The organism is Porphyromonas canoris (assembly GCF_000765975.1).
GTDB classification, from domain to species: domain Bacteria; phylum Bacteroidota; class Bacteroidia; order Bacteroidales; family Porphyromonadaceae; genus Porphyromonas_A; species Porphyromonas_A canoris.
In genome coordinates this window covers 288,357-403,699 of sequence record NZ_JQZX01000008.1, presented here as the reverse complement: position 1 = coordinate 403,699, position 115,343 = coordinate 288,357, and the positions used below count along the sequence as shown (strand labels likewise).

Here is a 115,343-nt window from a genome sequence, read left to right as displayed (position 1 = left end):
GATGCAAAACCGGCTTTTGCCATACTGAAACACAATAACCCCTGCGGATTGGCAACAGGCGAAAATGTCAAAGATGCCTATATGAGAGCACTCTCTTGCGATCCGCTCTCTGCATTCGGAGGCATACTCGTAACCAACAGAGAGGTAGACCTCTCCGCCGCAGAGGAGATAGGCAAACTCTTTTTTGAGGTGATCGTTGCTCCCAAATACTCCGAAGAGGCTCTGAACACTCTTAGGGAGAAAAAGAACAGAATCATTTTGGAACGCAAAGAACACTCTACGCTTCAAGACCATCTGCTTCGCACCTGCCTCAATGGTACTCTCGTACAAGAGAGAAACTGCTCTTCTCAAAGCGAAGAAGAGTGCAAGACCGTAACAGAGAAGCAACCGACGGATGCGGAGATAAGAGACATGCTCTTTGCTAATAAGATTGTGAAGCACTGTAAGAGCAATGCAATAGTTTTGGCTAAAGACGGACAGCTGTATGCCGCAGGTGTCGGACAAACTTCGAGAATAGATGCCTTGAAACAGGCAATAGAGAAAGCAGAACGCTTCGGCTTCTCTTTGCAAGGGGCTGTACTGGCTTCGGATGCGTTCTTTCCGTTTAGCGACTGCGTGGAAGAGGCTCACAAAGCCGGCATAACAGCAATCATACAACCCGGAGGCTCTGTCAGAGACGAAGAGTCGGTGGCTGCCTGCAACAACTTCGGTATAGCCATGTGCTTTACCGGAACAAGGCATTTCAAGCATTAAAAGGAAAAGAATAACAAGAATACACAGACACAGAGAAAAGATATGGGCTTTTTTTCATTCAAACATGAGTTGGCTATGGACTTGGGGACTGCTAATACCGTCATCATTCATGATGGAAAGGTGGTGGTGGATCAGCCCTCCTATGTCACGATCAATAAGAAGACAGACAAAGTGGAGGCTGTGGGAGATATGGCTTACAGCAACTTTGAAAAGGAGAATAACGATCTGCGTTCCATTCGTCCCTTGAGAGACGGTGTGGTGGCAGACTTGGAAGCGTGTCAGGTGATGATACGCGAACTGATCAGAAAGGCTATTCCGGGAAGAGGATTTCTTCCAAGATCTTTGAAGATCGTCATCTGTATCCCTTCCGGCAGTACCGACGTGGAGGTCCGAGCCGTAAAGGAGGCTGCAGAGAAAGCCGGCGCCAATGAGGTGTATCTGATACACGAACCAATGGCAGCAGCAATAGGAATAGGACTGAACGTTCTGGATCCGATGGGTAACATGGTAGTGGATATAGGTGGTGGTACTACCGAAATTGCCGTAATATCTCTCGGTGGTATCGTTTCCAATAAGTCCATAAAGGTTGCCGGTGATGAGCTCACGAACGATATAGTGAACTTCATGAAGACGGAACACAATATGAGGATAGGTGAACGTACGGCAGAACAGATCAAGAAGAGTGTAGGCTCTGCTTTGATCAACCTTGAAAATCCGCCCGAAGAGTTTGAGGTGTGCGGACAAGATCAGGTAGGCATACTTCCGAAGATCATAAAGGTGAGCCACAAGGATATTGCCGAATGTTGGGAAAAGTCCATACTGAAAATAGAAACCGCCATAGAGAATGCCCTTGACAACACGGCTCCTGAGTTGTACGCAGATATTGTTCGCAACGGAGTTTATCTTGCAGGCGGTGGTGCTCTTATCAAGGGGTTGGACAGACGTTTCTCCAACAAGTTCAAGATACCTTTCCATGTGGCGGAAGATCCTCTTCACATGGTTTCCATGGGGACATACGAAGCTCTTAAGAACACAAGCAAATACAGACTGCTTATAAAGTAAGCGGAATAAAGCCTCTGCTCCGAAGTGCATAAACTCTTTGAACTCCTAAGGAAAAATATACATGTGTTGCTGTTTGTTCTTCTTGAGATCATAGCAGTAACGTTGATGTATAACAGAAACAACTACCACGGAAGTGTTCTCTTTGGCACATCTAACCGGCTGGTAGGGCATGTTATGTCTTATAAAGGGGAGTTCGACAAGTATAGAGGGTTGCATGATGCAAACTTGGAGCTGATGCGTTCCAATGCTGAACTGGAGAAAGAGCTGCTGAAACTGAATGCAACCATAGAGCGATATAAGGTAGACAGCCTTTCGTATAATACGGTCTTTGCAACGGAAGAGAATCCGGCATCCGATTTTGAGTACTCTGTTGCCGAAGTGGTGGGGCGTACAAACCTCACCAAAACAATCTATCTTACAATAAATAAAGGTAGTCGGGATGGAGTCAAACTCGATATGGGCGTTCTTTCAACCAAGGGAGTCGTGGGGTCTGTCGTGGCTGTGGGGACACATTTTTCCAAAGTACTTCCTTTGATCAATAACTCTTTCTCTCTGAGTTGTAAACTTTCCAATCAGGAGTATTTGGGTAGTCTTCAATGGGATGGAGAAGATTTAACACACTCCGTACTTACCAGATTGCCCAAACATCTTTCCTATACACCCGGAGATACGGTGCTGACAAGTGGTTTCTCCACAATCTTTCCGAAAGGTCTCTTTGTTGGTATCGTGGAAGGAGAGACCAAGTCCACAGACGATAACTTCCTATCTCTTCGGGTAAGGTTGGCTACCGATTTCGAGAGACTCCGATACGTATATATGGTGGAGAATATACACAAGTTTGAGAGAGATAGCCTGGATAAGGTTTCTATCAAATAGGATAAAGCTTTTGGTGAAATGTGGCGAAAAATCTCACTTCTGTTTCTTCAGCTGCTGCTGTTTGTGCTGCTTCAAGCTCTGTTCTTCAATCATATCAGAGTGTATCAGTATGCTCTTCCCTTGGTCTACCTCTATCCCATATTCTCTGCCAGTGTAAAACTACCGCGCTGGAGCATTATCCTTTCAGCTTCTCTTGCCGGACTGCTGTTGGATGTATTCATGAATACCATGGGGATAAACATGTTTGCCGCAACCATTGTGGCATTTCTGCGCAGACCGTTCCTGCTCATCTTTATGGATGAAGAGGAGTTGGAAGAAGGGACAGGAAGGCCTGATACAAAAAGCTTAAAGCTGACGGGGTATCTTTTATACCTTCTCTTCTTTGTTACTCTGCTTGTGTCTCTCACCCTTTTTACAGAAGCATTTTCTGTCTACATGTTTTCCCATCTGCCGCCCTATATTATAGGGACATCACTTCTGAGTATTCTTGTTACTCTCATCTTTCACTACTTCAATACCAGAGCTAACAAGCTGAAATGAGAAAGTCAAATCCCAGATTTGCCATCCGTAAGGTGTACATAGGGCTGGGGTTTACTCTGGTCATTCTGTTCTTTATATATCGTCTGTTTTATCTGCAGCTTCTCTCCGATGAGTACAAGATAAAAGCAGACGGTAATGCTTTCTACGAAAAGATAATCCACCCGTCGCGTGGAATGATATACGATGCCAAAGGAAAGCTTGTGGTGTATAATAAGTCCTCATCGAATATCATGGTTGTAACCAAAGAGGTTACTCCTTTCGATACGTTGGAGCTTGCACGGATACTGAATGTCGAGCCGGAGTATATTGCTCAACGTTTTGTGGAGATCCGAGATAAGAAAAAAAACAGAGGTTATACCCCTTTTCTTCCTCAGCTCCTTATCTCACAAATCTCGGATCAAGAGGTTGCGCTGCTACAAGAAAAGCTGTATCGTTTTCCCGGATTCAGTATAGAGAGTCGTACCGTTCGAGACTACAATCATCCCGTTGCCGCTCTCATTCTTGGCTCCATAGGCGAAGTTCAACCCGAAGATATAGAGCGAGATCCCTACTATATTCCGGGAGATTACTCCGGTCGTACCGGATTGGAAGCGAGCTATGAGAAAATACTGAGAGGTGTAAAAGGGGTAGAAGTTCTTCTTAGAGACTCCAAAGGTCGCATACAAGGGAAATATAAAAACGGGGAGTTGGATAAAGAGGTGGTCTCAGGGCATGACCTGCATCTCGGACTAGATATAGAACTCCAAGCATACGGCGAGAAACTGATGTGGGGAAAGCGAGGAGCAATAGTAATGATCGAGCCTGAGACAGGGCTTGTACGCTGTATGGTTTCGGCTCCATCCTTCAACCCCGGTATGCTTGTAGGCAAAGAGAGAGGTAAGAATCACAATCTGTTAGCCAAAGATACTCATAAGCCGCTCTTTAATAGAGCGATTATGGGAACTTATCCTCCCGGATCTACCTTCAAACTGGCACAGGGAGCAGTCTTTTTGGCTGAGAATGTCATCACGCCTAACACCGTTTACAGCTGTCATGGCGGTTATCCTTTGCTCGGCGGACGCCCTAAGTGCCACCCTCATGGCTCTCCCTTGAGTATAGTTCCGGCTATCGCGACTTCATGTAATGCCTTTTTCTGTTGGGGGCTGCGAGCGATGTTGGAAAACAAATCCAAGTATGGATCTATCCAAAACAGCTTCGACATTTGGAAAGATCACATGGTTGCAATGGGATTCGGTTATCCTCTAAAAGTGGATCTGCCCGGAGAGAAAAGAGGATATATACCCAATAGTCAGGTCTACGATAATATTTTCAAGAAACAGTGGAACTCATCCTCCATTATCTCTATCTCCATCGGACAGGGTGAGATACTTACCACTCCACTACAAATAGCCAATTTAGCCACAATCATTGCCAACAAAGGACATTTCTATACTCCTCATATTGTCGAGAGAATAGATGGATTACCTGCCGATACGCTTCATGTAGAAAGAAGAAGTACCAAGATGCCGGTGGGCATCTTCCAATATCTTGATCAGGGAATGGCGGCAGCAGTAACCGGAGGTACGTGCAGAAAAGCAGCAATACCGGGCATCGAAGTATGTGGCAAGACCGGGACAGCAGAGAATGCCCATGGAGAAGACCACTCCATATTTATGGGATATGCCCCGAGAAACGCTCCCAAGATTGCGATCTGCGTCTATGTCGAAAATGCCGGCTTTGGAGCATCTTTTGCCGTACCGATAGCCCGCCTTATGATGGAGAAGTATCTTAAACCCGATGAAGAGCTAAGCCCTGACGGTAAAGCATACGAACAAAAGATGCTCTCTACACAGCTCATCCCAATACACCCGGAATATGGAGGACAAAATAAATCCCTTTAAGCGGCTGGACTACATCACACTGCTTGTATATATACTGCTTGTGGCTGTGGGATGGTTTACCATAGCCTCTGCTACCTATGAGATGGACAATGCTCCACTGTTGGACTTCAGCGGTAGAGCAGGAGCGCAGCTGATTTGGATAGGAGCAACACTGCTCATAGGCGGAGCATTGATGTTTATAGACCTGAATCTGATCAAGTCCTCCTCTTTCTATCTCTATGTCCTGATGCTTTTTGTGCTGCTGCTCACCATATTTATAGCTCCGGAAATTAAGGGTTCTCGTTCATGGATTGCCATCGGTTCGTTTCGGATACAGCCTGCGGAGTTTAGCAAGATGGTTACAGCGATGGCATTGGCAGCATGGATGGCAAGATACGAATTCGATCTCCGCAGCAGAAAAGAGTTTTTTGTGGCAGTCCTCATTGTTTTTGCCCCGATTCTTTTAATCATCGGACAGAATGAAACCGGCTCTGCCGTGGCTTTCTTCGGACTCATTCTTGTCTTTTATCGTGAAGGGTTAAGTGCTCTTTACCTTCTTCTCATCACGTTCGTTGCCTCTTTCGTGATATTGTCTATCCGCTTTTCGGGAGAAAATATAGGTGGCACCAATCTTGGTCTTCTCTTCTGCTTTTCACTCTTATATATTGTATCTGCCATCCTGGCTCTTCGCTATGTACGAGTAAGAAGACTATGGATACTGTGCCTTGGCATTCCGGTTGTTTCGGCTATCGGTTTCGGCATCGCCTCTTTCTTTATGCCTGTAAACTGGGCATGGGTTCCGATCTCTTCCGGTATCATATTCGCCATCATCGGAGGCCTGAACTATCTCTTTCGCAGACATCTTCCAAGCCTGCTCATTGTCGGCTTCATGCTCTCTTCCGTTGCCATATATTCGAGTGTCGATTACTTCTTTTACAATATCCTCCAACCTCACCAGCAGATCCGTATTCGCAGTTCGTTGGGGATGGAAGACGATCCGAAAGGGATTGGATACAATGTCAATCAGTCCAAGATTGCTATCGGCTCCGGAGGGCTCTTGGGCAAAGGATTTCACAACGGTACACAAACCAAGCTGAAATACGTACCGGAGCAGGAGACAGACTTTATCTTCTCCACCATCGGAGAGGAACAGGGATTTGTGGGAGCATCTGCCGTACTTCTCCTCTTCCTGTTTTTTGTCTGGCGGTTGCTGATAGTGGCAGATCGTCAATCCACTATATATGGCAGGGTCTACGGCTATTCCGTCGCCTCATTCTTTATCATACACATTGTTATCAATATCGGCATGGTGCTCGGCATCACTCCCGTCATAGGCATTCCCCTTCCGTTCTTCAGTTATGGAGGCTCCTCCATGCTCAGCTTCTCTTTGCTCATCTTTCTTCTCCTTAAGATAGACTCGGCAAACAAGCCTCACTGATACGCTTTCAACTCTTTTTACCCTCTAAAGATCCAATAAATACGATACTCAAAATGGCAAATCCGTACCTACAAGTAGAAGATCTCACCAAGTCTTTCGGCAGTCTGTTGCTCTTTCAGAACATCTCTTTTGGCATTGCCGAAGGGCAACGCATAGGGCTGATTGCAAAAAACGGAACAGGGAAGACCACTCTGATGAATATTTTGGCAGGTAAAGAGGGCTACGATAGCGGGAATATCACCTATCGGAACGATCTTCGTGTAGGATACTTGGAGCAAGATCCGCACTACCCGGCAGACCTTACCGTATTGGAAGCATGCTTCATGCACGGCAACGAAACGGTGAACCTCATCCGCGAATATGAGCATTGCATGCAGACAAAAGGGCATCCCGGAATGGAGGAGCTGCTATCACGGATGGATGCCGCAGGGGCTTGGGAGTACGAGCAACAAGCCAAGCAGATACTTTCGCAGCTTAAAATCACCGATCTTGACCAAAAGATCGGAACACTTTCCGGCGGTCAGCTCAAGCGTGTAGCCCTTGCCAATGTCCTTATCACAGAGCCGGATCTGCTCTTTTTGGACGAGCCGACCAACCATTTGGACCTTGAAATGACGGAATGGTTGGAGAATCACCTCTCACGGACACGCATCAGCCTGCTCATGGTAACGCACGACAGATATTTTCTGGACAGGGTCTGCTCCGAAATCATAGAGATAGACCACAAGCAGCTCTACCAATACAAAGGCAATTACAGCTATTATCTCGAAAAGAGAGAAGAGCGCATGGAAGCTAAAAGTGCAGAGATAGAGCGAGCCAACAACCTCTACCGCACCGAGCTGGAGTGGATGAGACGAATGCCTCAAGCCAGAGGACACAAAGCAAGATACCGCGAAGAAGCATTCTACGAGCTGGAAAAAGTGGCAAAGCAACGCTTCCAAAACGAAGAAGTAAAGCTCTCCGTGAAAGCCTCTTATATCGGCAGTAAAATCTTTGAAGCAGAAAATCTCTGCAAAAGATTCGGAGACCGCATCATACTTGACCGGTTCTCCTACATCTTTGCCCGCTATGAAAAGCTCGGCATTGTCGGCAACAACGGAACGGGCAAGTCCACATTTCTCAAAATTCTCTTGGGAGAGATCTTGCCGGACAGCGGTAGTTTAGAGATAGGCGAGACCGTCAGATTCGGGTACTACTCTCAAGCCGGACTCTCTTTCAACGAAGAGATGAAGGTGATAGACGTCATTCAGGAGATAGCCGAAGTGATAGAGTTGGGCAACGGGAAGCATCTCACCGCCTCTCAGTTTCTACAACACTTTCTCTTCTCTCCCGAAGCGCAGCACAGCTATGTACACAAGCTGAGTGGAGGAGAAAAAAGAAGACTCTATCTCTGTACCGTGCTGATGCGTAATCCCAACTTCCTCATACTGGATGAGCCTACGAACGATCTCGACATCATGACACTCAACATCCTCGAAGAGTATCTCCGTGAGTTCAAAGGCTGTGTCATCGTGGTCTCTCACGACAGATATTTCATGGACAAAGTGGTAGATCACCTGATGGTATTCAACGGTCAGGGAGACATTCGAGACTTTCCGGGCAACTACACACAGTATCGGGAGTGGCAGGAAGCCCGCAAACAGCACGAGAAAGAAAACACCAAGCCGAAAGAAGAAAAAGTCGCACGCATCCGCCTGAACGATAAGCGCAAGCTCTCCTATAACGAAAAGAAAGAGCTGGAAAGACTGGAAACAGAGATTGCCGCTCTCGAATCCGAAAAAGAAGAGATAGAGACAGCGCTTTGCAGTGGCACGTTGGATGTGGATACTCTCACGAAGCACTCCATACGTCTTCCGGAATTATCCAACGAGATAGACGAAAAGACATTACGATGGATGGAACTGAGTGAGATAGAGCAAAGTTAGCAGAGCAGAGCAACGATCTTTTGTATATTTATTGTAACTTTGTGGCGAAAAGCACAGACTAAATACAACTAAATCCGGAAACACACATCCCAAAAGATCGTAAGTTATGAGACTGATATTTAGAAAAATTCCAGCTGTATTGTTGCTGGTTCTATCTCTCCATGCACTCAATATCACAGCCCAAAATAGCGAGACACCTCCCCCACCGTTACGGAATAGCTCCTCCTCCATTGCAGAGATTCTATCCAAGCAGATCGTTCCGATTCCGGAGGGATACACCTATAAAGACACAACGATATTCTCTCAGCTGTTTCTCCCTATCGTATTCGACATCAATAAGATGTGGGACGAAAGAGCATTCTCTCAAACCGTAGAAACACAAAAGGAACAGGGATACAAGCTGCTCAATACACCTTCGGCACTTTCTCTGGTAGCTGTTGCAGACTCACTCTCCATAGAGCCGGCCGCTCCGGTAAGCTCGTTTGTAACATCGTGGCAGAATGGCAAATCTTTCCTTCGAGACTTTATGGCGTCCAACGTGGCTCTCGTAAACATGACATCCGAAATGCTTCCGAAAGCCATCACCCTCGAAAAAGTGGATGCCGTGAAGTATGACAACCGTTTCGAGGTAAAGCAAGGACCCGCAATCTCTGCACAGGAAGAAAATTTCGAGACGGCAAAAGTAGACCCTATCTACTGGATCAAAGGGTTTGAAAGTACCATCCAATTCTCCCAGAACCATATCTCCAAGAACTGGCACAAGGGAGGAACAAGCAACCTGAACATCTTTGCCCGAAACTTCTTTAGCTTGAGCTATGTCAAAAACAAAGTGAAGTGGACCAATGAATTGGAGTCTAAAATCGGGATCTACAACGCTCCAAACGATACCGTAAACAAGTATAAGATCTCCGAAGACCTCCTGCGACTCTACTCCAACTTCGGTATCAAAGCAACCTCCAACTGGTACTACACACTTTCAGGAGAGCTTCGTACCCAGCTGCTTAAAAACAGAAAAGAGAACAGCAAAGACCTTATCACGGCACTCCTCTCCCCTCTTGCTGTGGATGCCGGTCTCGGTATGAAGTACGAGATAGACAAGAGGTTCGACAGTGATAAGTTCAAACGTCTTCGCTTTTCTGCCAATATCGCGCCCTTCTCCGTGAGCTACAAAGCAACCATTAGAGAGGATATAGACAAGGCCCGTGCCGGTCTCAATCCGGATCAGACCTATATCATCGCTTTCGGATCCACGATGCGCGCGGCTCTCAACTTTGATATAAGCCAAACCGTAAACTGGCAAAGCCGATTCTATTATGGTACGACATTCAAGCGCATAGAGACAGAGTGGGAAAACACGCTATCCATATCGCTCAACCGCTACTTCTCCACCCGTCTTAACGTAAACCTCAGATACGATGATGCTGTAAAGAACACCGGCGGACGCTTCAGAGATCTTCTCCAGTTTACAGAGCTGTTTAGCTTCGGCTTCAACTACAAACTGCGTTAAACGCTCTACGGAACAAGCATAGAAAAGTCCTCTCAAGACAGTGTCTTGGGAGGACTTTTCCATTTTACGCCCTCCTTCAGAGCAACTTCTTTTCCCGTTCCCAAGAAGTCATTCCTTGTACCCTTTCTGCAAACAGAGAGTCCCGGCACAGAAAAAGAAAAGGCAAAAACCGGAAGAGAAAAGAGCGTAAGCAGAGAGCAAACGAAAGTGATTCCGGGACTCTATCTCACAACAGAAACCGATGTCAAGAATAAGGATAATTTGAGACATAAAAACAGGAGTAGTTTCTGCACTTTTCTCCCTCCTCGAAGCCTTCATTTTTATATATTCCATACCGAAAAAATGCCCACTTTTTTCGGTCTCTCTATTTTGATCGGAGGGGTCGTTTTCAGAACAGCGCCCAATTTGTTAAATCAGCCTGTTTTATTAACATAAATTCCGATACCTGTTCACTCAAAACACTAAACGAGCATATTCTTTCGGCTTAACGTGTTTAATTTTTCAACGAACACGTTTACCGATTTCATTAAACACGTTTACCGGATTCGGTTNGCTTAACGTGTTTAATTTTTCAACGAACACGTTTACCGATTTCATTAAACACGTTTACCGGATTCGGTTAACGTGTTTAGCCAAAACAATCAAAACACTAAACATCAACAGGTTACCTATTTTCACCCTAAAATACCCTTGAAAAGGGAAATTTCCTTATTAGGAAACATTTACAGATGTAGGCGTTAAAATTTACACCTATTAACGCGAAAAAGCCCCATGAAACGGACTGAGAAAAAATTTTTTCCAAATTCGAGATTTTGTCATATCAAGTTGTGGACAAAAGGATTACTCTAAAATGACTTCCTCAAAAATGAAAAAATCATCCCAAAATCTCATCTAAACAGCCCGACCAACCACTCTCCATTTTTATATAAAGCTCCCACATCTTCCATGAGTATTAAAGCCTCTAAAAGCGAACAAATCACCCCCAAAAAACATCACAAAAAACCGTAGCATAAAATCCGATTTCTCGGATTTTATGCTACGGCATATACAACGAATTTTTGGAACAAAGACCAATGAATAAAAGAGGAAAGTTCAATTCATCTGTCTAAATCCTCTAATTCATAATCTTATTTCATCTGTGTGGTAGCCGAACTCATCGAGGATCATGTGACGAACAATATGGATGTTCCGAGTCACACTTACATGTGTGAATATATTGAAAATACCACTTTCCTTGTTTCACTTCTTGGCAAGCAAGACACTTCTCACACTCTTCACATGGTTTAGGAGGTTCCGGAGTACCACCTCCCCCTCCTTCATTCCCGTAATTCTCATCATCTATATGCGTAACGCACTTTTGGGCTCCGTTATGATTCGGATTTAAGCACTCATGCGGCAGTTGAGTAAAACAAGATGAGGTACAAGGTTCTGTAAGATGATGAGGACATCCAACTCCCAATGTTACAATTTCAGACTGAGAGGATTTAAGCATATCCTCTTTCTGTAATTCTGATTTAATATCAGTATCCCTATTGGTACATGAATAGCTAAAACCAATAAGAACAATCAAAGCCAATGCAAACTTAAAGATCTTCATATTTCTCTCAATAATTAAATAGGTTTGGTAAAATTAAAGTTATTCTATATGAACCTCCGTTCCGAGAGCCAATATACTAATAAGATCTTAAATATCAAAAATCTATGAAAATTTTTATCGCCCCCTTCATGATCACTAATTCAAAAAATATAATGCTTAATACCACTAAGTTTCTAATCAGAAACGAAATAGCCGTGATACAAATCCGATTTTCGGGATTTATACCACGGCTTCTTAAAAACGGGATTGAGTATTTCGGAAAGAGATAAAAGGAAAAAGAGGGAAGCATTACACGTCCCATGCACCAAGATATTGCTTTAGAAGCTCCAGGTGGGCAGGGAAAAAGCTCCTTTTATTCATCTGCCAGCCGTGCGCTTCCAATGCTTTCTTTAGCTCCGGATACTCTTCGATGTCTCTTCTGAACTTTTGAGAGGCATATCTTGGAGAGTAAGTCGGGTAATAGCATACGGCAACTTCTTTCACGGTCATCACGGCATATTTTGCTTTTTGTCTTTGAATAGTGTTTTGGTTCTGTGTCATACTGTTTTCTGTTTTACTTGGTTACGATATGATGGTTTTATACAATAGTCTCTCACTCTTTAGGTTTGTAGCCCTTGAAACAGATCTCAAATCAGAGTCTGTAAACGGCTTGAGTTTTAAGCAACCCGTTTTCTGTCTTTTCTTCAATCTCTTACCGGGAATAACGGATTGAAGAAAAGAGAAGAAAGAGTATGGCAAAAAAATAGAGAGAACAAGCTCTGTCTTCTCCCTCAACGAAACCAAACCATACTTTTTCCGGCTGCGATGGCTCTCTTTGGCGCCTATTCCGCCCTCTTCCAAAACCTCCTTATATATATAGGTATGGCTTCCGGTGCTTCGCTCTCTTCCTTAAACAGAAAAGACAGGCTTTGCAACGCTCGTGAGAGTCCCTCTTAAAACTCTTCGTCACAAAGTTAAACAGTTATTTCCATTATTGCAACACTTTTCGATTTAAGAGAAAAGAGAGCCGGTTTGACAGGAAAAGAAGAAAAACAGATCACTTCTACAGCAAATAAATGATTAGTAAAGCGATTATTCAAATACAGCCGAGAACGACCTCTTTTTACAGAAGTGCCATCCGGTGTGTTATAACTTTGCAATGTCTTAAGAGAGAAACGGCAACTCGCCACTCTCCAAAGGACACCAAAACCTAACTATTTTATTATTCACCATCTAAAAACATTTTTATTATGGCAATCTATTTCAAAGTTCAAGAATCGAAAAACGGCATCAACAAAAAGAGTGAAAAGCTCGTATTTGCAAGAGCCAAAAGCATCGGAGACGTCGGAGTGGAGGATATGGCAAAGCTTATATCGGAACGCTCTTGTGTATCCACCGCAGATGTCAAAGCCACTTTGGACAACCTCGCATGGGCTTCGTCATTCTTCCTCAAGCAGGGTCTGCGTGTGAGTCTGGGCGATCTTGGAAGACTCTCTCTCGTGATCAGAAGCAAAAGCACAACGGACAAAGAGAGCTTCAACATCTCTAAGATCGAAGGAGCAAAGCCGAGATTTCACGCCGGTAAATGGCTAAGAGCAGCCATCAAAGAGGCATCGCTGACCAACATAGAGGAGTACGCCAAAAAGAAGAACAAGCCGGAAGCAGGCGGTTCTGCCGATAACACTTCAGGCAGTGGCGCAGGAGACTCGACAGGAGAGCAGAACGGCGGCGGCGAAGGATCTTTCTAAGCGTACGCACCGACACCGACAGCCCCACTCTTTATCTCTCCGGGATGCTCTCTGACGGCTTCTGAGAGGATGAATGACAAAGACCGGAGCAACACCTCTCTTGCTCCGGTCTTCTTTCCCAAACAGATTTTTAACCATAATACCAAGACCTGTAACAATGGATAACAACAGACGAAAAATAAGACTTATAGTGCTGCATTGTAGCGCAACACGGATAGATGGCAACTACTCCGTTGAAGATTTGAGAAGAGATCACACTACTCGCGGATTTCGAGGCATCGGCTATCACTTCTACATCCGTACAGATGGCTCTCTGCACAAAACCAGAGAGATAGAGGAGATAGGTGCACACGTTTACGGACACAATGTAAACTCCATAGGGATATGCTACGAAGGTGGTATAGGAAAGGATGGACAACCGGCAGATACTCGGACAGTGGAGCAGAAACATACGATAAGAACTCTTCTGATAGCTCTGAAGCATTCTTATCCGGATGCCGCGATAATCGGGCATAGAGATTTAAGCCCCGATAGAAACAGAGATGGAAAAATTTCTCCCGATGAGTGGATAAAACTCTGTCCCTGCTTTGATGCCAAACAAGAATATAAACAGCTGTAAGGCTCTACCTCTCTGAAACAGATGGAAATAAAACAACCGGGCTTGAAAAAGCAGAGAGAAATACAAGAAATCCCTCTTGTAAAACAAGAAAAAGAAAAATATCCAAAGTTTGAGAGCAACTCAATAGCACCAATATTCCCTACCGCAAAACAGATGGATAAGAAGCAACAGAATTTGAAAAAGCAATCCGGAACAAAATGCAATTTTATTGTAAAACAGAGGAGAGCAATCCTTTCAAACATGGAGAGAGATTCAACCTCTCAAGTATTCCCTAATACAATACAGATGAAAGAGAAACAACCGGGCTTGAAAAAGCAATCTCAAGCACAGCAGCCCCCTATTGTAAGACAGAGGAGAGCAAGCCATTCAAACATGAATAGCAATTCTATCGAGCAGATTGTTCCTATTGTAAATCGGATTATACCGGGAGATAGAGACAAAGCACCCTCATCTCTCTTTTACAAAAAGATAAGATACGCGATGGCTACATCCCTTCTTGTAGCAGGTGTTGTAGTAATCTTCTTCGGGCTTCTCTACGAACCTCAAGGCGAGATTCACCACTCAATCCTCACACTATTCGGGGAACTTGCCACATTTGCCTGCTTTCTATTAGGAATAGAGGGCGAATGGAGAAAAGTAATCAGGAGAAAGCAGAAATAAAAAAAGAGAGTTTGGAGAAGGTCCCAAACTCTCTTTCAAATCTTCTATTCTAAACGGAAATCGTACAGAGTATTACTGCTTTAAGATTCCCAATAAAGAAACAGCTTTATTAGATCATATCCTTTGGTTCTGCTGCCAATGGATTGTTAACGATTGCCTTGTTAGCTTGCTCTTCGGATTCAGGTATTTGAAGAACAAAGATAGGATCACCGGCAGGAACATTGAATCTTGTCAAAGGAGGATACCCACCGGTATTCTTTCCGGCAACATCAACACGGTCGATGCCTTTACCCATACGGATCATATCGAACCAGCTGATACCTTCACCAAAGAATTCAACACGCTTTTGAAGATAGATTTCATCTTGTAATGCCTTAGCGTCAGCAGCTTTAGAAGTAAATCCGGGGTCACGATAAGTCTTAACAAAGTTTTCAAGAACTTGCTTACCTCCGGCCAAATCACCTGCCATAGCCTTAGCTTCTGCCATGATGTAATACATCTCTTCTACACGCATCAACATAAAGTCCACAGAGTTTTCTTCCTTAGCAAGGTCCTTATCCGTCGGAGCAAACTTAAGCACAGTCAAAGGAAGAGTGTGCTTGGTTGCAACCCATTGATATTCGTTTGGATATGCTTTCTTCATAATAGGAGAAGTATATCCGGTCTTTTCTACGCCCTTATTATCCTTGTACTTGAACTCTTCGTAAGCCCACCATCCTTTTCTAACATCTGTATCAGGGATGAGATCAAACAAGCGAGAGTTAATCATCTTGTAAGTACCAACAAGAGTTGTGTAGCCACCATTACCAAAGCAAAGAGATGTAAACATCGATGTCCAGTTTGCAATACCGGATTTAGTTACACGGTCTTCTTTAGTAATGATAATACCCCAAAGAGCATTCTTTGATGTTTGGACATCATCAAAGTTAGGAATAGAACAGTCCTCTATGCTGTATGGAGTAGCTCCGGAAACCTCTATTGCCTTTTGAGCATCTTCTGCAGCTTTAGTAAACTCATGCATAAGCATGTGGGCACGAGCACGGAGTCCATAGGCAGTAGCTTCAGAAATCGCATTCTTTTGCTCAGGTTGGAAGCCATTCAAATACTCAATAGCCTTATTGAGGTCATCAAGAATAAGCTTGTAAACGTCACGAACACTTGCTCTTGGATTGTTTGCTGCGTCTGCCGCTTTAGTCTCTTCCGTTACGATAGGTACACAAGGAGCATCTTCATTACCCTTGTATGTCTTTTGGAAAAGCTGAGCCAAGTGCAGATAACAGAATGCACGCTGAGCCAATGCCTGACCAAGGATCTTTTGGTTTACCGGATCTTGTGTTCCCTTAAGAGGAGCTACAACATCGTTTGCAAGCTTGATATCTCTATAAAAAGCAATCCACGCCCATCCCGGAGTGGTAGATGTTTTAGACTGAAAACTAGTAAGGCGCAGTTCTCTATTAAACCAATTGTAACCATGAGTAGTGGAAACCACATTGTCCCCGGCATGCTCCAAACGGCATATAAAGCTCGGATAGCCAAAGTCCCCTTGCATACCATATACAGTATTGTACTCATTCAAAAGAGCATACATACCTGGGAGACCGGCTCCTGCTCTATCTTCGGAAACCTCAGCTCCATGCTTCAACTGTTCCAAAGACAGAGTGCTTCCTGTCGGTTGGACTTCATCCAAATAAGATTGGCAACTTGTAGTTAGAAGCATAGCCCCTGCTGCCATCACATATAATATCTTTTTCATACTTTCTTCGTAAAAGTTATTTGTTTAACATTCTATCTCCTTATAGGGTGATACGCACACCGGCAGAAAGTGAACGAATAGTCTTATATCCGACACCGGAACCAAAACGTGGATCCAATCCCTTACGAGCAGAGAAGAGTGCAAGGTTATCAGCAACCACGTAAACTCTCGCAGCAGAGATATTCATCGACTTCAATAGACTCTTAGGCAATGTGTAACCTAAAGTGATGTTATTGAGAGCAAGATAGCTTCTTGAAACCAAGAATCTGTCTGAAGTAGAGTCCATAAACTTACCTGCATAGTTTACCATAGGAACATTGGTAGATGGACTTTCTTTAGTCCAAGAGTTCAAGATATCCTTGTGCCATGCATGTCCTGTATTTGTACCACCATGCATCAAGCTTTGGTAAGTGCTATCATAAGTGCGACCACCTAAAGCATAAGTTGCCGTAGCAGAAAGGTCAAAGTCCATGAAAGAGAGACTTGTAGAAAGACCTCCTGTAAGATATGGTCTAACGTCCGTCAAGATAACTCTGTTTTCAGCCTTATTGGCTTCGTTCCAGTTAGTGGTAGTTTCGTACTCGTTCTTCTCCTTATTGTAGATTTGATAAAGGGCTTGTCCTTTTTCGTTAACACCACGATAATGAACGAAAGCACGGTCGTAAATAGAACCTCCAACTCTATACACAAAAGAGCCATCACGATAACCACCTTCTACAGCTTCCCACTCTTCAGGAAGTTTGTCAAGAGTATTCTTGAAATAACCACCATTCACAGACAAAGTCCATTCAAGATCTTTATTTTTGATAAGAGTTCCCATCAATTCAAAGTCGATACCGGTATTACTCATCGCACCGATGTTGTCATAGTATGATCCATAACCGATACTGTTAGGAGTCTTACGTTGGAACAACATATCTGTCACCTTACGACGATAAACATCGATACCTCCGGACAAACGGTTATTGAACAAAGAGAATTCGATACCGGCATTCAAGTTTGCACTGGTTTCCCATGTCAAATTTTCATTACCCTTAGAAGCAAAGCTGGTAGCCAACTTATCGTTTGCATTTTGAACAGTGTACAAGTCCATGTATCTGAAGTTACCGATAGCATCGTTACCCTGCATACCATAGCTGACCTTTACCTTCAACATGTTTACGAAGCTCACTTGGCTCATAAAATCTTCCTTAGAGATCAACCAAGATCCACCAACAGACCAGAAGTTACCCCAACGATTTTCTTTTCTAAATCGAGAAGAAGCATCTCTACGGAATGAAGCTTGAGCAAAATACTTAGAAGCGTAGTTGTACTGAGCTCGTCCCAAATATCCTTCTGTTGCATATCTTCCAAGAGAAGAGCTTGTGTTAGGCTTCAAGATAGCACCTGTCAACTCTGTAGCATTCGGGTCGTACATCTTTTCCTTTGAACCATACAAAGAGTTTGATTGATACTTATAGAACTCGTGTCCCAAAAGGAAATCTAAACTGTGTTGACCGAAGTTGTTTACGTAGGTAAGAAGTTGTTGAGTATTAAGAGAGTTGATTCTTTGAGTAGTTCTGCTTATGATACCTCCATAACCTGCGAACTGACCATAGAATACGTTTCTCTTATCCAAAAACATGGTGTTATCTGTATCAACACCGGCATTGATAGTAGCTTTAAGACCATCAAGAATACTGAAATCTGCATATCCTTTAACAGAAATAACATCAGCAGTTGCTCTGTTTGTATCCAGATTATAAAGTGCCATTGGGTTTGAGATAGAAAGGAAAGGACGCTTTAGACCTGAGTACTCTTCCGTACCGAAGTCATAAATAGTGTTGCCAAACTTATCTATCGCAATGGATTTGTCTTCACCACGGACATAAAGCGGATAAACAGGACCGATGAAGTTTGTAACAGCAAAGATATTTCCGGAGTTCCCTCCTTCTGCTGTATTATCCAAAGAGTTTGTAATGTAGTGAGTAAATGCCATATTAGCACCAACAGTCAACCACTCTACCGGAGTGAAGTCTCCACGAAGACGAGTAGTGAAACGATCGAAAGAAGACGCTACGATATAACCCTTATCACTTAGATAACCGGCAGACATATAATAAGAAGCCTTAGCACTTCTACCGGAAAGAGAGAAGTTGTATTCTTGACGAGGATTTGTGGTGAATACTTCCTTAGACCAGTTGTCCGGCTGAAGCCAATATTTCTTACCCCCATGCTCGTAGATGGTTCCCACAGTAATTGCAGGATTCATCAAGAAATAACCATTGCTTTGTCTCTCAAACCAAGTAGCACCGTCAGGAGCAGTAAATGGATGATAAACAAGGTTAGCAACCTTTGGGTCTTTACTAAAATAAATACCATTTGCAGCGGCAAGAGCTCCCTCTATTGTTGCACCATCTTTTTGAATTTCAGAGTTATATATTGCTTCAAAATATTTTGCAGCATATACTTTAGGATCAGCCACTACGTCGTAATCGGGCACACCACGTTGATTGACACCATAACGAGCCTCGAATGTGATGTTCATGGCATCTTTCACTTTAGATCCGGACTTAGTCTGAATAAGGACTACACCATTCGCACCACGCGCACCATAAAGAGCAGCAGAAGCAGCATCCTTAAGAAGGGTACAGGTTTCAACGTCTTGTGGGTTAATAGAAGATACGTCTCCGTCATAAGGCACGCCGTCGACAACATACAAAGGACCTCTACCGGCAGAAAACGAACCAGGACCACGAATAAGCAATGATGCAGAAGTTCCCGGCTGGTTATTTCCACTTGTCACGGAAACACCCGGAACCTTACCGGCAATCGCTTGTGTTACGTTAGAAACCTGACGCTTTCCAAGTTCTTCTGCACTTACCTGAGTAGCAGAACCTGTAAACGCACTCTTTTTAGACTTACCGAACGCAGTTACCAATACTTCATCAATAACGGCAACATCGTCTTGCAACAAAACTCTAATGTTTGTTCCAGCAGTAACTTCCTGAGTCTTCATCCCTGCGAAAGAGACAACAAGAGTCTTTTCGGCAGCAGGCACGTTAAAGCGGAAACGACCTTGAGCATCAGTATAAGCTCCACCTTTACCGCTCTTAGCCTTTACCGTTGCACGTTCAATAGGCTGATTGTCCTTTTGGCTGAGAACCACACCGGACACCTCCTTCATCTGTGCGACGACCGATCCTACGCTTATCAATAGGACGGTCAGCAACAACATAAACTTCTTCATAAGCATATTAATTATTTGTAAACCTTTGTACCAAGCTTCCAATAAATCAGCCCCACTCCGACAGTGATAAGACCTATACTGTTTGCTTGCTACATCTAAAACACTAAAATTCTGTATATAAACCAATTACCAAACCTCTTACAAAGAAAGATCTCCAATGTATTCTTCGGGTTCTTTCATACTGCTTATCATGAGGGTTTGACTCTGCTACAAATAACGAAAATCTTTTCGTTATTAACAAACATTTTTGTAACAGCCCTATCACTTTAACACACAAGAAACCACTTTTTAACAATAATACACAAGGAGAAAATTGATAAACTTACTTTCATTTGATGCTAAAAATATTGGGAGAAGATGAATTTGCTCATGAAAGAAAATCCCTTTGATTAAGCACCACGATGAGGAAGTCTATTCCACTCCCATTAAATAAAAGAAGAAACGATTTTAGGAAAAAGAGAACGTACGGGAAGACATCCTTATGAATCAGATAACGATTGGCACTATATTAAAAAAGCATAATATTACTTCAACAGAAAGGCATTCCTACAAATACCACTATTTATATCATTTTTAAGAATTGGGGCTCTTTCCTTTCTTGCACTCACAAGTGCAAGAATAATAGTACCTTTGCGAAGAAAAAAAGACTCAATAAGATCTTTGAAAGATGACAAGACAAAATAAAAAGAGTAGAGCCTCAAGAGGATCTATAAGAAGTAAAAACGCAACATATTCTACAATAAAAGATGCCGTTCTAAAGCATCTCTATTCCAATCCTACCAAAACATTCAATCCCAAACAACTCGCTTCAAACCTTCGTCTTAACGTAGGGAATGGAAGAATTTTCATACAGCAAGCTCTTAATGAACTCAGAAAAGAAGAGAGTATCAATGCCATAGGGAATCATCGCTATCGTCTCAATTATAAAGGAGACCGGTATGATGCAATATTCATAGCTCGTGCCAATGGAAGACATACGGCAAAGGCTGTAGAGAACGATGAAATATTCTTAATAGACAACAGAGATACTCGCAACGCCCTCAATGGAGACCGGGTGCATATAGAGGTTCTGCCTAAAACTTTTTCCCATAGCAATAACAGAGCTGCTCGAGTAGTAGAAATCTTGGAACGTGCACAAGGGAATTACGTGGGGGTATTACAAAAGCCTTTCGGAGCAAAAGCGGGCTTTGTAATCCCGGAAGGCAATAAGATTCAGAACGATATCTTCATCCCGGACAAGCACACAAATGATGCAAAGGATGGAGATATGGTATTGGTTCGAGTAATAGAATGGAGACAGGAAGACAAGAATCCTGTCGGGGAGATAATAGATGTACTTGGACGACCGGAAGATAATGATACCCAGATGCACGCAATATTGGCGGAGTTTGGACTTCCATATAAATATCCGGAAGAGCTGGAGCAGTTGGCAAACGAACTTCCTGAAGGACTATCCGAAAAAGAGCATTCGACAAGGGAAGATCTAAGACATCTTACCACCTTTACAATAGACCCGATAGATGCCAAAGATTTTGATGATGCAATCTCCTATGAACGACTTGAGAACGGCAACGTCAGTGTCGGAGTTCATATCGCAGACGTTTCTTTCTATGTGAAGCCCGGCGATCCGATAGATATTGAAGCTCAAAAAAGAGCGACGAGTATTTATTTGGTGGATCGTACGATACCGATGTTGCCGGAACGTCTTTGCAATGATTTGTGTTCTCTCAAGCCGAATGTGGATCGTCCTGCTTACTCCGTAATATTCGAGCTCAACGATAAAGCGGAAGTGGTGAACTACAATATCGTAAAAAGCATCATCCATAGCGATGCACGTCTGACCTACGAGCAGGCGTATGAAATAATCAAAGGGAAAGGAGATCCGGCTGAAGAGGTAAGGCAATCCATCATCCATCTTAGCGAGATTGCTCAAAAGATCAGAAACAAGAGATTTGAAGCCGGCGCCATCAACTTTGAAAGGCAAGAGATTAAATTCATTCTTGACGATCAAGGTAAGCCGACCGATGTTTACACAAAAGAGAGCAATGAGGCTCACCAGCTCATTGAAGAATTTATGCTTCTCGCCAATAGAACCATCGCCCAACATGTAACCAAAAAACATTTGAAGGGTCATCCCAAGAGAGCTTTTATCTATCGTATCCATGACTTGCCCAATGAGGCAAAGCTGCAAGACCTTTCCAAATTTATGATGAAGCTTAAGTATGTACTCAAATTGGACGGCAACAAAGAGCACATATCAAAGGCGCTCAACGAAATGCTCGTGGCTTTTCGAGGCAAACCGGAGCAAAATATGTTGGAAACAATAGTATTGCGAACAATGTCCAAGGCAATATATACGACAGATAATATCGGACACTATGGATTAGGATTTCCTTTCTATACTCACTTTACATCTCCCATCAGAAGATACCCGGATGTTTTGGTACACCGATACCTTTGGGCATACGAACATGAACAGGAGTTGGACAGCCCTGGCATATTAGAGTCGCAAGCCCGCCACTGTTCGGATCAAGAGCAGTTGGCATCTCAAGCAGAACGTGCATCCATCAAACTCAAACAGGTAGAATACATGTCCGATAAGATCGGAGAAAGATTTGAGGGCATGATAATAAGCGTTACAGATTTCGGATTCTTTGTAGAAATCAAATCCAATGGTTGTGAGGGTTTAGTGCCCATACACTCTCTTACAGATGACTTCTATGTTTACGATGAAAAGAACTTTTGTTTGATTGGAAGGCAGTACGGCAGAGTCTTCAAACTGGGAGACAGCGTAGAGATAGAGGTTGACAGGGTAAACTTCGAGAGAAAACAGATAGACTTTATTCTCTGCTGAAAATAACAATAGACCAATCATGAAAACACTTATAGGTCATACGCTGAAAGAGCTTGAAGCTTTGGTAAAAAGTCATAACCAACCCAAGTTCAGAGCTAAGCAGATTGCGGAGTGGCTTTACGTACACAAAGTAACAGAGATAGAAGAGATGAGCAACCTGCCCATCTCTTTTCGACAACAGCTTTCCGAGAATTATACCATTGGACGCCATGTTCCCATTACCACACAACGTTCTAAGGACGGCACGGAGAAATATCTCTTTTCAGTAGATACAAAAAAAGGCTTGCGAGAGATAGAGACCGTCTATATCCCCGAATCCGATCGTGCAACACTATGCATATCCAGCCAAATAGGCTGTAAAATGAATTGCTCATTTTGCCATACCGGCAAGATGGGCTTTTTATTTAACCTCTCTGCGGCAGAAATCATCAATCAGTTTCTCTCCTGTCCTCATATAGAGAAGCTGACAAATATCGTGTTCATGGGCATGGGAGAGCCTTTGGATAACTATGATGAAGTATCAAAAACCTTAGAAATACTAACTGCCCCATGGGGCTTGGCATGGAGTCCGAAGCGAATTACTGTAAGCACCATAGGGTCGAGAGATGGGCTGCTAAAACTATTACAGGAGCAACAGTGTCAGGTAGCCATAAGCATTCACTCCCCATACCCGGAAGAGCGAGCTGCTTTAATGCCTGTGGAGAAAGCTTTCCCGATAGAGGAGGTCATAGCAACGCTTCAAAAGTTCGACTTTTCAGGGCAGCGCCGGCTGTCGTTCGAGTACATTGTCTTCGATGGTCTCAATGATGATCTTCGCCATGCGGAAGCTCTTATCCGCATACTCAAGCCTCTGCTTCCCGATTGCAGGATAAATCTTATTAAGTATCACTCTATCCCAGGCGTGGATCTTCGTTCGCCTTCTCCGGTAAGAGTACAAAGTTTTGAGGACTATCTCAACTCTAAAGGAGTCAGATGCACGACCAGAAGATCACGAGGGGAGGATATCTTTGCCGCATGCGGTATGCTTGCCACTACGAAAGGCAAGAAGCCGCAATAGCAAAAGTTTGTCTATCTTTGGCTGCGAATGTTCAATAACCTATATACTAATAACAAAAACAGAAATGAAAAGATTATTTCTTTCTCTTGCTCTGATCTGCGGTGTATTTTCACTGCATGCACAAGAGGCATCTACAGATGTTAAGAAAAAAGAGGCTTATGTATTCACCCCTGTGAAAGAGCTCAAGATCACACAGGTAAAGAATCAGTCCAGAAGCGGTACCTGCTGGTCTTTCTCCGGTATAGGATTTTGGGAAGCCGAAATGTTGAGAATGGGTAAACAACCTGTTGATTTAAGCGAAATGTTTGTTGTAAGCCACAGCTACAAAGATAAGGCTGTGAAATATATTCGTACAGACGGACACATCAACTTTGCTCAAGGTGGTTCGTTCTACGATGTGCTTTATGTTCTCAAGCATTACGGAGCTGTTCCAAGCACCATAATGCCCGGTCTCAACTATGGAACCACTATCCACGCACACAGCGAACTCGAAGCCGGAGCAGTGGGCTTCCTTAAAGGAATTGAAAAGAACCCTAACAAGAAGCTTTCCACAGCTTGGAAGCGTGCATTCGACAGCATCATAGATGCTTACTTGGGCGAACTTCCTACCGAGTTTTCTTACAATGGCAAGAAGTACACACCAAAATCTTTCGCAGAAAGTATCGGTTTGGATGCAGACAACTATGTTTCTCTCACTTCATACACCCATGTTCCGTTCTACTCTTCATTCGTGATGGAGATTGCGGACAATTGGCGTCACTCCAGCAGCTACAACCTTCCGTTAGAGGAATTGATGGCTACAATGAAGAATGCTATCAATACCGGTTATGCGATAGCATGGGGTTCGGACGTTAGCGAACCGGGCTTTACTCGAGACGGATATGCTCTTCTTGTAGATGTTGAAAGTGCAGAAAACTCCGGCTCAGACCAAGCACGTTGGGTTGGAGCCACTCCAAATCAAAGGAATGAAATGATCCGTGATCTTGTAACACACATCAATACTCCCGAGATCAAGGTTACACAAGAATATCGTCAAGAAGGATACGACAACAAGACCACAACAGACGACCACGGTATGGTTATTTATGGTATTGCTAAAGACCAAACAGGAAAGCTCTTCTTCATGGTTAAAAACTCTTGGGGAGAGACCGGAAAGTACAAAGGAATCTGGTATGCCTCAGAAGCATTTGTTGCCGGAAAGACGATGAATATTGTTGTGCACAAGAACGCTATACCTAAAGAAATTAGAGCAAAGTTGGGCTTGAAATAAGACATCCCTACCAAACAGAGCAAAAAATATAAAGGGCGAGACGGAATAATTTCCGTCTCGCCCTTTTCTGATTCTTGTTTTGAGTAGAATAGGAACGGAGAAGCCAACCCAATGTTTCGGCTCTCTGTTCCACAAAGATTTATCTTCCCAAAGATGACTCTCTTATTTTTTTCTCATCAATCGGACTGGCAGGGCTGACTTCTTCTCCATCGTGTGAATACGAGAATAGTTGAACTCCACATCAAACATAAAGCGGTAAGCATAAGAGGCGTACTTCTCGTACGTATCCGCATTCCAGAAAACACTTGTACGCCTATTTAGAACTATCCCTCCGACTCCTTCTCCGTGCTCATTACAATTCATATAAAAACCAGTGGTAATAAATGTTCTAGATATATCCTTTTCTTTATTGGTTGCCCAATACTCTTCTTTGGCGACATCAGCCAACACTGTGGTATCATCTCCCAAGTGACGAATCGTAACTGTATAGGTAAAGAAGGCACTTTTTTCCTGTTTCAAAACATACCTGTACGCGGCTCTATATTTGCTGCCGTTACCCTCAAGACGTACTGCATACGAGATACCGTTGCCTACACCCTGATAGTAACAACGATAAGTACTCTTGGTGCCATCCAAAGTAATATCTTCGTTTTTCTCAACAGGACCGAATGTTGAGTTAAGAAGCAACACCTGCATAGCTGCCGGAAATACCGTAAGCATTTCATCCTTTGTGGGCACAGCATATTGATCTCCCAATGAAGGATTATCTCCCAATATCGATTTCCCCTCTACGTTTCCGTTAGAATCTTTTACTCCCATAAGTCTGAACCAAGAGAAGAAACCGATATCGGTATTATTACTCAGATCTGTAAGAAAATCGGTTCCCGTTTTGTTCAGATAGAATTTCGACATGTAAGACATCGGGATAAGAGGATTCATCTCTTCGTCTCCGGTTATGGGAGCAGCTCCTTCAATAATAACCACATTGCACTCTGCTTTCTTACCTCCTGCTATTGCTATGATCTTAACAGCACCTTTAGCCAAAGCCGCTACGTTACCTTCATTATCCACTGTTGCCAAAGTTTCGTTAGAAGATTGCCAGACTATCAGTGTAGAAGCAGCCTCTGCCGGTTTGATAGTCGCTCTTATCTTAAAGCGTTCTCCAACTTTAAGTTGCTTCTGAACCGGATCTAGAATGATCTCTTTCACCTCCACTATGGCAGGTTTCTTAGGAATAATAAACTTGTGTCCGTTATATTCGATGATGACGGATTCGTCTGTTTCGGTAATCTTCAATACTTCGGAGAGATCCTGCCCGGTAGCCTTTACCGGTTTTCCGTCTGCACCAAGAACGAGTTGCCAAGTTTTACCATCGTCAACGCTCACTTCCCACAATCCATTTCCATTCACTCTCAATTTTGGTGCTATACCTGAGGCTTTTATTTTATTACCATCGGCATCACGCATAAAGTCGCCATTCAAAGTCCAGTAGAGCTGACCATCGGTATCGGTTTTCACTCCAACCGCACTTCCGTTCTTTATTACAATCTTAGATCCATCACTCATAACGAGTTCGTAGCCGCTCTTGTCCGCAAGCTCTGTATAGGATACTATTCCTATCTTTTTGTTTTGAGCATCCAACAACTCCTTCATCGCCTTGATGTCGGAATTGGTCGTTGTCATTAAAGTCTCAAGATTTTTCAGCCGGACTTCGTGTTCGTCTAATCTTTTTCTTAGATCACTCAAATCCGAACATGCCGTAAAAAGAATAAATACCGGCAATAACCAGAAGAAAATACTTCTATTCATCTCATAAGTTTTTAATAAGTTAGAAATAGGTTATTACATCTCTTGAAGTTCGGCAAGCGTACAAATGCTTTGCAAAACCTCACTGCACGAAAATAAAAATAATAATTGCGAAATACAAATATTTGTTTAACCTTTCTCCAAAAGTAGTATTTCTCATCCGGGTACTTAAAGGTCAAAACAAATACAATGATACCCCATTATCTCATGCACCAAATCAAAAAAAAGAAAAGGCGGAAAAAGTATCCCCCTTCCGCCCCTATGAAAGTCTTTATGTCTGACCTTCTAGAATCTGAATCCTATGGAAGCATAAGCATTAAAATTCTTCAATGTGGAAGATGAACCAACACCCAAAAGGTCTCCCAAAAGGGACTGCACCTTAACATTATTGGTAAGACCATACTCGGTACCTATGCGGAAAACAGCTCTTGAAAAGTCCACAGCCACAGAAGCGTTAATACCGGCATCAAATCTCTTAAATTCCAATGACTTTTTTACAGACTCCGGCATTGAAAACAGATCCATGTCAGAGTCTCCATAAACACCTTTACCGCTGAGAGCATAAGCAAAATAAGGACCGACCTCAGCGGAGAAACCTAATGTCGGACTCAACTCTGCACGAAATCCGAGATTAAGAGGAACAGAAAGATAGTGGTAGTTGAGGTGTGCTCTGTTGGCTTTGGCATTATCTCCGCTCAAAGGACCAAGACCAAAAATCTTTCTAAAGCTATTCAGATCATAGTTTCCTCCTTGAGACTTAAAAGTAAGACCCGGAGCAATGTACAAACCACCACCCAATCCGATTTCCGCTGCACCGGATACCCGGTAGCCCATCTTTACTTTAGAGTTCAGATCAACAGAACTGGCTTTGAACTCCACTATGGACATTACGCCTCCCACTTCTATTCTCGGACGAATGTTTTGCGCGTTTGCAGTAAATAGCCCTCCGGCTAAAAGTAATAGTGCTAAAAGTTTCTTTTTCATTGGTATTTCTGTTTTTTAGAGGAAAAAACGCTTAAAGCTTCTTTTTGTTCTACTCAAACCTTCTCTCCTTAGGGTTATACATAGAAAGCACAAATATGATATGCCTTCTTAAAATATCACCTTGCCATACAAGCCGATTGCGTCGGTTATTTTACAAAGCAGTGCATGACAAATGTATAAAGAAGAAGCACAAGACACAACTTTACATCTTTCTTTTAATCTCTTCTCAAAAGAAACAATATTATTTTCGATAAAATCTCCATAAATAAGGAGACGAACTCTTTTGGCTACTCAAACAAAGATGGCACCAATACAAGGATAGAGGAGCAAAAAGAGATAAACACTCTTTCTGATAAAAAAATAAATATGAAGAAAATGAGTCTGACAAAACTCCGATATCCTAAAAAATACATACATTTGCATTACCACATAAACATTTTTTAGTTACCATATCCACAAAAAGAACAGAAATACACTATTTAGATATGTAATTATGAAAAAGGACAATTTTTCTAAAGGCAGAGATCTAAGCATCAGACTCCCCTATCGAACAATGGCAGGGGTACTACTGGCAGGTCTCATGACAGCACTGAGCCCGACAGCTACGGCAGGCGACTCGAACACTACTACCACTCAGCAGCAAGACACAAAAAGTGTTTCCGGTACTGTTGTAGATGAAAAAGGCAATCCCGTGCCTGTTGTTGCGGTTCGCGTTACAACCCAAAGAGGTAAAGGAGCACGTACAGACGAAAAGGGAAGATTTACCATCAATGGTCTTACCCCGACAGATGTCTTGGAAGTATCTTTCATGGGATACGAAACAGTGCGCATTACCGTAGGTAGCCAAACTACTCTCAAGATCGCACTTAAACCTTTGACTTCACAGTTGGAAGAGGTTGTTGTCGTGGGCTATGGTACACAAAAGAAAGTTAATCTTACCGGAGCAGTTTCCAATGTGGATTCAAAGCAGCTTCAAACTCGACCTGTTCAGAACGTGGCTCAAGCACTTCAAGGGGTTGTCCCGGGATTGAACTTCAGCGTTACAAACTCCGGAGGAGCTCTCAACAGTAGATTGAGCATGAACATCCGTGGTAGCGGAACCATAGGCGAAGGATCATACTCCAGCCCATTAGTACTTATCGACGGAGCAGAAGGAGACATGAATACTCTCGCGGCTAACGATATAGAAAGCATCTCGGTATTGAAGGATGCGGCTTCCAGTGCCATCTATGGTTCTCGTGCGGCATTCGGTGTTATTCTCATCACCACAAAGAGCGGTAAAGAGGGCAAGAGCAGATTCTCCTACAACGGAAATATGCGCTTCAATACAGCAACACAGATCCCAACAATGATGGACTCTGAAATGTTTGCAAACTACTTCAACCGTGCGGGAGCAAATGCAGGTGAAGGTATCGTCTTCCCTAACGACGTACTCGAAAAGATTCGTCTCTACAAGCAAGACCCGAATAACGAAAAGGTCAGATTCGGTACCATGTGGAATGCCGCCAAAGGAGAATGGGCAATGTACGATGAAGGAAACTGGGCAAATACCAACTGGTTCAAGGAAAACTACCGCGCAAACGCACCTTCACAAGAACACAATGTTTCGTTTTCGGGTGGTACATCCAAGCTAAACTACTACATCAGTGGAGCATTCTTGGATCAAGAAGGTCTTATCCGTTATGGTCAAGACAAGTTCAACCGTTACAATGTATCCGGAAAGTTCTCGGCTGAAATCACTCCTTGGTTCAACATTACCTACAACAACCGTTGGATTCGTGAAGACTACTCTCGTCCAAGCTACATGACCGGTCTGTTCTTCCACAACATCGCACGCCGTTGGCCTGTGAATGCGGTTACAGACCCGAACGGACACCTTATTTCAGGTCAGGAAACCATCCAAATGAGAGATGGAGGTAAGGACATCAACCAAAAGGACTTCTCCAACCAACAGATTACGTTCCTTGTAAAGCCGGTGGAAGGCTGGACCATTAAGTTTGAAAACAACTACAATACCACTTATAACAACAACCACTGGGATGTTCTTCCTATCTTCAGATACGACAAGGACGGCAACCCTCATCCTACATCTCGCGAAGGTGGAGACGAAGGACAGACCCGTGTTTCGGAATCTGCATGGAAGAGCAGCTACTTCAACGGTCGTTACTTCACAGAGTATTCCGAAAAGTTTGGCAAGCATGACGTAAAAATGCTCGGAGGTCTCGATATAGAGATCAGCAATACAAGAAATCTCGGAGGTAATAAAAAAGATCTTATCACTCCTCTTGTTCCTACCGTAAATACTGCGACACACGACAAGCCTACATTCTATGGCGGTTACAGCCATTGGGCTACAATGGGATTCTTCGGTCGTATCAACTATATATTCGACGACAAATATCTTTTTGAAGCATCTGTTCGTAGAGATGGTTCTTCTCGCTTCATCGGAGACAAGAGATGGGGAACATTCCCAACATTTGCAGTGGGTTGGAATCTTTCCAACGAAAGCTTCTGGGAACCTATCAAGCATATCGTTCCTCTCTTAAAGGTAAGAGGCTCTTGGGGTGCTTTGGGTAACACCAACATCCAAGCGCTATATCCTTGGTTCCTTGCACAGCCACAGGGTGTTGCCAACTCCGGATGGCTTCTCAACGGAGAAAGAGTAAATACCTCCAATGCTCCGGGCATCGTTTCCTCTTCACTCACTTGGGAACGTGTAGAGTCTTGGAACATTGCACTTGACTTCTCTCTTCTTAACAACAGACTTCAAGGTAGCTTCGACTTCTTCAACAGAACAACCTACGATATGGTTTCTAATCCGGAGAAGCTTCCATCAATACTTGGTGTGGCTCCTCCTAAGATCAACAACACAGACATGAGATCTTATGGTTGGGACTTGGAAGTTCGCTGGAGAGATCAATGGAGAGGTTTGGATTATGGTCTCAAACTCGTTCTCAGCGATGACCAACAAGAGATTCTCAGATACAGCAACCCGACCAACTCTCTTAGCGACCATTATTCAGGTAAGAAAGCCGGAGAGATCTGGGGTTATACTACTATCGGCATAGCCAAGACAGATCAGGAGATGAACGATCACCTTGCACACAGCAAGCAACCGATGGGTACACAATGGGCTGCCGGAGACATCATGTATAAAGACCTCAATGGTGACGGCACCGTAAACTATGGAAACAATACATTGGACAACCATGGCGACCTTTCTGTCATCGGTAACGCCACTCCGAGATACAAGTTCGGTATCAATGCAGATGCTGAATGGAAGGGTATCGACTTCTCCATCTTCCTTCAAGGTGTAGGTAAAAGAGACTGGTGGGACGGCTCTCCATACTCTGTTGGTGCTACAAGTCATGGTAAATGGCAGAGTGTAGGATTCGTAGAACACTGGGACTTCTTCCGTCCTGAAGGCGACCCTCTCGGAGCTAATCTTGATGCATACTACCCAAGACCTCTATTCGGAAAGGGTGGTAAAAATATGCAAAGACAAACCAGATATCTTAAGAGTGCAGCTTATATGCGTATCAAGAATATGCAGATAGGTTACTCTCTTCCTCAATCATGGATAAAAAAGGTCGGACTCTCCAGAGTACGTGTGTACACATCTGTGGACAATCTTGTTACCTTCACTAAGATGACCAAGATCTTCGACCCTGAAGCTATCGGTGGCGACTGGGGACCGGGTAAGCTTTATCCGCTTCAACGCACATGGTCTTTTGGTGTAAATGTTAATTTCTAATCCGTAAAAGAACGATCACAATGAAAAATATATTTAGTAAAATAGCTCTTATAGGAGCTCTATCCTTCTCTTTGGCAGGATGTGATTTGCTGGATAGAGAACCGCTGGATCAAGTAGGCCCGGATAGCTTTTATACCAATGCGGAACAGCTTGGAAGCTTTACGTTCAACTACTATCCCGCTGTCTTCCCTACAACAGGAGGTTGGAATGCCGGTGTTGCAGCAAGAGATAACGGCACAGACAACCAAGCCGGTGTAAATCCGAACAGAGCCTGGTTCACAAAAGATGTATGGAAAGTGCCTTCAGAAGGCGGTATCGGCTTCGAGGCGATCAGAAACGTCAACTGGTTTCTTGAGAATGCTACCGAGAAGTTGGAGAAGAAAGCCATCAGCGGATCCAAGGCAGACATCGACCACTACATTGGTGAAGCTTACTTTATCCGTGCTGCGCTCTACTTCGACAAGTTGCAAACTTATGGCGACTTCCCTATCATAAAGAAAGCTTTGTCCGATGACAGAGCTACTCTCATCGAAGCATCCAAGCGTATGCCTCGTAACGAAGTGGCTCGCTTTATCCTTTCGGACTTGGACAAAGCCATCTCTATGTTGAAGGATAAAACTCCTATGAACCAACGCATTTCCAGAAATGTAGCTCTATTGTTCAAGTCTCGCGTAGCGCTTTTCGAGGGTACATTTGAAAAGTACCACCAAGGCTCCGGACGCGTACCGGGAGACCCTACATGGCCCGGTAAGGACAAAGAGTGGAACAAGGGCAAAAGCTTCAACATTCCGGGAGAAGTAGAGTTCTTCTTGAACGAAGCGATGACTGCCGCCAAAGCGGTTGCCGATGCATTCCCAACGCTTACAGTGAACAGCGGAGTGATGAATCCGGAAAAGGGTCAGCACCATGGGTGGAACAACTACTACGAAATGTTTGCCGATGAAGACCTGTCAAAGTTCCCTGAAATCTTGCTTTGGAGACAGTACAGCAAGGAGAAAAACCTTGTACACTTGACCTCTCACAAGCTTGCAGTAGGCTCTTCTTCCGGTTGGACACGCGCTTTGGTAGAATCTTTCTTGATGAAGAACGGTCTTCCTATCTATGCTCAAAACTCCGGATACACAAAGACAGACGAGACTGTCGATCTTGTAAAGAAAGATCGCGATGAACGTCTGCAGCTCTTCTTGTTCGGAGAGAGCAACGTACTCTACACCAATGAAGATCCTATCGTGATGTTCGACGTTGCAAACATTATTGCGAATGACGAGTCGAGAGACGTTACCGGCTATCGTCAGCGCAAGCTTTACAACTACGACAAACGTATGCACCTCAACTCCGAGATGCACGACGTTTCCGGTACTATCATCTTCCGTGTGGCAGAGGCATACCTCAACTACATAGAGGCATCTTACGAAAAGAACAAAGTGATAGACGGCAACGCGAGAAACTACTGGGATGCGCTTCGCAGACGTGCAGGTATAACAGTGGCAATAGAAGTAACAACAGGAGCCACCGATATGGCTTACGAAGCGAATACGAACAGAGAGTCTTACGACTGGGGAGCATTCTCAGCCGGCGTGGCTATCGACCCTGTTCTTTACAGCATCCGCAGAGAGCGTCGCTCCGAATTTGCAGGAGAGGGTATGAGAGCCGCGGACCTCATACGCTGGAGAGCTATGGACCAGGTAAAAGACTACCATATAGAGGGCGTAAACTTCTGGGATAAGATCCATACTTATCCAAGATTCTATGGTGCCGATGGTAACACTCTCATCATTGCCGATGGCTCTTCTGCTTCCAATCTCTCTTCTAAGGAGTTGAGCAAATACATCCGCCCATACCAAAAGATCAAGGCAAACAACGATGTATTCAATGGCTACACCTTCTATCAGGCGCACTACCTCTCTCCATTCTCTTATCAAGAGTTGAGCTTGGCATCACCTACCGGTAATGCAGAGGAGAGCAACCTGTATCAAAATCCGGGCTGGAAGGCTTCTGCGGAAACTCCTGCAGAATATTGATAACAGACACGGAATAAGCTCCTTTCCTGTCATACCCGTTTCAGGAAAGAGATATTTCAAATAAAAAGCAAGTGCATGGCGAAACGAAAGCCGTGCACTTGCTTTCTTTTTGAGCTGTTGAGAAGAAAAAAGAGAGAGATTTCTCCCTTTCCAAAATCTCATTTTTATATATTCCATCCCGAAAAATGCTCACTTTTTTCGGGCTCTCTATTTTGATCGGAGGGGTTGTTTTCAGAGCACGACCGAACTGTTAAATCAGGGCTGTTTTATTAATACAAATTCCGACACAGGTTCACCCAAAACGCTAAACGAGCATATTCTTTCGGCTTAACGTGTTTAATTTTTCAACGAACACGTTTACCGATTTCATTAAACACGTTTACCGGNAACGCTAAACGAGCATATTCTTTCGGCTTAACGTGTTTAATTTTTCAACGAACACGTTTACCGATTTCATTAAACACGTTTACCGGATTCAATTAACGTGTTTAGCAAAAACAGCTAAAACACTAACAATCAAACACCTACACATTTTTGCCCTAAAAAGCACCTGAAAAGGTAAATTTCTTTATTAGGAAACGTTCACAGAAGAGGGTGTTAAAATTTATACCTATTAACGCGAAAAACGCCCATGAAATGCATTGAGAAAATTTTTTCTCCAAATTCGGGCTGATTTATATCTATCTCTATTCTAAATAATTACAGACACACTCTCCGCTTCAGTCCCTAAAATGGAGTTTGGAGAGGAGCAAAAAGCGAAGATTTTCGCGGATTCATTTTTATATAAAAGTTCACCCATCGGAAGCGTTATCGCCATCGCCATATCCGGTCAAAAGTCATAAGAGAGAGTTTTGGTAGGTCATATCCTTTTTTTTTCATAGTTTTGTGTAGCAATGAATCTTGTACCTGTTCTGTATCTGCATGATACATCAGAGATTAGAACGGTCAGGAGAATGTTAATGATACTCTAAGACAACAGATGACTACAAACAACTATGATTTGCGAGGTGTATCCGCCTCCAAAGAGGATGTTCACAACGCAATCAAGAACGTAGATAGAGGTCTATACCCAAAGGCTTTCTGTAAGATTATCCCCGATATACTCGGAGGCGATCCCGAATACTGCAACATCATGCACGCAGACGGAGCAGGCACCAAAAGCTCTCTGGCGTACGCTTACTGGAAAGAGACGGGCGACCTCTCCGTATGGAAAGGTATTGCCATAGATGCTGTGGTGATGAATTTGGACGATCTGCTCTGCGTGGGTGCCGTGGATAACATCCTGCTCTCATCTACTATCGGCAGGAACAGACTCAAAGTTCCGGGAGAAGTGATCTCTGCCATCATAAACGGTACAGAGGAGTTTCTCGAAGAGATGCGCGCTTTGGGCGTGGGTATATACTCTACCGGCGGAGAGACTGCCGATGTAGGCGACCTCGTGCGTACAATCATAGTGGACAGCACGGTTACCTGCCGTATGCCTCGCAAGAACGTCATAAACAATGCCAACATCCGTTCCGGCGATGTGATCGTAGGCTTGGCGTCGTCCGGACAAGCGACCTACGAACAGTCTTACAATGGAGGGATGGGCAGCAACGGACTGACATCTGCTCGCCACGATGTCTTCGGGCCACAAGTGAAGCAGAGCTATCCGGAGACTTACGACCATGATCTTCCGAACGAGGTCGTTTATTGCGGAACAAAGAGACTCACAGACATGGTCGACGGAGTACCTTTGGATGCCGGACGTCTCGTACTCTCCCCCACAAGGACATACGCTCCCATCATTGCAGAGGTACTCAAGCACCACAGAGAGAAGATACACGGCATGATCCATTGCAGCGGTGGTGCTCAGACGAAAGTACTGCACTTTGTGGAAAATCTAAAGGTAGAGAAAGATAATCTGTTCCCGATACCGACACTCTTCAACCTCATTTACAGCTCCGGACGGACAGAGCCGAAAGAGCTGTACAAGGTGTTCAACATGGGACATCGTATGGAACTTTATGTGCCGGAAGAGGTTGCACCCGAAATCATTGCCATATCCCGCAAGTTCGGTGTGGAGGCTCAGGTCGTCGGCAGAGTAATGGAGGGAGAAGGAAAGAAAGAGGTTGTACTGCACACGCCTTTCGGGGTATTCAAATACGAATAAATGGCTGAGCAGATAAGCATAGTAGACAAGATAAGCGTACTGCACGCCAGATTTGAAGAGGTATCCCTTCTGATTACAGACCCGGACGTCATCGCAGACAGAAAACGCTTTGAAAAGCTCACACGAGAATACAAGGAGCTGGAGCGGATACTGGCTAAAGGCGATGAGTACACCCTTGCCGTGAAAACGATAGAAGAGGGACGGGAGATGCTGCAAACGGAAAGCGACCCCGACATGGTGGCTCTCATAAAGGAGGAGATAGCCACTGCTCAAGATGCCCTGCCGGTATTGGAGGATGAGATCAAGCTGCTGTTGGTCCCTGCCGACCCCGAAGATGCCAAGAACGCAATAGTGGAGATACGAGCAGGAACAGGGGGTGATGAAGCCGCACTATTCGCTGCCGATCTGTATAAGATGTACGTTAAGTATTGCGAGTCGAAAGGGTGGCGGACAGAGGTTACCGGCGTGAACGAAGGTACTTTGGGAGGTTTCAAAGAGATCGTATTCACGGTAACCGGAGCGGATGTGTATGGTACTCTGAAGTATGAGTCGGGTGTACATCGTGTGCAACGCGTGCCTCAGACAGAGACCCAAGGGCGTGTACACACTTCGGCTGCCACGGTGGCGGTATTACCGGAAGCGGACGAGTTTGACGTCGAAGTGAAGGAGAGCGACATCAGAATAGATACATTCTGCTCCTCCGGAGCGGGCGGTCAGAGCGTCAATACCACTTACTCCGCCGTGAGACTGGTACACATCCCCACGGGAATCGTTGTGCAGAGTCAGGACGAGAGATCCCAGCTTAAAAACAAAGCGAAAGCACTGGCAGAGCTTCGGACTCGGATCTACAACCTGGAGCATCAGAAATATCTGGACGAAATAGCCGGCAAACGGAAAACAATGGTCTCCACAGGAGATAGAAGTGCTAAGATCAGGACATACAACTATCCGCAAGGACGCATCACAGACCACAGAATAAACCTAACCATGTACAACCTCTCCGCTTTTATGGGAGGAGAGATACAGGAGATGCTGGATGCGCTGATAGTGGCTGAAAATACAGAACGCCTAAAAGAGGCAGAGTTGTAAGCCGTGTCCATTATCCACGATAATCATGAAAGTAAAGATAAAAGAAATAGCCGCATATCTGGGAGGAACGGTCGAGGGTAACGAAGAAGCCGTCGTATCTCAGTTTGGAAAGATAGAGGATGCCTCACCCGGCAGTCTCACTTTCCTTGCCAATCCCAAGTACGAACAATACATCTATGAAACCAAGGCGACAGCCGTGCTTGTATCCAATGAATTCAAGCCGGAAAGAGCCATACCTTCTACCCTGATCCGGGTGGAGAATCCTTATGAGTCTCTTGCCAAACTGATGGAGTTTGCAGAAAAGCTCAAAGAAAAAGAGAGCGGAGTGGCTTCGACCGCTTTTGTGGATCCGTCCGTCACTCTTCCCAAAGATGTTTACATCGGTCATGCCGCTTATATCAGCAAAGGAGCGATACTGCATCCGGGTGTCAAGATATTTCCATTCGTATTTATAGGTGAGAATGCAGAGATCGGAGCGGAAACCATTGTGTATCCTTCTGCCGTTGTCTCCGCCGAATGCAAGGTGGGCGAACGCTGTGTCATCCACTCTTGTGCAGTGATCGGGGCAGACGGTTTCGGGTTTGCTCCCTCCGAAGAGGGCTATCGCAAAATACCTCAAATGGGCAACGTCCTGATAGGAGACGATGTAGAGGTGGGAGCTTGTGCCTGCATAGACAGAGCGGTGATAGGATCTACCATTGTGGAGAGAGGTGTCAAGATAGACAATCTTGTACAGATCGCTCACAACGTAGTGGTCAATGAACATACGGTCATAGCCGCTCAGGTGGGCATCGCAGGCTCTACAAAGATAGGCGCATGGAATATGATCGGAGGACAATCGGGGCTTACCGGACACATGCAGACGGCTCAAAAGGTAACCATTGCCGCACGCACCGGAGTGATTTCGGATATTAAGGAGGAGGGCGTTACCTACTTCGGCTCTCCCGCTTTTCCCATAAAGAAAGCAATGCGTGCACATGCAGTCTACGGAAGACTCCCGGAAATGGACAAGCAGCTCTTCGCTCTATCCAAAGAGGTAGAGGCTCTGCGAAAAGAGCTTGACGAGATCAAGAATGGTAGCAACAAGTAACAGATAATATATTACAAGATGAAACAGCATACACTCAAAGAGTCGTTCAGCCTTTCCGGCAAGGGACTTCACACCGGTTTAGAGATTGCAATCACCTTTCATCCCGCACCGGACAATCACGGCATAAAGATAAAGCGGGTCGATTTGGAGAATAAACCGATCATTGCGGCTCTTGCTGAGAATGTGGCTCAGACCAATAGAGGCACCGTCCTACGCGATAACGGCGCACACGTAAGCACAGTGGAGCACGCCATGGCTGCGCTTTATGCCATGGGTGTAGATAACTGTCTGATAGAGGTGAACGCTCCTGAATTCCCGATTTTGGACGGTAGCTCCATCCATTTTCTTGAAGGAATCAAGAAGGTCGGTATCGTTGAGCAGGAGCATCTGAGAGATTACTATGTTGTGAAGAAAAAGATAGAGGTATCGTCCGAAGATGGCAAGTCTTCTTTGATTATCCTTCCGGACGACAGCTTCGGACTGAATGTCCTGATCTCTTTCGACTCTCCGATACTCTCCAATCAGTACGCCTCTCTGGACTCTATCGCAGACTTTGAAAAGGATATTGCGGCTGCCAGAACATTTGTGTTCGTAAGAGAGATAGAGCAACTCTTGGACAACAACCTCATAAAGGGTGGCGACCTCGACAATGCCATAGTAATATATGATCAGGTACTCACTCAGGAGAAGCTGGATTCGCTTTCCGAGCTGATGGGAGTGGAGAAAAAGAATGCCGCAGACCTTGGATATATCAACAATAAACCTTTGGTCTTCAACAACGAACCGGCAAGACACAAACTGCTGGATCTGCTTGGAGACCTCTCCCTCATCGGTAAAAGAATCAAGGGAAGAGTGATCGCGACCTGTCCGGGACACAGTATCAACAACGTCTTGGCACAGCAGATCCGCAAGGATATTCGCCTGAATGAAGCACAAGCACCGGTATATGATCCCAACGCAGCGCCTCTACTCGATGTCAAAGAGGTGAAAGCTCTTCTTCCGCACCGCTATCCGTTCTTGCTGGTAGATAAGATCATAGAGATAGGATCCATGCACATCGTGGGCGTGAAGAACGTTACATCCAACGAACCATTCTTCCAAGGGCACTTCCCGGACGAGCCTGTAATGCCGGGCGTCCTGCTTATAGAAGCGATGGCTCAGGTTGGCGGACTTCTTATCCTGCAACAACTCTCCGAACCGGAGCAGTACAGCACCTATTTCATGAAGATAGACAACGTGAAGTTCCGCCATAAAGTCGTACCCGGAGACACGCTACTTTTCCGTCTTCAACTGCTTGCCGAGCCACGCAGAGGCATATCCAACATGAGAGGTCTTGCCTTTGTCGGGGAGAAGTTGGTAGCTGAAGCGGAGTTTATGGCCCAGATCACAAAAAACAAGTAAAGAGAATCATGGACAATCCAAAGATAAGCCCTCTGGCTGTGGTACATCCCAATGCAAAGCTTGGAAAAGATGTAGAGATAGGCCCATTCGCCATCGTAGAAGATAATGTAGAGATAGGAGACAAGACCGTACTGCATCCGCACGCTATTGTACGCTGGGGTGCAAGGATCGGCAGCAACTGTCAGATACATCCCGGAGCCGTCATCAGTGGCATTCCGCAAGATTTGAAGTTTGTCGGAGAAGAGACTCTCACCCACGTTGGAGACAATACCGTGATCAGGGAATGCGCCACCATCAACAGAGGGACAGCATCCAAAGGTTATACAAAAGTGGGCAGCAACTGTCTTCTCATGGCATACTCACACGTCGCACACGACTGCGAGTTGGGCAACAACATCATTCTCGGCAATGCAACACAGGTTGCCGGAGAGGTAGAAGTGGCAGACCATGCCATCATAAGCGGCGGCGTACTCGTCCATCAGTTTGTCCGCATCGGATGTCATGTGATGATCCAGGGAGGAAGCCGAGTTACCAAAGACATCCCGCCATACTCACTCATCGGACGAGAGCCGATATGCTACTGCGGTATCAACATTGTGGGACTTCGCAGAAGAGGTTTCACCAACGATCAGATCTTCCTCATCAACGACATCTACCGTACCATTTACAGCAAAGGACTCAATACCACCGATGCTTTGGAGGCGATAGAAAAAGAGTATCCGGAGACACCGGAAAGAGATGCCATATACTACTTCATAAAGGAGTCCAAACGAGGAGTGGTGCGAGGCGCTATGGACTAATGTTTTATTCCCAAGAGATTTTTCAGAGTTATACACAATGATATACAGATTTGTAATAGTTTCCAACGAGGTACCCGGTTTCAGACGAGACATAAAGATTGAAGCCGGAGCAAAGTTCTCGGATCTCTGCAACATCATACAGGAAAGCGTCGGCTACGCAAAAGACCAACTCTCCTGCTTCTACATCTGCGATGATGCGTGGCAGAAAGAAAAAGAGGTTCACATCATGGATTTGAGGATGAATCCGGAAGAAGATATCTACCTCATGGACAAGACCACACTGGACGATCTTCTCACTGAAGAGAAGCAAAAGCTGATGTACGTCTTCGACATGATGGGCAATAGAGCATTCTTTGTAGAGCTGAGAGAGATCATCTTCGAGAAAGAAAAAGGTCTGCCCAAGGTGGTACGTTCCGAAGGTGAACCTCCTCGACAAGGCGAAGATATAGAAGCGCTTCTTGCCGAAGAACCCACCAAGAAGGGAGCCAAAGCATCACGAGAAGATGAGTTTGGCTTTAATGATGAGTTCGACGACTTTGAAGGCACCGAGTTTGCATCACTTGACGAGCTGGACGAAGCCGGTTTCGGATTGGATGAAGACTCGCTCTACTGATAAACATTTGCCTGCTCTCATCGTCCTTTTAGGACCGACAGGAGTGGGCAAAACAGCTTTATCCATAGCCCTTGCCAAGTGGTTGGGGAGCGGTGTGGAGATATTCTCGTCCGACTCTCGCCAGATCTACAAAGAGATGGTCATAGGCACGGCAGCTCCCACACCCGAAGAGTTGGCAGCCGTACCGCATCACTTCATCGGGTTCAAGAGCGTAACGGACTATTTCAGTGCCTCTGCATTCGAGGCTTTGGCGATGGAGAAGCTCTCCTCTTATTTCAAGCAGACACCCGTGGCTATCCTTTGCGGAGGTTCCATGATGTACACGGATGCACTCTGTTTCGGGATAGACGAGATCCCCGATGTAGATCCGGACATCCGCCGAGAGCTGTATGAACAATACGACAACGAGGGTATCGGGTTTGCCTTAAAGCAACTCGAAAAAGCAGATCCGGAGTATCTGACCAAAGTGGATCGGAACAACTACAAACGCATCCTCCACGCCTTGGAAGTCTATCTCACCACAGGTCTCCCCTTCTCCTCGTTTCATCGCCGGAGTGCCAAGCAACGTCCTTTCCGAGTCATTCGTATAGGGCTCAACCGGGACAGGGCTGAACTCTACGACAGAATCAACCGGAGGGTGGACGAAATGGTTCGGAGCGGACTCGTAGACGAGGTCAAGGCTCTTTTGCCCTACCGCACACTCAATGCCCTGAACACGGTCGGGTATAAAGAGATATTCGAGTATCTCGACGAGAAATGCACATTGGAAGAGGCTGTGGCAAAGATGAAGAAAAACACCCGAATCTATGCCCGAAAACAGCTGACATGGTACAGAAAGGCGGAAGATATAGTATGGTTTTCTCCGGACAACTTGGAAGAGATAAAGAGCTACCTCTCTTCCCGGCTCGAAATAGAAGTATAAAAGAAAACAGAGCTCGGTACTTTTATCTCAACCACATCCCCGACCTTCCTCGAAATAGAAGTATAAAAGAAAACAGAGAGAGAATATGAAGATTTCGACAGCAGAATTTGTTAAGAGTTGCAGTGCTCCATCACAGACGCCCAACAGCGACGGCAGACCGGAGTACGCTTTCATCGGCAGATCCAATGTGGGAAAGTCCACACTGATCAACATGCTTACCGGTAGAAAAGGGCTTGCCAAGACTTCACAAAAACCCGGAAAGACACAGCTTCTCAACTATTTCAACATCAACGACAGCTTCTACATCGTAGACCTTCCGGGCTACGGCTATGCCAAGACACCTAAAAACATCCGAGAGGGATTTCGTAAACTGATAAAAGCCTATATCTTAGGCTCGGAAAATCTGACCAATCTATTCATCCTCATAGACTGTCGTCACGAACCGCAGAGTATAGACATCGCTTTCATAGAGCAGATGGGCGAGCATGGCATACCATTCTCCATCGTCTTCACAAAGAGCGACAAACTCTCCGAGACCAAGCTCCGGCAAAATATAGAGAACTACAAAAACGAACTGCTGAAAAGCTGGGAAGAACTCCCTCCCATCTTCATCACTTCCGGCGAAAAGCTAAGAGGTGCGGACGAACTTTTGGAGTACATCGAAGAGATCAACCAAAGCATAAAGCAGGGGTAAAAAAGGGAGTTTCGGAACGCACTTTTATATAAAAACGGACTTCCTGAAAATGCCTCCGAAAACCTCTTCTCCGAACCGGTTTCAGCTCGGAAAAATTTCTCTATTCTCCTAAATCTTTATATCTCAACCGAATACAAAAAATCGCGAATTCGGAAAAAATTTTTTCTCAGTCCGTTTCATGGGCGTTTTTCGCGTTAATTGGTGTAAATTTTAGCACCCAAACCTGTAAACGTTTCCTAATAAAGAAATCTTCCTTTTCAGGTGCTTTTTAGGGTAAAAACAGGTAATCGATTGATATTTAGCGTTTTGATGATTTCGGCTAAACACTTTAATCGAATCCGGTAAACGTATTAAATGAAATCAGTAAACGTGTTCATTGAAAAATTAAACACGTTAAGCCGAAACAATATGCTTGTTTAGCGTTTTGGGTGAACATGTGTCAAAAATAATGTTAATAAAACGGGATGATTTAACAAATTCGGCACCCCTCTGAAAACACCACCTTCAATCAAAATAGAGAGAGCATTTCGAGAGGGGAAGCGATCGGGATGGAATATGTAAAAATGAGCAAGAGGAGGTTGAATGAAAAAGGAAGAAAAGGAGGGGAACAAGATCGTATGGCTAATTGAAAAAAAAGTCGTACATTTGCAAGCCGATTATTATCAACCGGGACCCTATGGGTCTCTTTGTATGAACCGTTAGACCGGAGCAGATTTGCACAATGAGTGTGTCCGCTCGATGGCAAGAGAGCAAAGGTCGAACATTTTATTTACCAACAAAAAAGTTTATAGAAAGTGGATACTTTAAGTTTCAAGACCATTTCTGCAAACAAGGCAACTGTGACAAAAGAGTGGGTCGTTGTAGATGCAACAGGCCAATCTCTCGGAAGACTATGCTCTAAGGTAGCAAAGCTACTGCGTGGCAAGTACAAGCCGAACTTCACTCCACACGTTGATTGTGGTGATAACGTTATCGTTATCAATGCAGACAAAGTAGTTCTGACCGGAAACAAATGGACAGGTAGAGAGTACCTATCACACACCGGATACCCGGGAGGACAAAGAGTAATGACTCCAAAACGCCTCATGGATAAGGGTGCGGACAGACTTTTCAGAAAAGTAGTAAAAGGTATGTTGCCTAAGAACCGTCTTGGCGACAAGATTATTAAGAACCTTTATGTGTATAGCGGAGAGGAGCATGCTCATCAAGCTCAACAACCTAAAAGCATAGACATCAACACTCTTAAGTAATTATGGAACAGATAAATGCTATAGGCCGTAGAAAAGCTGCAGTGGCACGTGTTTACGTAAAAGCAGGCAGTGGAAAGATTGTTATCAACAAGAAAGAGCTGGAACGCTATTTCCCTTCTTCTATACTACAGTTCGTAGTAAAGCAGCCATTGGCTAAGTTGGAGGCTCTGGACAAGTACGACATCAAAATCAACCTTAAGGGTGGTGGTTTCAAAGGTCAAAGCGAAGCAGCTCGTCTGGCTATCGCAAGAGCTTTGGTGAAGATCAACCCGGAAGACAAACCAGCACTACGTGCAGAAGGATTCATGACTCGCGACCCACGTTCTGTAGAACGTAAAAAACCGGGACAACCTAAAGCTCGTAAGAAATTCCAGTTCAGCAAGCGTTAATATTACGGTACATTTTCCGAATATCAACCTTGGAGAACGAACTATTCAGTACAAAAATTATTTATTCAACCGTTTAGTATCTAAACTTGCAAGACATCGACCGAAAGGCAATCTACTTGCATGTTGAAAGTGTTAAACACAAAAAGAAAGTAAACGCAATGTCAAGAGTAACATTTGACCAACTATTAGAGGCAGGTTCGCACTTCGGACACCTCACAAGAAAGTGGAATCCTGCTATGGCGCCCTATATCTTTATGGAGCGCAACGGTATTCATATAATCGACCTACACAAAACAGTTGCCAAAATAGACGAGGCTGCTGAAGCCTTGAAAAAGATGGCTGCACAAGGCAAAACAATCCTTTTTGTAGCCACAAAGAAGCAAGCCAAAGAGACCGTAGCTCAATACGCTGAGTCTGTAGAGATGCCATACGTAGTAGAAAGATGGCCGGGCGGTATGCTTACCAACTTCCTTACTATCCGCAAGGCTGTAAAGAAGATGGACACTATAGATAAGATGACAAAGGACGGTACCTTTGACAACCTTTCTAAGAGAGAAAAGCTCCAAGTGGAAAGACAACGCGCAAAGTTGGAACGCACTTTGGGTTCTATCTCAAACATGAGACGTCTTCCTTCCGCTCTATTTGTAATAGACGTTCTTAAAGAGCACATTGCCATACGTGAAGCTCAACGCTTGGGTATTCCTGTATTTGCAATCGTGGATACTAACTCCAACCCCGGAAACATCGACTACGTAATCCCCGCGAATGACGATGCTAAAGACTCTATCAGTGTTATCCTCAATGCAGTTTGCGAGGCTATCAAGGAAGGAAGTCTTGAGCGTAAGATCGAAAAGGCAGACGAGAAAAACGAAGAAGAAGCAACTCCGGTAAAGAGAGAAAGACGCACTCGTAGCGGAGCTCGTAGAGAGCGCACAAAACAAGAAGATAGCGAAGCACTTAACGCTCGCTTGGTAGATAAGTACGCTAAGAACAACGACGAAGAGTAATTTCAGACCCTTTCGCAGCAAAGCTGCAAGACTTAGACACTAAATAATCTTTATGATAGACGTACCTTTTCTACCGCCAACCGAGCAACAGAAAGGTACGTCTATCTTTTTCAAATAACGCTAAGAGCTTCTCCTATGCTCTTACGCAACAAAAACTTAAACGTATAACCCTTAATAATAAAGAGACAATGGCAGTTACAATGGCAGATATCGCCAAGCTCCGCAAAATGAGCGGTGCAGGTATGATGGACTGTAAGAAGGCACTCGAAGAAGCCAACAACGACTTCGACAAAGCGATGGAAATCATCAGAAAGAAAGGTCAGGCTGTGGCAGCAAAACGTTCGGACAGAGAAGCATCGGAAGGTTGCGTTCTTTCTAAAACAGAAAAAGGCTTTGCCGCTATCGTTGCTCTAAAGTGCGAAACAGACTTCGTGGCTAAGAACGAAGAGTTTATTAAACTGACAGAAGCAATACTCGACTGCGCTATGACCAATAAGCCAAAGACAATGGAAGAACTTGCTGCTCTTCCTATGACCGATGGTAGAAGCGTTGCAGAGCATATAACAGATAGAATCGGTGTTACAGGAGAGAAGATGGAGATCGGTTTCTACGAGTTTGTAGAAGCTACCGGCGTATCTTCTTACATCCACCCGGGTAACATGTTGGCTACCATCGTTGGTTTCAACGAAGAGGTAGAGTATCAGGTTGGACGCAACATCGCTATGCAGGTAGCTGCAATGAACCCTGTGGGTATCACTGCAGAAGATGTTCCTGCTAAGATTGTTGAGACAGAAAAAGAGATTGCTCGTGAAAAGGCAATAGAGTCCGGCAAGCCGGAAAACATCATCGACAAGATCGTTGAAGGTTCTCTGCAAAAGTATTTCAAGGAAAACACTCTTCTTTCTCAAGATAATATCAAGGACAACAAGCAGACTGTAGAGCAGTATCTTAAGTCTGAAAGCGCAACTCTTACGGTAACAAACTTCAAGCGCGTTACTTTGAACGTAGAGTAAGCACAGTCTGACATCATAACATCGGTGGCTATACTTCTTGCTCCGATCCTGAAACAAAAAAATCCTCTGCTCTTTCCGAGCGGAGGATTTTTTTGTTTACTATTCTATGCGAACAGCTTTAGAAGTTATGTTATACAGCTTCACATCCGGCTTTGAACGTGTATAAAATCGGGAACCAAGGTTTGATCCCGGCAAATCAAGAGCCGACTGCCACAAATCAAGCCTTAAAGTTCAAGAATCAGACCTCGATTTATAGCAGTGAAAAGGTTTACCAAAACTTCTTACAGTGTATAAATCGTTTTCCAAACAGCTTCAATGAAACTTTCATTCCGGCTTACCTTATAACCATAGAGCAGAGAAAAGGTCTCGTAAACAGAAAACGGGTGTGGCAGAAACCATATCCGCCACACCCACTAACGTTATTTGCAATCAATTTTACTACCTCACCACGGCAGTGATATGCTTTTCTCTTGCAGGAATATCACCATCTTTTCCATACTCCGGAGAGTATCGTCCGAAAGGCATATCGGCAAGGATAAACCGGTTTGCCTTTCTGGCAGCGACGATCTTATCCGTTACGGCTGTGGAGATAGCACCGGCAAGCAGATCCACCAATCCGTTACCGGAATTGACGCTAAGGTCTACCGTTACATTGGCACTCTTTTGGAAGATGATCTCATCCGTCTTGGCGGACTTCAAGAGATACTCCACCTCCACGTACATCTGAGATATAAGGCTCGCTTTCTCCCACTTTTTTATTCGGGTGAAGAGCACTGCATCCGTTCCGAAAAAGTCAAGAAACGGTTTCATGGAGCCTTCTACAAAAACCTCTGCATCGTTTGCGCTCTCCTGTTGGAGCAGTTCCATCGAGAGAAATGGAGAGAATACGTAATAGCCTCTCTCTGCCAAAGGCTGTGCAAGAGAGGTGAAGAAAAACTCCTTTGCTTCCACATGATTGGTCTCGTTGATAGGAGGCATGATAAGGATGGAAGCAGGTCGCTCTTCGTACATCTTCGGATAAGCGGTGCGTCTGGTAGTGGTGGTAACGCTGCAGGAGAGCATCAGCCAAGCCATCATGAGCAGTGCGGAGGCTCTTGCCATCCGCTTCGGAGAGAGGGTTATATGCTTTTTCATCTCTTCTTGTACTGTTCTACGATTCTACTTATATACTTCTTGCTCTCCGGGTATAGCTCCATCTCTTTTTCAAACATCTCTATCCCCTCCTCCACTTTATTCTGCTTAATGAGCACAAGAGCATACTCGGCATATATTCCGGGCGGCACTGTCCGACGAGATCCAAGCTGTCTCTCTATGATCTTTTTGTAGGTTGCGATCAGGGCATTCGTATCTTCTTCGGAGCGTGTCTTCATTGCCCTGTAAGAGGCATCCTCATAAGAGTACCAGCTGTAAAGGGATCTTGATGCTTCGCAAGAAGATAGCAGAAGCACCATGCCTGCCACACCTGCCATGAGAGCCGGCATTTTCTTTATCTTCATTTCGTTCGGCGGAGATTAAGGAAGCAATACGGTCTTGGAGCTTTGGGCTGAAACAAAGATTTGAAGCTCTTTGATCACCCTGCCGGAAGAAAGCGTGCGCAACACCAACGTGTGTCTTCCGGGCTTGATGGCTATTCCGGCTTTTTTCTTGCCCACGTGCTTCTCTTTGAGAACCTCGATATTGCCCACGTGAACGCCATCCACCTCCACGGCGACCATTTCTCCCACATAGTTTTGAGCCGCAGCCACCACGACGTATGCCACATCGGCACGTCCGCCATGTATGGAAGAGGTAGAGCCGCAACCCGATAAACCCAATGCTGCCACTGCTACGAAAAGAGTGGCAAAAAGAAGTCTTATACTTTTCATCGTCTTTGATATTTACTCTTTATCCTGTTCCTGAACGTAATATTTGTCGAGAGAGTTGAAGTCGAACGCACCCTCCACGATGGTTACAATGGCAAACTCAGTCATCGGCGTATCTCCTGCAACCATCTCCACCTTTATAACGGCTGTCTTCTTGCCCGGAAGCTCAAACTCCACACCCGTTTGAGGGTTCTTGACTCTCTTACCACGAGTATAGACATCAAACTTATCGTTCACCTTCAGACCCTGAGAAGCTCCGCCGGCAATAACGATGGCTTCGTTGTCCGCACTGATGAGATAGGTCTTCCAAGGCTTATCGGTACACTTGTTGATGATGTTCTCGACCAGCTGATCTATGGCTCCGGATATTGCTTTGTCGCTAAGAGTGGCATCGTATCCGGCTTTTCCTCCGAATCCGAGCGTGGTCTTGGCTGTGGTTTCTGCGTACCCCTTGCCCTCTTCGGAGTAGATCACCATTCCTGTGGAGACGTCCACAATCCTGATACTGACGCCTGCCTCCACGATCTGACTCTTTTCGTTGGAAAACACCCCATCTTTACCGGTTACTTTACGACCAAACTCTGTGATGGAACCAAGTATCAGATAGTCCGCCCCAATCTTATGAGAGATGTTTCCCTTCTCTATCTCCGCCTGTACTTTATCTATATCGGAGCGTTCGAGTAAGATGAACTTCTCGGAAGCCGTGAGCTTTGTGCTGAGGATGTCGAGCGCTTGCTTCGCCATAGGATCGTTCTCACGATTGTAGAAGATGCCCTTGCCGTACTGCGTTTCGTTGGAAAAACGACCGATGGCAACCTTCCACTTGAGGCTTCTTTCCGGCTTTTCCATACTCTTTTCACGGGTTGTCTCCTGCACTTGTGCGGCAAGAGGCGTTATACTGCTCCCGAACATGGGGATCAACATCAGTGATGCTCCCAAAACTAATTTCTTCATGATATTATCGGTATAAAAGTTAAGTGGGAATATACAGCGGTCTGCATATTCCCTGCTTGGTAAAAAACTTAAACGTTTACTGTTTCAACATCAATAGATATGAGCGTCTTTGTCTTTCATCTCATCCTTTGTGATCTTGTGGAAGTCCAGCTGTCTCCATGCGTAGAAGATGTACGCAAAGACAAAAGGAACCGCTATGGAAACATAAGCCATCACTTTCAGAGTGAACTCCGATGACGAACTATTACCCAAATGAAGCGAGCTTTGAGGGTCCGCCAAAGAGGGATAATAGGCTGTATTGTTCCATCCGGCAAGCAAGAAAAGAACGAGCACCGTCAGCACCACACCCACTCCCTGATACCAGATACCCTTGTTGAAGCTCTTATCAAGTGCAGAACGACCGATGCCGTAAAGCACCAAGACCACTCCGATAAGGAGAGCAACGATCAAGGCAGGTAGGTCCAACAGGTTGTGAAGATACTTATACTCTTCGGGTTTAACAACTCCCGTCGTCGGATCCACAGCCCATCCTGTCGTTGTAAGAAGGAATGCAAGGAATGCAAGGAACGTGGCAAGGAAGATGACTGCATTGGGCAAGATGCTCTTGCGAGCACGAGCACGGAGAGCGTCATCGTCGATATTGTTGATGAAATAAAGCAATCCCGTAACGCGTGAAAGGAACAGCACCGCAATACCAAGGATGATATTCCATGGGGTACTCCAGATCGCCTCTAAGCCGTGAAAGCTATTGGTCCAGTAAGAAATGGTCGAATTGCCTATATTAACGAGATTATCCTTTTCCACCATAAAGTTTGCTCCGGTAAAGAATGTACCCACAGCAGTACCGATAAGCAACGGACCCATAATGCCATTGATGAACAGGAAGATTTGGAAAGTCTTAGATCCCCAGACATTACCCCGCTTGTTCTGATACTCATACGATACCGCCTGAATCACAAAACAGAGCAAGATGAGACTCCAAACCCAATACGCACCACCAAAACTTGTGGAGTAGAACAGAGGGAAAGAGGCAAAAAACGCTCCTCCGAAAGTTACCAACGTAGTAAATGTAAACTCCCACTTGCGTCCGACAGAGTTAATCAGCATACGTCTGTTGATAGGTTCTTTGCCTATCGTGAATATGAACGACTGCCCACCTTGAACGAACATAAGGAAGACAAGAAGTGCTGCAAGAAGCGAGATTACAAGCCACCAATAGTGTTGAAGAAATATATAAGAATCCATATTAGTCCTTTTTTCTGAATGATACGATAGGGTTTACTTGTTCTCTTGCTTATCTTCCAAGTTTGGTCCTTGCTTTATCGCCTTGAACATGATACCGAGTTCGGCAATGAGCAAGATACTGAAAAGGACAAGGAAGAGCGTAAACGTAACCTGAACAGATGTGGTAGAGAGTTTGGATACAGCGGCTTTCACCGGCAAAATATCCTGTATCGCCCAAGGCTGTCTTCCCAGTTCGGCTACGATCCATCCTGCTTGAGAGCAGAGATAAACCAAAGGAACGGAGATTATGGCAGCGTATCCGTACCACTTCACATGCTGCAAACGATTCTTCCGAATCATCCACAAAGAGAATGCAAACAGCAACAGGAACACAAATCCGAGTGTTACCATCACACGGAAGCTGTAATACAACAACGGAACGTGAGGGATAAGCTCACTCGGAGAGTCGAAATAGCCATATCCGAAATGCTTGAAGTTCTCTTCCAAAACAGCTCTATGCTCTGCCGCAGCGGCATCATCACGCTTTGCTTTTGCCTCTTTGTAGTGAGCCAAAGCGGTGATAGCCATCTTGCCTCTCTCTATACGTTCTGCCGCGGACGGGATCACCTCTCCGGTGTTGGAGGTATATCCTTCTATAATATCCTTAATGCCCGGAACATAGCCGGAAGCAGTATGCGTACCGAGAATGGAGAGTCCGTAAGGTATCTCTATATTGAAAAGGAACGGATCCACATTATCGTTATAAGCTTTCTTGTTCGGGTTCACGATTCCAACGGCACTGAGAGGAGCTTCGGTACGACCTTCGTAGTAGTTTTCCATGGCTGCCAACTTCATCGGCTGGTATGTTCCGACCTGAACAGCGGATGTATGACCGGTGATAACGGTAAGAATCACAGCCAATGAACCGAACCACGAAGCGATGCGGATGCTCTCTATCGCAAAACGTTGCTGACGCTTGCGAAGAAGATACCAGCCCGAAATACCCACTACAACGATAGCACCCAATATCCAGGAAGATATAACGGTGTGCAAGAACTTGAACACTGCAACAGGCGAAAGTGCCACAGCCCAGAAGTCGAGCATCTCATTGCGGAAAGTATCGGGGTTGAAGTGCATCCCCACAGGGTATTGCATCCAGGCATTAGCCACCAAAATCCAGTAGGCGGAGAGCGTTGCTCCTATGATGGTAAGCCATGTGGAAGCGAGGTGAAACCGCTTGGAGACCTTGTCCCAACCGAAGAACATAACGGCAATAAAGGTAGCTTCCATGAAGAAAGCAAAGATCCCTTCAATAGCCAAAGGCGCTCCGAAGATGTCTCCTACGAGCCAAGAATAGTTGCTCCAGTTTGTACCGAACTGAAATTCCAGGATAAGCCCGGTAGCAACCCCGATAGCGAAATTGATTCCAAAGATTTTTTGCCAAAACTTGGCGGTTTCTTTCCAAAAGTTGTCTCCGCTTCTGTAATACTTCGTCTCGGCAATAGCCATGACAACACCCATACCCAAAGTGAGCGGAACAAACAACCAGTGATAAATGGCAGTAAGAGCAAACTGAGCCCTTGACCAGTCTATCAATGATGTGTCTATCATTTCCATAAATTAAAATATATTAAATTGATTACTATTAGTCCTTCTGATTCCGTGTCATCATCACCGTCTGTTGATAACCTCTTCGGTTACAAACTTGGCTTTTTCCTCAGGAGTCTCTGCTTTTCCGGATAGATAATTGGGGAAGAAAAACAGTTTAAGCACAAAAAACATGATGAACAGCTTGATTCCGATAATCATCCACAGGGTCTTGCCTAAGGTCATGTTTCGGAACCCATCCACATAAAACCGATACACGCGAGTGAAAATATTTCTTTGCTTTGCCTCTCTCTCTTTTTTCATTCTTTGTTTAAGCTATTGTTAGAACACAAGTGCTAATTTATAAATACTCCACCATTCCTCCAAATATTAGTGCCCTGATATTCTGCTTTTTCGCTATTATTTGACCTTCCATCCCTGCCATCGGATGCTTTAGTTGTTGCCACTCTCTATTTCAGCCCCAATGGTTAAAGGCAAAAATGCTTTTTTCGTCACACCTCGACCGCCATATTTTTCTTACCATACCACATCCTTTTTCCGACAAAAAGGATGAGGGTCGGGGCGAGATGTTTTATATAAAAATGGAGCCCGGGAAAGTTGGCGGATGATGCTGGTTGTCAAATCCGTTTTCAAGCCACTCCGATGAGAGAAAAGAGCAACACACTAACAATCAGTAGGATATAAAAATCTCGTTTTCGGGCACAACTCTCCTCTCGATCGGTTTCAGAGCCGTTTTTCGAGTTAATATAGCTGAAAATATCGCCCCTCTCATGTAAATGATTCTTAACGATAAAATCCTACTCAAACAGTCCCGAAAAGGGGCAAAAACAGCTAAAACACTCAAGCATAAGGGATTAACAAGAAATTCTAAACACGTTAATCGAATCCGGTAAACGTGTTTAATGAAATCGGTAAACGTGTTCATTGAAAAATTAAACACGTTAAGCCGAAANATCGAATCCGGTAAACGTGTTTAATGAAATCGGTAAACGTGTTCATTGAAAAATTAAACACGTTAAGCCGAAAGAATATGCTCGTTTAGCTTTTTTGCTTAACAAGTATCGAAATTTATATTAATAAAATAGGGCAAATTTAACAGTTCGGTCGCGCTCTGAAAACACCCCTTCCGAGCAAGATAGAGAGCGAGAAAAAAGTGAGCATTTTTCGGGATGGAATATATAAAAATAAGATCCCCGAAAAGGAGAAATCACACTCACTTTTCGGGGATCCGTATTGCCTTAAATCTTTCGGCTCGTAGGGTTACTCTTGTGCATATTCTACCATTCCCTGCTCGTAGCTGTTGTTGCCACGAGAGTCTATTGCCACTATCACGGGAAGCTCTTCCACGTAAAGTTCTCTAATGGCTTCCGGTCCGAGATCTTCAAAGGCAATCACTTTGGCACTCTTTACACTCTTTCCCATCAGTGCAGCCGCACCGCCTATTGCAGCGAAATAGACACCGGTATGCTTCTTCATGGCATCCACCACAGAGTGATGACGAGATCCTTTGCCTATCATCACCTTGAGACCTTTGGAGATCAGGAGTGGAGAGTAAGCATCCATACGTCCGCCGGTGGTAGGGCCTACCGAACCGATCGGCTGCCCCGGTTTGGCAGGACATGGACCTGCATAGTAGACGGCTTGCCCGTTAAAGTCGAACGGCATATCTTCTCCCCGCTCTATCATCTCGCATAAACGCTGATGAGCAGCATCGCGTGCCGTGTAAATAGTCCCTGTAATGTAGTACATCTCTCCTGCTTTCAGGGATGCCAGAAGAGCGTCCGTAAACGGAGGTTCTATAATCTTCTTCATCGCTTTGATATATTGCCGGGTGCGTCGTACACCCTTTGGTTTCCATATATAACCCATTGCGCCCCGGAGCTATCTCACGATATCTCGCAGCCAATGTCTTATCGCAGGAACAAAGGTACAATTTATCCCTCAGAGGATAACCGTAGGAGGAGACACTTTTTTTTCCTACTTTTGTGGTTGCATCTTTATACGGCAGCACAAGGTTACCCATGAACAAAGGCACACCATATATCATCTTGGTAGGTTGTATAGTCCTCGCTCTTACGCTTCTCTCCATTCCGGCAAGAGGAGCAAAGGGAAAAGAGGGCAGGTCTTATACGTCCTATCGCAGGGGAGATAGTGTAAAGCAAGAGGACACAATGGCAAAGATCACGGCTCGCAAAGCGGACTCTCTGCCCGTCAAAGCCATAGAAGGCGACTCCTCTGCACGGCAGACCGCTCCGAAAGACAGCCTTCTGAAAGAAACCGTAGCGAAAGACAGCACGGGATCATCGGCGAAAGAGAAAAAAGATAGCGTTGCAGCCGGGAAAGCTGTCTCTACCCGAAAGAAGAGAGGACCTCGTCCGCAGAGTGCTCCATCCGATACCACCGAGCAGTCCGAAGAGACATTCACGGCTCCGATAGAGTTTGAGGCATCGGACTCCACGATAGTATTTCCTAAAAAGAACATGGCTCGTCTGTACGGTAACGCGCAGGTGAAATACACCGAACAGGAGCTAACCGGAGACTATATCCGTATGCTCATGGACAGTGCCTCGGTCTATGCTACGTACAGAGATGTTCCAGATTCGGTGAAAGCCAATACGGAGATCAACTATCCTAAGTTCAAAGACGGCGAACAGAACTATGAAGCCAAGACGATGAACTACAACTTCCGTAGCAAAAAAGGATATACCACAGACATCGTAACCCAACAAGGCGAAGGCTTCATCATCGCAAAGAAAACCAAGAAGCGGGAAGACGGCAGTATGTTCATGCAGGGAGCAGAGTACACAACCTGCGACAATCATGACCATCCTCACTTCTACGTCTCCATCACAAACTCCAAAGTGAGACCTCAGAAGAACCTCATCTCCGGACCGTTGTACCTTGTCATCGCAGACGTTCCGCTTCCGCTGTTTCTTCCGTTCGGGTTCTTCCCGTTCTCCAAATCGTATGCAAGCGGTATCATCATGCCCTCTCCGGGAGAAGACTCAGAGCTTGGATTCTATATGCGAAACGGGGGATACTACTGGGCTATCAACGATTACGTGGATCTCCAAGTAACGGGAGACATCTACTCGTTAGGCTCTTGGGCTGTGAATGCACAGTCCAACTATGCCAAGCGATACAGATACTCCGGCAGCTTCGATGCAAGCTATCTCAATACTGTACGTGGAGACAAGCTCTCAGGAGACTATAACAAGATCAACAACTTCCGTATATCTTGGCAGCACAGACAGGATGCCAAAGCGAATCCATACCGTACACTGAGTGCAAACGTCAACTTCTCGACCTCCACCTATAACCATAACAATCTGGATGCGCTGTATAATCAGGCAAGAATGGGAGAGAATACGAAAAGCTCCAGTATCAGTTTCACGCAACGTTTTCCCAATAGTCCCATCACCATAAGCGGGTCTATGGATATTGCTCAACGCTCGCAGGACAGTACCATATCGCTTACACTCCCCAATATATCCATAAGTATGAGCCGCATCTATCCGTTCAAGCGCAAAAAGCCGATAGGGAAAGAACGTTGGTACGAAAAGATTCAGCTCTCTTACGATGGTCGCATACGCAACTCGATCACCACGAAGGAGAATAAACTGTTCCAGTCCAGCCTGGTGAAGGATTGGAACAACAGCTTCGAGCATTCCATTCCGATAAGTGCATCGTTCGACTTGTTCGACTACATTAAGATCAGTCCTTCCTTCAGCTATAAGGAGCGTTGGTTTACAAGAAGGATAGAAAAAGCTTTCGATCCGGCTAAACAACGTGTCGTGGTATCCGATACAACGTATGGTTTCAATCGTGTTTACGACTTCAACACTTCGATATCCGCCTCCACAACGATATACGGATTTTGGAAGCCTCTTCCGTTCTTGGGCAAAAAGCTGGATATGATACGGCACAGGCTCGAACCCTCTATCTCTTTCTCCTGGCACCCGGATTTCGGAGATCCGTTCTTTGGATTTTGGAAACCTATACGCTATCAGACTCCGGATGGTAAGCAGATGGAGGAGTTTTATTCGCCATTTGAAGGACAGGGTGTTCCCAATAGAGGAAAGTTCGGAGGCATAAGTTTCAATCTCTCTCAAAATATTGAAGCGAAACTGCGAGACAGCAAAGACTCCACCTCTTTCTATAAACGAAGCATCATAGATAACCTGTCTACCGGAATAAGTTATAATATGGCAGCGGATTCGCTAAACTGGAGCGATATCAATGCCTCAATAGCTTTAAGGTTTACAAATACCATAGCTCTCCGTCTCGGTGGTAGCTTTGAGACTTATCTCTACGACTATGAAAAGAATGGAGATAATATCCGTCCGTACAAGACGAATAAGCTACGTATCCTCAATGGTAAAGGCTTTGGGCGTTTCAGGGGAACCAGTACTTCGTTCTCTTACAACCTGAATCAGGATACGTTCAAAAGTATTGCCGACTTCTTCTCCGGCAAGAAAAAGGACAAAGATGACGGAGATAAAAAGGGAGAGAGCGGCAGTTCGAGCTCCCGTGAAAGCGGTATGGACAGTATGGGATCGGGTATGGGTCGAGGTCAGGAACAGGATGGTTCTCTCAAGCGATCACGCTCCAATGATCTGGGTGAATACGATTCCAACGGCTATCTGAAGAGTGATATGAAGTGGAATCTCGGCTTCAACTACTCCATCAGCCTCGGTTACAGCAACGAGTTCGACACTCGGATCAAAGAGTATAGGTATCAACTCCGGCACGATCTCTCGCTTAACGGACAGTTTAACCCGACCAAGAACTGGAACTTCAACTTCTCGGCAAACTACAATTTCGAGTTGAAGAAGATCACCAACATGTCTTGCAACATCACGAGAGACCTTCACTGTTGGTCGCTTACAGCAAGTTTCATTCCGATAGGGCCGTATAAATCGTACAACTTTACCATTCAAGTAAAATCAAGTCTATTACAAGATCTAAAATATAAACAAAGTGACACCCCAAAATTCAACACCGCAGAATCCTGGTATTAACCCGGATGAACAACCTCCTATTCAGCAAGAAGAACATCTTTATACCATTTATCCTCCCACTCCTTACCCGAAAAACAAAAACCTTGCACCCGTATGGGTGGCATTGGTTACACTTGTAGGAGTTTATCTGATACTTACTTTCCTCGCTGCTCCACTCATAGTCGGGCTGGATTTTATACTCATGGCGAGTATAACCTCAACCCTATTGGACAATATCATTGTAGCTATCGGTTCTTTCCTTTTGCCCGCAATTGCCCTGAACTATCTTCACCTTAAAGGCTATGGCAATAAGATATTCACCGCCAAGCATGAACGGAAAAAGGGGATGTTGGGAGTAGTAATCGCCGCCATAGCCTTAACGATTATTATATCCACTCTTCTGGCTCAAACGATAGGGAAAATCCCTATTCCCGAATCGCTTAAAGCCATACAAGAGTTTTTATCGGAGCCGAATAAGCTGATCTCCGAAATGGCATCAGCGGCCAAGAAGAGCCCTTTTGCCGTGGATCATATTATGTTTTTTGTACTCATTGTAGTACTGGCAGCAGTGGGAGAAGAGTTCTTCTTCAGAGGGATATTGCAGGGTTACTTATATAAAAAGAGCGGAAGAGTACACATGGCTGTCTGGGTTACGGCTGTCATTTTCAGCATCGGGCATCTCGAATATGTAGGTTTCCTCTCTCGTATATTACTCGGAGCCGTTGCGGGCTATACGGCTGTGTACGGTTCTCTGCTCCTTGCCATTCTGGTGCATGCCATCAATAACTTTATCGCATGGATGGCACTCTATACTTTACCGGAAGATTTCGACTTCTCACCTCTACCGGAACAGCCTCTCCTCTACTACTCTCTACTGGTCGTGGCGGCTATAATATTGATGTTCCCTCTATACCGAGTGATCAAGCGAATGCAAAGAATATCGCATGATTCTTGCATTTCCGGGAAAGAAAAAGTAATTTTGTAGTACAAAGAGGTCATAGATAAACCCTTAGGGGTAAAATATAAGCTACGTCGGGCGATCGGGAAACTCATCAATTATTACAAATTCCGAGATAAGCAGTATATCGTAATGGCGGGCCGCACCTTCGGGCATTGCTTGCAATGATAACAGCGGATTACAAAGCGTTTACCGCCCTCAAATCCTATCTTTCGGAGTTTTTACGTTATCCTCCGGCGTGGCTTTTTTATATACCAAAGGGGTGTACCGAGTCTCGGACTTGGTACACCCCTTTGTTGTATTGCGTGCGAAGGTTCGCCCACCTACTATATGTGATCTCCGTACATTCGTCGGATATAGTTCTGATACTCTCCGGATGTTATGTTGCGTAGCCATTCCGTCTGCTCCAGATACCACTCCACCGTGTAGGCGATGGCTTCCTCGAAAGAGACGGAAGCACTCCACCCCAGCTCTCTTTGCAGCTTTGAGGAGTCTATTGCATATCTGGTATCGTGCCCCAACCTGTCGGGGACGTGAGTAATCAAGCCGAGCGACTCACCCTCTGCTCTTCCGAGCTTACGATCGACCAAAGCAACAAGAAGCCGAACCAGCTCTATGTTGGTCTTTTCATTTCCTCCGCCGATGTTGTATGTACTTCCGGGCTTTGCGCTGTGCAGTATCAAGTCCAATGCCTTGACGTGATCCACCACAAAGAGCCAATCCCTTATCTGCTGTCCGTCACCATAGACAGGGATCTTCTTCTGCTCGACAATGTTATTGATCACAAGGGGGATAAGCTTCTCCGGGAACTGATATGGTCCGTAGTTGTTACTGCAATTGGATATTGCCACAGGCAGACCATAAGTATCTGCATAAGCACGGACGAAATGGTCGGAAGAGGCTTTGCTGGCGGAGTAAGGAGAGTGAGGCTCATACCTGTTCTCCTCCGAAAAAGCAGGATCCGACGGCAACAACGAGCCGTAAACCTCATCTGTGGAGACGTGCAGAAAGAGACGGGAAGCATCCTTAATATCTTTCCACGCTTTACGAGCGGCATTCAGAAGTGTTACCGTTCCCAGAACATTTGTCCGGACGAATGCCAACGGGTCATGAATACTTCTGTCTACATGGCTTTCGGCAGCCATATTCACCACATGAGTGATGCCGTACCGGTCAAACAAGCTGTCAAGCAGCGAAGCATCCTCTATACTTCCATGTACGAAAGTGAGATTGGGCTGCTGCAACAGCGGCTCTATGTTCTGTAAATTTCCTGCATAGGTGAGAAGATCCAAACATACAAAATGATACTCCGGATATTTGGGTATCATGTAGTGCAGAAAATTGGATCCGATAAATCCGGCTCCACCCGTAAGGAGAATAGTCTTCTTGTCCATATTCCAAAGTTAAGCATTATCTTTGCATCCGCATATAGAACGAGCTATTTGGCAAAGCCCTTTTGCCGTGATGCTTTTCCGGCTCCGATGATCAGAGCCGTCTGTTCTACAGTTATTCCTAACATTGCAAGAGAGGATGTCTGGTCCGAGCAAGCTAAAAGAGAAAGATCTCACAACCGGAGACAATATCGCTTCACAAATCGTACGTTTGGCTCTACCCATACTGGGTACATCTTTCGTACAGATGCTCTACAACTTTACGGACATGGCTTGGCTGGGGCGTCTCAGCAGCGAAGCCGTATCTGCTGTCGGGGCTGTGGCTCTCTATGGTTGGCTGGCAGGCTCTTTGGGACTGCTGACAAAGGTCGGAAGCGAAATCACGATAGCTTACTTCCTTGGCAAAAAGGAGTTCAAAACCGCCTCTCACTACGCCTCTACGAACAGCACCATAGCTTTCTTGTCGGGAGCGTTGGTAACGATTCTCTTCCTTCTCTTCACTCCCACCCTTCTATCCATATACACTCTCGGAGACAGCATAGCCCGGACGGCTGCCGAGTACATGAGGATATACTCTCTCGGATTTCCGTTTTTCTTCATGACGTATGCCTTTACCGGTGCTTACAACGCTTGCGGACACAGCAAACGTCCGTTCATGATCAACTCCATAGGGCTTATAGCGAACATCATTTTAGACCCGATATTCATCTTTGTACTCGATCTCAAGACCGATGGAGCGGCTTATGCCACCATCATTTCCGAGATCTTGGTTTGGGTTCTCTTCTACTACTTCCTCCGCGAGCGGGATCACTTGCTCGGACGCTTCCCTTTCGTCACCAAGCTGAAGTGGGAAACCTGCCGGCGCATCATTAAGATAGGTGCTCCTCCATCGGCTCAGAGTGCGCTGTTTGCCTTCATCAACATGTATATGGGTCGCATTGCCTCTCTTACGGCAGGGCATATAGGGGTTCTCTCCATCACTTCCGGCGGACAGATCGAGGGTATCACTTGGAACACGGCACAAGGCTTCTCTACCGCTTTGGGGGCATTTATCTCCCAAAATTATGCAGCTCAGGCAATGGATAGAGTGAAAAAAGCGTTCCGCTCCACGCTGATCATAACCTCCCTGTTCGGGGTGTTCACCACCATTCTGTACGTCTTCTTTGGAGAAGAGATCTTTGCGATAATAGTCCCCGACCCTGTTGCGTACATTGCCGGAGGGGTCTATCTGAGGATCAACGGCTTCTCGCAGCTCTTCATGATGCTGGAAATCACAACGCAGGGATTCTTTCACGGCATCGGGCGAAGCACCATACCTGCCGCCGTGAGTATCTTTGGCAATCTTGTCCGTATCCCGTTGGCATATACCATTCTCTACTTCTATCCGAGCATAGAGGGCTTATGGTACGCCATAGCGATCTCCACTACACTCAAAGGGCTAATCCTCTTCTACATCCATCTCAGAGTGCAACGCTCTCTTGTTGCACCCGAATAAACGCTCCTTTTTCCTGCTTCCCGGAGGGACTCTAACGCCATGACATCTGACGTGTTGTGTGGAAAGAAATGCGTCCGAATGCTTTTACAACATCTCCTGAACGGGATAAAAAGCTTCTCTGATGCTTTATGAAATGAGAAATCGAGGCTTGATTGGTGTGGTTCAAGATTTGATTTGTACGGTTCAGGGCTTGATTTGTGCGGTTCAGGGCTTGATTTATAAAAATCAAGAGTCGGTTTTCACCAATCGCGCTTTGAATGAAAGTTGTCGATAGGTTTAGCGGAACTATTTAACAGGTATAGCCACTCTTTTATACCGCTTTATCCTCTGTTCCAAACAGCCTTTCGAGATCCGGACTATATATAAAAACCCCATCTTACGCTTCTCTGTCGGATGTACACAAGGTACAAGAAGTATAAGATGGGGCTTTTTGTATCGAGCTTCTAAAAGCTCATCGGAAAGCAGCATTAGGTTCTCTCCGATAAGCTCTACAAAGCCTTGTATCAGTCTTCAAGAGGTCTGAAGTCGCTCTTTTCGGCTCCACAGATAGGACATACCCAATCATCGGGAATATCTTCAAAAGGAGTGCCTGGAGCGATACCTCCGTCAGGATCACCTATCTCCGGATCATAAACCCAGTCGCAAGGCTCGCAAACATACTTTTTCATTTTCATTTTTGTTATAAAAGATTCAACATAGATGCACCGATGGTGCACTTTAGTAATACAATCAACTTTCGACAAAGATATAGAAAATCTATTGCTTGTACAATATACAAAGAGAGACGACACCGTCGCCTCTCTCTGTAAAAATCTTTACCAAACCAATACCCTCTTTTCAGGGGCAAGATACATGGCGTCGCCCTCTTTGATTCCGAAGGCTTCGTAGAATGCCGGGATGTTTTTGAGTGTTTGGTTCACTCTCCATTTACCAAGGCTGTGAACATCGAGCTTGGTGAGCCTCAAGATCTCTTCCTTTCTGATGTTTTGTCCCCACAGACGAGCGTAAGCAATGAAGAAGCGTTGATCCGCGGTTTGTCCTTCTATGAGAGGATCTTTTTCGGGCATATTGTTCTTCATTGCCATGTGTGCCACCAAAAGTCCTCCCTGATCCGCGATGTTTTCTCCGAGGGTCAGCTGACCATTTGCACGCACATCGTCCGCAACGACAATCTCATCAAACTGCTTCACAAGCTCTACGGATGCTTCCTTGAACTTCGCTTCATCTTCCGGCTGCCACCAGTTGGAGACATTTCCATCCTTATCGAAGTTGCGTCCCTGATCGTCAAATCCGTGAGTCATTTCATGGCCGATCACAACGCCTATTGCACCATAGTTCACCGCATCATCCGCTTCAAGACTGAAGAATGGAGGTTGAAGAATACCTGCCGGAAAGCATATCTCGTTTGTTGCGGGGTTGTAATAAGCGTTCACTTCATGCGGATTCATCAACCAGCGCTCCTTATCTACAGGAGTACCGAAGTCTTGATCGTTCTTTCCCTTTTCAAACATAGCTATATTTTTGATATAGCCATAAAGAGAGCCGGTATCTTCTTTTATCCCCTCATAAGTGTCCCACTTTTCGGGATAGCCTATCTTCACACGGAAGGTGCTTAGCTTTTCCAAACCCTTTTGCTTGGTCTCTTCGGTCATCCATTCGAGGTTTTGGATGCGTTGTGCAAGCGATTCTTTCAAGTCTTCCACGAGGTTAAGCATACGCTCTTTTGCCTTCGGAGGGAAGTAGGTCTTGGTGTACTCTTGAGCCACAACATGTCCGAATGAGGAGTTTACCAGCTGAACAGCACTCTTCCAACGAGGCTGCATCTCTGTACGTCCCCCCAAGATGCGTCCGTGAAACTCAAAAGAGGCTTTGCGGAAATCGTTGCTCAAGAACGAAGCAGCGTCATCCAAAAGAATCCCTTTGAGGTAAGTGATCGCTCTATCCAAAGGAAGCTCTTGGAACCACTTGTCGAAGCTGTTGAAGTAACCCTCTTGAGCCACATTGATGGTCTCGAATCCGGCAACGGCTTCACGAGGAGCAAAGTAACGCTCGAAAGGGAATTGGAAAGAAGAGATGAGCTTCTTTCTGGTGTACTTGTTGTAGTTCTTGTGAGTGTCTCTAAGCTCTATGCTGCTGTAATGCATACGTGCAAGCTCTGTCTCTACCTCCAATACCGTTTTGGCTTTCTCCTTTGCAGCTTCCGGCTCTATGCCTTCTGCCAACACGAAAAGAGAAGAGAGATAGTCTATATAAGAGTTTTGAAATTTATCCAGACTCTCTTGTTCGAGGTAGTAGTCCCTATCCCCCATTATGAGTCCGCCTTGAGTAAGATGCAGGATATTGGTGTTGCTGTCTTCATTATCCGCATAGACATAGTCCGAGAAGAACGGATTGTCGCCATGAAGATTGGCTTCTGCAAGATAGGCAACAAGATCCTCCTTGGAAGAGAGAGCATTGATCTTTTCAAGATCCTGCTGTATGGGAGCGGCACCATCGGCATTGAGCTTTGCGCTATCCATAGCCATATTGTAAAGGAGTGCCGCTTTATAAGCGTCCGTTCCGGGCTGAATATCTCCACTGCTCATACTTGTGATGATGCGGCGGACAATATTTTGCGCACTGTCTCTGAGTACATCAAACGTGCCGTAGCGACCATATTCGGGTTTAAGCGGATTTGCCTCCATCCACTCCGTATTCACGAAGGCGTAAAAGTCTTCTTGAGGTTCCGGCGTGACTTTCTTCTTGGTGCATCCTGTGAGGATAAAAGATGCAACCACTCCTGTAAAAAGAATCTGTTTAAGGTTCATGATTTTTCTGTTTAAGTTATCTGAATGTAGAAAATATATTTGTGCTCTTTTCAATATAAGCAATTTACGTTTCAAAAGTACAAAAAATAGTCGCAGGCTATAACTGGTATCTTTAAGAATAACAACCCTTTTTCAGTAATAAAATGCCATTCAAGAGAACATTTATATTTAATTACGATATTCTTTGTTAATCAAATATCTTTTTGTATATTAGGGGCATCACCAAGAGTTATCTGCTATGAAAGTGCATGAGACATCGTATAGAGAAGAGTTTCTATTGAATCATGTTTCTGTAAAAAGCTTATGGAATCAAATCTCTACATCTAAAGGATTAGCAGATTGGTTTGCGTACAATGTGGAGAGGAATGCGGATCAGTTTATATTCTTTTGGGATAAGAAGAACATGTCAACAGCATTGCTCATAGTCTCCGATCCCGAAAGATTTATCTCCTTTCAGTGGGAAGACGAAGCTCCGAACAGTCAAGAAGCGCGTTATCTGTCCTTTGAGATCATTAAGGCAGAAATATCCGGAGCGGTCTCTCTACTCGTAAGAGATGATGCTCTTTCCACAGAAGATCCAAGTGCCGATGCTATCTGGAGCAAGCACATATCACAATTGAAGAAAAGCCTTGGCTTGATGTGATTACTCTTCGAAAGTATCTCTACCGGAGATAAAAAAGAAACAAACAAACGGCTGATAAGAGCCAAAACAGACCGCCGAGACTTTTACGAAAAAACAATGATCTTATGCAAAAAAACCGATACAGATGCAACCACATCCGTATCGGTTTTCCTATTATTCTCCGAGAAGCTTTCGCTTCCGGTCCGAATTACTTGCGAACTACTCTCTTGTAGCCATACTGAGCAAGTTCACCAAGCTCTTCTTCTATGCGAAGAAGCTGGTTGTACTTAGCCATACGGTCCGAACGGCTGAGAGATCCGGTCTTAATCTGTCCGGAGTTTGTAGCCACTGCGATGTCTGCAATGGTTGAGTCTTCGGTTTCGCCCGAACGGTGAGAAGTAACGGTAGTATAGCCGTGACGGTGTGCAAGCTCTATGGTATCCAATGTTTCGGATAGCGTTCCGATCTGGTTCACCTTAACAAGAACAGAGTTAGCGCATCCCAACTCGATACCCTTGCGTAGGAACTCTACGTTGGTAACGAACAGGTCATCACCCACAAGCTGTACCTTATCGCCTATTTCAGCTGTAAGCTTAGCCCATCCGCTCCAGTCGCCTTCGTCCATACCGTCTTCAATAGAGTCAATAGGATACTTAGCCACAAGCTCTTTAAGGTATGCCACTTGTTCGTCAGAGTTACGCTTGGCGCCTTGAGGGCCTTCAAACTTAGAGTAGTCATATACACCATCTTTGTAAAACTCCGAAGCCGCACAGTCCAAAGCGATACGAACATCTTCCCCCGGCTTGTAACCTGCCTTGCGGATAGCTTCCATGATAGACTCAAGAGCATCTTCCGTACCGGAAAGAGCAGGAGCAAAACCACCTTCATCACCTACTGCGGTAGAGAGGTTACGGTCATGAAGCACTTTCTTAAGGGCATGAAAGATCTCGGCACCCATACGCAAACCTTCACGGAAAGAAGGTGCGCCCACAGGGCGAATCATAAACTCTTGGAATGCGATAGGCGCATCGGAGTGAGAGCCACCATTGATGATGTTCATCATAGGTACAGGCAATACATATGTGTTAGTACCACCGATGTAGCGGTACAACGGCATACCGAGATACTCTGCTGCTGCTCTGGCTACTGCAAGAGATACACCAAGCATGGCGTTTGCTCCGAGTTTAGACTTGGTCTTAGTGCCATCGAGCTCCAGCATTACGCGGTCTATCTTTCTTTGTTCAAGTACAGAGTAGCCTATAATTTCCGGTGCAATCACAGTATTGATATTCTCTACTGCCTTAAGTACACCCTTTCCGAGATAGCGGTTCTTGTCTCCGTCTCTAAGCTCAAGAGCTTCATTCTCACCTGTGGATGCTCCCGATGGAACAGCTGCACGTCCCATTACGCCGCATGCCAAGTGTACATCTACCTCTACTGTTGGGTTACCTCGCGAGTCTAACACTTCGCGTCCGATTACTTTGATTATTTCCATAAAAATGTTTTTAGTTTGAACTACGACATTTATCTCTTTTATATCTGTTCAAAGATAGTAATATTTGTCGAGACTCTCCCTATTATTTACTTTATTACACCCATCTCTTTGCCCACTTTGATGAAAGCGGCGATGGCTCTGTCCAGTTGCTCTTGAGTATGAGCAGCAGAAAGTTGCACACGGATACGTGCTTCGCCTTTCGGCACTACCGGATAGTAGAATCCTGTTACGTAGATACCCTCCTCCAACAGACGGGCTGCATAGTCTTGCGAAAGCTTGGCATCGTACAGCATGATAGCGCATATCGCACTCTGTGTAGGCTTGATGTCAAAGCCGGCATCCACCATTCTTGTACGGAAATACTCTACATTGGACATCAGAGTGGTGTGTAGCTCATCGCTTTCGTTCAGCATCTTGAACACTTCCAAAGATGCTCCTACCACTGCGGGAGGTATAGAGTTGGAGAAGAGATAAGGACGGCTTCTCTGGCGAAGCATGTCTATGATTTCCTTAGGACCGGTTGTAAACCCTCCGATAGCACCTCCGAATGCCTTTCCGAGCGTACCGGTGTGGATGTCTATACGTCCGTAGCAGTCGTACTTCTCTGCCACACCTCTACCGGTGGCACCTACCACTCCGGCGGAATGACACTCATCCACCATCACAAGAGCATCGTACTTCTCTGCAAGATCGCATATCTTGTCCATAGGGGCTACGTTTCCATCCATCGAGAAGACGCCGTCTGTAACGATGATGCGATGGCGTTGGGCTTGAGCCTGTTTGAGGCACTCTTCCAGCTCTTCCATGTTTGCATTGGCAAAGCGATACCTTTTGGCTTTACACAAGCGCACTCCGTCGATGATGGAAGCGTGGTTGAGAGAGTCGGATATGATGGCATCCTCTTCTCCGAAAAGCGGTTCGAAGACACCGCCGTTGGCATCGAAGCAGGCAGCATAAAGGATTGTGTCTTCTGTCTTGAAGTAGCGAGCGATCTCCTGTTCCAGCTCTTTGTGAAGATCTTGCGTACCACAAATAAAACGTACGGAGCTCATACCGTAACCGTGGCTTTGGATAGCCTTGATGGCTGCATCCTCTACTCTTTTATTGTTACTGAGTCCGAGATAGTTGTTTGCACAGAAGTTGAGTACGCTCTTTTCGGTTCCGTCCGCGCCTTGAACCTTAATTTCAGAATACTGAGGAGTGGTGATGATTCTTTCATTCTTGTACAGACCTGCAGCTTTAATCTCAGAAAGCTCACCTTGCAAGTGCTGTTTCATTTTTCCAAACATAAATCTTAGGTTATTTTAGGTAAATATTATTTTGCATCAAACTTGCTTCCCGCCTCCTGCACCTCTGCATAAGAGGGGATGGAGCGGAGCATCTCGAACGGCTCTTCCGGCGTAAGACGGCGAAAGCAGGCTATCCTCTTCCCATTGGTAATGATGATGTAGAGCACGCCCAACGTGGCATTGTACCGCAATGCCTGCTCCAAAACCTCCGGAGTAAGGGCTACACTCTCTGCCTTATACTCTATCAAAAGAAGCGGACGAAGGGAGTTGTGATACACCACCGTATCTGCCCGGCGAGAGAGTTTACCCACCTGCAACGACACTTCATTCGCCATGAGAGCGGGCATATAGCCATAGGAGGAGATGAGCAGATGCACAAACCTCTGCCGGACATACTCTTCCGGGGTGAGAGCAACGTATCTGCCACGAAGGCGGTCAAAGATCTCTCTTTTTCCATCCCCGACCAGCCGGATTCTCGGCATTGTCTCTTCACTTCGGCTCATCTTCTCATTCTACGCTCCGCAGTTGGTAAAAAATACTCCGTTACGAGTACGAAGTTAGGAAAAAACATTGTAACAGACCTGCTTTGAGAGAGTAGATTCTTCTCTCTTGAAAGGAAAGAAAAAGCACCGGACTCAAATACCCCGAAATGGAGCAAAATAAGACCGATCAGGGTCGGTATGTTTTATATAAAAACAGTGTTTCGGAACGGTTCCGGAAGCCTCTTCTCTTTTTCCGCTTTGGAGGCTCATCTGTTCAGAGAAAAGCCATAACAACCTATCAATGAGAGGAATAGAGAAAATCTCAAATTCGGGGGAAATTTTTTCTCAGTCCATTTCATGGGGCTTTTCCGAGTTAATAACTGTGAATTTTAACACCCCCACCTATAAAGAAAATCTAATAAAGAAATTTGCCTTTTCAAGGTCTTTTTAGGGCAAAAATGCTTAGTCGGCTGATATTGAGATCTTTAATGTTTTTGGCTAAACACTTTAATCGAATCCGGTAAACGTGTTAAGTGAAATCAGTAAACGTGTTCGTTGAAAAATTAAATACGTTAAGCCGAAAGAATATGCTCGTTTAGCATTTTCGCTTAACAGGTATCGGAATTTGTGTTAATAAAATGGGGCAAATTTAACAGTTCGGCCGTGCTCTGAAAACACTCCCTCCGATCAAAATAGAGAGCGAGAAAAAAGTGAGCATTTTTCGGGATGGAATATATAAAAACAGCCCTCCGAAAAGAGAGCCGAAAGAGGATATTTTTTCCCGTAAAAGGAGAAAGGGATAAAGCACAGAAGGGCAAAACGAATACGAGGTAAAGAATTTTCATCCTCTACCTCATATCGGGGGAGCGAGTGGATTGCTCCATCTCTCTCCAGGTTTTAACTTTAATCTTGATGCAAAGATAGAAATATTTTTTCACAAATACAAAATCCACAACAAAATGAATGCGCAAGATATAGACCTTTCGCACAGAGAGAAGCGGAGGTTTTCACTATATTTGTTGGGGAATAAAAGATTTATCTCAAACTTCAAGAGATATGCCATATATTGAAGATTACGAAAAAGTGATGGCTCTTATCTCCCCCGAAAAGAGTCCGAACCTCTACATACTCGGAGGAGAAGAGGTCTATCTGACATCGAGAATAGAGAAAGCGATCCTGAACAATCTGCTGGACGAAGCGGAGAAGGACTTCAATCTCTCTATCCTTTATGGTGCAGACACTTCGCCGGGCGAGATTCTGAGCCATGCCCTTCGCTATCCGATGATGGCGAAACATCAGCTCGTGGTGGTGAAAGATGCCGGTAAAATGCACAGCCTTGACGGGATGGAGAGCGTGATAGAGCGACTCCCTGCAACCACGATACTGGCAATGAACTTCGAGGGAAAGAATCTGGACAGACGAAAGGCTTGGATAAAGGCGGCGGAGAAGAGCGAAAAGAGTGTGGTGTTCAACTCTCCGAAGCTGACACCATACAAGATTCGAAAACCGCTGGAGTGGCTTATGAAAGAGGCAGGAGTGCTCCTCAGCGAGCCGGGAAAAGAGCTGCTGCTGGAGAATAGCGGTACAGACCTCACTCGCCTGTACCAAGAGCTGCAGAAGCTATCCCTGACATCGTATGCGAAAGAGGGCGTGGTGATTCCGCCCACTGCGGTAATGGAGTACATCGGTCTCTCCAGAGAGTTTACCATATTCGAGTTCCAAAAAGCTCTTGCCTCTAAAGATGCCGCAAAAGCACTTAAAATAGCCAGAGCGTATGCAGCTGATCCGAAAAATCATCCCGTACAGATGATTCTCTCAATGCTGTTCAACTTCTTTTCCAACCTGCTCATCGCTTTCGATGCGCCCTCCAAAAGGGAGGAAGACCTGGCTAAGTTTTTGGGACTCAACTCCGCTTTTCAGTCGAAAGACTACCAGTACGCCCTGCATCATTTCCGAAGACCCAAGGTGATGAACATCATCTCCCTCATCAGAAGATGCGATGCACGCAGCAAAGGGCTCTATACAAACGATACGGATCCGGCGCCGATACTTACGGATCTGGTATTCTATATTACCTCTTGAGATCTTGAGAAGCATTATGACACACGTTTTGTCTCACTTCCGGTTCTGTCCTCACTGTGGCAGCGACCGGTTTTTCCCAAATAACATCAAGAGCAAACGCTGCGATCATTGCGGATTTGTCTACTACCTGAACCCCTCTGCGGCTTGCGCTGCAATCATACGGGAGAAAGGGTCGGGGCGTATCTTGGTGGCAATAAGAGCGAACGAGCCGGCAAAAGGTATGTATGACCTGCCGGGCGGATTCTCTGACCTGAATGAGTGTTCGGAGGAGAGCATCCTGCGTGAAGTGGCAGAAGAGATCTCCCCTAAGCTGGTAGAGGATGCAGCCGACACGCTTCGCTTTCTCTTTTCACGCCCTAACCTCTACCTCTATTCCGGCATGACCATCCCGACAATGGACATGATCTATCTTCTTGAAGTGGAAGATCTCTCTCCTTATGTCGGAGAAGGAAGAGACGATGTGGAGTCCCTCATCGCTCTGCATCCCGATGAGATAGATCCGAACAAGTTTGGCTTCGACTCCATACGCCGGGCATTCGTCAAGTATCGGGATATGGAGAGACATTCATAGCAGAATGATCTCCAGGCAAAAGACTCTTACAGTAGTATAAAAGGTTCGTCAAAAGGGAAATCCTTTGACGAACCTTTTTTTCGTAGCAGAGAAGCTTCAATTAAGAGCATAAAAAGTCGCAGGACAAACCCGACTAATGTCCGAGCTGTCCTGCGAAAAATATATGCCTGACTATTCTCTATAAATATTTTACAGAATATTAGTCATTGGTTTCCGAGTAGGTTATAGTTACCGGTGGGTGTCCACTTTCAAGGTCTATTCTATAAGTTCCGTCAGAATTTCTTCTGATTGTACCCACTCCGTAGTCTCCTTGACGTGACCACTGTCTTGTCTTTGAGGAAATTCTGCTTCCCAAATAAACTGTATTCATGAAGAATCCCGGTGTTGATGGTCCGGAAGGATTCAAGTCACTCCGAGAAATAACCTCTCCGATACCCGGTATATTGATAATTGCCATTGCAAAGCCATAAGTAATCTTCAAGGCTTCTTCTTTTGAATAAAGCTTCGGATAGACATACTCTAACTGCTTTCCGCCATGACCGGTAAGAGTTCCCACCAGCATGACTTCTTCCGGCATACGTGTAAAGTCCATTTTAGAATAATCCCATTCTCCCTTCACACCTAAGAACAGATCCGGGATGTTAGGATTTGAATTTTTCTGAACTTTGATCAGTTTGAGACTCTTTAATGTAGGTCCGATTTGGAAAGGTTCCATAAATGCAACGCCTTCCCAAGTAACGTTAATACCATAATAAGATGTCTTTTGCCATACGGTGAAGTAGTCTTTCTGACCCGGTTGCCAATTTGTAGCATATCCAGCTTTTTTCCCAGTATGGTGGGGCATGATATATCTATTGGCACGAATCTCGAAGATTCTATCCGTACGGAAGCCCTGAGTGCTATTCCCCATGTCTATGGCTTTATTGATAGTTCCCACAGGATCCAAATGGTCGGTTACCGGATAGGGAATAAACTTTATCTCTGTTACCTTAGGCAGATAGTTCGGCAGGTCTTCCCATTGTTTACCCGGATCTACTTGTCTAAGTATTCTAAAGAACAGCCTAACATGGTCGTATATCACAGGTCTGTGGGGTGCCACACTCTCTGCCAATACGAGCTTCATCTGCATCTGATTAGGAACGTATGTATTGGTAGCAGACTGCTTTGTCATTCCACCTATAGTAACCTCTTTAACATATCCCCAACGCTTTTCAACTTCAGGAATTAGAGGAAGGTCTTCACGAGGGATCATGAATTCTCCCTTATCATTTGCTTGGAAGGTCTTGTCCGCAGGAAGACCCGGCATACCTTTCACAGTAGCAAAAGGAGCCAGATTTCCATTATCATCATAAACCTTATAAAGCACTCCTCCATCTTCTGTACGTACATATTCACCGAAATCTTTTTGAGAATACTGTGCAATAACGTTTGGAATACCTTTGATGATCTTAACAATCGCTCCCGGTTGTCCCGGTTCTCCCGGTTTACCATCGGACCCATCATCACCATCACGTCCACGCAAGTATTCAAAGAAGTGATCTATGGTATCGTCCCCTTCGGGCCACTCTTCGCCTGTTCTATGGTTGCGCAAAGGATCTGCCGTACCGGCACGAGCCTTAAGTTCATCGTACCAAAGCTTATAGGCAGAGATACCAGACTTTCCATTTGGACCTGTGAGGTATCTGAAGAAGTCATGTTCACTCACTTCACTGGCAGGCCAATTTTCTCCAGGTTTATTAGGATTTTTGATCTTACCATCAAGCACGTCTCTCTTCCAAATCTCATAAGCAGAAAGACCATCTTTGCCATCGTCTCCCTGATCTCCTTTCTTTCCCTTAGCTCCACGAAGATATCTCCAGAAGTCTGCAATAGTATCTTCATTCTCAGGCCATGGATTACCGGTCTTATGATCTATGATCTTTCCCGCTTTAAGATCATCAAACCAAAGCTCGTATGCAGATTTTGCATCGCTTCCGTCCGCTCCCTTCTTACCACGTGCAGGAATACTGGTATCAACATCTCCAATCCACCAATTGCCATTCTCTCCAATGCGTGGAGAAAGCCCATCTTTGCCATTTTTACCATCCTGTCCTCTGGCTGGCACTCCGGTATCTTTATCGCCAAACCACCAGTTGCCATTCTCGCCAATGCGTGGAGAACGGCCATCAATACCGTCCTTGCCATCTTGACCTGCCGCAGGGACACCGGTGTCTTTACCGTCAAACCACCAGTTACCATTCTCTCCTATTTCCGGAGAGATACCATCTTTACCATCGGCTCCATCTTTACCATCCTGACCTTTGGCCGGTATGCCGGTGTCTTTATCACCAATCCACCAATTGCCATTCCCGCCAATGTGTGGGGTAGTACCGGCAACACCGTCCTTACCATCTTGACCTCTGGCAGGTATTCCCGTATCTTTATCACCAAACCACCAGTTGCCATTCTCACCAATATGCGGAGTGACTCCGTCTCTACCATCTTTACCATCTTTACCTTTAAGGTATTGGAAGTAGTCGACCAGTTCCACTTTATCTTTTGGCCAATCTATGGTTCCGTCAAGGACTTCTTTCTTCCATATTTCATAAGCAGAGACACCGTTCTTACCGTCTTTACCTATCGTACCATAAGCATATACTCCAGTGTCCTTGCTACCGATCCACCAATTGCCATTCTCGCCAATATGTGGAGTCTTACCATCTCGACCGATAATAAAATCCCAAAAGTCTGCTTCTGTATTTCTTTCTGCAGGCCACATCTCTTTTGGATTGTGAGGATTAGGAGTCTTACCATCCGCTATCATCTCTTTCCAAAGCTCATAGGAAGACTTACCATTTTCTCCCTTATCTCCTTTCTGCCCCTTGATGTAAACAAGAAAATCTGTTACATCAATTTTATCTTTAGGCCAGTTGATTTCTCCGGCATTCACTTGTTCGACCCAGACTTCATATGCAGATCTACCGGTAGGACCTTGAGGCCCGTCGGGAAGACCAAAGTTCATATTCCCGCAAGATGATACCGATAAAGTGAACAAGAATACCCAGAAACCGAATATTGCTTTCTTGGTCATAAGCATCATTGTTATTGTTGTTTCTTTAATTATACACCAAGCACTCTCGAAGTAAACTCTTCCGAAAGAGTGCTAATACCTGTGTTTGAGATTCCAAACCTCAAAGTAAAGACCGGAGCACTTGAGAGAAGCACTCCAAGTGCTCCGTATCTTGTAATATGTCTGTTATCTCAAAACATCACTTTGTTTTCAGAGGATAGTATTACTTAAGGTAGTTCCAATAGTCCATATTGATAACTCTCTCGATAGTAACCTTACGATCACCTCTACGAGTGTTATCCGGAGCACTTTCCTTAACGTAAGCAACCTTCTTACCCACTCCTCTGAACTTAAGCATCTCACGAGGAATGTTTCTCTGAATAAGAGCATCTACAACAGCTTTAGCGCGACGCTCAGATAGACCGAGATTATAGTTTGAAGAACCAACAGCATCTGTATAACCAATAATAAGATACTTGCGGTTAAGATCTCCTCTCAATATATCTGCAATTCTATCTATAACTTCCTGAGAGTCTTGTGTAATAGTAGCCTTATCAAACTCAAAGAATACATAGTTGAAGAGTTCGCAAAGAGTTTCGTCACGCTCGATTACCGGAGTAGGAACAATCTTCTCTATAATGGTAGGTTTTTCTACAATGCGCTCAATAACTCTTTCGGTATGTCTGATTTCAGGAGCAGGTTTCTTAGACTTGCCTCCGATACGCCACATCAGTCTTGCAGTTCCCTGCCAAACATTTGCAACATTTTTATGAGGCATGTAGAGATAGTCAGCCTGCAAACCTATACCAAATCCATTGGAAAGCCACATATTGATACCGGTACCAAAAGATACAGGAAAGAGTTGCTTTTGGTCTGCACCACTCTTGTTGTGGTCAAGATCAAAACCCCAATTCATTTGGGATCCGTCGTAGTTCTCAACACCATTGTACAACTGAGTAAATGTCTTATACATATAATTGGCTCCCACACGGAAGAAAGGATCAATGTATTTGGATTCAAAATATTCACCCAAGCGCCATTGAAGTCCAAGGCCTCCCATATACAAGAAACGATCTTCTGTTTTACCTTTTCCGATCGGATCCTTTGCGTATCCTACCGTCCCTTGCAAATCCAAATAGAAGTAAGGATTAAGTTCTCGGGCAATGTAAAGATTTCCTCCAAAAAGAAGATCTCTTTTATTTACCTTGATCTCATGACCTACGGGAGCCTTTTGGAAATCCAAAACGCTCATGCGAGTCATGTGCATACCTGTCCCGCCAATTCCTATTTCCCATGCTCTCTTATGCTTCTTCTCTTGTTCGGGGCGAACTTCAGACTCCGTGTATGTTTGAGCCACTACTTGAGGAGCCAAAAGCACAAACGACAACCCAAGAATATATTTAGAAAATTTATGTATCATAATTTTATTCATATCTGATTGATTCAAACAAGAAATTAGTTTTCGTAAGTGACAGTCACTTTAGGCAAACTAGCCTTTGCATTCTGTACATGGTATCCGGCAGAACCCTTCAACAAGACTCCCAACTTTGTCTCAGTTGGATGCAAATGCAAAAAGTCTTTGTCAATATCCTTGGAGTTACGAAGAGTCTTCACAAATATTGTAGAGCCTAAATATACTGTACTGGAAGTATACGATGTTTGATTTGGACCTGCAGGATTCTTATCACTACCACTTGTTTGTTGTCCCGGAATGGCCTTATAGTAGAAATATGCAAAAGACGGGGTTAGTGCCTGAGCTTCAGCTTTTGGCATTTTGTCCGGAGTAACATAATCCACACCATCAACTGCATTGTACAAAAGATTTCTTCTGTAGAAGCTATCCAACTTAATATCGTCATAATTAAATTGTCCACGTACACTTGAGAAGAATACCTCATTGTGAAGATTCTTATTTTCGGTCTTCAATGTCAAACACTTAATTGTAGGAGGAGCTTGGTATGGAGCCATTTCACAAACACCATTCCACTGAGGATTCTCTCCGTAGTAAGATGTCTTTAGCTTCACCGAGAAGTACTTCTTTGTTCCATCCCAATAATCCGAGTAGTTATTCTTAAACTCATACTTGTTGGTCATCACATAACGCTTTGTTGGAAGCAACGCAACATCTGTAGTACGAGCAATGGAAGCCAATTCCTGATTTGTAATAGTCTTTGGATCATTTCCGTTTGTAAGGTAAGATGCAATGACGATATTGGTCAAGTCAGGCAAATAACTTGGAAGATCCACCCAAGCTCCGTTAGGATCAACTTTTCTTTGGATACGGAATCCTAATACATGGCTATCCGACAGAATAGGTCTATTAGCTTCTGACGCAATATTCGGGTTTTCAAATATTATTCTTGTCCTAATTCTGTTAGGGACATAAGTGTTAGGAGCAGATTCTGCTGCCGGTTGTCCTTGTATTGTAACGGACTTAACTTTACCCCAACGTGCTTGGACATCTTGGATCTCCGGAAGATCTTCTTTTTCTACGGTAAAGTAACCTTCATGATCGGCTGTATAGCTCTTGGTCTCAGCCATACCAGGAAGACCTGTAACGACAGCCCCTGGAGCTGGTTTCCCTTCCTTATCATATACTCTATACTGAACACTGCCATCCTTAACACTGACATATTCACTATAATTGATCTGAGTGTATTGAGCAATAACGTTAGGAGCTCCTGCCAAAATAGTTATTTCAGCACCTGGTTTACCCGGCTCACCCGGCTTACCATCTTTACCGTCTTTACCATCTTTACCACGTAGATAGTCAAAGAAGTCATCCATGCTGTTCTTTTCTTTTGGCCATTTTTCTCCTGTTCTGTAGTTCATCAATGGCTTAGGACCATCAAATCTTTCTTCCAATTCTTTCTTCCAAAGATCGTATGCCGAAAGTCCATCCACTCCATTTTTACCTGTAAGGAATTCCCAGAAATGATTTTCGTCCACCTTTGTCTTTGGCCAGTTTTGCGTAGGATTGTTAGGATCTTTTATCTGATCCTTAAGAACCATTTGCTTCCAGATTTCATAAGCAGACAATCCATCTTTTCCATCATTACCTTTCTCTCCCTTGTCTCCCTTAGCACCGCGAAGGTATTTCCAGAAGTCCGTAAGAGTAATTTTATCAACCGGCCATGGATTCCCTGTTTCAGGATCTGTTATTTTACCTGCCTTAACATCTTCAACCCACAACTGATATGCACTTAGACCATTGGCTCCATCTTTACCCTTTTCTCCTTGGGCAGGAACTCCGGTGTCATAATCGCCAATCCACCAGTTGCCATTAGGACCGATGTGTGGAGATTTACCTTCCTTACCATCTTGACCATCTTTACCCTTGGCAGGTACGCCGGTATCTTTGTCGCCAATCCACCAGTTACCATTCTCGCCAATGTGTGGAGTAACCCCGTCTTGACCATCTTCACCATCTTTTCCCTTAGCAGGTACACCGGTGTCTTTGTCACCAATCCACCAATTGCCATTCTCGCCAATTTGTGGAGTAACACCATCTTGACCATCTTGACCATCTTGACCGTCTTTTCCCTTGGCAGGAACACCGGTATCCTTGTCGCCAATCCACCAGTTGCCATTTTCACCGATGTGTGGAGTAACGCCGGCAACGCCGTCTTTACCATCTTTACCCTTAGCAGGTACACCGGTATCTTCGTCTCCAAACCACCAGTTACCATTAGGACCGATATGTGGAGTAACGCCATCCTTTCCATCTTTACCATCTTTACCCTTTAGGTATTGGAAGAAATGAGACATTTCCACTTTATCTTTTGGCCAATCTATTCTTCCTGCCAAGACCTCTTGTTTCCAAAGTTCATAAGCAGAGAGACCATTCTTGCCATCGATTCCATCCTTACCTCTTGCAAGCACTCCCGTATCTTTACCGCCGATCCACCAGTTGCCATTTTCGCCAACATACGGTGTATTACCGTCTCTACCGGTGATAAAGTCCCAAAAGTCTGCCTCTGTATTCCTTTCTACAGGCCACATTTCAGAAGGATTGTGTGGATTTGGGGTATTTCCTTTTGCTATAAGCTCTTTCCAAAGCTCGTATGCAGATTTTCCATTTTCCCCTTTATCTCCCTTTTCTCCTTTTATATAGATAAGGAAGTCAGCCATAGAAACTCTGTCCTTTGGCCACTTAACTTTTCCAAGTTCAACTTGTTCTTTCCAGATTTCATAAACAGACTTACCATCTCCTCCCTTAGGACCCGGAGGCAGATGGAAGTTCAGGTCGCTACAAGAATACACAGTCAGTGTAAGCAGCAACGCAAAGAAACCAAATAATGTTTTTCTTACCATAAATGTTTGTAAATTAAGTCGTAAAAGCTACGAGGTGTCTTGCGGAACAACCCTTTCCGCAAGATGACAGAAAAATACCTCGAAAACTCTCTACATTGAATTTATACTCTAAAATCTTATATACCCTCGAAACTATTTATAATCTTATTCTAAATCTCTACTGACGAGTGAAATAAAATAAACAATCCGGTTGCACAAAGATACGACCTTTTATAATAAACATAACAAGAAAGGGTGCTTTTAACTACTATTAAAAATAAATATACAAATCAAACAAAATACACACAAAAGAGATAAGATGCCGGAGTTATTTGAACAGCCGATTATCAGAATAATATTACCTAAACTCAGAAACAAAATAAGAAATTGATTTTATGAAAAATAAATCTCAACCATCAGACTAAAGATTCTGCTTTGATGACCTTACCATCTATTGTTTATTCTTTTTCACTTCCAATGTGGGAAGATCCCTAAAACTTATCATAAAGAAAACACTTTTAGAAAGTAAAGAACTTCTAAAGTTTGAAAACAACAATCTTTTCTAAGTAATATCAGCCCGTAGGGCATTTTCATTTTCAAGGTAAAATAAAGGAAGAAAACCTTTTCAGGGGTGCTTGATTTTACCAATACAATCAGAAGAGAGATATCCTCGAAAAGATTGCAAAAAAAGAAAGTAAAAGCCCTATCCCCGGAATAAACTTTCTGTTTACACTCTCTAAAAGTGTGCAGAATACTTTTACTTCTCCTTCTTGATATGGTTAAAACCGGAAACAAGGAGATAATTCCCTAAAAGCAAATGTTGGTTTGCAAAAAACAAAACGTGAATCCCTAAAAGCAAATCTTGGCTTACAAAAACAAAAACATGAACTCCGAAAAGCAAACCTCGATTTCAAACATTCTTAGGTATCAGCTTACTTTCGCAACAGGTTAAAAGGACTTTTTCAACAGGTTCTTTCTAAAAAATGTCTTCCTTCCGGTCGTATGTTTCAATATCACAGCTTTGTCTTATCTCCGAAAGAAAAAAGACTCCTCCCGAATAGTTCCGCAAGGGCTACCGGGAGGAGTCTCAAGTTAAACACTAACACTTATCGCTTATTTCTTTTCTTGCTGTGCCGATTTTATCTTGGCAGTAAGGATAGGTACGACCTTATGAAGATCTCCTACAACGCCTAAGTCTGCCACTTGGAATATCGGAGCATATTTGTCTTTGTTTATGGCTATGATGTATTCGCTCTCTTCCATTCCGGCCAAGTGCTGTATAGCTCCGGAAACACCTATTGCCATGTAGACATCGGGGCGAACAGTCTTTCCGGTCTGCCCTACTTGTCTTTCGTGTCCGACAAGACCGGCATCTACCATAGCGCGTGAAGAAGCGATCTCTCCATTGATAGTCTTAGCAAGTTCCGAGAGCTTGGAGAAGCCATCGTGAGTTCCCACTCCACGACCACCACAGACGATAAAGTGCGCCTCGGTAATGTCTATCATGTTCTTCTCCTCTTTTTCTCTCTTAAGTAAACGCACACGGAATTTGGATGTATCGAATGGTACGGAGATTTTTTCCACCTCCCCTGTACGATCATACTCCATGGCTTTGCGTCTCATCACTCCCGGACGAACGGTGGACATCTGTGGGCGATGATTCTTGCTGATAATCGTTGCCATGAGATTTCCTCCAAAAGCAGGACGAGTCATCAAAAGATTACGATCATCCCCTATTTCGAGAGAGGTACAGTCTGCTGTAAGTCCGGTCAAAAGGCGAGCAGAAAGACGAGGACCAAGGTCTCGCCCGATAGTTGTGGCACCAAGTAGCACAATCTCAGGCATTTTGCTGTTGATAACGTGTGTTACAGCTTGTGCATAAGGCTCTGTCACGTAGTGTTCCAGATGCTTATCATCTACAACGAGAACAGTGTCTGCACCTGCTGCTATCAACTCCTTTGCTTGGTCTGCAACATTATAACCACACAAAAGTGCTGTGACTTTTTCTCCTAAAGCCTCTGCCAATTCACGAGCCTTACCTATCAACTCGTAAGCAACATTCTGAATGACTCCTTCGCGTTGCTCTGCGAAGACCATTACTCCTTTATATTGTTCTTTATTCATTGTCTTTAGTATGAGGGGTTAGGAATCAGATGATAAATTTCTCTCTCAACTTATTAAATATGATATCTGCAGCTTCTTCCGCTGTAATATCCTCGTGCATGGCTCCCATCGCTTTTGCACCTTTGGTGAACGAACGCTTCACGTTGGTCGGAGATCCTGCCAAACCGATACGGGTAGGATCTACTTCTATCTCGTTTGTACCCCAAACTTCGATAGGCTTATCGTAAGCTTCCATAATACCTCTTACACGCATGTAGCGGGGTTTGTATGCAGAGACAAGGAATGTAAGCATACAGGGCAGATCTACTTCGAGTATCTCGTGTCCTTCTTCTGTTCCTCTACGAACGGTCAAAGTCTTGCTGCCGTCATAGTCCACACTTTCTACATAAGTAATCTGAGGAAGATCCAGCTGTTCGGCTATCTGTGGTCCTACCTGTGCAGTATCACCGTCTATCGCTTGGCGACCGGCGAAGATCACATCACACTCGATCTTTGCCAAAGCTCTTGAAAGAGTATAGCTGGTAGCCAAAGTATCGGCTCCTCCAAACTTCTTGTCGCTTACAAGAATAGCCCTATCTGCTCCCATGGCATACGCTTCCCTCAAAATGGCTTCCGCTTGAGGAGGTCCCATGGTTACTACCGTTACATGTGCATTATACTTGTCCTTGAACAAAAGCGCCTGTTCCAATGCGCCCTTATCATCAGGATTCATTATACTTACCACTCCATCACGGATCAGTGTTCCTTTTACAGGATCCAGCTTTATCTCCGTAGTATTTGGCACTTGCTTTATACAAACAACTATTTTCATGATCGGCGATTATTTTAGTAGGTTAGCAGCAATAACCATGCGTTGCACTTCGCTGGTTCCTTCATATATCTCGGTAATCTTGGCATCACGCATCATGCGCTCTACTGGATATTCACGAGTGTAACCGTATCCTCCATGGAACTGTACAGCCTTTACTGTCATATCCATAGCCGTTTCTGCAGCATAAAGTTTTGCTTCTGCAGATTCCATGCTGTACGGCATGCCCATATCTTTCTTCCAGCTTGCCAAGCGCACAAGAAGACGTGCGGCATCTATGCGACATTGCAGATCTGCCAACTGGAATTGTGTGTTTTGGAACTTGGCAAGGCTCTTTCCAAACTGCTTACGCTCTTTAGTGTACTTCACGGTCTCATCCATGGCACCTTGTGCTATACCCAATGCTTGAGAAGCAATTCCGACACGACCTCCATCAAGTGTCTTCATAGCCACTTTGAATCCTCCTCCGACACGTCCCAAGAGGTTTTCTTTAGGAACGATACAGTTTTCAAATATAAGCTCGCATGTTGCAGATCCACGGATACCCAACTTCAACTCTTTCTTTCCGATAGAAAAACCGGGGGTTCCTTTCTCTACGATAAAGGCAGTGATACCTTTTGTCCCTTGCGACTTGTCTGTCATAGCAAATACGATATAGACATGTGCATACTCCGCATTTGTAATGAAGATCTTGTTACCATTAAGGACATAGTGATCACCTCTATCTTCCGCAGTAGTCTGTTGAGCTGCAGCATCTGTTCCGGCATTAGGTTCTGTAAGGCCAAATGCTCCTATCCATTCTCCGGAGCATAGCTTGGGAAGATACTTGTTCTTCTGTTCTTCTGTTCCATGTTCATATATAGGAGCCACACAAAGAGAAGTGTGCGCAGAAAGGACTACACCGGTGGTAGCACATACGCGAGATAGTTCTTCTACTGCCATAGAATACATCTGATTGGTAGCTCCTGCTCCTCCGTATTCTACCGGAATGGGGATACCCATCAGCCCTATCTCACCCATCTTTTTTACCGTTTCGATGGGGAAACGTTCTTGTTCGTCAATCTCAGCTGCCAGAGGGAGTACTTCCTTCTGAGCAAACTCTCGGATCATCTCAAGGAACATTTGTTCTTGTTTGGTTTGAGAAAAGTCCATAAATCTCTGTTTGTATTAGTTTATTTAACATTATGTCTTTCCAACATCGCCTCTATACCCTGCTTTCTTAACAGAATGTATTTGGAGGCTATCGGAGTGGCGTATTGCAAGAAAAAAATCTAAGACAATGGTTCTTCGGAACAAATGTAACTCTTTTTCTCCATCTGCAAAGCCTTATTGGGGAACAAAGCTACCCGGGGCTACCATGCAGAGACAGCCCCGGAACTTTACAGTATAAATTATAAAACGACTATTCTATTTATGTTATGCCCAAATCTCTTCATCTGTTGGAACTTGAATCCTCGCAGAGATAGGAGCTACTCTTGTGATATTGAGCATATGTTTATAGGTAAAGTTCTCTGAAATAGAGTTATTTCCCCAAGTACCACACCCCAAAGTGTTGGTTACAGCCAAACCATTTTGAATAGAACCTCCCGCTGTCGTAGCACAAGAAGCATTAACAATAACTCTGGAAACAGAGATTTCTGAACCAGCCTTGATGATGTTTGCCTGATTATTGGAGTGAACACCCGCTGTGTGTCCGCTACCTTCCATGAAGAGGTTGGCTTTCATCATCTCAATACCTTCCTCAAAATGAGTATAGCCATAGCATCCAAGTACCGGACACATTTTTTCTTTACAGATTTCATCTTCGTGGGCTATACCATGTGCTTGAACTATAAGTACACGAGCATCCGCAGGCACCTTTATTCCTGCCTTCTTTGCAATAAACTCTACACTTTGACCTACAATATCTCTCTCAAGTTTTCCATCTTTGAAGATAGCTCCAACAACAGCATCTCGATCTTCTTCAGGAACAATATATCCTCCATGACGTTGGAATGCTGCGAGCACTTCTTCCTTATCTTTCTTCGGATACACAAAGAACTGCTCACCCGAACATATAATGCCATTATCAAATGCTCTACCTGTTACGACCTTTTCAGCAGCATCGTCATAGTCGATATGACTATCCAAAATCACCTGAACATTACCGGCACCCACGCCAAAAGAAGGCTTTCCTGAAGAATAAGCACTATGTACCATAGGCATACCTCCGGTGGCAACAACCACGTCTGTTGAAGCCATCAACTCTTGTGTCTTCTCAATAGATGGTTCTTCTATCATTTGAATCAGATCTTCAGGAACACCAAGTGGTTTTACAGCCTCCTTGATTAGCTTTACAGCCATGCCTGAACACTCTTTACTTTTTGGGTGAGGAGCAATGATAATAGCATTCTTGGTCTTAAGAGCAAACGCAATCTTAGACATCGGAGTTACGATAGGATTGGTCATCGGAGTGATACCGGCAATAACACCAATAGGTTTAGCTATCTCGATAAGACCGGTACGCTGATCTATACCAATAATACCCATAGATTTCTTGTCATGAAGGTTGTACCAAACACCCTTAGACTTGTTACGATTCTTCGCAACCTTATGTTCGTAAACACCCATTCCTGTTTCATCCACAGCCAAACGAGCCAACATTTCTGCATTATCGTAAATTGTTTTTGTTGCAGCTTTTACTGCCATGTCTGCAGCTTCTTGATTAAAGGTTTGCTCATACTGCACTTGTGCAACACGAGCGCGCTGCACCATTGTTTTAATGTCCATGTTCTTTGTTTAATACGTTATTGTTGTGATTTTCCTATATTTCAATTCAAGATCTTACGATCAAAAAGCCAAGATCAGATTAGTAAAGCTTTCTATATATCTCTTCTATTTCATCCACAGATAGCTCTACATAATTATTAGCCAAGAGACGCTGCTGTGTCTTTATGACAGCTTCTGCAAAGCCCCTTACCTCTTCATCTTTCATTCCATATTCTCGGAGCGGCTTCTTATCTATAAGACAGCCCAAAAGTTGGTCCAGACAAGGATAAACTTCCTCCGGCTGACATCCAAGAATGCGAGAGAGTTTCCAGTTGACTTCCACTATTGCACCAAAAGGATTTTTCTTCTGATAAGCCTTGAAGACCTCTGTAAAGAATTGATAGTTCGCTTCTCCATGTGGTACGTGATAGTTTCCTCCGAGAGGATAAGAGAGCGCGTGAACAGCACCCACTCCGGCATTACCGAAAGCAATTCCTGCAAAATTACTTGCCATGATCATCTCTCCCATCTTTTCAAAGCGATAGTCCGGACCATGCTCTCTTATTTTCTTGAATACATCCAAAATAATATTCCAAGCCTCTTCACTAAAGATCCGAGTAAACGGTGTAGCCTTAGGCGAAACATACGCCTCTATTGCATGAATAAGAGCATCTATTGCGCTGCAGGCATAAAACTTAAATGGCAAGCCACGCAAAAACTCAGGAATGATAACAGCATCATCTGCAAGAATTGCATCATCTGCCAATCCCATCTTTGTATGTCTGCTCTTGATCTCTGCGATAGATATATTGGTAACCTCACTACCTGTACCACAAGTAGTAGGAATAATAACCAGCTTTTTCTCTTTTATCAAAGGGATAGAGCGATCAAATGCTTGCAAGACATCCGTCATATCCTTCAATACAAACAGTTTAGAGATATCTATCACAGTACCTCCACCTATTGCGATAACCCGGTCATAATCCACTCCACGAAGATCAGACAGGATGTTATTCATCATTTCATCCGAAGGTTCCCCGAGTCCATACTTCTCTTGCATCACAAAATGGCAAGGAATATCAGCCTCTTTCATGAATGGTTCATATAAGAACTCATTAGTGATGACCAAGTCTTTAGCTCCAAGATCGAATGCTTGAGCAAACTCCTTAAAGGAGTCAAAGCTATGAATAGTAGTCTTCAGTTTAAAAAGTTGCATAATAGAATATAAATAAGAAATGTTAGTATCATCCAAAACGTTTACGATAATAGCTCCAAAGCTCCTCACGGAAGTTGGGATGTGCTATGCCAATGAGAGCCTCTGCCCGTTCCCGAAGCGACTTTCCTTTCAGGCGAGCTATACCATACTCTGTGACGATATAATCTACATCATTTCTAAGAGTGGTTACTGCGGCTCCTTCCGCGATCTGTGGCACAATGCGCGAAGCTGTTCCCTTGCTTGCGGTAGAAGGCATTGCCATAATACTTTTTCCGTTCTTAGACCATGTGGCACCACGTACATAATCAACCTGTCCGCCTGTACCGCTAAACTGTTTAGGGCCTAAGCACTCCGAGACCACTTGTCCCATAAGGTCTACCTCTATACAGCTATTGATGCTTATCATATTATCATTTTGTGCTATGACTCTCGGATCATTCACATAGTCTACGGAATAGAGCTCCACATCGGGATTATTATTCACAAAATCGTACACATCTTGAGTTCCCATCAAGAATGTGGCAACCATTTTACCGGGATGCAGACTTTTTTTCGCTCCGGTAATCACTCCTTTCCTCACCAATTCCAAGACGCCATCAGCAAACATTTCAGTGTGGATGCCCAAGTCTTTCTTTTCCTTCAAAAACTGAAGTACGGCATCCGGTATAGCTCCGATACCCAACTGAAGTGTATCTCCGTCTTGTACGAGCTCGGCACAATTTTTCCCTATTGCCTCTTCTACTTCTCCGATCTTAGGCTGAGGTATAGCGTAAAGAGGATAATCTGCTTCTACGATAAAGTCTATATCAGAAAGGTGTATAGTATTGTCTCCTCCGACAAAAGGCATTTGAGCATTTATCTCCCCGATAACAATTTTAGCCTCCTCTGCTGCCGGTTTTGTATAGTCGCAAGATATGCCGAAGCTGCAATATCCTTCCTTATTGGGAGCAGAAAGTTGCACGATAGCCACATCAACAGGAAGAAGACCCTTTCTCATCATACTGGGTACTTCATAGAAGAACGCCGGAATAAAGTCTGCACGACTTTCTGCTACTGCGGCACGGGAGTTTGCTCCCACAAAGTTCGTAACGTGCCTGAAGTGCGGAGCCATTTCGGGACTCATGTACTTCCCTTCACCGAGACAAAGCATGTGATAGATCTTCACATCCTTAAATCTCTCTGCATTTCTCTCCAGTGCATCCACGCACAACCGCGGCACGGCCGCCGCATGAGAAAGTACGACAAAATCTCCACTCTGAATGTGCTTAACCGCCTCGTCTGCCGTTACAATTTTAGACTTAAAAGGCGTTAGGGCTTCTCTGTTCATATTTTGCTGTTTTTTCTTAGTATTCGCTTGGCTTCATTCCAAAGATCTTCACTTACCCCACTTTCGAGATAGAGATACACATCCTCCGAGCAAAGATGTTCCCGCAAAGCAGACTGCACCACTTTCTCAAGGGTTTCGTTTGCTGCGGGACAAAACTTACACGCTCCGGTAAATCGGACATATACCGTGCGATCTTCTACTTTGACGAGTTTCAAATCTCCCCCGTGACTACGCAACAAAGGGCTTACCTTGTCACGTAGCACGAGTTCAATCTCTTCTGCCAAAAGTGTCTTTACCATTTATATGGGCTTCTGTTTACTTATCTTTAGAGACATCTACCTTCGCAATAGCACGAGCCATCTCTTTCTTAGCCTCCAGATCTCCCTGCCTTGCAATCATGATGCGTTGAGCTTGAGGCGAACCGGCACCATGCATAGATTCTGTACGATATCCCACTGCAGCTGTACCGAGTGTAATGTTCTCGATCAAACGCAATATACGCATACGATTTTCTGTATCCTTACCGGTAGCACCTACAAGATATTTCTTCACGATAGGTCCAAGTTCCGGGTGACGGAGATCCTGTTCAGAGGGCATTGTAACCATAAGACCTCCTGCAATATCCTCTGCCAAACGAGCTATCTCGTACGGAAGTCTCGTAATGTTTTGCTTACATACGTTTGCAAGAAGAAGGTCTATCATATAGTTACCTGCATCCATCTGGGTTCCTTCGGACGAGCAAGCTATACCGCAAGAGTAGAGTGTCTCGTTAAGATGGATCATCTCTATAAGTTTATCCTTGATATGAGTGGCTTTAGGCACCCCATTGTAGTCTGCAGCAAGAGCAGCAGCACCGATAAGCACATCGCCAACGCCGACCTTGCAACCACCATAAGACTGTCTGTGGTAGCCGGCAAATCTTTCTACCATCATACCAGCATACTTGTACTCCTTACACATGAATACGCGTTCGTTCGGTACAAATACATCGTCAAAGACAACAAGAGCTTCGTGTCCGCCGAACTCAGAGTTTCCAAGGTCAATCTCTGCTCCAGGCTCCATTTTTCTTGTATCACAAGATTGACGTCCGTATATCATTATCACACCTTCGGCATCACTTGGCACAGCAAAAGAGACTGCGTAATCCGAATCTTCTGCTTTCATTGCGATAGTAGGCATAATCAAGTGTTCGTGAGAGTTCACGGCCCCTGTTTGGTGAGCCTTAGCACCTCTTACCACAATACCATCCGGACGCACTTCTGTAATGTGTACATAGAGATCCGGATCGGGTTGCTGAGAAGGAGACAAACTTCTATCACCCTTAGGGTCAGTCATAGCACCATCCACCACAAGGTCATTCTCTTGCACAAACTCCATGTACTTCACAAAACGCTTGTGGTACTCTGTTCCCAGCTCTCTATCCATTTCAAACGTTGTAGAATAGATTGCATTGAATGCATCCATACCCACACAACGTTGGAAGCAAGAAGCTGTCTTCTGTCCCAAGAGACGTTGCATTTTCACCTTATTCTTAAGGTCTTCTGTACTTTGGTGAAGGTGGCAAAATCTATTTATTCGCTTGCCTGTAAGATTACTTGTGGCAGTCATGAGATCCTTGTACTCCTCCATTTCTGCCAGTTTGTAAGTCATTGCTACTGAGTTCATCGAAGGTCTTATCATTGGGTGATCCACAGGATTATCGATCTTTTCTCCCATAAAATAGACCTGAAGATTCATTTTTCTCAGACTTTCTACATACTGTTCGCTGGTCATCATAAGCTGTATTGAGTTTTATAAGTGATAAAACATTAGTTCCCGTAGCAGAGAAAGAAAGCTCCTTTATCTTGTTGAGTAAGTATGACTATAGGCAGTAGTCCCATAAAAGATATCTTCCATGTGGTTTTTGCTTTGCCATCCACAATCCTGCTAAAAAGTATTTCAATTCGTCTCACCTCATGCATTGGACAAAAATCATAGAGACTTTTTACTTTGGCAGGAACTTGACAAGTGTCAAAAACTCTCTTTCTGAATCTATTTTTATAATGTTAGTAATATAGTTTTCTGTTCCGGATATGGCTCTCAAAAGATTGCACGAAAAAACCACTTAAAGTCGTAACTCTAAGTGTCAATTTGTGCCAATCTGACATGGAATCTTTAGTGCTGTAAGCACCGATACTCTCTTGCATATTCCTTGAGAGCGCATATCGCATGTAGTTTTTTGTTGTAGTGTTTGAAAATGTTATTCTATTTCGCTACAAAAATATGTAATTTGTTTGAACCTACCAACAGATGACTATAAAATCCTCTTTAGAACTTGTTTTTAAGATAAAAAATCTGAAGCAGCCTCTCCTCTTTATCACAAAACGAAGTATCATGATATAAGAAAATATCAGCGCAAAATTATATTTACACTCACACTCAAAATAAAAAATCTCAACTATTTTGATAAATAATTTGGTCCCCAAACTATTTATCACTAAAATTGCAGGTTGAAAAGAAATATTTAAGAGCCTGTTACTATGAGATGTATATCTTTTAGTTACCGATACGACTCGTTAAAGATAGAATAACAGTAAGCGATTTTTATCATAAATAGAAAATACAAACACAGAAAAATGAATCATTTGATTTACGACTATGAGTAAAAACAGTTTTCTCTTCAAGGGATTATTTCTTTTGTTGCTGCTAATTGTAGGATTAACAGCATGTGAAAAAGTAGACTTTATACTTCCCGAAGGACCTCAAGGAGAAAGAGGGCCTCAAGGAGAGGCAGGGTTATCAGCTTACGAAATATGGAAGCGACAGGTAGAAAAAAAGATTATTATCTGGAATGGAGGTACAAATATTCCCGACTTCTTTCTCTACCTAAAAGGCAAAGACGGGAAAGATGGTAAAGATGGGGTCTCTCCACACATCGGCACAAATGGTAACTGGTGGATTGGTAGCAAAGATACGGGCATTCCTGCCAAAGGTAAAGATGGTAAAGACGGTAACAATGGCAAAGATGGAGAAAACGGACAAGATGGTGTCTCTCCACACATAGGCTCGAACGGCAATTGGTGGATAGGAGACAAGGACACAGGTGTCCCTGCCAAAGGTGAAGACGGTAAGGATGGTAAGGATGGCAAAGATGGAGAGAATGGACAAGATGGTATCTCTCCGCACATTGGCAAAAACGGAAACTGGTGGATAGAAGACAAGGACACCGGTGTCCCAGCCAAAGGTAAAGACGGTAAGGATGGAGAGAATGGAGAGAATGGACAAAACGGTATCTCTCCACACATTGGCGAAAACGGGAACTGGTGGATAGGAGACAAAGACACAGGTATTCCTGCTAAAGGAAAGGATGGTAAAGATGGCAAGGATGGTGCAAAAGGTAATAACGGAGACTCTGCTTATGAAGTCTGGAAGAAGTTCATCTCTTCCGGCAATGTACCGCATCCACATAAACCGGGAGAAAAATGGCCACCTGAAGCCAATTCAGAGGCAGACTTTTGGGCTTTCCTAATGGGAGCTAAAGGAGAAAATGGATCCAATGGTAAGGATGGGAATGATGGAAAAGACGGGGAGAATGGACAAAATGGAAACAATGGTCTTTCTACCTATGAGCTTTGGAAAGAAGATCTTGCCAAAAGATGTGGAACGACAAATCCTATCAGAAACAGAAACACAAACGAGCCGTGGGATTGCGAAAAGAACTCTCTTGACGACTTTTACGAGTTCATAAGTGCTTCTTGTGAGTGTGGCAATACCGACTTCGTACCTCCTGTACCAGGAACTCCCGGAGCAGAGACTCCCATTATAGACAATATGTTCAACGTTATTGCACAATTTTCTCTTGCAAACTTCAGTGAATACAGTCATCCCGATGGGGTTCTTTATAAGGTCTATGATAAAAATGGAGAGTTGGCTCCGGAAAGTATTGTCACGGGAATGCCCGGATTAGATCCGGCTTTAGCTTTTGTGGCAGATACCAACGGAGAGTTTCGCATACCTCTGAACCTGTTGCCATTCAAAGACATGGCATCATTTGGGGCTCCATTTGTTAAATATAAAGGTAAAACAAGAAGAGCTGCTAGAAACACTTTTGTTCCAAACAGAATTCATGCAAGGGTTAGGCTTCGTTCCATTTTTTATGTTATGGGACATAATATTCTTCAAATCAATTCTGCTATAGAAATTCATCGCAAGCCTGGCTCTCCTTGGGAACCCGTTCCGGCTCATCTCATAGACGATAGTCGACCACGATTTGGCAACTATGCTACCGGATACAGAATATCGAATCCTGAAGATCCGACTTCATTTATTTTAGATGGTGGTGGACATAAGATTTCGGTACCATTTACCATAGATCAGATGTTTGGCAACTTTACCATTAAGAAGAAAATAGTAGACTCGGATCTTATCCTCGACAAGAGTAACCTTTGGGGAGGAGAGAGAGAGTATTACACCGTAGACTTTGACTTAGGTAAGTATTTGGGAGTTTTGGAGGGAATAATTATCGTTGAAGTGCCGCCGGTACAAAATCTTCCTCAGATAAAAAAACTTGTATTGCATAAAAAGATCGTACAAGATGATGATACCGTATTGTTTGAAAGAGTAACAGGAGAGCTTGATACGAGTACCATAAATCTTGATGCTATATTCCCTCAAAGCAAGAGAAAGGTTACCATTAAACCAGAAAGAATGACTGTACTTTATCCGCCGTTCACACAAGAAGAGGCAAAAGCAAAAACAGTGTTCTTCATCAAAGCCAATTATGGAGGGGAAGATTATGCAGACACATCCGAAAAACATCCGACTCTTGGTGCACCAACATTTGAGCTAAAGAATGTCCGGTTAGGATCCAGAATATATGTCTCATACAACTGGTCTGTTTCTTCCGGCAAAAGTGGAAACATAGCTTGGAATGGCTTGGACAACATACACAGAGAGCTTATTGAAGATCCAGCTCACCCGGGTCAATACAAACTAAAGATTAACCCTCTATATGAGGGGAAAGTGGCTCCGATCGAAGTAACTTATAGCGAAGAATAATCATGAAGACAATACTACGGATACTTCTTTTTACCCTTATCGTGAGTGGAGGTTACGCACAGCAATCCGTAAAGAAAGCATGGGAAATCTCCCTTGGGGGTAATGCTCTCGGACTTTCCAGAATAGATATTGCAGAAGCTTCCAAAAAAGCTCATCACTACTTTATCTCTATGGATAAGAGGAGCGTGCTCTTCGGAGGACATATAGGCATCGGAAAAGAGCTTGGGCGCCATTGGGCTGTGGATCTTACCCAGTCGGTAAGTTATGACAAAGAGTTTGCATTCCTGACCAATTTGGGAATACGCTATAGGCTCGGAGAATATTTTCGTCCGAATCCACTATTTGATCCTTATCTGACAATAGGGACAGGATACTTCTACAATGGTTTTTCTAAGGGAAACCCAAAGATTCAAATTGATGGAAAAAGTGTTGAATACAAGACTCCTCATCAGATACAAAGAAAACATCTTATACCCATACACGGAGGTGTGGGTATCAATCTTTGGTTTAACGATCATTGGGGGCTAAATATGGAAGGCGGTTATCAGGCATTTGAACACATGGACAGATCCGGACTTTGGTATGCTCGTGTAGGTATAAAGATGCGTATCGGTGGAGAGCCTAAGATAATGCAGCCCAAAACGGAGGTAAGATACGTGGAAAAAGTGATAGAGAAAATCGTCGAAAAAGAAGTAAAAGTTGCTCCGGCATCTCTCCCTTCAACCTCTATCCCTATGCTTCTGGAAGGAATCTTCTTTGCATTTAACAGCAGTGTTATAGACGATACTTCTAAGCAGTCTTTGGATCAAACGGCGGCTTTCATGCTCCAGAATAACAATAAACGATTCCTTATATCCGGGTTCACCGATAATGTGGGTAGCGATGAGTACAACGATAAACTTTCCAATGAAAGAGCGAAAGCTGTTGTCAATGCCCTTATCTCCAGAGGTGTTCCTCAAGATAAACTGAAGTACAGAGGGCTTGGTAAGAGAGTGGCATTGGCTCCGAAGGAGAAGCCGGACAGCACTCGTAAGCAGGATAGAAAAATCATGATCGAAATTATAGAGTCCGACGACTATTGGAGCTCTCTATAATTGTTCGTCCCTGATGTGTTATAACTCAAAACGGAGGTGTGTTTGCGCAACACATCTCCGTTTTCATTAGTTCTCCTTTCATGAGCGAAGGCAGGAGTGAAAACACAATTTCGAGCGGAAATGGTATCTTTGTGAGAACTCTAATGACCATTTGATAACAAATGACACAGAAAAAGAGCGTCAAGACTCTACTCTTGCAGCCGCAGAGCATCTTCTTCTTCGGATTACTGCTTACCTTGATTTTCTCCACTACCGAGCTGGTCTCCCTAAAGGCAAACAACTTTCAGATATTTGCCTATGGGTCTAAAGATTTCTGGGCAGGCATCAATCCCTATTCCGGTTGGGATCATACCGGGGTTGCCGGAAACGGGCTCGACAGATACTTGTACGGTCCGCTCTTCTCGATGCTTTTCACTCCGTTTGCCTTCCTTCCTTGGTGGCTGGGAGCTTCTCTCTGGAATCTCACAAGCTATTCGGCATTCTTCTACTCCTTGTATAGCTGTAAAGTTTGGAATAGTAAGCGACTTGCCGTAGTCTTCTTCCTGCTTGTGGGAATTATGGTTTCATCCATCATGTCGTTCCAGTTCAACCTTCTCACCACTGCTATGTTTCTCTTTATTTACAAATGGATGGAAGAGGGGCGATACCTTCCGGCAGTGCTTCTGTTGGTCATAGGGGCTTTCACAAAAGTGTATATCGGCTTTGCCGGAGTACTACTCTTTTTCTATCCTCGTTTTTGGAAAAACATCGGACACGGAATGGTATTTTCGGTGATAGCGTTACTTCTTCCTGCTCTAAAGGTTGGAGTGGACGGACTTCTGCCTTACTACCGCTCATGGTTTGAGGCAATCTCCATACGGGAAGCTCCCGAACGTTTTGAAGTAGCCTACCGCTTCATTGCTAAAGCCGGACTACCGGAGATCTACGAATATACACTACCGATACTCATTGTTGCTACACTCTTACCGACAGTCTGTATAGCTCTCTGTCTGATGCAGACAAAAGAGAGGGAGAGAAGAGACAGCCTGCGCCCGATGCTGGGAGCAATGCTGCTCGGAACGGTAATGATGACGCTGATGGTGTGGGGGAACTCCACCGAAAGACACACCTATATAATAGGTATGACGGGGTATCTTCTTTGGGTGTATGCCAAAGGATACATGTCCAAAACGGATAAGATATTCACAGCTCTCTTTTTCTTCTTCTATGTCATCTGCCCCATAGATGTGATATGTCCCGTAAAAATCCGAAGAATAATACTTGACCACAATAATCTTGGAGTTATCTTTGCCCTCATCCTATGGGCAAGAATGACCCTTGAGCCACTTTTGATATGCAAAAACAGACGTTAGACATCATTCTCCCGGCATATAAACCGAAAGGAGAGTGGGTGAAAGCAGTGTACACGCAACTCTCTTCTATCTCCGAGCAATACTCGGACAGGTTGGAGATCTCTCTTATTATATCTCCGGATGGATCGTTTTCTTATTACAGCGAAGAGGTGAAACAACAGATTGCCGATCTGCCTTGGCCCGTGCGGTATGTCTCTTACGAGGTCAACAGGGGTAAAGGTTTTGCTCTCCGTTCAGGTGTAGAAATGTCGGACTCAGACCTGATCCTGTACACAGATTATGACTTCCCTTTCGAGTCGTTTTCTTATACCAATGTTATCGAAAGCCTTCTTTCGGGAGCTGATGCGGTGATTGCCATCAGGCGGAAAAGCTATCAGCATCGTCTGCCTGCCTTGAGAAAACTGCTCTCATACGGTTCTCATCTGGTCAATAGAGTACTGCTCGGTCTTCCATATACAGACACACAAGGCGGTCTGAAAGGATTCAACCGGAAAGGGAAAGAGGCTTTTCTGGAAACGAATATAGACTCTTTCCTCTTCGATACACAGTTCATCTCGATAGCTGTGAAAAAACGCCTGAAAGTGGAAGGCGTTCCGGCAAAGGTAAGAGATGAAGTAGTTTTATCCCGAATGGGCATGAAAGTCCTTCTTAAGGAGCTTCGTGTCCTTCCTAAAGTATTCCAATCAAGATGGTTTTCTTAAGTTTCGATATAGAGGAGTTCGATGCTCCCGTAGAGTTTGGTCATCCGATACCATTTGAAAAGCAGATAGAAATATCGGCTCGCGGTACTGAAGCTATCCTTTCTCTACTAAAAGAGAAGGATGTAAAAGCAACATTCTTTTGTACGGCAACGTTTGCAATGGAACGTCCGAATCTGGTTCAACGCATCACGGAAGAAGGACACGAGCTGGCTTCACACGGCTATTATCACTCCTCTTTCCATGTAGATGATCTTCTCTCGTCCCGCTTAAAGCTGCAAGAGATTACCGGATACGATGTGGTAGGATTCCGTATGCCTCGTATGCAGAATGTATCGGGGTATGCGCTCAAAAATGCAGGTTATAAGTACGATTCCTCTCTGAATCCGACGTGGATGCCGGGACGGTACAACAACTTAGGTAAACCGACACGTCCGTTTATCTCACCCGAACAGCTGTTGGTTCTGCCTGCATCCGTTACACCAATAGTACGTTTTCCTCTCTTTTGGCTCTGTTTTCACAATCTCCCGATGGATATATTCAACGATCTCTGCATCTACACGTACAGAGACAAACAGTACTTCAATATCTATTTCCATCCTTGGGAATTTGTACACCTGCCATCGGATCCTCTGATTAAGCTACCATTTTATATGAGACAAAATACCGGAGAAGAGGCATTGTTCAGGCTATCTGCTCTGATAGATCGTCTGAAAAGACAGAATGCACAGTTTGGCAGATGTAGAGAGATGCTCGAAAAGGTCTTTTAGAATACGCTGCAACACATTGCCATAAATAAAAAATCCCCGATTTGGATTCAAATCGGGGATTTTCTTTATTTCTTCAGATGTCTCGTAGCAAAGTTTAAGGCAAAGAATCCGACAAGAGCGGAGACTATGGTACCGGAGAATACTCCGATCTTTGCTTGGTTTAGAAGATTTACGCCTTCTGCTGTTTCGGGAGAGTAAGAAAGAGAGGCTATAAAGAGCGAAACCGTAAAGCCGATGCCTCCAAAAATAGATATAGCGATAAGATTTCGTGTCGTCATTCCCTCAGGATATTTCAATATCCCGATCTTGTTCGGTATATAAGTAAAGAGAGAGATACCCAACATCTTTCCCATAAAAAGCCCGCAGAATATTGCAATAGGCAGTCCCAAAAGATCCGACATGGTAACTCCTCCGAATGTTACACCGGCATTGACAAAAGCAAATAAAGGTAAAATAATATAGCTTACCACCGGACTTAAATCGTGCTCAATGAACTGAAGCGGAGAGATAGAACGCTCCACTTTTTTTTCCAAAAGACGCAAACGAACCAGCTGACGGTGAGAAAGCTTCTGAGCACGCTCGGCTTCTATCTCGTACTGACCATTGAAATCTTGAACAAAACCCGATAGACTCTCCTTGAGTTGAGGCAGGCGAACTGTACACTTAGAAGGTATGGTAAGCGCCAACAATACTCCGGAAATGGTGGTGTGAATACCGCTATGCAAGAAGAAAGTCCAGACAATGAAGCCAATGAAATAGTAGATATATGCCTTGTCCATCCCTTTACGTCCCAAGATATAGGTTACCACCAAGAGACCAAGCCCTATCAACAGAGAGGTTAGATGTATCTGTCCGCTGTAAAAAAGAGCGATAATGATGATACCGCCAATATCATCCACCACAGCCAAAGACATCAAAAAGACTTTCAGACAAGGAGGGACATGCTTGCCGACTGCCGCTAAAACAGCCAAAGCAAAAGCTATATCCGTTGCCATAGGTATGGCTGCACCTCTCATTGCCATACCTCCATCGTGAACAAATGCGTAGAAAACAAGTACCGGTATTATCATTCCTCCTATGGCTGCAACCACCGGAAGCATCGCTTTTCTAATGCTTGAGAGCTGTCCTATAAGAAGCTCCATCTTAATCTCCAGGCCTATTACGAAGAAGAATATAGCCATAAGAGCATCGTTCACGAACTCTTGCAGCGTCATCGGTCTCCCGTGATGTTCAAAGAGTCCGTAATCTCCGATATTTACTTTGATCGGATTATTGAGAAAGCTGAAATACTGTGCTTGCCAGGGAGAGTTGGCAAAAATGATAGCAGCCAAAGCCGCCAAAAAGAGAAGCAAGGAGGGATTGATACTCTGCACCACCTTACTTATCCGGAATTGTGCTTGTTCTTGTTGCATTGCGATAAGTATTTGTGTTTGTGTTATTACTTGCGCGTCACTTCAACTTTCTTCGTTGGAGGGAGAGTCGTGTTACGTTCCTCTACGCTCTCGATTACCTTGGCAGCCAATTCGCGGAACGCCTGTCCGACAATGCTATCGGGATTGGCAGCAATGGGTACACCGCTGTCCCCCCCCTCACGAATGCTTTGAACGAGAGGTATCTGTCCAAGAAGATGGGTTCCGACCTCTTCTGCCAAGCGTTTACCTCCCTCTTTACCGAAGATGTAATACTTATTCTCCGGTAGCTCTTCGGGTGTAAACCATGCCATGTTCTCTACCAAACCCAAGAGCGGAACATTGACTTTTTCATCCAAAAACATATTCACCCCTTTTCGTGCATCCGCAAGAGCCACATCCTGAGGCGTGGTAACCACTATTGCGCCCGTGATGCCGAGAGTCTGTATAAGTGTCAAATGAATATCGCTGGTACCGGGAGGAAGGTCGATGAGAAAGTAATCCAACTCTCCCCAATGCGCTTCTGTTATAAGTTGATTCAGGGCATTGCACGCCATGCTTCCGCGCCAAAGCACCGGAGCATCTTTATTAACAAAAAATCCTATCGAGAGCAGTTTGACGCCATGACTCTCTTCGGGGATGATAAGATCCCTACCATTGATATTCTCCAAGCAGGGTCTTGCCTCTTCGCAGCAAAACATCTTAGGCATGCTTGGACCGAATATATCTGCATCCAACACGCCCACCTTATAGCCCGAAGCGGCAAGGGCAACAGCCAGATTGGCTGTAACCGTACTTTTCCCCACTCCTCCCTTACCGGAAGATATGGCAACGATATTCTTCACACCGGGAAGAAGTTGAGGCTTCTCCTCTTTCACCACTTTAGGGAAAACGGCTGTTACATTTCCTTTTACCTCTACATCCGGAGAGATATAAGTATTGACGGCTGTTTCTGCTGCCCGAACAAGAGACTTTGCAAAAGGGTCATTCTCTTTCGGGAAATGTATTTCAAACGAAACCTTATTACCAGCTATGTGTATGCTGTCAGCCTGTACCATTCCTGCGCTGACAATATCTTCGCTCTTGCCCGGATAGCGGACATTCCGCAAGGCATCCAATATTAGATTGGGGTATAATTTAAGTGTCATATATTCGATTTTAAGTTAAGAGAGCCTCTTCTTTCCCGGTTAAAGCTACGGTAACTATCCGGCTCTATTTCTATGTCAGGGTCTTCGGAGTGATCGGTGAGCAGTGCCGGAGAGAGTACGATATACTTTATCGTCAATCCTCGTTCTCTCCATTGGCTTTCGTAGTAGGTACGAATCTTTCTCAACGGATCTTCTTCGTCCACCTCTTTGTCTATGTCTTCTATGGAACGGATCACTTCCAAGCCGTTGTGCCGAGCCATTGCGGATGTGAATGTATAGAGAAACCGGCTGTCCGTCTTCAGGTGTACCACTCCGTTGGAAGCAAGGATTCTCTTGTACATCTGCATAAACCGGACAGAGGTAAGTCTTTTCCGCACCTTTTTCATCTGCGGATCAGGGAACGTGATCCATATCTCATCCACCTCTCCGGGAGCAAAAAATGTCTCGATAAACTCTATCTCCGTCCGGAGGAAAGCCACATTGGAAAGCTCCTCTCTATGGGCTGTGGTTGCTCCCGTCCACATACGATTTCCCTTGATATCCACTCCGATAAAGTTCTTATCCGGAAACATCCGTCCCATTTCCACGGTATATTCACCTCTGCCACAGCCCAATTCCAAAACAATGGGAGCATCATTCTCAAACACTTTGGCTCTCCACTCTCCACGGAAAGGGAACTGCACGCCGGTACGAAGCACTCCGAAAGGATATTCATACACGTTGGGCAGGGCAGCCATATCGGCAAACTTGGCAAGCTTATTCTTTCCCATTCTCTCTACATCTTTAGCGGGCAGAGACCGTATCGCCCGGTTTGAGGTTCAGTATCCAGTAACCGCCTTGGCGTTTAGCCGAACCTTTTCCTTTCACTTGCAGTCGGAGTGTCTCCAATCCCTTGTCCGCTTTCAGCTTATGAGTATAAGGAGCAGAAGCCGTCAGCGTAAAAGCAACGATCTTGGCATCCTTCCACTCGGCAGAGATAAGGGCATCTCCCACCACTTTGATATTGCGGAAGCTTCCGCTCTTACGCCATGAAGAGGGCAGTGCAGGTATTACCTCTATCACACCGGACTCGCTCTGCAACAGCATCTCCATGATACCTGCTGCTCCTCCGAAGTTTCCGTCTATCTGGAAAGGCGGATGCGCACTGAAAAGATTAGGCAGCGTGCCGCTTCTGTACCCCTTATAGTCCATACCCTGCACACTGCAAGGGCGAAGAAGTTCGGTAATGAGCTTGAATGCCCTATCTCCCTCGTGCAGTCTTGTCCAGAAGTTTATCTTCCACGCCATAGACCAACTCGTACTCACATCACCACGTGCATCAAGGCTTTTCTTTGCGGCTGCCGCCAGATCCGGCGTGTGTTCCAAGCTGATTTCACTGCCCGGATAGAGTCCGTAAAGGTGTGAGACGTGGCGGTGATGCGGCTCTGCCTCTCTGTATGGCTCAAGCCATTCGAGTATTCTGCCGTCTTCACCTATTGTCGTAGGCATCAAGCTGTCTCTCTTCTGAGCCATTGTTTTCAGTAGCGGATCTTTGATACCGAGTATCCGAGCCGCCTCTATGGTATTCCCGAACAGCTCGCGTATGATTTGGTTGTCCATTGTGGATCCGGCAGATATGTGTACGACCTCCCCTTTCGGTGTGTAGTATGAATTTTCCGGAGAGGTTGTGGGGGCTGTTACAAGGTAGCCGTTGCGAGGATCTTTAACCAACATATCCACAAAGAAGCGCGATGCTTCGAGCATTGCAGGGAATACCTCTCTCAGATAAGCCTTATCGAGGTTGTATCTGTAATGTCTGAACAAGTGTTGGCAGAGCCATGCCGCAGATGTGTTTGTGGCACCCCATGAAGGGTGTTCTCCCGGTGCGGTGAACTGCCATACGTTGCCAAGAATGTGAGTAACCCATCCCTTTGCTCCGTAGAACACTTTTGCAGTCCGCTTTCCACTCTCTACCTGATCCAGTGTCCAGTCCGAAAGAGTCCGGTGAAGCGGAGAAAGATTGCCTGTTTCTGCCGGCCAGTAGTTCATCTGCAGGTTAATATTCAAATGGTAGTCTCCGTTCCAAGGCGTTGCTATGGTGCTTGCCCAAAGCCCCTGTAAGTTAGGCGGCAAACCGCCTTCACGTGTCGAAGAGACCAAAAGATAGAGTCCGAACTTCTGATACAACGCAACCAACGGAAGGTCTTCATGGTTTTCATGGAACAGTCTTAATCTCTCCGGCATCGGAAGTTGTTCGTTGGGATGCTCTCCGAGAGACAGGTCTGCCGTCTGTCCGAACTTCTCTCTGAATGCTTTCGTATGCGCTTCTCTGAGAAAGTCGAGCGAGGCTTTTGCTGCCACTTCATCCAGTCTCTTGGTGACCCTCTCCTTTTCGTTCACTCCACCATAAGAGGTGTTCATTGCAATGAGGATGAGTACGGAAGTGGCTTGACGTACTTCCAAAGAGCCGTTGTTGGGGAAGATGGATCCGCCTTCGGGCAAAACGACACGTGCTTCTCCAAAAAATCTGTTACCATAGCCGCCTGTACCATCCGGGAGTACCCCTTCTATCACGGCACCACTCTTGGTAAGACGGAAATGAGCATGCTGTGGACGGCTCCAGGCGAGGTCGAAAGAGAGCTTGCCCGACTCCGATGCCGTCAGTTCGATGACTGCAACATCGTCTGCAAAAGAGGTATAGTATTTTCTGCTGTACTGCACTCCTCCGGAGGAGAAGGTGGTTTCAGCCAGTGCGTTGTCTATGTCCAGTACTCTCTTGTAGTCTGTCACTTGGGGTTCTATCCCGTAGTGGCTCAGATGCAGACGTCCAAAGAGCTGATAAGATCCGTATGGGGCAATATCTCCTCTCCCGTAATTGCTCCCCTTTCCTCCGCAAACAAAGGTGCGATAAACGAGTTCTTCAGCTTTCTTATTCTCTCCGGCAAAGAGCAGACGACGAATCTCTTCCAACGACTCCAAGGCTTTGGGGTTATCCGTATTCTCTTTAGAGCCAGACCACATCGAAATCTCGTTCAGCGTGATAGTCTCATGGCTGAGGCGAGAATCGGTCATGAGTCCGATCCGTCCGTTACCCAGTGGCAGCTGTTCCTCCCATACTTTTGCAGGTGAAGTGAAATAGTAGTAGTTCTTAGAAGCTGCATCCACCCCGCTTATCACTCCAAACGAGAAGAGCAGACACAGCAATATTTTTCCGGATAGTCTTGTAATAACCGTCATCTCAATTATCTATAAATAATGGGTAAAGATACTAATATTTTTCCGGATAGCCGGGAAGCAGACCCCTAATGGGAACCGGCAAAAAAGAAGAAATAATAGCTTCCTGACAGAGAGGCATTTTTATATATTCCATACCGATGGATACCTTCCGTTTTTCCCTCTCTCTATTTGGATCAAAGGTGTCGTTCTGAGAGCACGACCGAATTGTTAAATTCAGGTCATTTTATTAACACAAATTCCGATACCTGTTCACCCAAAACGCTAAACGAGCATATTGTTTCGGCTTAACGTGTTTAATTTTTCAATGAACACGTTTACCGATTTCATTTAATACGTTTACCGGATTCGATTANTATTGTTTCGGCTTAACGTGTTTAATTTTTCAATGAACACGTTTACCGATTTCATTTAATACGTTTACCGGATTCGATTAAAGTGTTTAGCCAAAAAACTAAAATACTCAATATCAGCCAATTAAGTATTTTCACCTTAAAATATCCCTAAAAAGGCAGATTTCTTTATTAGGAAACGTTCACAGAAGAGGGTGTTAAATTTCAGACTTATTAACGCGAAAAAGCCCCATCAAACGGACTGAGAAAAAATTTTTTCCAAATTCGCGATTTCTCATATTCGTTTGTTATAGAACGAATTAGAAGAATAAAGAAAATTATCCGGAGAGAATCAGAAGAAAAAAGAGAGCGATTTCGGCGATAGAGTGTCAAGCCGTTTTTATATAAAAGCTCCCGAAAAGAGCTACTTTTTTACCCGTTTTGAGAGTGCTTCGAGGGGTACCTCCGCCGCTCTTTCGATATATCCGCTGTAACCTCTGCTAAGCGACAGTATCTCTCTGTTTCCCAGCAAAATCATCTGATGTCTGGCTCTTGTGAGTGCCACATTGAGCTTGCGGTCTATCTCTTTTCCGGCTTCATCCCGAAACGAAGAGGCGGAAAGGAAAGAGATCTGAAACGGTTGATTGGTGCAGACAGAGTATAGAATGATGTCTCTTTGCGAGCCTTGAAAACGCTCCACCGTATCTATCACAAGATGATCGAGCAGATACTGCAAAGAGTCTTTACCTACCATCGAAACCAGCAACGCATCATCCGAAAGCGAACGAAGCGTCTGTCTGATGGTCAGGATCTGACGGCGGTATGGCGTGATGATGCCAAGGCTCAAAAGCCGATCGGTAGCCTCTTTGGGATGAGTAGGGACAATGCGCTTACCTGCCGTGTGAGCCATGACAAGAAGCGTCTGTACCAGATTTTTGACCTGCTCCGCCTCTGCCCGGTTCTCCTTATGTTCCGAGTGCTGTTCTCTCGGAGTGTCGAGATAGAGTACTCTCTCCCTTTTCAGTATGGCGGTGAGGCTCTCCTCCTCTTCCGACAGAGCAAACGGCAGCAGTGCTTCTCGCTGGTGTGGCAACCCCAATGGTTTCAGCAGAGAGTCGTAAAAAGCGGATGAGGGATAAGCCTCTATCTTCGGGTGCATCCTCCCTTGAAGGGTCAAGGCATCGTACAGATGGGTATGGTTGTTGCGCTTGGCATGCTCCAGAAGTCTCTGAAAAAGCGAATGAGAGAGCTGCTCCATCCGGTGCTCTTTCAGTAGTGGATCTATGCTTGTAAGCCCTTCATTGTCCTGCGCCACTACCGCAGGGAGCTGCTTGTGATCCCCGATGAGAATGAACTTTTTGAACGCTTCTCTTCTCTCTCCATCCTCATCGACAGTGGCGGTAAGCAGACCCAAAAGTTGAGGTTCCAATAGTTGGGCAGCTTCATCGACGATAAGCACATCGAACGGTTTCCTGCTCCACAGCAGAGCGTGTCCCAGAAGAGAGAGCGTCGTGCCCACAAAAACGGGGCAACTTTCCGTAATATCGAGAATCTCTTTTCGGGATCGGCAGTGAGCCGTACGCTCGGAAAGAAGATGCGGTTTTACGGATTGGGGTGTGATGCTTTCCCTGCCTACCTTGATGTATCCTGCCGCTTGCGGTATCTCCTCTAAGGCAAAACAGATTTCGTCCACCGCCCTGTTGGTATAGGCTGTCAGCACTATCCGTTTGCCTTCGGCAAGCAATCTTTCGACCATTGTCCGCAACGCATGAGAGGTCTTTCCCGTACCGGGAGGTCCGACAAGCAGGAAATACTCTTCTGCCCGGAGTGCTTTCTGTACGATTCTGTCCAGATCGTTTTTACAGGCTGACGGCTCTGCGCTCCGTTCCAATCCGGCTGCACGGGTAAGGATAAGGTCTCTGCGCCGTGAGGTGGTACGCCCCAAAGCCATTATTGCTCTGTACTGGTGCGCCATTCCGATATTTTGACCTCCGATGCGTTCCAAGTGATAGCTGTTTCCTTCTCGCAGTTGCAGAAGTTCGGCATCGGGTTGAGCGTACAACAGTCTTACCGTCAATCCTTCCGGCGAAGTATCGGTAACACTGCAACGCAAACAGGGATAAGCCTCCGCTCCGGAAGATACAGGATAGAGCCTTAGAACCTCTCCTGCTTCCGGTACAACCTCCGGCATTGTCCCTTTATCGCCTCCCCACGAGAAGATAAGCAGGGGATGATCGGCATCCGTACAGCTGTTCTTCATCAATATAAGGTTAGTCCACGCTTCTCCTTCCCTTTCATTCCACCACTGCGGAAGCGAGTGAGGGGGCGTGTGTGTGCCGTCGGGAAGCATATTGCTGTGTTGATTGGTGTAAGCAGCCATCTCTTCCCGCATCAAAAAACCGAAATAAGCTCTCTGATAGGCGTGTAAAAGCGGATCCCGACTGCCTCCCATGGAGAGCAATAAACCTCTGCATTCGTCCCGGACATAGGGAGGATTTTCCGAAGAGTCGGCATTCAAACGAAGGTATTGCTCCAATATCTCCCAAAGTTTTTGCCCGCCTGCTTCATCTTTTGAACCGAGAAGCAGGATGCCGACCATCTTATTGCGAAGTCCCATTGCAAGGATTGCACTCTTTCGGGTAGCCGGTATCGGGAACAAATCGCCCGTAGTGGCGTACAAAAGGTAACTCTGTCTCTGCTCCGGAGGAAAGTCGAATGCCTTTTCGCTCATGAGGTTATAGAGGATGGTCTGAATGGCATGAGGCGGTTGAGGATGCCCTCCCCTTCCGGGCTTTCCGCTCTTTAACTCCAGCAGCCTGCTGCCGTCTCTTGAGAGCATATCTATACGTCCCCTCATTCCGAAAAGGGGTGCATGAATCTCTGCTTCCAAAGCAACGCTTTCAAACTGCTCTTTCCGCAGAAGCCGGATGCTCTTACGGATGTTGTCGTATTGGCTTTGTGCCTCTTCACCAAATGTTACGGGAAGCCGGGCATAAGCAAATCCGAGCGCATTTGCACAGAATGCAGCGTGAAAAGAAGAAGTGAATGAGACACTCTCCGAAGAGGTCGCAAGATCATCGAGAAACTTATTCGCCACAGCTCCCCGAAGCAGATACCACGGGTGGCTTTGCGGTTTGAGCCTTGCAAGCAAGAAGAGCATAGGATCGGAGAAATCGTGTGAGACGAAACATTCGGCTATGGAAGTTACATCCAGAATAATATCCGGTCTTACGACTATAAACAGTGGTACCAACCCCTCCGCCGTTTCCCGAATGTCGTAAAGATGTATCACACTGCCTCTTTCTACCTGTGCGCCCAAACGGTCATAAGCTCCATGCTGGTAAGTATGACGGTAAAGAAAGGTGAGATAATACTCTTCCCACACACCTTTATTCTCTCCATACGCCCAGCCATTCACACTCGTCTCTCCGATCTCTTCTACTACCAGATATAAAAAAGAGGGAAGCGAACCCGAAGGAAGTACATCGGGTACTTCCTGCGAGTTCGCTTCCTTATCCATAAAACCCGTTCCGAGAGCTGTCTCTCCGCAATAGTGCCCTATGAATGCAGCTAATGCACGTCGCTCCGTATCTTCAACAAGTTCGGACGGATCTCTTTTCAAAAAATTGATATACCTGTTCACGATGCGTCTGCAAAGCTGTAAACAGCCCTTAAATACCGGGTCATGACGAAGGTATACAAGCCTTGCGTAATGCCCTTCAAAGGTCAGACCGCTGTCGATAGTGGCGATCTCCAAAAACCCGGACAGGCACAACAGCCAATCCTTAACGGAGATCTCTCTTGAAACATCGCCCGATAACTCTCCCAACAATGCCCTGACGGCATCATGGTATCTGCTATCTATGCGATCGTTCAACGAGGTATAAGGATTACTTCAAAGCGCAACCCTCACACTTTTGAGAGATCACTTTGAAAAAGTCGTTGCCTTTGTCGTCCACGAGAATAAAGGCCGGGAAGTCTTCTACTTCTATCTTCCAGATCGCCTCCATACCCAATTCCGGATACTCCAAACACTCTACTTTCTTGATGCTATCCTGTGCCAAGATTGCAGCAGGACCGCCAATACTGCCGAGATAAAAGCCTCCGTACTTATGGCAAGCATCTGTAACCTGTTGGCTACGGTTACCTTTCGCAATCATGATAAGGCTTCCGCCATGACTCTGGAAGAGATCCACATAAGAGTCCATACGCCCTGCCGTTGTAGGTCCGAAAGATCCGGAAGGCATTCCTTTCGGGGTCTTTGCCGGTCCTGCATAGTATATCGGATGGTTCTTGACATATTCGGGCAATCCTTGACCGCTGTCTATGCGCTCTTTCAACTTCGCATGAGCGATGTCCCGACCCACGATGATGGTACCCGATAAAGAGAGTCTTGTGGAGACCGGATAACGGCTAAGCTCTTTCAGGATCTCTGCCATCGGTCTGTTCAAATCTATTTTCACCACTTCTCCTTCGTGTCCTTCGCGCATCTCTGCCGGGATAAGACGTTCCGGATGAGTCTCCAACTTTTCGATCCAAATACCTTCACGATTGATCTTTGCCTTGATATTGCGGTCTGCCGAACAGCTTACACCCATTCCTACAGGGCAGGATGCACCGTGACGTGGAAGCCTTATGACACGAATATCATGCGCGAAATATTTTCCGCCGAACTGCGCTCCCAAGCCGAGTTTATATGCTTCTTGCAGCAAAGTCTTCTCCAACTCTATGTCGCGAAAAGCTCTACCGCCTTCGTTACCGCTGGTCGGAAGCTCGTCATAATACTTTGCACTTGCCAGCTTGACGGTTTTGAGGTTTGTTTCTGCCGATGTTCCGCCAATCACGAAAGCTATATGATAAGGAGGACAAGCAGCTGTACCCAAACTCTTCATCTTATCCACAAGAAACTTCACAAGCGTATCCGGATTGAGAAGAGCCTTGGTCTCTTGATAGAGGTATGTCTTATTAGCAGAGCCGCCACCCTTGGCAATACAAAGGAATTTATACTCTCCGCCTTCCGTTGCCATAAGGTCTATCTGAGCCGGCAAATTGCATCCGGTATTGACCTCTTTGTACATATCCAACGGCGCATTCTGAGAATAGCGAAGATTGTCTTGGGTATAAGTGTTGTACACACCGCGAGAAAGATACTCCTCATCGCATACACCGGTAAAGACATTCTGTCCTTTCTTGCCGAGGATTACGGCTGTACCTGTATCTTGACAGAATGGAAGCTGCCCTTTGGCACTTACCTCTGCATTGCGAAGGAATGTAAGAGCGACAAACTTATCGTTCTCCGAAGCCTCCGGATCCGAAAGAATGGAAGCAACACTCTCTTGATGCTCCGGACGTAAAAAGAACGAAACATCATGGAAAGCCTGTTGTGCCAAGAGTGTAAGGGCTTCCGGATCTACCTTCAACATCTTTGTGCCTTCAAAATCTACCTCTTGCACGTACTGATCTGTCAGTTTATAATACTCGGTTTTCTCAGGTCCGAGTGGGAACATCGCCTGATACTTAAATTCTGGAACTGCCATAGTAATACATTTAGTGATAATATCTATTTCTTGCTTACCGCTTATCAAGTTACAAGAAATAATTGAATCTTCTACTTTTAGCCGAAACAACGAAAGCCGTTTACTTCTTCTTATATGTGTCCCAAGAGATCACCTCTTGCTCCGGCTTCCTTTTTCTTTGTGAGAGTTTATCATTACTTTTCCCCAGAGCCACTACAAGGGGAATATCTTTTCCTTTTGGGACATTCAACAGATGCCTTAGTTTGCCTTTATCCAACCAGCCTATGATACAGCTTCCCAAGCCTTCATGCTCTGCTGCCAAGGTGAGAAAGCCCACGGCTATTCCTACATCGAAAGAGCTGTAATCCGTACTCTTGATCACCGCACCTATACCGGCTGCGATGTTGGTACGCTCTTGTACCACGACGATAAAGGCAGAACAGTCCGTGGTAAACTTATTCATACCCGGAGTAAGAGGTGTCCGCAGTGCGTCGCTGACGCTTTTCCTCAGCTCCCGATCCTTGACAACGACAAAGTGCCAAGGCTGTCCGTTGCAGGCAGAAGGGGAAAGCCGTCCTGCCTCAACGATTCTGCCAAGCACCTCATCAGGGATCTCAAATTCGGGGTCATACTTTCTATGACTCTTCCGTTCCCGAATGAGGGTATAAATATCTTTACTCATACTGTCGGGGGATATTACTCCAGAGAGCGCAGTCTTGCCAAATACTTTCCGATGATGTCGAACTCCAGGTTCACTCTATGCCCTTCGGCAAGGGTACGGAAGTTGGTATGCTCCTTGGTATAAGGGATGATGGCTACACGGAACGAGTTCGGAGTAGAGTCGCACACTGTCAGGGAAACGCCATTGACGCACACCGAGCCCTTCTCTACCGTCATGTAGCCTTGAAGAGCCATATCTTTGGGTACGCTGTATGTTATGGTATAATAAGTACTGCCGTCTGCCTCTTCCACTGCACTGCAAAGTCCGGTGGTATCTACGTGTCCTTGTACGATGTGTCCGTCAAGACGTCCGTTCATCAACATGGATCGCTCCAAGTTTACCAAGTCTCCGGGACGAAGATCACCCAGATTGCTCCGTTTGAGTGTCTCGCTTATGGCTGTTACCGTATAGGTCTCATCCGTAAGCTCCACCACCGTAAGGCAAACGCCGTTGTGGGCAATGCTCTGGTCTATCTTCAGTTCGTTTACGAAAGAACACGCTACGGTGAGGTGTACATTCTCTGTACCTGTTTCGTGGACAATATCAACGATGCGTCCTGCCTCTTCTACTATTCCTGAAAACATCTTTTCTCTTTGCTCTCTGTATAATTGTTTCACTTACTCTTTCAGTATCACATCGTGCGCACCGCCTTCCACTATGGAAGTAGAAGATACCAGCGTAATCTTGGCATGGTGTTGCAGGTGTTTGATGGTGGTGGATCCGCAGCTGCACATCGTGGCTTTCATCTTGGCAAGAGTCTTATCCAGATTACTCTTCATCTTACCGGCATAAGGCACATAGCTGTCCACACCCTCTTCAAACTTAAGATTTTCATCACCGCCGGCATCATAACGCTGCCAGTTTTTAGCTCTGTTGGAACCCTCTCCCCAGTACTCTTTCACGAAGTTGTTACCCACCTTGAGCACTTTGGTAGGGCTCTCATCGAAGCGGGCAAAGTATCTTCCCATCATCATAAAGTCTGCACCCATTGCAAGAGCAAGTGTCATGTGATAGTCGTGTACGATACCGCCGTCGCTGCAAATGGGAACATAGATGCCTTTGGAAGCAAAATATTCGTCTCTTGCCTCAGCCACGTTCATCACGGCAGTGGCTTGCCCCATACCTATACCCTTTTGTTCGCGAGTGATACAGATGGATCCGCCACCGATACCGACCTTGATAAAGTCCGCACCTGCTTCCACGAGATAGAGGAAACCCTCTTTATCCACGATGTTTCCGGCACCTACCGGCACATCGTATCTGCTCTTGATCCACTCCAGACACTCTTTCTGCCATTCGGAGTAGCCGTCGGACGAGTCGATACACAGCACATCCACTCCGGCTTCTACCAGTGCAGGCACTCTCTCTTGATAGTCGCGAGTGTTGATACCGGCACCTACAAGAAGTGTTTTATCTTGTTTGTCGGAGAGTTCATTAGGATTTTGATGATGGTTATCGTAGTCTTTGCGGAAGACGAAGTAGCAGAGTCTGTTCTCGTCATCTATTATAGGAAGTGTATTGAGCTTGTGTCCCCAGATGATGTTATTGGCATCGGAGAGCGTGATACCGAGCTTTCCCACGGTAAGCTGAGAGAATGGCGTCATGAAGTCTGCCACTTTCTTGTCTCTCGGATCCACCGAAAGTCTGTAATCTCTGCTGGTTACAATACCTTTAAGGATACCATTGGGCGTGCCGTCATGAGTGATCCCGATGGTGGAGTGTCCTGTTTTGGCTATCAGGTTCAAGACATCTTGCAGGGTGTGATCGGGTGTAAGGTTGGAGTCGCTGGTAACGAATCCTGCCTTAAACTTCTTTACCTTTCTCACCATTTCCGCTTGAGACTCTATCGGTTGGGAACCGAAGATGAAAGAAAGCCCTCCGTTGCGAGCCAACTCGATGGCAAGCGTATCGTTGGAGACAGACTGCATGATAGCCGAAACGAAAGGGATGTTCAGGTTAATCTTGCTCTCTCCATCCTCTTTCCGATATTTCACAAGAGGAGTACGCAGGGATACGTTGTCCGGTGTACAGGTCTTTTCCGTCAATCCGGGGATAAGCAGATATTCGCCAAACGTGCGAGAAACTTCTTGGTGTATAATAGCCATAACGATATGATATAGGTTACTGTATTTGGGTACAAAAATAACGTTTTCCGTACAGCTATCCAAAGGAGAGACGAAAAGAGTATCTCTCTTCCCGGAGCAGGCTATTCTCAAATCCATTTTGCGGGAATTTTTATATAAAAACAGTCGGTCTGTCTGCCCCCTCAATCGCCTCCTTTTTTCGCCTGATTCAGTCCGGATAATTTTCTCTATTCTTATAACCTATTAGACAACAGACGAATATGAGAAATCGCGAATTTGGAAAAAATTTTTTCTCAGTCCGTTTCATGGGGCTTTTTCGCGTTAATTCGTGTGAATTTTAACACCTCTGTCTGTAAACGTTTCCTAATAAAGAAGTCTGTCTTTTCAGAGGCATTTTGGGGTAAAAATGCGTAGAGAGCTGATTATTAGCATTTTAACAGTTTTAACTAAACACTTTAATCGAATCCGGTAAACGTATTAAATGAAATCGGTAAACGTGTTCATTGAAAAATTAAACACGTTAAGCCGAAAGAATATGCTCGTTTANTAATCGAATCCGGTAAACGTATTAAATGAAATCGGTAAACGTGTTCATTGAAAAATTAAACACGTTAAGCCGAAAGAATATGCTCGTTTAGCGTTTTTGCTTAACAGGTATCAAAAATGGTGTTAATAAAATGGGCTGATTTAACAAATTCGGCACCCCTCTGAAAACACCCCCTTCGATCAAAATAGAGAGCCGAAAAAAAGTGAGCATTTTTCGGGATGGAATATATAAAAACGGCTCTTCCGGCAGAGCCGTTTTCGGTCTCCCAAATATTGGCAAAACAGTCTGAAAAAAAGACAGACACCGCAACCATTTCGTGTTGCAGTGTCTGTGTCTGTTATAAGCCTTTATGTCGTGAAGCATCGGCAAGATCGCCTAAGCTCCGTAAGCGGCTTTCTTGGGAGAGAGCCTTGCTCAAAAGCGATGTCCGAAAGGGGCTCTTCGCTGTCGGGGTCTCTATCAGATGCCGAACTCTTTGAGGATCTGAGCCACCCAGTCCGAGATGCGCTTTTCGTTGAGAGCTTCCTGGTTTTCAAAATCGAGAGCCAAGCCCATGAACTGACCCTCTTCTTCTGCTTGCGAACGCTCGTACTCGTAACCCTCCGTAGAGGTATAACCTACGATCTCACCACCGCAATGCTTGACAAGATTTGCAAGCAGACCGATGCTGTCCACAAAGTTTTCCGGATAGCTCGCCTGATCTCCAAGACCATAGATAGCCACCTTTTTTCCTTTCATGGAGAGTGTCTCCACGTCCGGCAGGATTTCGTCCCAGTAAGATGGAAGTTCGCCATCGAACCATGTAGCACCTCCCATGATGAGATACTTGTATGGGTTGAGGTCTTCTTTGCTTGCAGTCTCCACAGGGACAAGGTCTACCTTGTCTTTTCCTATCTTTTCTGCCAATATCTCAGCTACCTTGGAGGTCTTTCTGGCACTCTTTCCGTAAAATAATCCTATCTTTTCCATAACTTGTTTCTGTATTAAAATTCAATGAGACGCTTAGCTTCACGATAGATGCCATCCGCATTAGGCAGAACGGCTCTCTCCAAAATAGGGTTGAAACCAACCGGTGTAAACGTAGAACCCAAACGAGATACCGGAGCATCCAACAGCGTGAACATTTCGGATGCAATAGTAGCCGCGATCTCCGCTCCAAAGCCTGAGAAGACCTTGTCTTCGTGTACGATGAGGACTTTGCCGGTCTTCTCTATGGACTTGCGAACCATCTCTTTGTCCCAAGGAACAAGAGAACGAAGGTCTATCACCTCAACAGTTCCGACACCTTCCTCCTTTAGTCTCTTGGCTGCTTGCAGAGAGAGAAGAAGAGTGTTGCCGTAAGTAACGATGGTGAGATCCTTTCCTTCGTGACGGATACGCCCTTTACCGAACGGCACTTCAAAGTCTTCCGGCACGTGTGCCTGTGCTTCTACAGAGTTGTACTGCGCTTTAGGCTCCATGAAGACAGTCAACCCTTCGGAGCGCATGGAGGTACGCAAAAGTCCGGCAGCATCGTCCGCAAATGTCGGATAAACGATTCGCGTTCCCGGAAGAGTGGATAGAGCACCTTCGATGTTCTGGGAGTGGTAGATACCTCCACCGATATATCCTCCGGAGGCAAGGCGTATGGTAACGTTCGGGGAGAACTTTCCGTTGCTTCTCCAATAGTCGTGAGTGGTGTCCACAAACTGCTCCATCGCAGGCCAGAAATAGTCTGCAAACTCTGCTCCTTCGATAACCACACGGATGTCTTTACGGAAACGGCTCATGCCGTTAGCCGTTCCGACGATAAAGTCTTCGCAGATGGGAGCGTTGAATACACGCTCTTCGCCAAACTCCTGCTGCATACCCTTGGATACGTTGAATACGCCTCCCTTGTCTTTGTTGGCCATATCCTGCCCGAAAAGGAACGTATCCGGATTGTGGCGGAACTCTGCTTTAAGGGTCTGGTTGAGTGCGGTAACAAGGTTGATCGGCTCGCCTTCCGTGCTGTTGTGAAGACCTTCGGGGTATTTTGTGGACTCGTATGCAGGAGGCAGTACAAAGTCATGGATGGATGCCGGATCGGGATCGGGAGCACGGAGAGCCTTCTTGTTGGCTTCCTTTACATCCTTTTTGACCTGCTCTTCAATCTCCAACAGCTCCTCTTCGGACACTCTCTTATATCTAAGGAGCATGCGTCTGAACTTCTGTATAGGGTCTGCCGCCTTTACGTATTCAAGCTCATCTTCATCGCGGTATAGTGTATGCTTGTCAGAGTTAGAGTGTGCACCGATTCGTACACAGTTGGCTTGCACAATCACCGGACAGCTTGTTTCGAGCGCATGATTCTTTGCCTCTGTCATGGCATTCATGGAATCGAAGATGTCTTTACCGTTACAGTGAATGATGCGAAGGTGCTTCATGCCGGTGAAGTTATCCGCTACTTTTCTGTTGGCAGTCTGATCTTTCTTCGGAACAGATATGCCATAGCCGTTGTCCTGAATAACGAATACGACCGGAAGTTGCTCCCTTGAAGCTCCGTTGATAGCCTCATAAACGTAACCTTCGGAAGTGGAAGAGTCACCATGAGAAGTGAATGCCACACCTTTCTGTCCGTAGTACTTCATCGCTCTTGCCACACCCACGGCATGAAGGTCATGGTTTGCAACGGCAGAAGAAGTGTTTTGGATGTTCCATTCCGGCTTGGCAAAGTGGTTGGACATATGCCTTCCTCCACTGCTCGGATCCGTAGCTTTGGAAATACCGTTCAGGATAATCTCTTCCGCTGTCATACCTGCGGAGAGAGCGGAGAGCATATCTCGGTAATAGGGGAAAAAGAAGTCTTTCTCTTTGTCGAATACTTGTCCCATGGCAAGTTGAATGCCATCGTGTCCGGCGTAAGGCGCATGGTAAGACCAGCCGAGCGACTGCAAAAGGTAGCTTGGAGCCTTATCGTCCAAAGCGCGACCCAGCATCAGGAGGTGATACCACTTCTTTAGAAGCTCTTTATCAGTATTGGTTATAGTAAAATATTTCTTCATGGTTATGATCTGTTATGCGTTCCACTCTTCAAGATATTGCCCTATACGATAGAGGAAATTACCTCCAAGCATACCGTCTATTACTCTATGATCGTAAGAGAGAGCAAGATACATCTTATCTCTGATTGCCATTACCGGACCGTCCGGAGTCTCCAAAATGGAAGGTTTCTTCTCTATCGTTCCCACGCCGAGTATGGCTACCTCAGGCTGGTTAATGATTGGCGTTCCGAAGAGACTCTTGAAAGATCCGAAGTTGGAAATGGTAAATGTTCCACCTTGAATCTCATCCATTCCGAGCTTATTGGCTCTCGCTTTGTTTGCCAAAGCAGATACTTCGTTCGCCAAGCCCGGAATGCTCATGCGGTCTGCGTTCTTAATCACCGGTACGATAAGATTTCCGTCCGGAAGAGATACCGCCATACCGATGTTGATAGACTTACGCTCGATGATGTTATAGCCATCCACGGAAGAGTTGACACGTGGATAGTCTTTCAAAGCCTTGGCTGTAGCTTCGAGTATAGGTGCCATAAATGTAAGGCTGATACCTTCTCTCTTCTTGAATGCCTCTTTCTCCCTGTCTCTCCAACGCACCAGATTGGTAACATCGACCTCTATAACGTTGGTAACGTGCGGAGATATGTGCTTGGATTCGGTCATTCTGTCCGCAATGATACGGCGTACGGGATCCATAGGGATAACGGTATCTTCCGGACCAGCCACTACCGGAACAGAAGGTGCTGCCTTTTGCGGTGCGGCGGCAACAGGTGCGGCAGGAGTTGCAGGCTTGGTAAAAGAAGGAGCCGGTGCGCCTTTCTTCTTCTCTATAAAGGCAATGATGTCATGCTTGGATACTCTGCCCTCGAAGCCTGTTCCCTGAATAGAGTCCAGCTCTTCGGCAGATACCTTACCCTCTTTTGCCTTTTGAAGCACAATAGGAGAGTACCAACGATCTCCGCTCTTCTTGGCAGGCTTTTCGGCTTTCGGGCTTTCGGGCTGAGAAGATGCGGACTTTGCCTCTTCTGCAGGAGCGGCAGCTTTGCTCTCTTCTCCTACTACGGCTTCGCCCGAAAGGTCTATACGTGCCACGATATTGCCTACCGCCACGGTATCGCCCTCTACATGAAGAATCTCTTTTACTACTCCGGCTACGGGAGAAGGGATTTCGGCACTTACTTTTGCAGTGTTCACCTCAAAGAGGATATCGTCTTCCTCCACGGTGTCGCCCACTTTCACATTCCAAGTGAGAATAGTACCCTCTGTGATACTTTCGCCCAACTTGGGCATTTTTATATCAAATAGAGACATAATAAATTGAGTTTTGAGTGTTAATATAATTTGCTTATCTGTTTTTGGTTCTGCTTTGATCTTTTGTCCCGAACATGACCCAAGAGCGGTCTTGATACTTTTCTCTTTCGAGTGCCAGCAGGTCGGATTTTTTTAGCAGAGTGCTCAGGTCTGTCTCTTTACAGCCAAGATCCGACAAGAACACCCGGTATTGTGTTTCAACCTCCGTTATCGTATAGCTTTTTCCGGAGTTGGTATAGATATTTGTGACGGGAGAGCGATGACTCCGGACACTTGGGTGCGGATCGCTTTCCGTGCTTGTGTTTTCAGGGCGAAGCATCTCTTCCAGCTTGCAAAGGTCTGTCTCGACCAGAAGAGTAGCATGAAAAATCTGCCTCTGCTTATATACAGCCTGCGCCGAGCCCGATATTTTACGGTCTTCGATAAGCAGACTTCTTCTGTTATCTGCCTTGGCATCCACGCCGAGACGGTGCAAAAAAGAGAGCTGAAGGAGCACCGCGTCATCAAAGGTAAAGGTCTCGCACGACCCTATAACGCTGATGTTCACATTGCCTTCGTCGGTAAAAACCGCTCCACCTCCCGTAAATCTTCTGTACAGACTCACCCCTCGGCTGTCGAGGATAGCCTTTCGAGTCTCCCTCTCTACGCTCTGATACTTTCCGAGCACAACAGAAGGGTGAGTCTGCCAAAGAAGTATGATGTTAATCTCCGAATGCTTCACCAACCACTCTTCCAGAGCAAGAATGAGCGACGGCTCTGATCCGCGCAGCAGTGCAAACTGAAAACGGGAAAACTTGTGAGGCATCCGTGTGCGATCTGACTCCTCTTATCTTAGTCGTGCAGCACTTCGTGGATAATCTCGGCAACGGTCGGGTGCGGATAGACATGCTTTCCGAGAGAAGAGAGAGTCTCTCCGTTCTCGATGGCAATGCCCATACCGAAGATGATTTCCGATGCCGGGTTACCAAGCATATGGCATCCGAGTATGGTCTCATTCTCGTCTACCAACACCTTGCAAAGTCCGTTTCCGGTCTCGTTTTCTGCCACAAAGCGACCGGAATAAGCCATAGGCAGCTTCAATACACGGAAATAGGTTCCGCTCTCACGAAGCTCCTCTTCGGTCTTGCCCACTCCGACGATTTCGGGATTGGTATATACAACGCCCGGAATAGCCTTGTAGGACATCGGAACATTCTCTCCGAGGATATGTCCTATTGCCACTTCTCCCTCGCGTATGGCAGTGTGTGCCAACAGAGAGAAGCCTGTAACGTCTCCGGCGGCATAGACTCTCGGATGAGAGGTCTGCATATACTCGTTCACGGCAACACCGCCACGGTTGGTCTCCACCGGTATATTTTCGAGACCGAAGCCTTGCAAACGGGCTTTGCGTCCCACGCTTACAAGGATCTTTTCGCCCTCTATGGTGAAAGTCTCTCCATCTTTTTCTACTTTGACACCTCCGTCAAACACTTCGACAACTTTCGTATTCAAGTGGAAGCTGACACCTCTCTTGGCATACTCATCGCGCAACATTGCCGAAGTCTCCTTGTCCATCGCTCCAAGTATCTCCGGCATCATCTCCACTACAGACACTTCGGAACCCATGCTGTTGAAGAATGAAGCGAACTCCATACCGATGACACCGCCTCCGATGATCACGATGGAACGAGGCTGTTCTTTGGATTCGAGAGCCTCTCTGCTGGTCCAATACTCCACGCCATCCAAGCCCGGAATGGGAGGGATAAAGGTATCCGAACCGGTACAAAGCAACAGATACTTTGCGTGATACTCCTGTCCGCTTTCGCTTTTGATGATAAACTCATCGCCCGACTCCCCTGCAATGGTTGCCAACTCCCTTACGACCTCAACGCCCGAAGAGCTCATCTTGAACGCCACACCGGCTGTAAGCTTCTTGACGACCTTGTTTTTACGAGCGATGATTCGCTTATAATCGAAAGAGATTTCCCCGTCTATCTTG

86 protein-coding genes (2 of these 86 cut by a window edge) are annotated in these 115,343 nt (G+C 45.1%); 41 read left to right on the top strand and 45 right to left on the bottom strand.

Annotation, left to right across the window (positions count from 1 at the left end):
- The 8 genes from purH to HQ29_RS09880 all read left to right on the top strand — a co-directional run.
- A protein-coding gene (gene purH / locus HQ29_RS04645; protein WP_036867791.1) for a bifunctional phosphoribosylaminoimidazolecarboxamide formyltransferase/IMP cyclohydrolase crosses the window boundary here: on the top strand, nt 1-753 show its end. 759 nt of this gene lie to the left of the window's left edge; only the last 753 of its 1,512 coding nucleotides appear in the window; the start codon falls outside the window, past its left edge; the stop codon is at nt 751-753.
- 42 nt (nt 754-795) lie between these two features.
- Complete coding sequence (locus HQ29_RS04640; RefSeq protein WP_036845739.1) at nt 796-1,815, top strand: rod shape-determining protein; 1,020 nt, start codon at nt 796-798, stop codon at nt 1,813-1,815.
- 24 nt (nt 1,816-1,839) lie between these two features.
- The gene (mreC, locus tag HQ29_RS04635; RefSeq protein WP_036867789.1) at nt 1,840-2,691 is read left to right on the top strand and encodes a rod shape-determining protein MreC; all 852 of its coding nucleotides are present in this window, start codon (nt 1,840-1,842) and stop codon (nt 2,689-2,691) included.
- Nucleotides 2,692-2,709: 18 nt separating this feature from the next.
- On the top strand, nt 2,710-3,231 hold the full coding sequence (locus HQ29_RS04630; RefSeq protein WP_036867787.1) for a hypothetical protein: 522 nt from the start codon (nt 2,710-2,712) through the stop codon (nt 3,229-3,231).
- Complete coding sequence (locus HQ29_RS04625) at nt 3,228-5,111, top strand: penicillin-binding transpeptidase domain-containing protein (RefSeq protein ID WP_036867785.1); 1,884 nt, start codon at nt 3,228-3,230, stop codon at nt 5,109-5,111. Before HQ29_RS04630 ends, HQ29_RS04625 begins: the two co-directional genes overlap by 4 nt.
- Nucleotides 5,086-6,528, top strand: coding sequence for a rod shape-determining protein RodA (rodA, locus tag HQ29_RS04620; RefSeq protein ID WP_036867784.1), 1,443 nt, complete (start codon nt 5,086-5,088; stop codon nt 6,526-6,528). Before HQ29_RS04625 ends, rodA begins: the two co-directional genes overlap by 26 nt.
- Before the next feature lie 53 nt (nt 6,529-6,581).
- The gene (locus tag HQ29_RS04615) at nt 6,582-8,453 is read left to right on the top strand and encodes an ABC-F family ATP-binding cassette domain-containing protein (protein WP_036867781.1); all 1,872 of its coding nucleotides are present in this window, start codon (nt 6,582-6,584) and stop codon (nt 8,451-8,453) included.
- 106 nt (nt 8,454-8,559) lie between these two features.
- A complete protein-coding gene (locus tag HQ29_RS09880; protein ID WP_052089816.1) occupies nt 8,560-9,960 on the top strand; it encodes a DUF3078 domain-containing protein in 1,401 nt (466 codons plus the stop codon).
- Nucleotides 9,961-11,845: 1,885 nt separating this feature from the next.
- Here HQ29_RS09880 and HQ29_RS04600 read toward each other — a convergent pair.
- Nucleotides 11,846-12,097: a DUF4248 domain-containing protein gene (locus tag HQ29_RS04600; RefSeq protein ID WP_036791635.1), complete on the bottom strand. Its 252-nt coding sequence runs from the start codon at nt 12,095-12,097 to the stop codon at nt 11,846-11,848.
- Between the two features lie 168 nt (nt 12,098-12,265).
- Between HQ29_RS04600 and HQ29_RS04595 the strand changes: the two genes are divergently transcribed.
- Nucleotides 12,266-12,493, top strand: coding sequence for a hypothetical protein (locus tag HQ29_RS04595; RefSeq protein WP_036867777.1), 228 nt, complete (start codon nt 12,266-12,268; stop codon nt 12,491-12,493).
- A gap of 293 nt (nt 12,494-12,786) precedes the next feature.
- The gene (locus HQ29_RS09875; protein WP_052089815.1) at nt 12,787-13,284 is read left to right on the top strand and encodes an HU family DNA-binding protein; all 498 of its coding nucleotides are present in this window, start codon (nt 12,787-12,789) and stop codon (nt 13,282-13,284) included.
- Here the strand turns inward: HQ29_RS09875 and HQ29_RS10590 are convergent.
- On the bottom strand, nt 13,281-13,406 hold the full coding sequence (locus tag HQ29_RS10590; RefSeq protein WP_255359381.1) for a hypothetical protein: 126 nt from the start codon (nt 13,404-13,406) through the stop codon (nt 13,281-13,283). The genes HQ29_RS09875 and HQ29_RS10590 overlap by 4 nt on opposite strands.
- Before the next feature lie 35 nt (nt 13,407-13,441).
- Here HQ29_RS10590 and HQ29_RS04585 point away from each other — a divergent pair, with 35 nt between their 5' ends.
- Together HQ29_RS04585 and HQ29_RS10265 are read left to right on the top strand one after the other, a co-directional pair.
- Nucleotides 13,442-13,903: an N-acetylmuramoyl-L-alanine amidase gene (locus tag HQ29_RS04585; protein WP_036867775.1), complete on the top strand. Its 462-nt coding sequence runs from the start codon at nt 13,442-13,444 to the stop codon at nt 13,901-13,903.
- A 285-nt stretch (nt 13,904-14,188) separates the two neighbouring features.
- Nucleotides 14,189-14,563, top strand: a complete 375-nt coding sequence (locus HQ29_RS10265) for a hypothetical protein (protein ID WP_152566488.1) — start codon at nt 14,189-14,191, stop codon at nt 14,561-14,563.
- 109 nt (nt 14,564-14,672) lie between these two features.
- Here the strand turns inward: HQ29_RS10265 and HQ29_RS04575 are convergent, their stop codons facing one another.
- Nucleotides 14,673-16,316, bottom strand: a complete 1,644-nt coding sequence (locus HQ29_RS04575) for a RagB/SusD family nutrient uptake outer membrane protein (RefSeq protein WP_082226835.1) — start codon at nt 16,314-16,316, stop codon at nt 14,673-14,675.
- Between the two features lie 40 nt (nt 16,317-16,356).
- Nucleotides 16,357-19,545: a SusC/RagA family TonB-linked outer membrane protein gene (locus HQ29_RS04570; RefSeq protein WP_161781556.1), complete on the bottom strand. Its 3,189-nt coding sequence runs from the start codon at nt 19,543-19,545 to the stop codon at nt 16,357-16,359.
- Between the two features lie 667 nt (nt 19,546-20,212).
- On the opposite strand from HQ29_RS04570, the gene rnr reads away from it, so the two are divergent.
- The 3 genes from rnr (at nt 20,213) to HQ29_RS04555 (ending at nt 24,726) form a co-directional block, all read left to right on the top strand.
- A complete protein-coding gene (rnr, locus tag HQ29_RS04565; RefSeq protein WP_052089809.1) occupies nt 20,213-22,399 on the top strand; it encodes a ribonuclease R in 2,187 nt (728 codons plus the stop codon).
- A gap of 19 nt (nt 22,400-22,418) precedes the next feature.
- Nucleotides 22,419-23,456 (top strand): 23S rRNA (adenine(2503)-C(2))-methyltransferase RlmN, encoded by a 1,038-nt coding sequence (gene rlmN / locus HQ29_RS04560; RefSeq protein ID WP_036845723.1) that lies wholly within the window; start codon nt 22,419-22,421, stop codon nt 23,454-23,456.
- Between the two features lie 64 nt (nt 23,457-23,520).
- Nucleotides 23,521-24,726: a C1 family peptidase gene (locus HQ29_RS04555; protein WP_036791622.1), complete on the top strand. Its 1,206-nt coding sequence runs from the start codon at nt 23,521-23,523 to the stop codon at nt 24,724-24,726.
- Nucleotides 24,727-24,888: 162 nt separating this feature from the next.
- Here the strand turns inward: HQ29_RS04555 and HQ29_RS04550 are convergent, their stop codons facing one another.
- Both HQ29_RS04550 and HQ29_RS04545 read right to left on the bottom strand, forming a co-directional pair.
- Nucleotides 24,889-26,535: a PL29 family lyase N-terminal domain-containing protein gene (locus HQ29_RS04550; protein ID WP_036791619.1), complete on the bottom strand. Its 1,647-nt coding sequence runs from the start codon at nt 26,533-26,535 to the stop codon at nt 24,889-24,891.
- Nucleotides 26,536-26,817: 282 nt separating this feature from the next.
- Nucleotides 26,818-27,516, bottom strand: a complete 699-nt coding sequence (locus HQ29_RS04545; RefSeq protein ID WP_036791615.1) for a porin family protein — start codon at nt 27,514-27,516, stop codon at nt 26,818-26,820.
- A 493-nt stretch (nt 27,517-28,009) separates the two neighbouring features.
- Here HQ29_RS04545 and HQ29_RS04540 point away from each other — a divergent pair, with 493 nt between their 5' ends.
- From HQ29_RS04540 to tsf, 14 genes are all read left to right on the top strand, one after another.
- Nucleotides 28,010-31,270, top strand: coding sequence for a SusC/RagA family TonB-linked outer membrane protein (locus tag HQ29_RS04540; RefSeq protein WP_036867771.1), 3,261 nt, complete (start codon nt 28,010-28,012; stop codon nt 31,268-31,270).
- A gap of 20 nt (nt 31,271-31,290) precedes the next feature.
- Nucleotides 31,291-33,291 (top strand): RagB/SusD family nutrient uptake outer membrane protein, encoded by a 2,001-nt coding sequence (locus tag HQ29_RS04535; RefSeq protein WP_036867770.1) that lies wholly within the window; start codon nt 31,291-31,293, stop codon nt 33,289-33,291.
- Between the two features lie 979 nt (nt 33,292-34,270).
- The gene (locus HQ29_RS04530) at nt 34,271-35,443 is read left to right on the top strand and encodes an AIR synthase related protein (RefSeq protein ID WP_036867767.1); all 1,173 of its coding nucleotides are present in this window, start codon (nt 34,271-34,273) and stop codon (nt 35,441-35,443) included.
- Nucleotides 35,444-36,532, top strand: coding sequence for a peptide chain release factor 1 (prfA, locus tag HQ29_RS04525; protein WP_036867764.1), 1,089 nt, complete (start codon nt 35,444-35,446; stop codon nt 36,530-36,532).
- Between the two features lie 25 nt (nt 36,533-36,557).
- Nucleotides 36,558-37,622, top strand: coding sequence for a UDP-3-O-(3-hydroxymyristoyl)glucosamine N-acyltransferase (gene lpxD / locus HQ29_RS04520; RefSeq protein WP_036867761.1), 1,065 nt, complete (start codon nt 36,558-36,560; stop codon nt 37,620-37,622).
- Nucleotides 37,623-37,640: 18 nt separating this feature from the next.
- A complete protein-coding gene (locus HQ29_RS04515; RefSeq protein WP_036791598.1) occupies nt 37,641-39,023 on the top strand; it encodes a bifunctional UDP-3-O-[3-hydroxymyristoyl] N-acetylglucosamine deacetylase/3-hydroxyacyl-ACP dehydratase in 1,383 nt (460 codons plus the stop codon).
- Between the two features lie 8 nt (nt 39,024-39,031).
- Nucleotides 39,032-39,823, top strand: a complete 792-nt coding sequence (gene lpxA, locus HQ29_RS04510) for an acyl-ACP--UDP-N-acetylglucosamine O-acyltransferase (RefSeq protein ID WP_036845695.1) — start codon at nt 39,032-39,034, stop codon at nt 39,821-39,823.
- Between the two features lie 37 nt (nt 39,824-39,860).
- Entirely contained in the window at nt 39,861-40,436 is a 576-nt protein-coding gene (locus HQ29_RS04505; protein ID WP_036845692.1) for an IS1096 element passenger TnpR family protein, read from the top strand.
- Nucleotides 40,417-41,358: a tRNA (adenosine(37)-N6)-dimethylallyltransferase MiaA gene (gene miaA / locus HQ29_RS04500; protein ID WP_394332364.1), complete on the top strand. Its 942-nt coding sequence runs from the start codon at nt 40,417-40,419 to the stop codon at nt 41,356-41,358. The genes HQ29_RS04505 and miaA overlap by 20 nt, the downstream gene beginning before the upstream one ends.
- Nucleotides 41,359-41,443: 85 nt before the next feature.
- Complete coding sequence (yihA, locus tag HQ29_RS04495; RefSeq protein ID WP_036867758.1) at nt 41,444-42,052, top strand: ribosome biogenesis GTP-binding protein YihA/YsxC; 609 nt, start codon at nt 41,444-41,446, stop codon at nt 42,050-42,052.
- A 794-nt stretch (nt 42,053-42,846) separates the two neighbouring features.
- A complete protein-coding gene (gene rplM / locus HQ29_RS04490) occupies nt 42,847-43,302 on the top strand; it encodes a 50S ribosomal protein L13 (RefSeq protein WP_036867756.1) in 456 nt (151 codons plus the stop codon).
- Nucleotides 43,303-43,304: 2 nt separating this feature from the next.
- Nucleotides 43,305-43,691, top strand: coding sequence for a 30S ribosomal protein S9 (rpsI, locus tag HQ29_RS04485; RefSeq protein ID WP_036791584.1), 387 nt, complete (start codon nt 43,305-43,307; stop codon nt 43,689-43,691).
- A gap of 158 nt (nt 43,692-43,849) precedes the next feature.
- Nucleotides 43,850-44,698 (top strand): 30S ribosomal protein S2, encoded by an 849-nt coding sequence (gene rpsB / locus HQ29_RS04480; protein WP_036867754.1) that lies wholly within the window; start codon nt 43,850-43,852, stop codon nt 44,696-44,698.
- A gap of 188 nt (nt 44,699-44,886) precedes the next feature.
- Complete coding sequence (gene tsf, locus HQ29_RS04475; RefSeq protein WP_036791581.1) at nt 44,887-45,711, top strand: translation elongation factor Ts; 825 nt, start codon at nt 44,887-44,889, stop codon at nt 45,709-45,711.
- Nucleotides 45,712-46,149: 438 nt separating this feature from the next.
- Here the strand turns inward: tsf and HQ29_RS04470 are convergent, their stop codons facing one another.
- The 8 genes from HQ29_RS04470 to HQ29_RS04435 form a co-directional block, all read right to left on the bottom strand.
- A complete protein-coding gene (locus HQ29_RS04470; RefSeq protein ID WP_052089807.1) occupies nt 46,150-46,845 on the bottom strand; it encodes a GNA1162 family protein in 696 nt (231 codons plus the stop codon).
- Nucleotides 46,842-47,207 (bottom strand): DUF4810 domain-containing protein, encoded by a 366-nt coding sequence (locus tag HQ29_RS04465; protein WP_052079432.1) that lies wholly within the window; start codon nt 47,205-47,207, stop codon nt 46,842-46,844. The genes HQ29_RS04470 and HQ29_RS04465 overlap by 4 nt, the downstream gene beginning before the upstream one ends.
- A gap of 15 nt (nt 47,208-47,222) precedes the next feature.
- Nucleotides 47,223-47,576: a hypothetical protein gene (locus HQ29_RS04460; RefSeq protein ID WP_036867752.1), complete on the bottom strand. Its 354-nt coding sequence runs from the start codon at nt 47,574-47,576 to the stop codon at nt 47,223-47,225.
- A gap of 12 nt (nt 47,577-47,588) precedes the next feature.
- On the bottom strand, nt 47,589-48,527 hold the full coding sequence (locus tag HQ29_RS04455) for a CsgG/HfaB family protein (protein WP_036864033.1): 939 nt from the start codon (nt 48,525-48,527) through the stop codon (nt 47,589-47,591).
- A gap of 90 nt (nt 48,528-48,617) precedes the next feature.
- Entirely contained in the window at nt 48,618-49,772 is a 1,155-nt protein-coding gene (locus HQ29_RS04450; RefSeq protein WP_036867749.1) for a cytochrome d ubiquinol oxidase subunit II, read from the bottom strand.
- Between the two features lie 33 nt (nt 49,773-49,805).
- Nucleotides 49,806-51,368 carry a cytochrome ubiquinol oxidase subunit I gene (locus tag HQ29_RS04445; RefSeq protein ID WP_036845672.1) on the bottom strand — a complete coding sequence of 521 codons (1,563 nt, stop codon included), beginning with the start codon at nt 51,366-51,368 and terminating at the stop codon, nt 49,806-49,808.
- Between the two features lie 54 nt (nt 51,369-51,422).
- The gene (locus tag HQ29_RS04440; RefSeq protein ID WP_036791565.1) at nt 51,423-51,662 is read right to left on the bottom strand and encodes a DUF4492 domain-containing protein; all 240 of its coding nucleotides are present in this window, start codon (nt 51,660-51,662) and stop codon (nt 51,423-51,425) included.
- 957 nt (nt 51,663-52,619) lie between these two features.
- Nucleotides 52,620-53,171, bottom strand: coding sequence for a Fe-S-containing hydro-lyase (locus HQ29_RS04435; protein ID WP_036867747.1), 552 nt, complete (start codon nt 53,169-53,171; stop codon nt 52,620-52,622).
- 209 nt (nt 53,172-53,380) lie between these two features.
- Here HQ29_RS04435 and HQ29_RS04430 point away from each other — a divergent pair, with 209 nt between their 5' ends.
- Together HQ29_RS04430 and HQ29_RS04425 are read left to right on the top strand one after the other, a co-directional pair.
- Nucleotides 53,381-56,380 carry a putative LPS assembly protein LptD gene (locus tag HQ29_RS04430; protein ID WP_036867744.1) on the top strand — a complete coding sequence of 1,000 codons (3,000 nt, stop codon included), beginning with the start codon at nt 53,381-53,383 and terminating at the stop codon, nt 56,378-56,380.
- Nucleotides 56,340-57,344, top strand: a complete 1,005-nt coding sequence (locus tag HQ29_RS04425) for a CPBP family intramembrane glutamic endopeptidase (RefSeq protein WP_036867741.1) — start codon at nt 56,340-56,342, stop codon at nt 57,342-57,344. Before HQ29_RS04430 ends, HQ29_RS04425 begins: the two co-directional genes overlap by 41 nt.
- A gap of 299 nt (nt 57,345-57,643) precedes the next feature.
- Here the strand turns inward: HQ29_RS04425 and rfbB are convergent, their stop codons facing one another.
- The gene (gene rfbB, locus HQ29_RS04420; RefSeq protein WP_036791554.1) at nt 57,644-58,711 is read right to left on the bottom strand and encodes a dTDP-glucose 4,6-dehydratase; all 1,068 of its coding nucleotides are present in this window, start codon (nt 58,709-58,711) and stop codon (nt 57,644-57,646) included.
- Between the two features lie 136 nt (nt 58,712-58,847).
- Here rfbB and HQ29_RS04415 point away from each other — a divergent pair, with 136 nt between their 5' ends.
- The gene (locus HQ29_RS04415) at nt 58,848-60,203 is read left to right on the top strand and encodes an MATE family efflux transporter (protein WP_036867739.1); all 1,356 of its coding nucleotides are present in this window, start codon (nt 58,848-58,850) and stop codon (nt 60,201-60,203) included.
- 503 nt (nt 60,204-60,706) lie between these two features.
- Here HQ29_RS04415 and rd read toward each other — a convergent pair.
- Together rd and HQ29_RS04405 are read right to left on the bottom strand one after the other, a co-directional pair.
- The gene (rd, locus tag HQ29_RS10110; protein WP_081964567.1) at nt 60,707-60,871 is read right to left on the bottom strand and encodes a rubredoxin; all 165 of its coding nucleotides are present in this window, start codon (nt 60,869-60,871) and stop codon (nt 60,707-60,709) included.
- 147 nt (nt 60,872-61,018) lie between these two features.
- Complete coding sequence (locus tag HQ29_RS04405) at nt 61,019-63,010, bottom strand: M13 family metallopeptidase (RefSeq protein ID WP_036845649.1); 1,992 nt, start codon at nt 63,008-63,010, stop codon at nt 61,019-61,021.
- 238 nt (nt 63,011-63,248) lie between these two features.
- Between HQ29_RS04405 and HQ29_RS04400 the strand changes: the two genes are divergently transcribed.
- Nucleotides 63,249-63,653, top strand: a complete 405-nt coding sequence (locus HQ29_RS04400) for an START-like domain-containing protein (protein ID WP_052079433.1) — start codon at nt 63,249-63,251, stop codon at nt 63,651-63,653.
- 187 nt (nt 63,654-63,840) lie between these two features.
- On the opposite strand, the gene eno is transcribed toward HQ29_RS04400, so the two are convergent.
- The 3 genes from eno to HQ29_RS04385 all read right to left on the bottom strand — a co-directional run bounded on the left by eno (nt 63,841) and on the right by HQ29_RS04385 (nt 66,919).
- Nucleotides 63,841-65,127 carry a phosphopyruvate hydratase gene (gene eno / locus HQ29_RS04395; RefSeq protein ID WP_036791543.1) on the bottom strand — a complete coding sequence of 429 codons (1,287 nt, stop codon included), beginning with the start codon at nt 65,125-65,127 and terminating at the stop codon, nt 63,841-63,843.
- 86 nt (nt 65,128-65,213) lie between these two features.
- Nucleotides 65,214-66,416 carry a glycine C-acetyltransferase gene (gene kbl / locus HQ29_RS04390; protein WP_036791540.1) on the bottom strand — a complete coding sequence of 401 codons (1,203 nt, stop codon included), beginning with the start codon at nt 66,414-66,416 and terminating at the stop codon, nt 65,214-65,216.
- Nucleotides 66,417-66,442: 26 nt separating this feature from the next.
- Nucleotides 66,443-66,919, bottom strand: a complete 477-nt coding sequence (locus tag HQ29_RS04385; protein WP_152566487.1) for a type I restriction enzyme HsdR N-terminal domain-containing protein — start codon at nt 66,917-66,919, stop codon at nt 66,443-66,445.
- A 1,035-nt stretch (nt 66,920-67,954) separates the two neighbouring features.
- Between HQ29_RS04385 and holA the strand changes: the two genes are divergently transcribed.
- Together holA and HQ29_RS04375 are read left to right on the top strand one after the other, a co-directional pair.
- Nucleotides 67,955-68,980 carry a DNA polymerase III subunit delta gene (holA, locus tag HQ29_RS04380; protein ID WP_036864057.1) on the top strand — a complete coding sequence of 342 codons (1,026 nt, stop codon included), beginning with the start codon at nt 67,955-67,957 and terminating at the stop codon, nt 68,978-68,980.
- Between the two features lie 16 nt (nt 68,981-68,996).
- The gene (locus HQ29_RS04375) at nt 68,997-69,551 is read left to right on the top strand and encodes an NUDIX domain-containing protein (protein WP_036791534.1); all 555 of its coding nucleotides are present in this window, start codon (nt 68,997-68,999) and stop codon (nt 69,549-69,551) included.
- Nucleotides 69,552-69,750: 199 nt separating this feature from the next.
- Here the strand turns inward: HQ29_RS04375 and HQ29_RS04370 are convergent, their stop codons facing one another.
- The 11 genes from HQ29_RS04370 to HQ29_RS04320 all read right to left on the bottom strand — a co-directional run bounded on the left by HQ29_RS04370 (nt 69,751) and on the right by HQ29_RS04320 (nt 86,892).
- On the bottom strand, nt 69,751-72,621 hold the full coding sequence (locus HQ29_RS04370) for a collagen-like domain-containing protein (RefSeq protein WP_152566486.1): 2,871 nt from the start codon (nt 72,619-72,621) through the stop codon (nt 69,751-69,753).
- Nucleotides 72,622-72,823: 202 nt separating this feature from the next.
- A complete protein-coding gene (locus HQ29_RS04365) occupies nt 72,824-74,020 on the bottom strand; it encodes an OmpA family protein (RefSeq protein WP_036791532.1) in 1,197 nt (398 codons plus the stop codon).
- Nucleotides 74,021-74,055: 35 nt separating this feature from the next.
- Nucleotides 74,056-76,731 (bottom strand): hypothetical protein, encoded by a 2,676-nt coding sequence (locus HQ29_RS04360; RefSeq protein WP_449421040.1) that lies wholly within the window; start codon nt 76,729-76,731, stop codon nt 74,056-74,058.
- Between the two features lie 1,275 nt (nt 76,732-78,006).
- On the bottom strand, nt 78,007-79,017 hold the full coding sequence (locus HQ29_RS04355) for an electron transfer flavoprotein subunit alpha/FixB family protein (protein WP_036864060.1): 1,011 nt from the start codon (nt 79,015-79,017) through the stop codon (nt 78,007-78,009).
- 25 nt (nt 79,018-79,042) lie between these two features.
- Complete coding sequence (locus HQ29_RS04350; protein WP_036791523.1) at nt 79,043-79,828, bottom strand: electron transfer flavoprotein subunit beta/FixA family protein; 786 nt, start codon at nt 79,826-79,828, stop codon at nt 79,043-79,045.
- A gap of 9 nt (nt 79,829-79,837) precedes the next feature.
- Nucleotides 79,838-80,977 (bottom strand): acyl-CoA dehydrogenase, encoded by a 1,140-nt coding sequence (locus tag HQ29_RS04345; RefSeq protein ID WP_036791519.1) that lies wholly within the window; start codon nt 80,975-80,977, stop codon nt 79,838-79,840.
- A gap of 264 nt (nt 80,978-81,241) precedes the next feature.
- The gene (locus HQ29_RS04340) at nt 81,242-82,594 is read right to left on the bottom strand and encodes an aldehyde dehydrogenase family protein (RefSeq protein WP_036791517.1); all 1,353 of its coding nucleotides are present in this window, start codon (nt 82,592-82,594) and stop codon (nt 81,242-81,244) included.
- Nucleotides 82,595-82,673: 79 nt separating this feature from the next.
- A complete protein-coding gene (locus HQ29_RS04335) occupies nt 82,674-83,789 on the bottom strand; it encodes a 4-hydroxybutyrate dehydrogenase (RefSeq protein ID WP_036791514.1) in 1,116 nt (371 codons plus the stop codon).
- Nucleotides 83,790-83,817: 28 nt separating this feature from the next.
- Nucleotides 83,818-85,116 carry an acetyl-CoA hydrolase/transferase family protein gene (locus tag HQ29_RS04330; protein WP_036864064.1) on the bottom strand — a complete coding sequence of 433 codons (1,299 nt, stop codon included), beginning with the start codon at nt 85,114-85,116 and terminating at the stop codon, nt 83,818-83,820.
- A complete protein-coding gene (locus HQ29_RS04325) occupies nt 85,113-85,415 on the bottom strand; it encodes a NifU family protein (RefSeq protein WP_052079436.1) in 303 nt (100 codons plus the stop codon). Before HQ29_RS04325 ends, HQ29_RS04330 begins: the two co-directional genes overlap by 4 nt.
- A gap of 16 nt (nt 85,416-85,431) precedes the next feature.
- Entirely contained in the window at nt 85,432-86,892 is a 1,461-nt protein-coding gene (locus HQ29_RS04320) for a 4-hydroxyphenylacetate 3-hydroxylase family protein (protein ID WP_036867732.1), read from the bottom strand.
- An 861-nt stretch (nt 86,893-87,753) separates the two neighbouring features.
- Here HQ29_RS04320 and HQ29_RS04315 point away from each other — a divergent pair.
- The 5 genes from HQ29_RS04315 (at nt 87,754) to HQ29_RS04295 (ending at nt 94,067) form a co-directional block, all read left to right on the top strand.
- The gene (locus HQ29_RS04315; RefSeq protein ID WP_036867731.1) at nt 87,754-90,153 is read left to right on the top strand and encodes a collagen-like domain-containing protein; all 2,400 of its coding nucleotides are present in this window, start codon (nt 87,754-87,756) and stop codon (nt 90,151-90,153) included.
- 2 nt (nt 90,154-90,155) lie between these two features.
- Entirely contained in the window at nt 90,156-91,247 is a 1,092-nt protein-coding gene (locus HQ29_RS04310) for an OmpA family protein (protein WP_036845614.1), read from the top strand.
- A 161-nt stretch (nt 91,248-91,408) separates the two neighbouring features.
- Nucleotides 91,409-92,599 carry a glycosyltransferase family 87 protein gene (locus tag HQ29_RS04305; protein WP_036845611.1) on the top strand — a complete coding sequence of 397 codons (1,191 nt, stop codon included), beginning with the start codon at nt 91,409-91,411 and terminating at the stop codon, nt 92,597-92,599.
- Nucleotides 92,581-93,300, top strand: coding sequence for a glycosyltransferase (locus HQ29_RS04300; RefSeq protein WP_036845608.1), 720 nt, complete (start codon nt 92,581-92,583; stop codon nt 93,298-93,300). The genes HQ29_RS04305 and HQ29_RS04300 overlap by 19 nt, the downstream gene beginning before the upstream one ends.
- Nucleotides 93,288-94,067: a polysaccharide deacetylase family protein gene (locus tag HQ29_RS04295; RefSeq protein WP_036791490.1), complete on the top strand. Its 780-nt coding sequence runs from the start codon at nt 93,288-93,290 to the stop codon at nt 94,065-94,067. Before HQ29_RS04300 ends, HQ29_RS04295 begins: the two co-directional genes overlap by 13 nt.
- Nucleotides 94,068-94,132: 65 nt before the next feature.
- On the opposite strand, the gene nhaA is transcribed toward HQ29_RS04295, so the two are convergent.
- The 9 genes from nhaA to HQ29_RS04250 form a co-directional block, all read right to left on the bottom strand.
- Nucleotides 94,133-95,479 (bottom strand): Na+/H+ antiporter NhaA, encoded by a 1,347-nt coding sequence (gene nhaA / locus HQ29_RS04290; RefSeq protein ID WP_036845605.1) that lies wholly within the window; start codon nt 95,477-95,479, stop codon nt 94,133-94,135.
- A 26-nt stretch (nt 95,480-95,505) separates the two neighbouring features.
- Complete coding sequence (locus HQ29_RS04285) at nt 95,506-96,624, bottom strand: Mrp/NBP35 family ATP-binding protein (RefSeq protein WP_036845602.1); 1,119 nt, start codon at nt 96,622-96,624, stop codon at nt 95,506-95,508.
- Nucleotides 96,621-97,394 carry a tRNA (guanosine(46)-N7)-methyltransferase TrmB gene (gene trmB, locus HQ29_RS04280; protein ID WP_036845599.1) on the bottom strand — a complete coding sequence of 258 codons (774 nt, stop codon included), beginning with the start codon at nt 97,392-97,394 and terminating at the stop codon, nt 96,621-96,623. Before trmB ends, HQ29_RS04285 begins: the two co-directional genes overlap by 4 nt.
- A gap of 13 nt (nt 97,395-97,407) precedes the next feature.
- A complete protein-coding gene (locus HQ29_RS04275) occupies nt 97,408-99,840 on the bottom strand; it encodes a glycoside hydrolase family 95 protein (RefSeq protein WP_036867727.1) in 2,433 nt (810 codons plus the stop codon).
- A gap of 753 nt (nt 99,841-100,593) precedes the next feature.
- Complete coding sequence (locus HQ29_RS04270; protein WP_152566485.1) at nt 100,594-104,046, bottom strand: AAA domain-containing protein; 3,453 nt, start codon at nt 104,044-104,046, stop codon at nt 100,594-100,596.
- A 13-nt stretch (nt 104,047-104,059) separates the two neighbouring features.
- The gene (locus HQ29_RS04265) at nt 104,060-105,706 is read right to left on the bottom strand and encodes a fumarate hydratase (protein WP_052089802.1); all 1,647 of its coding nucleotides are present in this window, start codon (nt 105,704-105,706) and stop codon (nt 104,060-104,062) included.
- A gap of 100 nt (nt 105,707-105,806) precedes the next feature.
- A complete protein-coding gene (locus HQ29_RS04260) occupies nt 105,807-106,367 on the bottom strand; it encodes a nitroreductase family protein (protein WP_036867723.1) in 561 nt (186 codons plus the stop codon).
- 14 nt (nt 106,368-106,381) lie between these two features.
- Nucleotides 106,382-106,990: a riboflavin synthase gene (locus HQ29_RS04255; RefSeq protein WP_036867924.1), complete on the bottom strand. Its 609-nt coding sequence runs from the start codon at nt 106,988-106,990 to the stop codon at nt 106,382-106,384.
- A 33-nt stretch (nt 106,991-107,023) separates the two neighbouring features.
- On the bottom strand, nt 107,024-108,511 hold the full coding sequence (locus tag HQ29_RS04250) for an IMP dehydrogenase (protein WP_036846294.1): 1,488 nt from the start codon (nt 108,509-108,511) through the stop codon (nt 107,024-107,026).
- Between the two features lie 744 nt (nt 108,512-109,255).
- Between HQ29_RS04250 and HQ29_RS10260 the strand changes: the two genes are divergently transcribed.
- Nucleotides 109,256-109,516: a hypothetical protein gene (locus HQ29_RS10260; RefSeq protein ID WP_152566484.1), complete on the top strand. Its 261-nt coding sequence runs from the start codon at nt 109,256-109,258 to the stop codon at nt 109,514-109,516.
- On the opposite strand, the gene HQ29_RS04240 is transcribed toward HQ29_RS10260, so the two are convergent.
- The 5 genes in view from HQ29_RS04240 to lpdA are tightly spaced (at most 34 nt apart) and all read right to left on the bottom strand, a layout consistent with a single transcriptional unit that may run on beyond the window.
- Nucleotides 109,497-110,006 carry a flavodoxin gene (locus tag HQ29_RS04240; protein ID WP_036791463.1) on the bottom strand — a complete coding sequence of 170 codons (510 nt, stop codon included), beginning with the start codon at nt 110,004-110,006 and terminating at the stop codon, nt 109,497-109,499. The two genes, HQ29_RS10260 and HQ29_RS04240, sit on opposite strands and share 20 nt — an antisense overlap.
- A 14-nt stretch (nt 110,007-110,020) precedes the next feature.
- A complete protein-coding gene (locus HQ29_RS04235; protein WP_036864091.1) occupies nt 110,021-112,060 on the bottom strand; it encodes an alpha-ketoacid dehydrogenase subunit alpha/beta in 2,040 nt (679 codons plus the stop codon).
- Nucleotides 112,061-112,072: 12 nt separating this feature from the next.
- On the bottom strand, nt 112,073-113,365 hold the full coding sequence (locus HQ29_RS04230) for a dihydrolipoamide acetyltransferase family protein (RefSeq protein ID WP_036867719.1): 1,293 nt from the start codon (nt 113,363-113,365) through the stop codon (nt 112,073-112,075).
- 34 nt (nt 113,366-113,399) lie between these two features.
- Nucleotides 113,400-114,170 (bottom strand): lipoate--protein ligase family protein, encoded by a 771-nt coding sequence (locus HQ29_RS04225; protein WP_052089800.1) that lies wholly within the window; start codon nt 114,168-114,170, stop codon nt 113,400-113,402.
- A gap of 26 nt (nt 114,171-114,196) precedes the next feature.
- Nucleotides 114,197-115,343, bottom strand: partial view of a dihydrolipoyl dehydrogenase gene (gene lpdA, locus HQ29_RS04220; RefSeq protein ID WP_036867716.1) — the 3' portion only. The gene runs 206 nt beyond the window's last position; only the last 1,147 of its 1,353 coding nucleotides appear in the window; its start codon lies beyond the right edge, outside the window — the gene reads right to left on this strand; its stop codon occupies nt 114,197-114,199.

What these genes read in the sequence shown, in the direction of transcription:
- rlmN (WP_036845723.1), top strand. Translation starts at nt 22,419, where the DNA reads ATGAAAACACTTATAGGTCATACGCTGAAAGAGCTTGAAGCTTTGGTA.
- rpsB (WP_036867754.1), top strand. Translation starts at nt 43,850, where the DNA reads ATGTCAAGAGTAACATTTGACCAACTATTAGAGGCAGGTTCGCACTTC.
- HQ29_RS04300 (WP_036845608.1), top strand. Translation starts at nt 92,581, where the DNA reads ATGCAAAAACAGACGTTAGACATCATTCTCCCGGCATATAAACCGAAA.
- trmB (WP_036845599.1), bottom strand. Translation starts at nt 97,394, where the DNA reads ATGGGAAAGAATAAGCTTGCCAAGTTTGCCGATATGGCTGCCCTGCCC.
- HQ29_RS04325 (WP_052079436.1), bottom strand. Translation starts at nt 85,415, where the DNA reads ATGGTAAAGACACTTTTGGCAGAAGAGATTGAACTCGTGCTACGTGAC.
- HQ29_RS04600 (WP_036791635.1), bottom strand. Translation starts at nt 12,097, where the DNA reads ATGACACAGAACCAAAACACTATTCAAAGACAAAAAGCAAAATATGCC.
- rpsI (WP_036791584.1), top strand. Translation starts at nt 43,305, where the DNA reads ATGGAACAGATAAATGCTATAGGCCGTAGAAAAGCTGCAGTGGCACGT.
- HQ29_RS04415 (WP_036867739.1), top strand. Translation starts at nt 58,848, where the DNA reads ATGTCTGGTCCGAGCAAGCTAAAAGAGAAAGATCTCACAACCGGAGAC.
- HQ29_RS04310 (WP_036845614.1), top strand. Translation starts at nt 90,156, where the DNA reads ATGAAGACAATACTACGGATACTTCTTTTTACCCTTATCGTGAGTGGA.
- HQ29_RS04360 (WP_449421040.1), bottom strand. Translation starts at nt 76,731, where the DNA reads ATGGCTGACTTCCTTATCTATATAAAAGGAGAAAAGGGAGATAAAGGG.
- HQ29_RS04275 (WP_036867727.1), bottom strand. Translation starts at nt 99,840, where the DNA reads ATGACGGTTATTACAAGACTATCCGGAAAAATATTGCTGTGTCTGCTC.
- HQ29_RS04530 (WP_036867767.1), top strand. Translation starts at nt 34,271, where the DNA reads ATGACTACAAACAACTATGATTTGCGAGGTGTATCCGCCTCCAAAGAG.
- HQ29_RS04550 (WP_036791619.1), bottom strand. Translation starts at nt 26,535, where the DNA reads ATGAATAGAAGTATTTTCTTCTGGTTATTGCCGGTATTTATTCTTTTT.
- HQ29_RS04240 (WP_036791463.1), bottom strand. Translation starts at nt 110,006, where the DNA reads ATGGAAAAGATAGGATTATTTTACGGAAAGAGTGCCAGAAAGACCTCC.
- HQ29_RS09880 (WP_052089816.1), top strand. Translation starts at nt 8,560, where the DNA reads ATGAGACTGATATTTAGAAAAATTCCAGCTGTATTGTTGCTGGTTCTA.
- HQ29_RS04570 (WP_161781556.1), bottom strand. Translation starts at nt 19,545, where the DNA reads ATGAAGAAGTTTATGTTGTTGCTGACCGTCCTATTGATAAGCGTAGGA.
- nhaA (WP_036845605.1), bottom strand. Translation starts at nt 95,479, where the DNA reads ATGCAACAAGAACAAGCACAATTCCGGATAAGTAAGGTGGTGCAGAGT.
- HQ29_RS04615 (WP_036867781.1), top strand. Translation starts at nt 6,582, where the DNA reads ATGGCAAATCCGTACCTACAAGTAGAAGATCTCACCAAGTCTTTCGGC.
- HQ29_RS04350 (WP_036791523.1), bottom strand. Translation starts at nt 79,828, where the DNA reads ATGAAAATAGTTGTTTGTATAAAGCAAGTGCCAAATACTACGGAGATA.
- yihA (WP_036867758.1), top strand. Translation starts at nt 41,444, where the DNA reads ATGAAGATTTCGACAGCAGAATTTGTTAAGAGTTGCAGTGCTCCATCA.
- HQ29_RS04330 (WP_036864064.1), bottom strand. Translation starts at nt 85,116, where the DNA reads ATGAACAGAGAAGCCCTAACGCCTTTTAAGTCTAAAATTGTAACGGCA.
- HQ29_RS04625 (WP_036867785.1), top strand. Translation starts at nt 3,228, where the DNA reads ATGAGAAAGTCAAATCCCAGATTTGCCATCCGTAAGGTGTACATAGGG.
- HQ29_RS04470 (WP_052089807.1), bottom strand. Translation starts at nt 46,845, where the DNA reads ATGAAAAAGCATATAACCCTCTCTCCGAAGCGGATGGCAAGAGCCTCC.
- HQ29_RS04450 (WP_036867749.1), bottom strand. Translation starts at nt 49,772, where the DNA reads ATGGATTCTTATATATTTCTTCAACACTATTGGTGGCTTGTAATCTCG.
- kbl (WP_036791540.1), bottom strand. Translation starts at nt 66,416, where the DNA reads ATGTTTGGAAAAATGAAACAGCACTTGCAAGGTGAGCTTTCTGAGATT.
- HQ29_RS04260 (WP_036867723.1), bottom strand. Translation starts at nt 106,367, where the DNA reads ATGAGTAAAGATATTTATACCCTCATTCGGGAACGGAAGAGTCATAGA.
- HQ29_RS04430 (WP_036867744.1), top strand. Translation starts at nt 53,381, where the DNA reads ATGAACAAAGGCACACCATATATCATCTTGGTAGGTTGTATAGTCCTC.
- HQ29_RS04320 (WP_036867732.1), bottom strand. Translation starts at nt 86,892, where the DNA reads ATGATGACCAGCGAACAGTATGTAGAAAGTCTGAGAAAAATGAATCTT.
- HQ29_RS04445 (WP_036845672.1), bottom strand. Translation starts at nt 51,368, where the DNA reads ATGGAAATGATAGACACATCATTGATAGACTGGTCAAGGGCTCAGTTT.
- miaA (WP_394332364.1), top strand. Translation starts at nt 40,417, where the DNA reads ATGAAGACTCGCTCTACTGATAAACATTTGCCTGCTCTCATCGTCCTT.
- HQ29_RS04265 (WP_052089802.1), bottom strand. Translation starts at nt 105,706, where the DNA reads ATGGCAGTTCCAGAATTTAAGTATCAGGCGATGTTCCCACTCGGACCT.
- HQ29_RS10265 (WP_152566488.1), top strand. Translation starts at nt 14,189, where the DNA reads ATGAAAGAGAAACAACCGGGCTTGAAAAAGCAATCTCAAGCACAGCAG.
- HQ29_RS04455 (WP_036864033.1), bottom strand. Translation starts at nt 48,527, where the DNA reads ATGAAGAAATTAGTTTTGGGAGCATCACTGATGTTGATCCCCATGTTC.
- HQ29_RS04355 (WP_036864060.1), bottom strand. Translation starts at nt 79,017, where the DNA reads ATGAATAAAGAACAATATAAAGGAGTAATGGTCTTCGCAGAGCAACGC.
- HQ29_RS04305 (WP_036845611.1), top strand. Translation starts at nt 91,409, where the DNA reads ATGACACAGAAAAAGAGCGTCAAGACTCTACTCTTGCAGCCGCAGAGC.
- lpxD (WP_036867761.1), top strand. Translation starts at nt 36,558, where the DNA reads ATGAAAGTAAAGATAAAAGAAATAGCCGCATATCTGGGAGGAACGGTC.
- HQ29_RS04540 (WP_036867771.1), top strand. Translation starts at nt 28,010, where the DNA reads ATGAAAAAGGACAATTTTTCTAAAGGCAGAGATCTAAGCATCAGACTC.
- HQ29_RS04505 (WP_036845692.1), top strand. Translation starts at nt 39,861, where the DNA reads ATGATATACAGATTTGTAATAGTTTCCAACGAGGTACCCGGTTTCAGA.
- HQ29_RS04630 (WP_036867787.1), top strand. Translation starts at nt 2,710, where the DNA reads ATGTGGCGAAAAATCTCACTTCTGTTTCTTCAGCTGCTGCTGTTTGTG.
- HQ29_RS04345 (WP_036791519.1), bottom strand. Translation starts at nt 80,977, where the DNA reads ATGGACTTTTCTCAAACCAAACAAGAACAAATGTTCCTTGAGATGATC.
- holA (WP_036864057.1), top strand. Translation starts at nt 67,955, where the DNA reads ATGCCATATATTGAAGATTACGAAAAAGTGATGGCTCTTATCTCCCCC.
- HQ29_RS04400 (WP_052079433.1), top strand. Translation starts at nt 63,249, where the DNA reads ATGAAAGTGCATGAGACATCGTATAGAGAAGAGTTTCTATTGAATCAT.
- HQ29_RS04515 (WP_036791598.1), top strand. Translation starts at nt 37,641, where the DNA reads ATGAAACAGCATACACTCAAAGAGTCGTTCAGCCTTTCCGGCAAGGGA.
- HQ29_RS10260 (WP_152566484.1), top strand. Translation starts at nt 109,256, where the DNA reads ATGGAATATATAAAAACGGCTCTTCCGGCAGAGCCGTTTTCGGTCTCC.
- HQ29_RS04370 (WP_152566486.1), bottom strand. Translation starts at nt 72,621, where the DNA reads ATGACCAAGAAAGCAATATTCGGTTTCTGGGTATTCTTGTTCACTTTA.
- eno (WP_036791543.1), bottom strand. Translation starts at nt 65,127, where the DNA reads ATGGAAATAATCAAAGTAATCGGACGCGAAGTGTTAGACTCGCGAGGT.
- HQ29_RS04235 (WP_036864091.1), bottom strand. Translation starts at nt 112,060, where the DNA reads ATGAAGAAATATTTTACTATAACCAATACTGATAAAGAGCTTCTAAAG.
- HQ29_RS04295 (WP_036791490.1), top strand. Translation starts at nt 93,288, where the DNA reads ATGGTTTTCTTAAGTTTCGATATAGAGGAGTTCGATGCTCCCGTAGAG.
- HQ29_RS04250 (WP_036846294.1), bottom strand. Translation starts at nt 108,511, where the DNA reads ATGGCTATTATACACCAAGAAGTTTCTCGCACGTTTGGCGAATATCTG.
- rnr (WP_052089809.1), top strand. Translation starts at nt 20,213, where the DNA reads ATGACAAGACAAAATAAAAAGAGTAGAGCCTCAAGAGGATCTATAAGA.
- HQ29_RS04255 (WP_036867924.1), bottom strand. Translation starts at nt 106,990, where the DNA reads ATGTTTTCAGGAATAGTAGAAGAGGCAGGACGCATCGTTGATATTGTC.
- HQ29_RS04335 (WP_036791514.1), bottom strand. Translation starts at nt 83,789, where the DNA reads ATGCAACTTTTTAAACTGAAGACTACTATTCATAGCTTTGACTCCTTT.
- HQ29_RS04535 (WP_036867770.1), top strand. Translation starts at nt 31,291, where the DNA reads ATGAAAAATATATTTAGTAAAATAGCTCTTATAGGAGCTCTATCCTTC.
- HQ29_RS04405 (WP_036845649.1), bottom strand. Translation starts at nt 63,010, where the DNA reads ATGAACCTTAAACAGATTCTTTTTACAGGAGTGGTTGCATCTTTTATC.
- HQ29_RS04555 (WP_036791622.1), top strand. Translation starts at nt 23,521, where the DNA reads ATGAAAAGATTATTTCTTTCTCTTGCTCTGATCTGCGGTGTATTTTCA.
- HQ29_RS04385 (WP_152566487.1), bottom strand. Translation starts at nt 66,919, where the DNA reads ATGAGCCGAAGTGAAGAGACAATGCCGAGAATCCGGCTGGTCGGGGAT.
- HQ29_RS04365 (WP_036791532.1), bottom strand. Translation starts at nt 74,020, where the DNA reads ATGATACATAAATTTTCTAAATATATTCTTGGGTTGTCGTTTGTGCTT.
- HQ29_RS04225 (WP_052089800.1), bottom strand. Translation starts at nt 114,170, where the DNA reads ATGCCTCACAAGTTTTCCCGTTTTCAGTTTGCACTGCTGCGCGGATCA.
- HQ29_RS04440 (WP_036791565.1), bottom strand. Translation starts at nt 51,662, where the DNA reads ATGAAAAAAGAGAGAGAGGCAAAGCAAAGAAATATTTTCACTCGCGTG.
- HQ29_RS04230 (WP_036867719.1), bottom strand. Translation starts at nt 113,365, where the DNA reads ATGTCTCTATTTGATATAAAAATGCCCAAGTTGGGCGAAAGTATCACA.
- prfA (WP_036867764.1), top strand. Translation starts at nt 35,444, where the DNA reads ATGGCTGAGCAGATAAGCATAGTAGACAAGATAAGCGTACTGCACGCC.
- HQ29_RS04575 (WP_082226835.1), bottom strand. Translation starts at nt 16,316, where the DNA reads ATGAAAAAGATATTATATGTGATGGCAGCAGGGGCTATGCTTCTAACT.
- tsf (WP_036791581.1), top strand. Translation starts at nt 44,887, where the DNA reads ATGGCAGTTACAATGGCAGATATCGCCAAGCTCCGCAAAATGAGCGGT.
- HQ29_RS04375 (WP_036791534.1), top strand. Translation starts at nt 68,997, where the DNA reads ATGACACACGTTTTGTCTCACTTCCGGTTCTGTCCTCACTGTGGCAGC.
- HQ29_RS09875 (WP_052089815.1), top strand. Translation starts at nt 12,787, where the DNA reads ATGGCAATCTATTTCAAAGTTCAAGAATCGAAAAACGGCATCAACAAA.
- HQ29_RS04460 (WP_036867752.1), bottom strand. Translation starts at nt 47,576, where the DNA reads ATGAAAAGTATAAGACTTCTTTTTGCCACTCTTTTCGTAGCAGTGGCA.
- rd (WP_081964567.1), bottom strand. Translation starts at nt 60,871, where the DNA reads ATGAAAAAGTATGTTTGCGAGCCTTGCGACTGGGTTTATGATCCGGAG.
- HQ29_RS04585 (WP_036867775.1), top strand. Translation starts at nt 13,442, where the DNA reads ATGGATAACAACAGACGAAAAATAAGACTTATAGTGCTGCATTGTAGC.
- rodA (WP_036867784.1), top strand. Translation starts at nt 5,086, where the DNA reads ATGGAGGACAAAATAAATCCCTTTAAGCGGCTGGACTACATCACACTG.
- HQ29_RS04340 (WP_036791517.1), bottom strand. Translation starts at nt 82,594, where the DNA reads ATGGACATTAAAACAATGGTGCAGCGCGCTCGTGTTGCACAAGTGCAG.
- HQ29_RS04465 (WP_052079432.1), bottom strand. Translation starts at nt 47,207, where the DNA reads ATGAAGATAAAGAAAATGCCGGCTCTCATGGCAGGTGTGGCAGGCATG.
- lpxA (WP_036845695.1), top strand. Translation starts at nt 39,032, where the DNA reads ATGGACAATCCAAAGATAAGCCCTCTGGCTGTGGTACATCCCAATGCA.
- HQ29_RS04315 (WP_036867731.1), top strand. Translation starts at nt 87,754, where the DNA reads ATGAGTAAAAACAGTTTTCTCTTCAAGGGATTATTTCTTTTGTTGCTG.
- HQ29_RS04640 (WP_036845739.1), top strand. Translation starts at nt 796, where the DNA reads ATGGGCTTTTTTTCATTCAAACATGAGTTGGCTATGGACTTGGGGACT.
- HQ29_RS04435 (WP_036867747.1), bottom strand. Translation starts at nt 53,171, where the DNA reads ATGAAGAAGATTATAGAACCTCCGTTTACGGACGCTCTTCTGGCATCC.
- HQ29_RS04545 (WP_036791615.1), bottom strand. Translation starts at nt 27,516, where the DNA reads ATGAAAAAGAAACTTTTAGCACTATTACTTTTAGCCGGAGGGCTATTT.
- HQ29_RS04285 (WP_036845602.1), bottom strand. Translation starts at nt 96,624, where the DNA reads ATGACACTTAAATTATACCCCAATCTAATATTGGATGCCTTGCGGAAT.
- rfbB (WP_036791554.1), bottom strand. Translation starts at nt 58,711, where the DNA reads ATGGACAAGAAGACTATTCTCCTTACGGGTGGAGCCGGATTTATCGGA.